The 115,343-nt window shown below is 40.9% G+C and carries 115 protein-coding genes, 1 tRNA gene and 1 riboswitch (1 of these 117 running past the window's edge); of the genes, 57 read left to right on the top strand and 59 right to left on the bottom strand.

The genetic code is table 11. The annotated features are described in order from the left end of the window. Positions 1-345 carry the start of an acetoacetate decarboxylase family protein gene (locus tag GWK51_RS11430; protein WP_407925984.1) on the bottom strand. The gene continues 615 nt to the left of window position 1, outside the view, so the window shows 345 of its 960 coding nt (coding positions 1-345); the start codon lies at positions 343-345; its stop codon lies beyond the left edge, outside the window. Positions 346-718: 373 nt separating this feature from the next. Then, positions 719-1,414, bottom strand: a complete 696-nt coding sequence (locus GWK51_RS11425; RefSeq protein ID WP_161933794.1) for a type 1 glutamine amidotransferase domain-containing protein — start codon at positions 1,412-1,414, stop codon at positions 719-721. 130 nt (positions 1,415-1,544) lie between these two features. On the opposite strand from GWK51_RS11425, the gene GWK51_RS11420 reads away from it, so the two are divergent. The 4 genes from GWK51_RS11420 (at position 1,545) to GWK51_RS11405 (ending at position 6,570) form a co-directional block, all read left to right on the top strand. Next, a complete protein-coding gene (locus GWK51_RS11420) occupies positions 1,545-1,973 on the top strand; it encodes a MerR family transcriptional regulator (protein WP_161933793.1) in 429 nt (142 codons plus the stop codon). Between the two features lie 223 nt (positions 1,974-2,196). Beyond that, positions 2,197-3,534, top strand: a complete 1,338-nt coding sequence (locus GWK51_RS11415; RefSeq protein WP_235941133.1) for a PepSY-associated TM helix domain-containing protein — start codon at positions 2,197-2,199, stop codon at positions 3,532-3,534. A 206-nt stretch (positions 3,535-3,740) separates the two neighbouring features. Further along, the gene (locus tag GWK51_RS11410) at positions 3,741-4,151 is read left to right on the top strand and encodes a DUF2946 domain-containing protein (protein ID WP_268895812.1); all 411 of its coding nucleotides are present in this window, start codon (positions 3,741-3,743) and stop codon (positions 4,149-4,151) included. A 319-nt stretch (positions 4,152-4,470) separates the two neighbouring features. Then, the gene (locus GWK51_RS11405) at positions 4,471-6,570 is read left to right on the top strand and encodes a TonB-dependent receptor (protein ID WP_161933792.1); all 2,100 of its coding nucleotides are present in this window, start codon (positions 4,471-4,473) and stop codon (positions 6,568-6,570) included. A 228-nt stretch (positions 6,571-6,798) separates the two neighbouring features. Here the strand turns inward: GWK51_RS11405 and GWK51_RS11400 are convergent, their stop codons facing one another. The 4 genes from GWK51_RS11400 to GWK51_RS11385 form a co-directional block, all read right to left on the bottom strand. Then, positions 6,799-7,677 (bottom strand): copper resistance D family protein, encoded by an 879-nt coding sequence (locus GWK51_RS11400; protein ID WP_161933791.1) that lies wholly within the window; start codon positions 7,675-7,677, stop codon positions 6,799-6,801. A 63-nt stretch (positions 7,678-7,740) separates the two neighbouring features. After that, positions 7,741-8,121 (bottom strand): copper resistance CopC family protein, encoded by a 381-nt coding sequence (locus GWK51_RS11395; RefSeq protein WP_161933790.1) that lies wholly within the window; start codon positions 8,119-8,121, stop codon positions 7,741-7,743. Positions 8,122-8,505: 384 nt separating this feature from the next. Further along, on the bottom strand, positions 8,506-9,882 hold the full coding sequence (locus GWK51_RS11390; protein WP_161933789.1) for a heavy metal sensor histidine kinase: 1,377 nt from the start codon (positions 9,880-9,882) through the stop codon (positions 8,506-8,508). Beyond that, positions 9,872-10,555 (bottom strand): heavy metal response regulator transcription factor, encoded by a 684-nt coding sequence (locus GWK51_RS11385; protein ID WP_161933788.1) that lies wholly within the window; start codon positions 10,553-10,555, stop codon positions 9,872-9,874. Before GWK51_RS11385 ends, GWK51_RS11390 begins: the two co-directional genes overlap by 11 nt. Positions 10,556-10,704: 149 nt before the next feature. Here GWK51_RS11385 and GWK51_RS11380 point away from each other — a divergent pair, with 149 nt between their 5' ends. Beyond that, complete coding sequence (locus tag GWK51_RS11380) at positions 10,705-11,004, top strand: hypothetical protein (RefSeq protein WP_161933787.1); 300 nt, start codon at positions 10,705-10,707, stop codon at positions 11,002-11,004. 148 nt (positions 11,005-11,152) lie between these two features. On the opposite strand, the gene GWK51_RS11375 is transcribed toward GWK51_RS11380, so the two are convergent. Further along, positions 11,153-11,851, bottom strand: a complete 699-nt coding sequence (locus tag GWK51_RS11375) for a DUF1826 domain-containing protein (protein ID WP_161933786.1) — start codon at positions 11,849-11,851, stop codon at positions 11,153-11,155. Positions 11,852-12,072: 221 nt separating this feature from the next. Here GWK51_RS11375 and GWK51_RS11370 point away from each other — a divergent pair, with 221 nt between their 5' ends. Next, complete coding sequence (locus GWK51_RS11370; RefSeq protein WP_171519174.1) at positions 12,073-12,780, top strand: SDR family oxidoreductase; 708 nt, start codon at positions 12,073-12,075, stop codon at positions 12,778-12,780. A gap of 140 nt (positions 12,781-12,920) precedes the next feature. Here the strand turns inward: GWK51_RS11370 and GWK51_RS11365 are convergent, their stop codons facing one another. After that, positions 12,921-16,400: an indolepyruvate ferredoxin oxidoreductase family protein gene (locus GWK51_RS11365; RefSeq protein WP_161933785.1), complete on the bottom strand. Its 3,480-nt coding sequence runs from the start codon at positions 16,398-16,400 to the stop codon at positions 12,921-12,923. Positions 16,401-16,600: 200 nt separating this feature from the next. Here GWK51_RS11365 and GWK51_RS11360 point away from each other — a divergent pair, with 200 nt between their 5' ends. Then, positions 16,601-17,539 (top strand): LysR family transcriptional regulator, encoded by a 939-nt coding sequence (locus GWK51_RS11360; RefSeq protein ID WP_100240753.1) that lies wholly within the window; start codon positions 16,601-16,603, stop codon positions 17,537-17,539. Positions 17,540-17,606: 67 nt separating this feature from the next. On the opposite strand, the gene GWK51_RS11355 is transcribed toward GWK51_RS11360, so the two are convergent. From GWK51_RS11355 to GWK51_RS11345, 3 genes are all read right to left on the bottom strand, one after another. Continuing rightward, a complete protein-coding gene (locus GWK51_RS11355; RefSeq protein WP_161933784.1) occupies positions 17,607-18,839 on the bottom strand; it encodes a type II toxin-antitoxin system HipA family toxin in 1,233 nt (410 codons plus the stop codon). Then, positions 18,836-19,096, bottom strand: a complete 261-nt coding sequence (locus GWK51_RS11350) for a helix-turn-helix domain-containing protein (RefSeq protein ID WP_161933783.1) — start codon at positions 19,094-19,096, stop codon at positions 18,836-18,838. Before GWK51_RS11350 ends, GWK51_RS11355 begins: the two co-directional genes overlap by 4 nt. Before the next feature lie 534 nt (positions 19,097-19,630). Then, positions 19,631-20,773 carry a catalase family protein gene (locus GWK51_RS11345; RefSeq protein WP_161933782.1) on the bottom strand — a complete coding sequence of 381 codons (1,143 nt, stop codon included), beginning with the start codon at positions 20,771-20,773 and terminating at the stop codon, positions 19,631-19,633. Positions 20,774-21,078: 305 nt separating this feature from the next. On the opposite strand from GWK51_RS11345, the gene GWK51_RS11340 reads away from it, so the two are divergent. Together GWK51_RS11340 and GWK51_RS11335 are read left to right on the top strand one after the other, a co-directional pair. Next, complete coding sequence (locus GWK51_RS11340) at positions 21,079-22,371, top strand: type II toxin-antitoxin system HipA family toxin (protein WP_161933781.1); 1,293 nt, start codon at positions 21,079-21,081, stop codon at positions 22,369-22,371. Continuing rightward, positions 22,364-22,642, top strand: a complete 279-nt coding sequence (locus GWK51_RS11335) for a helix-turn-helix domain-containing protein (RefSeq protein WP_100240750.1) — start codon at positions 22,364-22,366, stop codon at positions 22,640-22,642. The genes GWK51_RS11340 and GWK51_RS11335 overlap by 8 nt, the downstream gene beginning before the upstream one ends. Positions 22,643-22,901: 259 nt before the next feature. Here GWK51_RS11335 and GWK51_RS16760 read toward each other — a convergent pair whose 3' ends face one another. From GWK51_RS16760 to GWK51_RS11305, 6 genes are all read right to left on the bottom strand, one after another. Beyond that, complete coding sequence (locus GWK51_RS16760; protein WP_328703738.1) at positions 22,902-23,141, bottom strand: hypothetical protein; 240 nt, start codon at positions 23,139-23,141, stop codon at positions 22,902-22,904. 535 nt (positions 23,142-23,676) lie between these two features. Continuing rightward, positions 23,677-24,441, bottom strand: a complete 765-nt coding sequence (locus GWK51_RS11325; protein ID WP_161933780.1) for an alpha/beta fold hydrolase — start codon at positions 24,439-24,441, stop codon at positions 23,677-23,679. A 140-nt stretch (positions 24,442-24,581) separates the two neighbouring features. Next, positions 24,582-25,460, bottom strand: a complete 879-nt coding sequence (locus GWK51_RS11320) for an MBL fold metallo-hydrolase (RefSeq protein WP_161933903.1) — start codon at positions 25,458-25,460, stop codon at positions 24,582-24,584. Continuing rightward, on the bottom strand, positions 25,460-25,882 hold the full coding sequence (locus GWK51_RS11315) for a YeeE/YedE family protein (RefSeq protein ID WP_161933779.1): 423 nt from the start codon (positions 25,880-25,882) through the stop codon (positions 25,460-25,462). The genes GWK51_RS11320 and GWK51_RS11315 overlap by 1 nt, the downstream gene beginning before the upstream one ends. A 2-nt stretch (positions 25,883-25,884) precedes the next feature. Next, positions 25,885-26,298 carry a YeeE/YedE family protein gene (locus tag GWK51_RS11310; protein WP_142768812.1) on the bottom strand — a complete coding sequence of 138 codons (414 nt, stop codon included), beginning with the start codon at positions 26,296-26,298 and terminating at the stop codon, positions 25,885-25,887. A gap of 373 nt (positions 26,299-26,671) precedes the next feature. Continuing rightward, the gene (locus GWK51_RS11305; RefSeq protein WP_161933778.1) at positions 26,672-27,571 is read right to left on the bottom strand and encodes a LysR family transcriptional regulator; all 900 of its coding nucleotides are present in this window, start codon (positions 27,569-27,571) and stop codon (positions 26,672-26,674) included. Positions 27,572-27,672: 101 nt separating this feature from the next. On the opposite strand from GWK51_RS11305, the gene GWK51_RS11300 reads away from it, so the two are divergent. Further along, the gene (locus GWK51_RS11300) at positions 27,673-28,107 is read left to right on the top strand and encodes a CidA/LrgA family protein (RefSeq protein ID WP_161933777.1); all 435 of its coding nucleotides are present in this window, start codon (positions 27,673-27,675) and stop codon (positions 28,105-28,107) included. Beyond that, a complete protein-coding gene (locus GWK51_RS11295; protein WP_161933776.1) occupies positions 28,104-28,799 on the top strand; it encodes an LrgB family protein in 696 nt (231 codons plus the stop codon). Before GWK51_RS11300 ends, GWK51_RS11295 begins: the two co-directional genes overlap by 4 nt. An 18-nt stretch (positions 28,800-28,817) precedes the next feature. Here GWK51_RS11295 and GWK51_RS11290 read toward each other — a convergent pair whose 3' ends face one another. The 11 genes from GWK51_RS11290 to ybaK all read right to left on the bottom strand — a co-directional run bounded on the left by GWK51_RS11290 (position 28,818) and on the right by ybaK (position 36,934). After that, complete coding sequence (locus GWK51_RS11290) at positions 28,818-29,576, bottom strand: adenosylcobinamide-GDP ribazoletransferase (RefSeq protein ID WP_161933775.1); 759 nt, start codon at positions 29,574-29,576, stop codon at positions 28,818-28,820. Beyond that, positions 29,573-30,190, bottom strand: a complete 618-nt coding sequence (locus GWK51_RS11285; protein WP_161933774.1) for a histidine phosphatase family protein — start codon at positions 30,188-30,190, stop codon at positions 29,573-29,575. Before GWK51_RS11285 ends, GWK51_RS11290 begins: the two co-directional genes overlap by 4 nt. Before the next feature lie 10 nt (positions 30,191-30,200). Continuing rightward, the gene (gene cobT, locus GWK51_RS11280; protein WP_161933773.1) at positions 30,201-31,253 is read right to left on the bottom strand and encodes a nicotinate-nucleotide--dimethylbenzimidazole phosphoribosyltransferase; all 1,053 of its coding nucleotides are present in this window, start codon (positions 31,251-31,253) and stop codon (positions 30,201-30,203) included. Beyond that, positions 31,250-31,771, bottom strand: coding sequence for a bifunctional adenosylcobinamide kinase/adenosylcobinamide-phosphate guanylyltransferase (cobU, locus tag GWK51_RS11275; protein WP_161933772.1), 522 nt, complete (start codon positions 31,769-31,771; stop codon positions 31,250-31,252). Before cobU ends, cobT begins: the two co-directional genes overlap by 4 nt. Then, positions 31,753-32,397 carry a 2'-5' RNA ligase family protein gene (locus tag GWK51_RS11270; protein ID WP_161933771.1) on the bottom strand — a complete coding sequence of 215 codons (645 nt, stop codon included), beginning with the start codon at positions 32,395-32,397 and terminating at the stop codon, positions 31,753-31,755. Before GWK51_RS11270 ends, cobU begins: the two co-directional genes overlap by 19 nt. A 106-nt stretch (positions 32,398-32,503) precedes the next feature. Continuing rightward, positions 32,504-34,642 (bottom strand): bifunctional mannitol-1-phosphate dehydrogenase/phosphatase, encoded by a 2,139-nt coding sequence (gene mtlD, locus GWK51_RS11265; RefSeq protein WP_161933770.1) that lies wholly within the window; start codon positions 34,640-34,642, stop codon positions 32,504-32,506. 257 nt (positions 34,643-34,899) lie between these two features. Further along, complete coding sequence (locus GWK51_RS11260) at positions 34,900-35,136, bottom strand: hypothetical protein (protein ID WP_100240737.1); 237 nt, start codon at positions 35,134-35,136, stop codon at positions 34,900-34,902. Between the two features lie 216 nt (positions 35,137-35,352). After that, positions 35,353-35,429: transfer RNA gene (locus GWK51_RS11255), tRNA-Met, on the bottom strand. Between the two features lie 182 nt (positions 35,430-35,611). Continuing rightward, entirely contained in the window at positions 35,612-35,821 is a 210-nt protein-coding gene (locus GWK51_RS11250; protein WP_100240736.1) for a cold-shock protein, read from the bottom strand. Between the two features lie 170 nt (positions 35,822-35,991). Beyond that, positions 35,992-36,213, bottom strand: coding sequence for a transposase (locus GWK51_RS11245; RefSeq protein ID WP_161933769.1), 222 nt, complete (start codon positions 36,211-36,213; stop codon positions 35,992-35,994). 247 nt (positions 36,214-36,460) lie between these two features. Beyond that, on the bottom strand, positions 36,461-36,934 hold the full coding sequence (gene ybaK / locus GWK51_RS11240) for a Cys-tRNA(Pro) deacylase (protein ID WP_161933768.1): 474 nt from the start codon (positions 36,932-36,934) through the stop codon (positions 36,461-36,463). 157 nt (positions 36,935-37,091) lie between these two features. Here ybaK and GWK51_RS11235 point away from each other — a divergent pair, with 157 nt between their 5' ends. Genes GWK51_RS11235 through GWK51_RS11210 form a run of 6 tightly spaced genes read left to right on the top strand, consistent with a single transcriptional unit; the run spans position 37,092 to position 42,961 of the window. After that, positions 37,092-37,727, top strand: a complete 636-nt coding sequence (locus GWK51_RS11235; RefSeq protein ID WP_161933767.1) for a CDP-alcohol phosphatidyltransferase family protein — start codon at positions 37,092-37,094, stop codon at positions 37,725-37,727. A gap of 35 nt (positions 37,728-37,762) precedes the next feature. Next, a complete protein-coding gene (locus GWK51_RS11230) occupies positions 37,763-39,517 on the top strand; it encodes a bifunctional alpha/beta hydrolase/class I SAM-dependent methyltransferase (protein WP_161933766.1) in 1,755 nt (584 codons plus the stop codon). Positions 39,518-39,523: 6 nt separating this feature from the next. Further along, positions 39,524-40,879, top strand: coding sequence for a phosphatase PAP2/dual specificity phosphatase family protein (locus GWK51_RS11225; RefSeq protein ID WP_161933765.1), 1,356 nt, complete (start codon positions 39,524-39,526; stop codon positions 40,877-40,879). After that, positions 40,876-41,316, top strand: a complete 441-nt coding sequence (locus tag GWK51_RS11220; protein WP_161933764.1) for a hypothetical protein — start codon at positions 40,876-40,878, stop codon at positions 41,314-41,316. The genes GWK51_RS11225 and GWK51_RS11220 overlap by 4 nt, the downstream gene beginning before the upstream one ends. Positions 41,317-41,333: 17 nt before the next feature. Then, positions 41,334-42,020: a lysophospholipid acyltransferase family protein gene (locus tag GWK51_RS11215; RefSeq protein WP_161933763.1), complete on the top strand. Its 687-nt coding sequence runs from the start codon at positions 41,334-41,336 to the stop codon at positions 42,018-42,020. Then, entirely contained in the window at positions 42,017-42,961 is a 945-nt protein-coding gene (locus GWK51_RS11210) for a phosphatidate cytidylyltransferase (RefSeq protein WP_142768827.1), read from the top strand. Before GWK51_RS11215 ends, GWK51_RS11210 begins: the two co-directional genes overlap by 4 nt. A 324-nt stretch (positions 42,962-43,285) precedes the next feature. Here GWK51_RS11210 and GWK51_RS11205 read toward each other — a convergent pair whose 3' ends face one another. Continuing rightward, a complete protein-coding gene (locus tag GWK51_RS11205) occupies positions 43,286-43,762 on the bottom strand; it encodes a CinA family protein (RefSeq protein WP_161933762.1) in 477 nt (158 codons plus the stop codon). Positions 43,763-43,904: 142 nt separating this feature from the next. On the opposite strand from GWK51_RS11205, the gene GWK51_RS11200 reads away from it, so the two are divergent. The 4 genes from GWK51_RS11200 to GWK51_RS11185 all read left to right on the top strand — a co-directional run bounded on the left by GWK51_RS11200 (position 43,905) and on the right by GWK51_RS11185 (position 46,626). Then, positions 43,905-44,141 (top strand): hypothetical protein, encoded by a 237-nt coding sequence (locus tag GWK51_RS11200; protein WP_161933761.1) that lies wholly within the window; start codon positions 43,905-43,907, stop codon positions 44,139-44,141. A 242-nt stretch (positions 44,142-44,383) separates the two neighbouring features. Continuing rightward, positions 44,384-45,034, top strand: a complete 651-nt coding sequence (locus GWK51_RS11195; protein ID WP_100240725.1) for a TetR/AcrR family transcriptional regulator — start codon at positions 44,384-44,386, stop codon at positions 45,032-45,034. 107 nt (positions 45,035-45,141) lie between these two features. Then, positions 45,142-46,062 (top strand): ornithine carbamoyltransferase, encoded by a 921-nt coding sequence (gene argF, locus GWK51_RS11190; protein WP_161933760.1) that lies wholly within the window; start codon positions 45,142-45,144, stop codon positions 46,060-46,062. A 90-nt stretch (positions 46,063-46,152) separates the two neighbouring features. Continuing rightward, positions 46,153-46,626, top strand: a complete 474-nt coding sequence (locus GWK51_RS11185; protein WP_161933759.1) for a hypothetical protein — start codon at positions 46,153-46,155, stop codon at positions 46,624-46,626. Between the two features lie 14 nt (positions 46,627-46,640). On the opposite strand, the gene GWK51_RS11180 is transcribed toward GWK51_RS11185, so the two are convergent. The 8 genes from GWK51_RS11180 to rpiA all read right to left on the bottom strand — a co-directional run bounded on the left by GWK51_RS11180 (position 46,641) and on the right by rpiA (position 54,535). Then, on the bottom strand, positions 46,641-46,994 hold the full coding sequence (locus tag GWK51_RS11180) for a YnfA family protein (RefSeq protein ID WP_142768830.1): 354 nt from the start codon (positions 46,992-46,994) through the stop codon (positions 46,641-46,643). 97 nt (positions 46,995-47,091) lie between these two features. Next, positions 47,092-49,368, bottom strand: coding sequence for an ATP-dependent Clp protease ATP-binding subunit ClpA (clpA, locus tag GWK51_RS11175; RefSeq protein ID WP_100240721.1), 2,277 nt, complete (start codon positions 49,366-49,368; stop codon positions 47,092-47,094). A gap of 9 nt (positions 49,369-49,377) precedes the next feature. Then, complete coding sequence (gene clpS, locus GWK51_RS11170; RefSeq protein WP_100240720.1) at positions 49,378-49,791, bottom strand: ATP-dependent Clp protease adapter ClpS; 414 nt, start codon at positions 49,789-49,791, stop codon at positions 49,378-49,380. Between the two features lie 14 nt (positions 49,792-49,805). Beyond that, the gene (locus GWK51_RS11165) at positions 49,806-50,558 is read right to left on the bottom strand and encodes a DUF6776 family protein (protein ID WP_161933758.1); all 753 of its coding nucleotides are present in this window, start codon (positions 50,556-50,558) and stop codon (positions 49,806-49,808) included. Between the two features lie 78 nt (positions 50,559-50,636). After that, positions 50,637-51,686 carry an N-acetyl-gamma-glutamyl-phosphate reductase gene (gene argC, locus GWK51_RS11160; protein ID WP_161933757.1) on the bottom strand — a complete coding sequence of 350 codons (1,050 nt, stop codon included), beginning with the start codon at positions 51,684-51,686 and terminating at the stop codon, positions 50,637-50,639. Between the two features lie 113 nt (positions 51,687-51,799). Then, on the bottom strand, positions 51,800-52,912 hold the full coding sequence (locus tag GWK51_RS11155) for a GGDEF domain-containing protein (protein ID WP_171519177.1): 1,113 nt from the start codon (positions 52,910-52,912) through the stop codon (positions 51,800-51,802). A 145-nt stretch (positions 52,913-53,057) separates the two neighbouring features. Beyond that, the gene (locus tag GWK51_RS11150; protein WP_161933755.1) at positions 53,058-53,741 is read right to left on the bottom strand and encodes a YgjP family zinc-dependent metalloprotease; all 684 of its coding nucleotides are present in this window, start codon (positions 53,739-53,741) and stop codon (positions 53,058-53,060) included. A 122-nt stretch (positions 53,742-53,863) separates the two neighbouring features. Beyond that, positions 53,864-54,535 (bottom strand): ribose-5-phosphate isomerase RpiA, encoded by a 672-nt coding sequence (gene rpiA, locus GWK51_RS11145; RefSeq protein ID WP_100240716.1) that lies wholly within the window; start codon positions 54,533-54,535, stop codon positions 53,864-53,866. A gap of 116 nt (positions 54,536-54,651) precedes the next feature. Between rpiA and ilvA the strand changes: the two genes are divergently transcribed. Next, positions 54,652-56,190, top strand: coding sequence for a threonine ammonia-lyase, biosynthetic (gene ilvA, locus GWK51_RS11140; RefSeq protein WP_100240715.1), 1,539 nt, complete (start codon positions 54,652-54,654; stop codon positions 56,188-56,190). Positions 56,191-56,247: 57 nt separating this feature from the next. Here ilvA and GWK51_RS11135 read toward each other — a convergent pair whose 3' ends face one another. Continuing rightward, complete coding sequence (locus GWK51_RS11135) at positions 56,248-56,790, bottom strand: hypothetical protein (RefSeq protein ID WP_100240714.1); 543 nt, start codon at positions 56,788-56,790, stop codon at positions 56,248-56,250. 153 nt (positions 56,791-56,943) lie between these two features. Between GWK51_RS11135 and GWK51_RS11130 the strand changes: the two genes are divergently transcribed. From GWK51_RS11130 to GWK51_RS11120, 3 genes are all read left to right on the top strand, one after another. Then, positions 56,944-57,594: a potassium channel family protein gene (locus GWK51_RS11130; RefSeq protein ID WP_100240713.1), complete on the top strand. Its 651-nt coding sequence runs from the start codon at positions 56,944-56,946 to the stop codon at positions 57,592-57,594. Position 57,595: 1 nt separating this feature from the next. Next, entirely contained in the window at positions 57,596-58,936 is a 1,341-nt protein-coding gene (locus GWK51_RS11125; protein ID WP_161933754.1) for a TrkH family potassium uptake protein, read from the top strand. A 264-nt stretch (positions 58,937-59,200) separates the two neighbouring features. Then, positions 59,201-60,109, top strand: a complete 909-nt coding sequence (locus tag GWK51_RS11120; RefSeq protein ID WP_161933753.1) for a hypothetical protein — start codon at positions 59,201-59,203, stop codon at positions 60,107-60,109. 122 nt (positions 60,110-60,231) lie between these two features. Here the strand turns inward: GWK51_RS11120 and GWK51_RS11115 are convergent, their stop codons facing one another. From GWK51_RS11115 to GWK51_RS11105, 3 genes are all read right to left on the bottom strand, one after another. After that, positions 60,232-61,374, bottom strand: coding sequence for a phospholipase A (locus GWK51_RS11115; protein WP_161933752.1), 1,143 nt, complete (start codon positions 61,372-61,374; stop codon positions 60,232-60,234). A 22-nt stretch (positions 61,375-61,396) separates the two neighbouring features. Continuing rightward, entirely contained in the window at positions 61,397-64,336 is a 2,940-nt protein-coding gene (locus tag GWK51_RS11110; RefSeq protein ID WP_161933751.1) for an insulinase family protein, read from the bottom strand. Positions 64,337-64,489: 153 nt separating this feature from the next. Continuing rightward, entirely contained in the window at positions 64,490-64,939 is a 450-nt protein-coding gene (locus tag GWK51_RS11105) for a GNAT family N-acetyltransferase (protein ID WP_100240708.1), read from the bottom strand. 148 nt (positions 64,940-65,087) lie between these two features. Between GWK51_RS11105 and GWK51_RS11100 the strand changes: the two genes are divergently transcribed. The 8 genes from GWK51_RS11100 (at position 65,088) to GWK51_RS11065 (ending at position 71,098) form a co-directional block, all read left to right on the top strand. Further along, the gene (locus GWK51_RS11100; RefSeq protein ID WP_161933750.1) at positions 65,088-66,095 is read left to right on the top strand and encodes an adenosine kinase; all 1,008 of its coding nucleotides are present in this window, start codon (positions 65,088-65,090) and stop codon (positions 66,093-66,095) included. A 14-nt stretch (positions 66,096-66,109) separates the two neighbouring features. Beyond that, on the top strand, positions 66,110-66,418 hold the full coding sequence (locus GWK51_RS11095) for a Rieske (2Fe-2S) protein (protein WP_171479181.1): 309 nt from the start codon (positions 66,110-66,112) through the stop codon (positions 66,416-66,418). A gap of 15 nt (positions 66,419-66,433) precedes the next feature. Further along, on the top strand, positions 66,434-67,051 hold the full coding sequence (locus GWK51_RS11090) for an OB-fold-containig protein (protein WP_100240886.1): 618 nt from the start codon (positions 66,434-66,436) through the stop codon (positions 67,049-67,051). A 699-nt stretch (positions 67,052-67,750) separates the two neighbouring features. Next, positions 67,751-67,942: a cytochrome oxidase putative small subunit CydP gene (gene cydP / locus GWK51_RS11085; RefSeq protein WP_161933749.1), complete on the top strand. Its 192-nt coding sequence runs from the start codon at positions 67,751-67,753 to the stop codon at positions 67,940-67,942. Beyond that, the gene (locus GWK51_RS11080) at positions 67,942-69,528 is read left to right on the top strand and encodes a cytochrome ubiquinol oxidase subunit I (RefSeq protein WP_100240705.1); all 1,587 of its coding nucleotides are present in this window, start codon (positions 67,942-67,944) and stop codon (positions 69,526-69,528) included. Before cydP ends, GWK51_RS11080 begins: the two co-directional genes overlap by 1 nt. Then, the gene (cydB, locus tag GWK51_RS11075; protein ID WP_100240704.1) at positions 69,525-70,670 is read left to right on the top strand and encodes a cytochrome d ubiquinol oxidase subunit II; all 1,146 of its coding nucleotides are present in this window, start codon (positions 69,525-69,527) and stop codon (positions 70,668-70,670) included. The genes GWK51_RS11080 and cydB overlap by 4 nt, the downstream gene beginning before the upstream one ends. A gap of 23 nt (positions 70,671-70,693) precedes the next feature. After that, positions 70,694-70,795 carry a cytochrome bd-I oxidase subunit CydX gene (cydX, locus tag GWK51_RS11070; protein ID WP_002120988.1) on the top strand — a complete coding sequence of 34 codons (102 nt, stop codon included), beginning with the start codon at positions 70,694-70,696 and terminating at the stop codon, positions 70,793-70,795. Between the two features lie 3 nt (positions 70,796-70,798). After that, positions 70,799-71,098 (top strand): cyd operon YbgE family protein, encoded by a 300-nt coding sequence (locus GWK51_RS11065; protein WP_100240703.1) that lies wholly within the window; start codon positions 70,799-70,801, stop codon positions 71,096-71,098. A 41-nt stretch (positions 71,099-71,139) separates the two neighbouring features. Here the strand turns inward: GWK51_RS11065 and GWK51_RS11060 are convergent, their stop codons facing one another. The 3 genes from GWK51_RS11060 to prmB form a co-directional block, all read right to left on the bottom strand. Beyond that, on the bottom strand, positions 71,140-71,679 hold the full coding sequence (locus tag GWK51_RS11060; RefSeq protein ID WP_161933748.1) for a GNAT family N-acetyltransferase: 540 nt from the start codon (positions 71,677-71,679) through the stop codon (positions 71,140-71,142). 179 nt (positions 71,680-71,858) lie between these two features. Further along, the gene (gene aroC, locus GWK51_RS11055) at positions 71,859-72,953 is read right to left on the bottom strand and encodes a chorismate synthase (RefSeq protein WP_161933747.1); all 1,095 of its coding nucleotides are present in this window, start codon (positions 72,951-72,953) and stop codon (positions 71,859-71,861) included. Positions 72,954-72,965: 12 nt separating this feature from the next. After that, the gene (gene prmB, locus GWK51_RS11050; protein ID WP_161933746.1) at positions 72,966-73,976 is read right to left on the bottom strand and encodes a 50S ribosomal protein L3 N(5)-glutamine methyltransferase; all 1,011 of its coding nucleotides are present in this window, start codon (positions 73,974-73,976) and stop codon (positions 72,966-72,968) included. Between the two features lie 282 nt (positions 73,977-74,258). On the opposite strand from prmB, the gene GWK51_RS11045 reads away from it, so the two are divergent. The 5 genes from GWK51_RS11045 (at position 74,259) to GWK51_RS11025 (ending at position 79,398) form a co-directional block, all read left to right on the top strand. Next, on the top strand, positions 74,259-74,561 hold the full coding sequence (locus GWK51_RS11045) for a hypothetical protein (RefSeq protein ID WP_142768847.1): 303 nt from the start codon (positions 74,259-74,261) through the stop codon (positions 74,559-74,561). Between the two features lie 147 nt (positions 74,562-74,708). Continuing rightward, positions 74,709-76,082, top strand: a complete 1,374-nt coding sequence (locus GWK51_RS11040; protein WP_161933745.1) for an ABC1 kinase family protein — start codon at positions 74,709-74,711, stop codon at positions 76,080-76,082. 232 nt (positions 76,083-76,314) lie between these two features. Further along, on the top strand, positions 76,315-77,601 hold the full coding sequence (locus GWK51_RS11035) for an acyl-CoA dehydrogenase family protein (RefSeq protein WP_171519176.1): 1,287 nt from the start codon (positions 76,315-76,317) through the stop codon (positions 77,599-77,601). 26 nt (positions 77,602-77,627) lie between these two features. Further along, a complete protein-coding gene (locus GWK51_RS11030) occupies positions 77,628-78,827 on the top strand; it encodes an acyl-CoA dehydrogenase family protein (protein ID WP_161933743.1) in 1,200 nt (399 codons plus the stop codon). A gap of 85 nt (positions 78,828-78,912) precedes the next feature. After that, positions 78,913-79,398 (top strand): GNAT family N-acetyltransferase, encoded by a 486-nt coding sequence (locus tag GWK51_RS11025; protein ID WP_161933742.1) that lies wholly within the window; start codon positions 78,913-78,915, stop codon positions 79,396-79,398. Positions 79,399-79,473: 75 nt separating this feature from the next. Here GWK51_RS11025 and GWK51_RS11020 read toward each other — a convergent pair whose 3' ends face one another. Further along, a complete protein-coding gene (locus GWK51_RS11020) occupies positions 79,474-80,655 on the bottom strand; it encodes an alkane 1-monooxygenase (protein WP_407925983.1) in 1,182 nt (393 codons plus the stop codon). A 232-nt stretch (positions 80,656-80,887) separates the two neighbouring features. On the opposite strand from GWK51_RS11020, the gene GWK51_RS11015 reads away from it, so the two are divergent. Continuing rightward, positions 80,888-81,811 (top strand): AraC family transcriptional regulator, encoded by a 924-nt coding sequence (locus tag GWK51_RS11015; RefSeq protein ID WP_161933740.1) that lies wholly within the window; start codon positions 80,888-80,890, stop codon positions 81,809-81,811. Positions 81,812-81,827: 16 nt separating this feature from the next. On the opposite strand, the gene lpxB is transcribed toward GWK51_RS11015, so the two are convergent. Next, entirely contained in the window at positions 81,828-82,997 is a 1,170-nt protein-coding gene (lpxB, locus tag GWK51_RS11010; RefSeq protein WP_161933739.1) for a lipid-A-disaccharide synthase, read from the bottom strand. A 220-nt stretch (positions 82,998-83,217) separates the two neighbouring features. Here lpxB and GWK51_RS11005 point away from each other — a divergent pair, with 220 nt between their 5' ends. From GWK51_RS11005 to GWK51_RS10980, 6 genes are all read left to right on the top strand, one after another. After that, positions 83,218-85,389: a TonB-dependent siderophore receptor gene (locus GWK51_RS11005; RefSeq protein ID WP_161933738.1), complete on the top strand. Its 2,172-nt coding sequence runs from the start codon at positions 83,218-83,220 to the stop codon at positions 85,387-85,389. A 62-nt stretch (positions 85,390-85,451) separates the two neighbouring features. Next, positions 85,452-85,745: a hypothetical protein gene (locus GWK51_RS11000; protein WP_161933737.1), complete on the top strand. Its 294-nt coding sequence runs from the start codon at positions 85,452-85,454 to the stop codon at positions 85,743-85,745. Between the two features lie 3 nt (positions 85,746-85,748). After that, a complete protein-coding gene (locus GWK51_RS10995; RefSeq protein WP_161933736.1) occupies positions 85,749-87,305 on the top strand; it encodes a PepSY-associated TM helix domain-containing protein in 1,557 nt (518 codons plus the stop codon). A gap of 425 nt (positions 87,306-87,730) precedes the next feature. Further along, positions 87,731-88,621: a sulfite exporter TauE/SafE family protein gene (locus GWK51_RS10990; RefSeq protein WP_161933735.1), complete on the top strand. Its 891-nt coding sequence runs from the start codon at positions 87,731-87,733 to the stop codon at positions 88,619-88,621. 126 nt (positions 88,622-88,747) lie between these two features. Continuing rightward, a complete protein-coding gene (locus GWK51_RS10985) occupies positions 88,748-89,839 on the top strand; it encodes a 3-deoxy-7-phosphoheptulonate synthase (RefSeq protein ID WP_216071758.1) in 1,092 nt (363 codons plus the stop codon). A 60-nt stretch (positions 89,840-89,899) separates the two neighbouring features. Beyond that, positions 89,900-90,424: a protein tyrosine phosphatase family protein gene (locus GWK51_RS10980; RefSeq protein WP_100240688.1), complete on the top strand. Its 525-nt coding sequence runs from the start codon at positions 89,900-89,902 to the stop codon at positions 90,422-90,424. Here the strand turns inward: GWK51_RS10980 and ispF are convergent. Beyond that, the gene (gene ispF / locus GWK51_RS10975) at positions 90,412-90,903 is read right to left on the bottom strand and encodes a 2-C-methyl-D-erythritol 2,4-cyclodiphosphate synthase (protein WP_100240687.1); all 492 of its coding nucleotides are present in this window, start codon (positions 90,901-90,903) and stop codon (positions 90,412-90,414) included. The genes GWK51_RS10980 and ispF overlap by 13 nt on opposite strands. Before the next feature lie 101 nt (positions 90,904-91,004). On the opposite strand from ispF, the gene GWK51_RS10970 reads away from it, so the two are divergent. Further along, entirely contained in the window at positions 91,005-91,655 is a 651-nt protein-coding gene (locus GWK51_RS10970) for an A1S_1983 family putative colistin resistance protein (protein ID WP_161933733.1), read from the top strand. Between the two features lie 68 nt (positions 91,656-91,723). Here GWK51_RS10970 and GWK51_RS10965 read toward each other — a convergent pair whose 3' ends face one another. From GWK51_RS10965 to GWK51_RS10935, 7 genes are all read right to left on the bottom strand, one after another. Further along, complete coding sequence (locus tag GWK51_RS10965; RefSeq protein WP_161933732.1) at positions 91,724-92,968, bottom strand: D-amino acid dehydrogenase; 1,245 nt, start codon at positions 92,966-92,968, stop codon at positions 91,724-91,726. Between the two features lie 142 nt (positions 92,969-93,110). Next, positions 93,111-93,201, bottom strand: a riboswitch (glycine riboswitch). Between the two features lie 206 nt (positions 93,202-93,407). Then, positions 93,408-94,544 (bottom strand): rod shape-determining protein RodA, encoded by a 1,137-nt coding sequence (rodA, locus tag GWK51_RS10960; protein ID WP_161933731.1) that lies wholly within the window; start codon positions 94,542-94,544, stop codon positions 93,408-93,410. Between the two features lie 125 nt (positions 94,545-94,669). After that, on the bottom strand, positions 94,670-95,398 hold the full coding sequence (ispD, locus tag GWK51_RS10955; RefSeq protein ID WP_407925978.1) for a 2-C-methyl-D-erythritol 4-phosphate cytidylyltransferase: 729 nt from the start codon (positions 95,396-95,398) through the stop codon (positions 94,670-94,672). After that, positions 95,352-95,753, bottom strand: a complete 402-nt coding sequence (gene ftsB / locus GWK51_RS10950) for a cell division protein FtsB (RefSeq protein WP_142768865.1) — start codon at positions 95,751-95,753, stop codon at positions 95,352-95,354. Before ftsB ends, ispD begins: the two co-directional genes overlap by 47 nt. 17 nt (positions 95,754-95,770) lie before the next feature. Next, the gene (gene eno / locus GWK51_RS10945; protein ID WP_161933729.1) at positions 95,771-97,060 is read right to left on the bottom strand and encodes a phosphopyruvate hydratase; all 1,290 of its coding nucleotides are present in this window, start codon (positions 97,058-97,060) and stop codon (positions 95,771-95,773) included. A gap of 44 nt (positions 97,061-97,104) precedes the next feature. After that, a complete protein-coding gene (kdsA, locus tag GWK51_RS10940; RefSeq protein ID WP_142768866.1) occupies positions 97,105-97,962 on the bottom strand; it encodes a 3-deoxy-8-phosphooctulonate synthase in 858 nt (285 codons plus the stop codon). A gap of 36 nt (positions 97,963-97,998) precedes the next feature. Then, positions 97,999-99,636, bottom strand: a complete 1,638-nt coding sequence (locus tag GWK51_RS10935) for a CTP synthase (protein WP_142768867.1) — start codon at positions 99,634-99,636, stop codon at positions 97,999-98,001. A 227-nt stretch (positions 99,637-99,863) separates the two neighbouring features. Between GWK51_RS10935 and GWK51_RS10930 the strand changes: the two genes are divergently transcribed. Continuing rightward, the gene (locus tag GWK51_RS10930) at positions 99,864-100,286 is read left to right on the top strand and encodes an internalin (protein ID WP_161933728.1); all 423 of its coding nucleotides are present in this window, start codon (positions 99,864-99,866) and stop codon (positions 100,284-100,286) included. Between the two features lie 70 nt (positions 100,287-100,356). On the opposite strand, the gene GWK51_RS10925 is transcribed toward GWK51_RS10930, so the two are convergent. The 4 genes from GWK51_RS10925 to GWK51_RS10910 form a co-directional block, all read right to left on the bottom strand. Further along, a complete protein-coding gene (locus tag GWK51_RS10925; protein ID WP_161933901.1) occupies positions 100,357-101,451 on the bottom strand; it encodes a YheT family hydrolase in 1,095 nt (364 codons plus the stop codon). Positions 101,452-101,470: 19 nt separating this feature from the next. Then, positions 101,471-102,187, bottom strand: coding sequence for an SGNH/GDSL hydrolase family protein (locus GWK51_RS10920; RefSeq protein WP_161933727.1), 717 nt, complete (start codon positions 102,185-102,187; stop codon positions 101,471-101,473). 39 nt (positions 102,188-102,226) lie between these two features. Next, the gene (locus GWK51_RS10915) at positions 102,227-102,634 is read right to left on the bottom strand and encodes a nuclear transport factor 2 family protein (protein WP_161933726.1); all 408 of its coding nucleotides are present in this window, start codon (positions 102,632-102,634) and stop codon (positions 102,227-102,229) included. A 62-nt stretch (positions 102,635-102,696) separates the two neighbouring features. Then, positions 102,697-104,724: an NADPH-dependent 2,4-dienoyl-CoA reductase gene (locus GWK51_RS10910; RefSeq protein ID WP_161933725.1), complete on the bottom strand. Its 2,028-nt coding sequence runs from the start codon at positions 104,722-104,724 to the stop codon at positions 102,697-102,699. Between the two features lie 133 nt (positions 104,725-104,857). Here GWK51_RS10910 and GWK51_RS10905 point away from each other — a divergent pair, with 133 nt between their 5' ends. Then, positions 104,858-105,403 (top strand): PadR family transcriptional regulator, encoded by a 546-nt coding sequence (locus GWK51_RS10905; RefSeq protein WP_161933900.1) that lies wholly within the window; start codon positions 104,858-104,860, stop codon positions 105,401-105,403. A gap of 12 nt (positions 105,404-105,415) precedes the next feature. Next, on the top strand, positions 105,416-106,324 hold the full coding sequence (locus tag GWK51_RS10900) for an alpha/beta fold hydrolase (protein ID WP_161933724.1): 909 nt from the start codon (positions 105,416-105,418) through the stop codon (positions 106,322-106,324). Between the two features lie 19 nt (positions 106,325-106,343). On the opposite strand, the gene GWK51_RS10895 is transcribed toward GWK51_RS10900, so the two are convergent. Further along, positions 106,344-107,258 (bottom strand): LysR family transcriptional regulator, encoded by a 915-nt coding sequence (locus GWK51_RS10895; protein WP_100240675.1) that lies wholly within the window; start codon positions 107,256-107,258, stop codon positions 106,344-106,346. Between the two features lie 115 nt (positions 107,259-107,373). Between GWK51_RS10895 and GWK51_RS10890 the strand changes: the two genes are divergently transcribed. The 8 genes from GWK51_RS10890 (at position 107,374) to benE (ending at position 115,262) form a co-directional block, all read left to right on the top strand. Next, the gene (locus GWK51_RS10890; protein ID WP_161933723.1) at positions 107,374-108,483 is read left to right on the top strand and encodes a muconate/chloromuconate family cycloisomerase; all 1,110 of its coding nucleotides are present in this window, start codon (positions 107,374-107,376) and stop codon (positions 108,481-108,483) included. A gap of 15 nt (positions 108,484-108,498) precedes the next feature. After that, positions 108,499-108,789 (top strand): muconolactone Delta-isomerase, encoded by a 291-nt coding sequence (gene catC, locus GWK51_RS10885; protein ID WP_100240673.1) that lies wholly within the window; start codon positions 108,499-108,501, stop codon positions 108,787-108,789. Positions 108,790-108,923: 134 nt separating this feature from the next. After that, positions 108,924-109,844: a catechol 1,2-dioxygenase gene (catA, locus tag GWK51_RS10880; protein WP_100240672.1), complete on the top strand. Its 921-nt coding sequence runs from the start codon at positions 108,924-108,926 to the stop codon at positions 109,842-109,844. 83 nt (positions 109,845-109,927) lie between these two features. Further along, on the top strand, positions 109,928-111,313 hold the full coding sequence (benA, locus tag GWK51_RS10875) for a benzoate 1,2-dioxygenase large subunit (protein WP_161933899.1): 1,386 nt from the start codon (positions 109,928-109,930) through the stop codon (positions 111,311-111,313). Then, positions 111,310-111,819 (top strand): benzoate 1,2-dioxygenase small subunit, encoded by a 510-nt coding sequence (gene benB, locus GWK51_RS10870; RefSeq protein WP_161933722.1) that lies wholly within the window; start codon positions 111,310-111,312, stop codon positions 111,817-111,819. Before benA ends, benB begins: the two co-directional genes overlap by 4 nt. A gap of 76 nt (positions 111,820-111,895) precedes the next feature. Continuing rightward, positions 111,896-112,912 carry a benzoate 1,2-dioxygenase electron transfer component BenC gene (gene benC, locus GWK51_RS10865; protein ID WP_161933721.1) on the top strand — a complete coding sequence of 339 codons (1,017 nt, stop codon included), beginning with the start codon at positions 111,896-111,898 and terminating at the stop codon, positions 112,910-112,912. Positions 112,913-113,202: 290 nt separating this feature from the next. Beyond that, entirely contained in the window at positions 113,203-113,988 is a 786-nt protein-coding gene (benD, locus tag GWK51_RS10860) for a benzoate diol dehydrogenase BenD (RefSeq protein ID WP_161933720.1), read from the top strand. 53 nt (positions 113,989-114,041) lie between these two features. Continuing rightward, positions 114,042-115,262, top strand: coding sequence for a benzoate/H(+) symporter BenE (benE, locus tag GWK51_RS10855; RefSeq protein WP_161933719.1), 1,221 nt, complete (start codon positions 114,042-114,044; stop codon positions 115,260-115,262). Positions 115,263-115,343 lie beyond the last annotated feature (81 nt).

Raw genomic sequence — 115,343 nt, 5'->3', positions numbered from 1 at the left:
ACCAGGCAGTACACTTAACGGTTCAAGTTGATCTGGAATGTTGGCTTTCAATTTGTCGATGGGTGCGAGCATCAGTAATTGAACATTGCTACTGCGGTAGTAATAGTTCGGAGACCAGACTGTGCCAACACGAGTTTCAACCTGTTGTTTTGGAATATTTTTAAAGAAATCAATATTTCCAACTTCAGGGTCTTTCGCAACGTCATTTAAATCAGGATTCATTTGATAGCGATCATAGTAACCGCCTTTCGGGACTTGTACCTTATAAGGACCAAATTCCACTTCAGTAAACTCTTTTACCCATGGATACTGTGTCTGAGGTAAATCTGCTTTAACAATCGTCATGGTTTTATGCTCCAGAGTAGAAACGTTCATATTTTCTGTTTCTGCAAGTGCTGGGGTCGTCAAAGTACAACCGAGTACTAGACTTGAGAGGGTGTTTTTAAATTTTGTATCTTGCTGCATGAGCTTTGTCTCTGTATGTATATGGACATCTAGCTCATGCTATGTTTAAAGTTAACTTTAAGGTCAATACCTTTTTCTTGATAAAAATTCGAAACGGAAACTCATATATAATTTATGTTTATCAATTAAATAACTGAATTAATTTATATAGGTGCTCTTGTTTACGACTAACAGCTTAGCGGTGCCTGATTCACTTTATTTTCGGATACAACGATTCATAGATGAGCATGTTAAACATGAAACTTAGACGTTATTACTTCATATTTTCTAAAGTCTGAATCACTGCCAAAGCCGTTTTCTTGGCAGAAAAAGGATTCTGCCCCGTAATTAAAGTGCCATCAGCCACGACATGCGGAGCAAGAGGAATCAAACATTTAGAAAAATCAGCTCCATGCTGTTTTGCCATTTCTTCTGCATTGTAGGGAACTTCTTTGGCAACGCCTGCCAGAATTTCTTCTGTCCATGTAAAGCCTGTCATTTTGCGACCGTCAATCAAGTATTTTCCATTTGACAGCTTGACATTCAATAAGCCGCAGTAACCATGACACACTGCCGAGACGATACCGCCATCCTCGTAGATATTTTGGGTAATGCGTTGCAGGTCTTGATTGTCTAAAAAGTCAAACATCACACCATGACCACCTGTGTAGTAAATCGCATCATAGTCTTGCCAATGAATCTCTGTTGGCTTGAATGTATGTTCCAGTTTTTTCATAAACTCAGGATCATGTTTTCTTGCCATTACGGAGCGATCTGCAACAAAGCGACCTAAGGACTTAGGTTCAAGGGGAGATAAGCCACCTTTGGGACTAACGATATCCTGTAGATAGTTTTTCTTCTCAAATTCATCATAAGCATGCGTGAGTTCACCTAACCATAAGCCCGTAGCCCGCTGACTTCCTGCATATTTTTCAACATTGGTCACTACATGTAATATGCGTTTTCTCATTGTTCTTCTCCAGTCATTATTGTTATTTCGCTTCAAGATTTCTCTATGCTATCAGCTACATAACATCATGTATTTGAGTTTTGTGTATGATAGGTTTAAAGTAAACTTTAAGGTCAAGAGGATTGTTGGAATGAATATTAGTGAGCTATCAAAGTTAAGTGGTCTAAATACACCGACAATCCGTTATTACGAACAAATCAAGTTGTTGCCTAAAGCCAAACGACTTGCCAATGGCTATCGTAAATATTCTGAAAATGATCTCCAACAACTCTATTTAATTAAACAGGCACAACAAGTCGGTTTTTCTTTGGAAGAAATTAAGTCATTAATTCCCGCCAATATTTCAAATTGGAATCATGAAAAACTGGTTGAAACCTTAAATGAAAAAGTTAAAGAAATTACCAGAATGCAAAAAATGCTGAGCGAGAATAAAAAGAACTTACTTCAGCTAATCGAGTCGATTCAGAATAAACCAGATGACATGAGCTGCGAAGATAATGCTAAGCGTTTAATGGATATTTATTACACTGAATCCAACGATGTTACTCACAAGCCTTAGATGTATATCGGCTTGATGATTGAAGTTTTCAGTTAATTACTTTTGGTTAAGGATTTTTTGAGAAAGACATTCAGATAAATTCATTATAAAGACAGTGACCTAACGGCGTTAGGATCAACAGCAGTTTTCATCCCCATCTTTTCCTACGTATAATGCCTCGCACATTGACTCAACAGATGTCCTGTCGGGTAAAGATCAGCCGATGAGCAACTAAGAGGGCAGAATGCTGAAATCCTTGTTACGTCTAAGTCACAGTCAACCCGGACTTTTAATTGCCCCCTTTATTTTTATTGCTGCCTTAACAGGTTTACTTTACGCCCTAACACCACAAATTGAGCAGAGTATTTATCATCAGCAATTGTTTGCCGAACATGAGGTTGGAGCTTTGGCTCAGCCTTTAAGTTTACAGGTCAAAGCTGCTCAAGAAGTTTTGCCTAAAGAGACCCAAATCATTGCTGTACGTACTGCTCCGACAGAGAACAGTACCACCAGAATTCTGTATCAAGCCCCACAAGATTCCATGACAACCATGGCTATTTTTGTGAACCCTTATACGCTGGCAGTACAAGGGCAGCTTGCTGCGTATGGCACCAGTGGCGTATTGCCTGTACGTACTTTTCTAGATCAAGTTCATCGTAATTTACTGCTTGGAGAATGGGGACGTCTTTATAGCGAACTAGCCGCAAGTTGGTTGGGAATCTTTACACTCACAGGGCTGTTGCAATGGTGGCTTAAGCGGCAACAGATTAAAACTTCACCGCATCAGCGCAATCGTTTGATTCGCTGGCATTATCTGACGGCGTTGCTGATTTTACCGATGCTTCTATTCTTATCCATTACGGGCTTAACTTGGTCGAAATGGTCAGGCGCCAATATTGCAGAAATTCGGCATTGGTTAAATAGCGATACGCCAACCTTGAATAGACAAATTCAAATGACATCACATTCACAGCATGTCGACCCACATGCGGAGCATCATGCCATGATGAATATGGCTACGGATATGCCTGTGTTGAACTTAGATTATTTTGATCAGATGGTCACCATTGCCAGAGCCAACGGACTGATGGCAAAAGCCTTACAGATTAAACCAAGTTATCAGCACAATCAGGCATGGATGGTGGAGGAAATGAATCATCGTCATCCGATTCAAGTAGATGCTTTAGCGGTTGATATCACTCAACAAAAAGTGATTGATCAAGTACATTTTAAAGATTTCCCCATGTCTGCGAAATTGACGCGTTGGGGTGTCGATATGCATATTGGGGTTTTGTTTGGTTGGTGGAATCAACTTATTTTGGTACTGAGCACACTCGGGATATTAGTGATTACCGCTTTTGCGTATCGTGCATGGTGGAGCTATAGCCGTCCCGCGGAGTCCATTCAGCAATTGAATAAGAGTTTGCTTCAGCTTTGGCAGCAAGCTCATGTTCTACCTTTAAGCCTTCTTATTATTAGCTTAGTTTTACTCTATTTTTTAGTGCCTGTATGGGTCTTGAGCGTAGTGGTACTACATGCCATTTTTGCGATCGGTCAACTCTTAAAACGTATGAAACATTAAGTATAAAAGGGGAATCTTGGCGAGATTTAGACGTTTGCCAGTATTCTAAAGTTGAATTCTGCTCGCTGGAAAATATCTACAGAAAGCAATTCTAGCCGTTTATGATCAATAGATTGATCTAAAACCTTCCGTTGCTTTCATCATGATATCTATGCTAATTTCCCTGAGCTCAAGCTGAATGGACGAGTAGTGGATTGAGAACGGCTTTGGTTCTCGCATTAGTGGCGATGTTTTTACAAGTTGCTGTATTTTTACAGCCCCTGTTACCTGAGCAATTTCAGATTTCTCGGGTTTGCATCACGATTGCTGAATTATCTACAACGTCCAAATCAACGGTGCATAGCATGCATCAAATGCAAACTCATGATTTGCATCAGCAGAATATTCAGTCGCTTCAGACCTCCAGTTCCAAACATGATCATACACTCGATCATCACTGTATGTTCTGTACTGTCTATGGACATTTAATTGCAAACTTAAATCTTGAGATCAAAGAAGTTTTTGAACGCTTACAAATCCGTTTACTGACTTTTCAAAAAGCGTTTAAGCATGTCTTCTTTGTATTACAACGCTTATTTTTAAGTCCTCAAGGACGAGCCCCGCCTTTATTCGCCTAAAACTCCAGTAGCAAATCATCCATGTACGTTTTACAGCAAACGGCTTTAGCGTGATTTGTTCAACTTTGTGTTGTTCATACTTCGTGGTTTTACGTAGATCTCCTTGTTTTCATTTCAGATATTTTAATTTTTGCTAGGAAGCATGCTGAAGAAAAAATAGGGATCTCATCAAATGATCAAGATCTTGAGGCTTGTGTAAAGCGCTAAGCCAAATATCGGAATAATGATTTCGCTGCTTCTTCTCAGCGATCAGATCAAACTACCACGCCGTATTGAACAAAACCCATATTCAAGTTTTAAAAGATTTTAGGTTTTATTCATGGCGAAGTTTATCTTTCATCCACTGACTTTAAGTATTTTACTGGCTCAATTTTCAATGGGCACTGTTTCAGCTGCTGAAACAAATGAAAATAGCACGACACAACTCGCAACCATTACCTTAACTGCTGAGAAGCAGGATGAGCGCCATACCTCATCTCAGGCAATTACCCAGTTTAATCATGACTTGTTGGAAGTACCTTTTACCAAATCTCATGTCTCCAATGAAGATATACAAAATCATCATGTTCAACGTGTGAGTGATGCCTTGTCATTGGTCAATGGTGTGGTTTATCAAGACAGTTATGGGGGTGGTTTTTGGGATAACTATTCCTTCCGAGGCTTTAGTACCGACCCGAATATGGGAACAATCTACATGCGTAATGGGCTAAGTTCCGTGAGTGGTATTCATACGCCTAGAGATATGGTCAATATCCAAGCGATTGATTTCCTGAAAGGACCCATGGCGGCCATGTATGGACAGGGCGCGATTGGCGGCATTATGAACATTACCACCAAGCAGCCCGAATGGCAGAACAAGAACAGTTTAAGTCTGAGTGGCAGTAGCTTAGAAGAATACCGTGCTGCTTTGGACACTACAGGAGCAATCAATCAGGATGTAGCTTATCGTCTTGGATTGGCGTATGAAAATAATCAAAGTTTCCGTGATTATGTCGATAGTGAACATTATTATATTGCCCCACAACTGGCTTGGAAGCTTTCGGAGCAAACCCAGTTGAATCTGGATACTGAATTTGCCCAATCCAAAGGGGTATTTGATCGTGGTATTCCAATGGTCAATGGTCAATTTACTGTGAATAAAAAAACCTTTTTAGGTGAACCGAGCGATGGTGACATTGATATTAAAGATCAAATGTATCAATTACGCTTAAATCATGATTTTAATGACAATTGGAACAACACCACAGCAATTACCTATAGTCATGGCGAGCGCGGGGGGACGTCGACCGAAATTTCGTCTATTGCAGCAGATGGACAAACTGCCAATCGCTTTCGTCGCTCACGTCAGTTTGAAACTGATACTACCAATTTTCAGTCCATTTTACGCGGCAAGTTCGATACAGGAGCGATCCGACATGAACTGGTCAGCAATCTAGAAGCGGGTCACTATACCATTGATCAGATCCAACGCCGTAGTGCAGCGGGGACATTCAGTCAGATTGATATCTACCATCCTGTGTATGGACAGAATATTCTTCCATTAACTCGTATCACCAAAGATACGAAAGAAACGCAAGATATGTTGGGCGTAAATATTCAAGATCAGATTTTCCTTAATGATCAGTGGAATGTCTTGATTGGTGGTCGTTTCAATCGCTTAGAACAGCAAATTGATGATCATCGTACGGGAAATTCATCGGAGCAGGCATTTACACCATTTACCCCACGCGCAGGGATTAACTATCAACCCACCGAAAAACTTTCTTTTTATACCAACTGGGGCAAAGCATTTGAACTTAATACAGGTTTGAATAAAGACAATAAGCTGTATGACCCTGAAAAAACTGAAAGCTGGGAGGTTGGCGGCAAGTATCAGTTCTTGGCAAAAAGCTGGTTAGGCTTAACCTATTTCGATATGGATAAACAGCATTTACTTACGGAAGGTATTAGTGATAGCTATGTCGATAGTGGTCGAGTGCAAAGCCATGGTCTGGAGTTGGAGTTGCAACACCAGTTCACAGATCATTTGCGGGTTAATGCAAACTATACCTATACCGATGCTTCGATTGTAGAGAGTGAAGTTGAAGCAAAAGGGGCGAGACTTAAAAACATTCCAAAGCATAGTGCAAACTTAAGTGCCGACTATCAGTTTAATTTGGTCGGGCATAAAGCAGGTTTGATTGGCAATGTAAATTATTATGGCAAACGCAGTGCAAACTATATCGACAATGGCACCAGCTTACCTGAATTTACTGTGGTGAATCTTGGAGGATATGTTCAAGTACATCCAGATTTACGTGTCCAGTTGAATATAGAGAATTTATTCGATCGAGACTACTACGTATCTAGCTATACCAACAACTGGGTACAACCCGGTGAACCACTGAAGGCAACAGCAACCATTCACTGGGCATTCTAAGCTGGGATGAGTTAAGGTTTTATACAAAACGGCTCATTGTTATGACTTTCAAATCACTAGAATGAATGACTTGGAGTAATCTCATCAATTACTCCAAGTATCATGATTTTTGCGACTTTAATACGGCATTTTTCTATTGTTAATTTAAAACTTATCAATGAGGTAGCACTAAGGTTCTAGCGATCATTTTCAATAAAAAATCGTCAACTCCATTTCATCTAGGAATTACTATTCAAGACCAACTACTGTGGTGATATAACCCGTGGTGAATAGGATGGAAAGACCCAGAAGCATTTCCAAACAGATGGCATAACTTAATTGTTTCGCAAATTTTGGATCTTGCAAACGAGGAGTGAAGTACCATTTGTTAAAGGCCGCCAATAATAAAATACTGAGTACCAATAGGATTTTAATGATAAATCCCTGTCCATAAGCAGTGCTGAGGAGTGTATTGAAATCTTGCACAAGCAACAGCACGATACTGATTCCACATGTCGCTAATATCGCGACAATTACCGCGGCAATTTTACCAAACACGTGCATGCGCTCTTTTAATGGCAAACCATGAATTAAGGTGCTGGTTTTCCATAAAGGATAGAGTGATCCCATCCATAAAGACATCGCGAATACATGCAGTGATAACAACAAGTGACCGAACCAGTCTAAATGGGTGACATGTCCAAGTTGAGAAAAACTGAACAGAATGGGGAGAATCAATAAACCTATAACAATAGCTTCGACATTAGAAATAGGACGCGCTTTGCTTAGTTTAATGATCATCAACAGAAGGATGAGGGCAAAGCTGATAGACCGAATCATGTAAGCATGCCCGATCGGGATATTTATGAGCAAGGAGATGTAGTTGCTATCCCACATACCCGACAGACCACTATTTGAAAAACTGCCGATGAGAACAAAAAATCCTAGAACACTCGTCACTAAACCTAAGCCTGCGCCAAGCGTGATGTATTTAAGGAGCATATGCTGAAGATTGCTATAACGTTTAAGTAGATACGAGCAGAATAACCCACCTGTCACAAATGCAACGCCAAGATATAACATGCCTTTGACTAGCCATGATAAATAGTCCCAAGTTTCAGCAACCATATTCTTCGTCCTTGCAACAACATCATGTCAGCCAAAGATTGACATGATGCCCATTGAGATTTCTTATTTTGGTGATTTTATCGTGAAATTATATTCACCACTCATGTGATGACCATCCATGCCCATGGTGGTCCAGATCACGGTATATTTGCCTGATTTTAGTTTTGGCAGAGCGACTTCAAATGATTTTTTTAAGTCATGATTGACTTGGTAATTTAACGCGATCGTTTTACTTTGCGCATCCTTCAGCTTGACGTTCATTAGCATCACTTCGCTGCCAAAGTTTAGTCTTAAACTGTTAGGCTGGCTTGCAACAGTAGCATTGATGGCTGGATTTGCGCTTTCAAGACTCACATGGGCTAAAACACTTGAAGAGGCAACCACTAAACTTGCACCCAAAAGCATATTGCGTAGGGCACTTGTTGTACGTTGAGAGAAAATCATGTCCTCATCCTTTTAAAACTAATCAGGGGTTAAGCAATGGCTTAATCAAACTTCTCGGCTTGGTAAATTGCTCATCACCTTTTTCTCTATTATTCAGGATGTAATGAAACGCCTCGATGACTTCAAAATTACATTTTTGTCATTTTCGGTGGTGGACAGGGAACTGAGTACACTTTGCGGAACCATATAGACTTGTAGATCAAATAGATAAAATTCTGTTATTACAATACTTTTTAAAATGAGTGCGTAGAAAGTGTCTAAATTCTCTTGAGAGGGAACCTAACCATTCAGATTTATCAAGCCATTTCCTACATGATTGTGAAGAGCTTCTTCGGACATTCCTGTGAGAATCAGGAATGTCTAGAAAGCAAAAACAGAAACGCGTTAATTTTTAAAGGCGATTGTAAAAATAATATGTCCGTTTTGATAATCGGCTTGGATGGTTGCTCTATATACATCAAGAATAGATTTGGTAATAGCCAGTCCTAAGCCTGTCCCTTCTTCAACGCGCTGTCGAGATGCATCGGTGCGATAAAACCGATCGAATAGCCGACTCAACTGTTCTTGTGATAAAGGGGGGCATTCATTTTCAATTTTAAAAATTGTGGTCTCTGTGTTTTGCTCGCAGTTAATGTTAATGGTGGAATCCGGCTTACCATATTTAATCGCATTCGATAGCAAATTACTCAGTGCACGGCGCAGCATTAACGGATCACCCTGCACATTAGCCGAACCGCTTTGGCTTAAAGACATATTTTTTTCAGCAGCGATTGCATCATAAAAGTCAAATAAAGCGGCGACTTCTTGTTCCAAACTCACTTGTTGTAAATTGGGTAAATGTAATCCATGCTCTGCTTTAGCAAGAAAAAGCATATCCGAAATCATGCGAGCTAAACGTTCAAACTCTTCTAAATTTGAAAAAAGAACTTCCTGATAAGTCTGAATATCTCGGCTACGTGATAAACAAACTTGTGTTTGAGTCATCAAGTTGTTAATTGGCGTTCGAATTTCATGTGCAAGATCCGATGAAAAGTCGGACAGTTTTTCTACCGCTATTTCTAGTCGATCTAACATCTCGTTAAAAGCGATGGCGAGTGATTTCAATTCGGTCGGGGTATGGTCGACTTCTAGACGTTCAGACAGATGTTGGGCTGAAATACCTTCTGCAACTCTTGCCATGTTTTGAACAGGGCGAAGACCTCGCCATGCAGCAAGCCAACCAAAGAACATTAAACAGAGTGTACCGACTAAGCCTATATAAAGTAGCTGTTGTCTAAAATTATTTAAAAAATGTAGATGTTCAGAAGTATCTACCCCAACAATAATTTGAGCGGATGGAACCATAAGATTTTGCTCAAAAGATTTCTTATAGACCAGCCCACGATAGACTTTATTTTGATTCCGCCATTCTACCCATGTGTTTTGGGGTGACTTGGTGAGCACTTGAGAATCAATGACGGTCGGTGCCGAACTAAAGATAATTTCCCCAGAGGGGCGCTCAATCTGAACGATTAAATCATGATGACCAACTAAGGCATCTTTTAAATATAAATTGAGCTCTTGTGCACTAGAAGGATTTTGAGCCAATAAGTTTTCAACCAGTTGAATTTTACCCTCTAACTGCGTTCTGTCTTGCATTTCAAAATGATGCATTACAAGTTGATGAATGACCAACCCCATAATCATTAAGATAATAATGGTGGAAATGGAAAAGACGAGGGCAATACGAAAGCTGATCGCATTCAACAATTTATGAGTCATCTTCTATCTCTAGCACATAGCCCATACCACGTATGTTCTGAATCAGTTTAGGGCTAAAGTCACTATCAATTTTATTTCTTAAGCGTTTAATCGCGACTTCGACAACATTGGTATCGCTATCAAAGTTCATATCCCAGATTTGCGATGCAATCAGCGCTCTAGGCAGGATTTCTCCACGTCTACGCATAAATAATTCCATCAGTGCAAACTCTTTTGCCGTCAGGTCAATGCGTTGTCCCGCCCGTGTGACACGCCGTTTACGCAGATCAAGCTCAAGATCCGCAATGGTAATAATATTGCTGTCTTCTTTTTGTTGCCCACGGCGCAGTAAGCTTTTTATTCGAGCCAGTAATTCGGCAAAAGCAAAAGGTTTGACCAAGTAATCATCTGCGCCTAAATCCAAGCCTTTGACTCGATCTTCAATTTGATCCCGAGCGGATAGAAATAGAATCGGCATGGTTTTACCACTTTTTCGGATATCTTGAATGATGCTCCAACCATCCAGTTTAGGTAACATCACATCCAAAATAATCAGGTCATATTCTTCAGAAAGCGCTTGATGTTTGCCCGATAGTCCATCTGTGACCCAGTCGGTAATATAGCCTGCTTCAGTCAACCCTTGCTTCAGGTAATCCCCAGTTTTTTGTTCATCTTCAACCAATAAGATTCTCATAGACAAAATCCCATATCACACCTGACTATCATAATAGCGTGATAAATAGGTGATTTTACGTAGATTACAAAAATGTCATTTTCATGTCACTTAGATGTTTATCACTCAGGGATATGTTAGGGGAAGAAAGTTAATTTTTGGAGCAAAAAATGAAAATGATGTTTCGCCGTGGTTTAACCACTTTCATGTGTGTTGGTGCTTTAGTGATGGGTACCCAATCTTGGGCAGCGGAGGCTAAGCCTGCAGTAACTCAAACTCCAGCCAAGGCTAAAATGCAGGAGAAATGCCCAGAACCGTGTGATATGAAAACCATGGAGAAAATGCAACAAGAGCATAGCCAACATACCCAAATGGCAGAGATGTCTGAGATGGATCATTCAAAAATGATGAACATGGACCACTCAAAAATGGACCATTCTAATATGAATCAATCCGCTCCTAAAAAGTAAGGATTGAAACAATCCGTTTTGAAACAAAAAGAGCATCAAAGTTGATGCTCTTTTTACTTTAAGCTGGTCAAAGGCTTTTATTTATAGATTTAGATCATGCCCTTTGATCTCATAAAAATAAACTTCATTTCTAAGTGATGATAAAAATTCAACAAATCAAGAGCAATCTATACTCTCCATCCTTTTCAATAGGAGCTCTATGTACACAAGGCAGGACTTGCTGTGTTGGATGATCTACTGCCAAGCGCCAAAGATGTCCTATACCTAAATTTATAGGTATGGCATTGGGTTTAGGTTGATAATGTAAATCAAAGAAATACTCTTCTAGAAAAGCGTCAAACTCAGATTCAGGACCGTCGTATACTTCTTGGAGTTTTGCCCGAATTTCAGGAATCAAAATTTTCTGTTCAACTTGATCATTCGGCAGAATATCACTCGCAGCACCATGATACGTACATAAAAAAGTATCTGTGGCGATGGGAGAGCGATCAACATGATACGAATAAACATCGGTTGAAATGAAATCCAACTCGTCATCACGCTCGTAACATTTCAATAAATTCAGTGTCGGGGATGCACCAAAATCTGTTAGTAGCTGTATATCACTTAAAAGGACGTCTCTTGCTAAACTACCATTTTCAGAAAGTTGCAGCGCCAAAAGATCATCGACAGATACTTCGGTAATATTCTCTTTTAATTTAAGTTTAGCCACGATCTCTTGAAAATCGCCCATCAAATTCCGAGACCAGCAAAGCGCATTCATCGTCCCCTGAAAATACGAATTCACGAGTTCTTGAAAACTCGAAACTAATTTAACTTGCTTATTCTCAGTAAACGAATTCTTCATACTCGAAATAAATCAATAATCAGCCGTGCGACATCATATACCTGTACGCAGCATTTTAAAAATGGAAAGGATGTAATCATGCTTTTTTTATTTATCAAAACAATCCATTCGATAAAACCCTTGTTAATATCTAACAGAATTTATAGTTCAAACATCCTAGAATGACATTTACTTTTAAGATGATTCTTACACCACGAAATATAGAATGAATAGGTACATTTATGATTAATGAAAATAAACGTGCAATTGTAGTGGGAACTTCAAGAGGCATTGGTTTAGGATTGGTTCGCGAGTTACTCAATCAAGACTGGAGTGTAATCGCGACTATTCGAGATAAAGCCCAAATACCTGATGATCTAAATCAACTACTTTTAGAGCATACCGACAAACTGGAATTGGCTGAATTGGATTTAAGCCATGTACAAACTGCCGATAGCATCATTAACAAGTATCCTGAGCATTCCATTGATCTACTCTTGGTTTCTGCGGGTATTTTAGGACCTGAACATCAACGTGTTGAGCAAAGTACGCCAAATGAAATTGCAAATCTGTTTTGGGTCAATAGCATTGCACCTGTAACCATTGCCAGAAAATTTCTGCCGCTAATGAAAGCAAACAGCGTGATTGCATTTATGAGCTCAATCATGGGCAGTGTAACTTTAAATAAAGATGGCAGTATGGAGTTGTATCGTGCTAGTAAGGCTGCACTGAACAGTATCACCCGTGGTTTTGCGCAAAATGAGGCAATTCCAGCACAAATCGGTGTCCTGAATTTACATCCAGGTTGGGTTCAAACTGAAATGGGAGGAAGTCAGGCACCTGTCACTGTGAAAGAAAGCACCACAGGAATTGTACGCGTGATAGAAGGCTTTCTTGGAAAGACTGAACAACAGTTTATAGATTTTCAGGGTAATGAAATGGCGTGGTGATCCTACGACCAAAGTGATTACAGATGTATTCATAGCAAGTCATTTTCAACATGCGAATAAAGATGAAGTCGCGGATACAGGATCAAACTGAACTTGGAGTGATCCTGTATCTGCGACTGGTTAATTTCAATCTATTCCTTTTATTGATCTGCTTTACGCAAACTCAATGCAAGTTCATCCCACCGTTGTGTCGCCGTGTCCATCGCTTGCATTTTGATATGACCAAAACCTCGTACCTCTGCGGGTAACTTCGCGATTTGTTCTGCTACAGCTAAATCATAGCGTTCAGGTGTTGTACTTATATCTTTCACAAAGGCGATATAACGATCACGCCATGCATGTTCTTTTTTACGTTCTTGCTGTAAAGCAAATGGGTCGAAGAAGGTTTCTCGGAGCCACTGAAGACGAGCAAGTATCATCATTGGAATACGCATCCAGTATCCGAAAGCACGTTTACGGATAACCCCATGAGCACCCAAAGCAGGTGGAGCTAAGTGATAGGTTAAACGTAGACCTTTACCAAACTGGGTTTCAATCGATTGTTTAAAACTTTTGCCTGTGAGTAAGCGTGCAACTTCGTATTCATCTTTATAGGCCATGACTCTATACAGCTGAGTCGCTATTGTTCCAGCTAACTCTTTTGGCAAAACTTTAGCTGCCTGTTCTACAAGGGTTCGGTACTGCGTTGCATACGCTTGGTTCCAGTATTCAACCAAACGCGCAGAGCGATCTTCAATCAGTTCGGTCAAGGTAGTTGGTGTATGCGTTGCGGGTATGCTTGCAATAATGCGTTTTGCTAAGTCTGGATCGCTAATTAAACGGCAACCGATACGGAAAGCCTCAAGGTTTTTTTCAGCAGCCGTGCCATTCAGACGAATTGCTTTTTCAATACTTTCACGCTTCAACGGAATTTGACCAGTTTGCCAAGCCATGCCAAGCAAGATCTGATTGGCAAAGATTGCATCCCCCAACACTTGTGTGGCAATTTGTATTGCAGGTAAAGAGATGAGTTTGCCTTGCGTGGTTCGACCACGAAGTCGATTAATCAAGTCCGTTATTGGTGCATGCCAATCACGAGATTCAAGGAAGGCCGAAGTAGGGGAACCATCTTCATTGACGATGACAACAGCATCTGCTTTTAAGCGTGAAAGCGCCGCATTACTCCCTGCAACGATGGCATCTGCCCCGATTAAAACATCACATTGACCCGCAGGGATTTTGGTAGCTGAGATCTGATCATCGTCTGTAGCAAGTTGGATGTAGGAATATACCGCACCTCCTTTTTGAGCAAGTCCAGCCATATCCATGATACGTACAGCTTTACCCTCTAAATGAGCCGCCATACCAAGTAAAGCACCTGCGGTCACGACCCCTGTACCGCCAACGCCACCCACCATGATATGAATCGGTTGTTGACCCAGCTCAGGGATAATTGGATTTTCTGGCCAGCCAGCGGCAATCCCTTCGAAAGTTTCTGGACGTTTCATATCGCGGGTATGTACGGTCACAAAACTTGGACAGAAACCTTCGACACAAGAAAAGTCTTTATTACAACTGCTTTGGTTAATTTGACGTTTAGTCCCTAATGCAGTTTCAACAGGTTCAACCGATAAACAGTTCGATTTTTTAGAACAGTCACCACAACCTTCACAAATCTCACTATTGATAAAAACGCGCTCTGCAACATCTGGATAAGTATTGCGTTTACGGCGACGACGTTTTTCACTGGCACAAGTTTGCACATAAATTAGCGCCGTAACACCAGAAATATCACGTAGTTTGCGTTGTACATCATCAAGTTCATTTCTGTGATAGATCTCTACATGAGATGCAACACCTTCTTCGGCATGAATTAACTCAGGTTCATCCGTAACGATGACTTGTTTGGTGATGCCTTCAGCATCAAGTTGTCGGGTTAATTGTGCCACGGTGAGATGACCATCGACATGCTGTCCACCCGTCATGGCAACAGCATCGTTATAGAGAATTTTGTAGGTGATATTGAGTTTTGCCGCGATTGCTTGGCGGATTGCAAGATAACCTGAGTGAAAATATGTTCCATCTCCCAGATTGGCAAAAATATGCTTTTCATTGGTGAAATGAGAAGCACCAGCCCAACTCACACCTTCGCCACCCATTTGTGAGAACGTTTCTGTGCCATGATTGAGTGAGACCGCAATATAATGACAACCTATCCCACCTAATGCACGACTGCCTTCAGGTAAGACCGTGGATGAATTGTGAGGACAGCCACTACAAAAGAACGGTTTGCGCTCTGCAATATCAGGTGCACGCTGGGATTCTTGCTCTGATTGTTGTAGCAGCTCAACTCTATTTTGAATTTGCGTTTTTAAGCTTTCAGGAAGATCTAGTTTTAAAAAGCGAGCTGCCAACATTTTTGCAATAGGTTCTGGCTGGTACTCAAAGTAACCCTTCAAAGGGGCTTCATCTACAGTTGTACTCCATTCACCTTTGCCATCACAGGCTTTACCGATGACACGAGGGCGTTTGTCATCTGGAAGTGCATACAATTCCTCTTTAATTTGTGCTTCTAAAATCGGGCGTTTTTCTTCAACCACGATCAATTCTTCTAAACCTTCGGCAAACTCATGCAGTCCTTGTGGCTCTAAAGGCCAAATCAAAGCAACTTGATAGACGCGTAGTCCGAGCTGTTGGGCTGTTTCACCTTCGATGCCTAATATACGTAAGGCTTCAATGGTATCTAAATAGCCTTTACCACTGGCGACAATACCAATACGGGCGTCAGGACAATGCCAAGTTACCTGATTCAGTTCATTTTCACGGGCATAAGCCAAAACCGCAGGTAGGCGATATTTATATAGACGTTCTTCTTGTTGAATCCCATGATCAGGCCAACGGATATTGACACCATCTTCAGGCATTGCGACATTTTCGGGCAATACAGGAATGACGCGATCTGAATCCACATGCACAGAAGCAGAGGTTTCAACAATTTCACTAACCAGTTTCATTGACGTCCACACACCCGCAAAGCGAGACATTGCAACAGCATGAACACCAAGATCAAGAATTTGTTGTATTGATGTTGGGTAAAAAATTGGAATGCCACAACCGATCATGACATGTTCTGACTGATGTGGAACTGTTGAGGATTTACAAGAATGGTCATCTCCAAAGAAGGCAACCACACCACCACGTTCGGATGTTCCTGCTAAATTAGCATGACGCAGAACATCTCCAGAACGGTCTACACCTGGACCTTTGCCATACCACCAAGAAGTCACACCATCATATTTTCCTTGACCTGAGAGATTGGCTTGTTGGGTACCCCAAATTGCAGTAGCAGCTAAATCTTCATTTACGCCAGGTTGAAAAACCACATGATGGTCTTTGAGTATGCCTTCTACTTGCCAGAGATAATTATCATAATTTCCGACAGGAGAACCACGATAACCCGAAATAAAGCCAGCAGTATGATAACCGTTTAAAGTATCCCGCCGTGTTTGTGCGAGTGGTAAACGCACCATTGCTTGGATACCTGTCATGTAAGCAGTACCGTCATCACTGAGATATTTATCTTCGAGTGATACATCCTTGGTTGGAATCTTATTTGGAGTAAATTTTGTAGCTATATTCATTTATTTCTCCTTGGAATTTTGTAGTCTTGCTACTTTATTTTCTCAACATCCCGTTGAATATTTGGAGTAAATGACATACTCGGAAAACGATTGATCAGTTGATTGAAGAATGAAAACTGCTCAATGTATGTACATTAATGTCATTGTGATTGATCCAGACTGGTGCAACAATGCGTAATTAAGCAAAAGATATTTACGTTATGCGCAAAAATCTTGATGGTGGATTACTTCATGCAATGCATGCTTTCCTGAAAGTCATTGATAGTGGAAGCTTTACGGCAGCTGCAGAGCAGATGGAACTAACAACAGCGCAAGTCTCTCGACTGATTAGCGAGTTAGAAGGGCGTTTAGGAACAAAATTACTACAACGAACGACCAGACAGCACGCATTGACCGATATTGGTGCAACTTATGCAGAGCAATGCCGTCAAGTGCTCGCGATGGTCGATGAAGCCGAAACTCAAGCTATGGGGAGGGCAACCAAACCGCAGGGACGGCTACGTGTTTTGAGTATGGCGAGTTTTGGTCATCATTATGTGTCCCCAGTGATGGCTGAATTCTGTGAAACCTATCCAGAGCTTACAGTTGAATACCGTACTTCACAGAATGTTCCAGATCTTTTAGGCAAAGGCATTGACGTCAGTCTGTATCTTGCGGAATCGTTGGCGGATTCAAGATTTGTTGCCCGTCAAATTGGAACCATATTTTCAGTACTTTGTGCATCACCCGCTTATTTAGAAAAATATGGTGAGCCAAAATCATTAGATGATCTACAAAAGCACGCATGTTTAAGATTAGTGAATCCATCAATTACACCGCAATGGCATCTGGTGAGTGAAAAAAGTTGTTCTTATCAAATTGATATTACAGGACCACTGATTGCAGATTCACCCGAGCTTTTACTGGATATGGTGCAGCAAGATATGGGCATTGCATTGCTGCCAACCTTTACTGTAATTGAAGCTATAAGTACTGGACGATTACGCCGTCTATTATCTGACTGGAGATCACCAGATATCGGTGTTTATACCTTATTGCCATCCCGTCATTTTATTGATGCGAAAACAAGAGCATGGTTAACGTGGGTAGAACAGCATATTTCTCCAAAAATTCAGAGTGATACTGAGTATTTTTTATAATGTTAATTGACAATTAAGATCATCATTAGGATGGTTGTTTAATCAATACTTATACTATTTTAATTAACTATTCAAATTTCTTCTTTTTATCATGTCGATAATTTTGGGTGCCAAGGCCTGTCGCCATAACATTTGAAATTGAACGTTCTATAGATGTCCGTAATCCATCGAATAATTGAACTTCATTAGATGTTTGAAGATAGTCCAATATATTTTCGCTAAAGGACTCTATGATTGCTTTGGGATTTCTGATTCTAAATTGGTCACTTTCAGCCAATTTGATGAGATGTGTAGGATCTGGAAATGCTTTACTACCAGCCAGTTTGAGTGCCATTTTATTATCAATTGATTTATAAATGAGTGTATGCGTAATATCGAAAGGTGGTGAAACAAAAATGTTCTTCATATCTGAGGAATATTGCAAAGCAAAGTTTTTAAGATGCGCGTCGCCATTACCGATTAGACAGTTGAATACGATGTATTTATACATTTTTTCAACTTCAGCTGCGCTACCCGTATATAGATAAGTTGCTTTCAACAGTGTTTCATAGCTACCAGTATATTTTGCATCTGGATCATTTGACTTTTTCATAAGTGTCGTAAAGTCTTCGTAGCCTAATTTTTTTCCATCACTGGTTTTATCAAACCGTTCTACAACATATGTTTCTAAATTTTCAGATAAGTAAGTCTTGGGTGGCTCAAGTCCACAATGCTGTGCAGCCTGCATACAAACATACTCATTGACTGTGAGTAATGGAAACTCAGAATCAAAGGACTTTACAATCAAATCCCTCTGTTGAACTGTTCTATCTGTTTGAACAGTATTCGCATTCGGAATGCTCACTTTTGGTTGCATCCCAGCCAATGAATTTCTGAGATAGTATTTTTCTAATAGTTGTGGAAAAAGGGGTTCATTGCTACGGTATAATAAAATTTCACTTAAGCTCAAAGATTCAGCTTCGGGCAAATTTAGCTCACTTTTATAAGAGAGCATTCCTATTCCTTGTTCACCTTGCAATGCCAATAAGTACATGTCATTGACTTTGGCGTATCTGGCAAGCTTTTCAGCAATAAATCGTCGATTAAAGCCTTCTGGAAGATTCTGCGCAAATATTGGGTGGAGTGAGCCTGACGAATAACCATCCATGCCTTTCCGAGTCATGGTAAGTGATACATGCTGTGTTTCTTGTGTGGGTTGATAATGGTGAACTGAACCATAGGTTAAGACACCTAGTTCAGCTTGATTGGCACACACCGTGATATTGGTTATTTTGGCTGGAAGATTGGTTTGATATTTCATTCGTCATCCTCAGCAAACATATTTTCAATCTCATCCCAATGAGGCAGTGAGTGTTGCTTAGGAGATACGTCAAACTGCAAACCAACCGCATCAAGTACACGTTCAAATATGTCAAAAGAACCCGTAAAACGTCCATTTTCGATCTCAGAGATTGTAGTTTTATTGATTCGAATCAATTCGGATAGTTTTTGCTGTGTATAGCCAAGGGCTCTTCGTTCTTTACGAATTTTTTTCCCAATTTCTACTCTACTCGCCATAGCAATTTGACCATAATATATTAGCTATATAGCTAATATATTATATTAAACATAAAAAGTTATCCATATAGCTAACATTTTATTGAGAATTCTAATGTTCACCTGAAAAAACATAAGTAAATTCAATGTGAAATACTATTTTTATATCTCACTGAGTCAAATATTCTAGATTTTCCACAAGTACTAAAGCTTAATAACAGAACGAAGGGGGGAATAGGTACTTTCCAAAAATTTCCTGCCCTTATCTAAAACTATTTAATGCAATCAATAAAATCCATCTTTATTTGTATGGTCGCGTGCTCCGCCTGAACGAAAGATGTCTGTAACACTTTGTGGCTCACATGTTTGGATATGATTTTGGGATTGATGATTTGCTTTCTAGGCTTTTTTTGTTGCTTACTTTCATTTTTTTTACAAAAACTTGATTAAGCTTGCATTAGATACCCCGAGTTAGCCACCATCTTTTCAAAACAAGCTTTTACGACTTTAGCAAAAAACTTTTAACCATTTCATATAGTCAAAAGAATAAATAGGCTACAAAGGTTCTTGTCTTTTAGTCAAATTCATCTCATGTCTGACTCGACTGATCCGATCATAAATGACTTTACGCAATCGGTTTACTACACCGAGCGGTTTATGTTCAGGTAAAGCATGCCATGGTGTAAAAGAAAGATTTTCACAAAACTTGTTCTGATCTGGCGTATCAAAAACCTGTTTAGGAATGTGAATTGTTGCCACCTGATAAAAGGGAGCTTGACTTTCCTTCCACTCAGTCATGGAGTCTTCGACAGACATGGTATTGGAGGTTCTTGCTTGTACTAGAAATTCCATACAGGCATCATTCTTTTGCAAACTATTTCGAAGTACCTCACGCAAAAAATCATGACTTGGATGATCTGGCATAGGGTCTACGTCTGCTGAGCAGGCTCGGACAGAATATTTCACTGCTTGACGATCAGCACCTAATCCCAACTGATAAGGAACCATTGACCAATATCGTGTTTGTAGCGGATTTGAAATTTTCGTTTTAAGCTTGGCCGCAATCGAGGTTCCTTTAAATCCCAGTGCAAAAGGAATATGCAATTTTTTGAAATAATTCTTGCTGTTTACATCCTGCATTAATGCGAGATAACGATCTGGGTCATTAATAAAGAAGACTGGATGATTAATCATGATGAAGTCTTGTGTAGATGCATTTTTTTCATCTTCTAAAAGTTTTTCTCCTGGTATGCCTAAAACTTTTATCGCCATCCCACGCGCATCTTTTTTAATGTCTGCTTGGCTGGCATCAGGAGATGCATTCGAGAAACGGATCCATGCCTTATAGGTCTTGCCTGGAATAAAAATTCCTTGAGCTAAATTTTTAGGAAGTTTTTTCTGTACCTGAAATTCTGCTTGTACACATCCATGTGCTTTAGGATGTGCATCACGCAGGGCTGTGCCTGCGGAATATTTTTCACGGATGGATTTTTCAATCACATCTGCAATTTTTTCAGCCGTAGCAGCTTCGTTTGGATAAAGACTTTCACTCAAACTTGAATCAATGGTCGGGTAAATTATCTTTTGAGGAGGAGGGAGCATTGTAGTATTTGTATCAGCGTGTCCCGCCGTGCAAACATTGATTATGATTGCTACAGCTAACACAGTGAACGGCAAGCGCAAGCGTTTTGATTGCATAAGATTTAGCCTCTAGCATTAGTATCATATTTAGTTTTATTCGCTGATGAGGTGAGATTTCTTAAGACTATTTAATATACAAATTATTATAATATCTGACGATTTACAAGCTCCCCAGAAGTCTAAACTCCACTTTGTACCAATCCATTGAAATAGGCTAGATCAGATAGTTTTTTGCAGTATTTTAGGTAGTAATCGCAACCTCTAACTCTCTAGAGCATTTCATACAATAATAACTCTAGTTTACTATTATAATAGTTGTATAATAGCTCTAACTGGCCATACTTTACTATTTTAATATATTTATGAATAAGTTTTGTTCAATTCAAATATTCCTAAAAAATCAATGGATCGATTGTGCAACCATTGAATTGATTGGTGACGAAGCCAAAGGCTGGAAGGCGAGTAGTGCTACGTATTATTCAATGGAACATGCTATTGAATATATGGGCTTACGTGATGGTCATGCCGTTTCAAATCATTTTCCAGTTAACCTCGAAAGTAATAATGAACCAACTTGGCCTGCATTTTTGATTGATCTCTTACCTCAAGGCTATGGTCGAAAAGAGCTATTAAGAAGGTTAGGACGACCAGAATATGAAGAAGAGTCCGCTGACTGGTCCTTACTGAGAATTGGTGCGAGTAACCCAATTGGAAATTTAAGAATCAAAGAAGCTCATGAATGGCTTTTACAGCAATATTCTGATCAATTGGTTCAAGGGTTTTCATTACAGGAGATTATTGAACGTAGTGATGATTTTCTAGAATCTTTGGCTTCTTTTGGGCTGTTCATTTCAGGATCTTCTGGTGTTCAAGGTGAATGGCCAAAACTCTTAATGACTCAAGGCAAGGATGGTTTATTTTATTTAGATCATGCGCTACCTGATATGGAAGCAAAACAACATTGGCTCATCAAATTTAGCCGAGGTACAGATGAGCGGCTGAATAAAATTTTGAATCAAGAAGCCTTGTATATGCAATTGGCTGAATATCTAGGTTTACGTGTTTTTAAAGAGCTTGAGTTACATGGTAGAACCTTATTCATTCCACGATTCGACCGCCAAGTGACGGATCAAGGTGTTGAACGAATCGCACAAGAAAGTCTTGCTGCATTTAGCGGAAAAGTTGGCTTTGGCGTGACGATGACCCATAACGAAGTCTGCAGTGTAATCATGCAGAACTGTACCCATCCAGAGCAAGAGATTATTGAATACATTAAACGAGATTTAGCCAATATTGCATTGGGTAATAAGGATAACCATACCCGAAATACCGCATTTCAACGATTAACGAATGGTGAAATACGTTTATCACCTTTATTTGATTTTGCACCGATGTGGTTACATCCAGACGGAATCGCAAGATGTACACGATGGAAGAAAGATGATAATCAATGGGCTTCTATTGCCAATCAACTTACTGAATGTACAACGTTATCTATTGATCAAGTCAAAGCATTATTTTCAGAACAATTGCCGCTATATCAAGGTTTGTTAGATAAGATGCGGGCCATTGGGATTGATGCTGAGATTATAGAAAATAGTGCACATCGTATTCAGAATATCTGCAATCAATTGAAGGAGATTGGTCATGGATAAACGTTTCACTCCTTTATCGCAAATAGAACAAATCAAAAAAAGACAATATGTCTTAGAGACGATTCAGCAAAATCCTGATTGGCCGATCAATGTTGTCGCCAAATTCATTCGAACTGAATTGCATCTCACCTTATCGGATATGGCAAAAATCACAAAAATTTCATTGCAGACCTTACAAAATCTAGAGAAACCAGAGGCAAATCCCACATTAGAAACCATCTATAAGTTGCTCAATGCATTCGGGTTAAAGCTATTGATTGTAAAAAAATGAAAAAAATAAAATTTTTAACTATGTAAGACCTGATTCCACAAGTGATCAATTGGAGTTTTAAAATGGTTAGAAGTTTTATTTCATTCGCTTCATTCAACCTGAATACTGGCTAAGGACGCAAAATTTCAGCAGGCTAGGGAACAGGGGTTAATATGAGAATTTATAAGTGACCTCGAAAATCAAAAAGCATTTCTTGTGCTGTAGGGGTTCTAGGGTAATCACAGATCAGCATTCGTCCTGATTTTCTTATGTTTTTTGCTTAATTTGGTTTGATGCGTATAAATACCAGTTCATCTGGTTCATTGCGGTGATTGATCTCACAAATCATGATTGTCTGATGTTTTTCAATAATCTTGTACTTTGGAAAGGTTTTTTTAACAAGTTCTTTAAGTGGCAATTTACTGTTAGAGAGTTTTTTCTGCGGTCTTTTAATTTTCATAATTGCATATAACGCTGTAGCAAGACCAATTATTAGGACTAAGAATATAACCAGTTCCATTGTATGTACCTGTAATAAATATTAAGCTCGAATTTTAGTCTTAACTGGCGAAGTTTGTTAAGTCTAAAATTGAGCATTTATAGGCGTAAATAAGATGCCGGTAAAAGTTAATCGACACATCTCCAAAACCAGCTTTTACGACTGCAAAAAAGGTGTGTTGTTTAAATCAGATTATGTTTTTATGCGCGAGTCACTGGTGAAGAACTATCTCGATCAGATCAGAGAGCTTGATTCAGACAATCACGAAGAAATAGATCAATTGAAATTATTGTTTATCAAATTGGATCATTATATCCAGCGCATGAGATAGCTTGAGATTTCGTCATAACGAATATTATGTTCATTCACGTACTCAGCATCATGAATATAATTTTGCAGATTCATGATGCTGAGCTGTAGCAACAACTGTGTTGTGTAGGCTACAGTCTTGGATACGTTATTTAACATAATATACATTATACGAAATCAACATAATCTAACTACATAAGCTTCAAATACGCGACCTTGCGTAAACAAGATCGCCGTACATCATCGTTTACGCTTTCAAAAAGTTTTGTATCTCAAGCAACACTTCATCTGTTTTCTCAGCATGCAACCAATGCCCAGCATTTAAAATTTCTTTAACTTCCGCATTTGGGAATTGCTGCTGAATCGCCTCGAAATGCTCTGGCTTATGTATATATGGAGACACACCACCGCGCAGGAACAATACTGGGTTGGTATATGGACTTATTTCATTCCACGACAATATTTCTGAGTAATGTGCAAAAATCGCATTTAAATTAAAGCGCCATTTACCTTGCGTAAATGATTTCAATAAAAACTGAATAACCATATCCTCACGCACAAATTGCTTCATGATTTCAGTCGCTTGCAAACGAGATTGTGGTGCAGCTTCCTGTACAGCAAATAATGCTTTAAAAATTTGCTCATGATGATTTTCTTGATAAGCAGAAGGCGTAATATCCAATACAATCAGGCGCACAACACGATTTTCAGCCTTCTCCGCCACCTTCATGCTGATTTTTCCGCCCATGGAATGCCCAATAAGGGAAAATTTTTGGATATTCAGTTCATCTAAGGTGTCTAAGACATCTTGTGCCATCAAATCATAGTTCATCTGTGCACTGTGCTCAGATAAGCCATGATTACGCACATCTAGCTGTATTACAGTACGTTGATCAAAAGCCCGAGCCAACATGCCCAGATTGCTTAAACTGCCAAATAAGCCATGGATAAGTACAATCGGTTCTAAATCGCTTGGTTGCTCTGCTTGCTGTATTTGATAATTAAGAATCATGGTGCTTCTATCAGGTATTTTTATATATAGTGGCTTTTCAATATAAAATAATCAATAAATTCGCTTAGGCTATTTATATAAGCACAAAAAAATCAGGGCAATAGCGGTGTATTATCCTGATTTTTTTGTTTATTTAATATTTATGCTTTAGCTTTGAAAAAATTAAATGGAATTTTCAAGTAACGAACCCCATTGATTTCTGGCTCTGGAAAGTGTCCAGCATACATATTGATTTGTATAGAAGGTAAAATCAGTTTGGGCATCGCCAAAGTTGCATCGCGTTGATTACGCATTTGGACAAAATCTGCTTTTTCAGTACCTGCATGAATATGAATATTATTCTGTTTTTGTTCCGCAATAGTGGTTTCATAAACAAAATGATCGCGACCTTCAGGCAAATAATCGTGGCATAAGAACACTCGGGTTTTATCATCTAAAGCATATAATTTTTGTACCGAATCATACAGAATGTCCGCGCTGCCTTTAGGAAAATCACAGCGTGCCGTACCATAATCAGGCATAAATAGCGTGTCACCAACAAATACAGCATCACCAATTACATAGCTTAGACACGCTGGCGTATGCCCAGGTGTTGGAATGTTATACGCCTGTAACTCGCCAATTTTGAAATGCTCGCCATCCTTAAACAAATAATCAAATGAGCATGTTGAATTAAAATGTTTAGGCTCGATATGATAAATCGCTGTAAAAGTATCCTGCACAATCGCTATTTTTTCACTCATCGCGACCACTCCCCCCACCTGCTGTTTCAGGTATTGAGAAGCGGTCATGTGATCTGCATGAACGTGCGTTTCGAGGATCCATGTTACGCTTAGGCTATTTTGGTGAATATAGGCAATAATTTCATCAGCCGAAGTTGTATTGGTTGTTGCAGATGCAGCGTCATAATTCAGTACACTATCTATAATTGCGCATTGCTGACTAGCTGGATCACTCACCACATAGCTAAAAGTATTGGTTTCCTTTTCAAAAAAAGCTTTTACAACGGGCTGATTTATCATAATTTTGCTCCCAATGTTTTGTTATACACAATAACACCGATCGCCATCGCAATAATGAAATAAAACGCCTGATAATGACCTAAACCTACCAAGGTAAGACTTGGAGCTGGGCAAATACCTGCCAATCCCCAACCAATACCAAAAATCGCACTACCTGTGATTAACTTAGGGTCAAGTTGCGTGTTTTTAGGCAATAAAATCGGCTCATTAAATACCGTTTTAGGCGCTTGCTGTTTTGATAATACTTGAAATGGTATGAATGCCACCGCAATTGCACCCATCATCACAAAAGCCAAACTTGCATCCCAAGTTCCAAATACATCAAGAAAATTCAGTACTTTTTGTGGATTCGCCATACCCGAGAACATTAAACCTGTGGCAAATAAACCACCAAAAATAAAGGCAAATATATTTTTCATGTTTATGCTCCCAAAATATGACGCATTACAAACACTGTCACGGCGCCAGCAAGCATAAAGGTTGCTGTTGCAATAAGTGATCGTTTCGATAAACGGCTAATCCCGCAAATACCGTGACCACTGGTACATCCAGAACCGAGTCGCGTGCCAAATCCAACCAACAAACCCGCTAAAATCATAATGAACGGTGAACTTTCAATCTGAATCTGCGGTTGCATAAATGCCCCATACGCAAATGGCACGATAATGAGTCCCAATAAGAACCAAATTGCGGGTGTACTGAATAAGGTTTTCGGGCTAAGTACTTGTGAAATCAGGCCGCTAATTCCTGCAATACGACCATTGACCCACAAATAACCCACGGCGGATACACCAAGCAGTGTTCCACCGATAAAAGCGGTTAGGTAGTCATGCATTTTCTGCGTTCCATTTAAAACAATATATGTTTTTATAATATGTTTATTTATAAATTATTCAAGTGCAATTTTGTATGAATTTTACGCAAGCTCTCCTTTCGAATTCGATTAAGACTCTATCTACAAACCATTTAGGCAATTCTTCCAAAACAGGATTCAATTTTAGCGTTTCAGCTTGCTCAATTTTGGCAAGAAATGCTGTATTCCCTCCATTCAAGGAATGATTAAAAAATACGTACGGTCTGTTGCATCAACTACCAGCATCAACGAATCTACACTTCTATAATAACGCTCATGAATCTTATGTTCAGGTGCGACTTTATCTTAATACCTTTCATTGGGCGGTCTATCTATCACCGATCCATGAATTATACTAAAAATGAATACTTTCAAGATTATCTTGAATGATATTCAGCCATGCTCTTGTCGCGGGTGTCATTGTGACACTACTATTCCAAGCCATCTTTAAATTCCAATTGATATTCGGCTCTGTAAGCAAGGCAATATGAAACTCTTCACTATTCAATCGCTCACAATAGGCTTGTGGCAGTAAGGCAATTCCAACGTTAGATTCCACCAACTTGGCAATAAAGTCCCATTGGCTACTGCGACATGCCACTTTCGGCTCGAAACCCACCGACTGCGCAGCCTGTATAATCACATTGTTCAGGGTAAAGGTATTGGCATATAGCAGAAAGGACTCTTCCTGGAGCTCAATCAGTTTAATTTGTACTTTTTTACGCCAATGCGAGTTTTTCTTTGCCAATAGACAAATTGGAGAGTTAATAATTTCAAAACCGCTGAGTAAGGGTTTTAAATCCCCCATCACAACACCCGCATCCACCTCTTTACGGAGTATTGCTTCTTCGATGCCCGTAGCCCCAACTTCCAGAAAATTCAGCTCGATATGCGGATACTGACTATGAAATTTGGCAATCACGGTACTCAACATCATGGCCGCCAAAGGCGGTAACCCAATAGTCAACTTGCCTTTCTTTAAACCTCTTACTTGCGTCACCGTATCCAAAATACGCTGCTGCTCATTCAAGATAATTAAAGCATGCTCATACACCTGCTGCCCCACATAGGTCAGTGCGACCCCGCGCTTCCTTCCAGCTTCGCCTTTATGCAACAGCATAACGCCTAATTGCTCTTCTAGAGCACGCATCGCCTTGCTGATGGTTGGTTGGGTTAAATTCAGCTGTTCCGCAGCTACAGTGAAACTCTGGGTTTCTACAAGCGTGACAAAAATCTGCAGGCTTTTGATATCCACATTAAATATTCCATATTTGCATAATTATTTTTTTATTATTCATAATTAAAATAGCAGGTCAATTCTACAATAAAAACCTGTTGATTAGACTTGTTTATGTCATGTCCTCTCCCACTGCTTCAAAAATACAGTATGTTCTGAAAGTCACTGCTCAATTGCTCTTTCTAATTGGGCTGTGGTGGATCAGTGCCTTGATCCAACAATATTTCCATCTCCCCATTTCTGCGGGCGTGATTGGACTCATTCTGCTTCTATTTGCCCTGATGTCTGGCATGATGAAATTGATGTGGATTAAATCAGGCGCAGATTTCATTCTTGCCGAATTGGTGTTGATGTTTATTCCCTGTGTGGTGGGCTTGGTCAAATATAAGCAGCTTTTTATCACACAAGGCTGGCAGCTCATTCTTGCAGTTGTGTTGGGAACTCTCTGCGTTATGGTAATGACCGCCTACAGTGTGCACTTTGGTTTTAAGCTCGAACGTAAACTACAGCAAAAGCAAAATCATCGTCAGTCTAAAGTGGAAGCACACTCATGAACATCACGGCGCTCTTGTGTTTCATTGCCACCATTATTGGGTACATCTTGGCGAAAAAGCTTTATCGTCGTTATCCCTATATGTTGCTCTCCCCTGCAATGCTGGTCCCATTTGTCCTGATTTTGATCTTATTGGGCTTTCATATCTCCTATGACACCTATATGACCGATAATCACTGGATTGTCTGGATGCTTGGACCAGCAACTATCGCCTTTGCAATTCCCATCTATGAATACCGCCAGTTAATTCGCGCTCATCTGTTTTCAATCAGTCAGGGTATTGTCATTGGAATGAGTGCTGGTGTAATCAGTGCCTTTTATTTGGCGAAACTGTTTCATTTTGACAGCCAAACCACTTATAGCCTCATGTCCCGCTCTATCTCTACCCCCTTTGCCATGGAACTGACCTCGCATATTGGCGGCTCAGTTGAACTGGTGATTTTATTTACCATGATTACAGGGATTGCAGGCGTACTTTTGGGAGATACTGTTTTACTGCTGTTAAAACTGAACTCTGCCTTTGCACAAGGCGCTTCGCTAGGCAATGCCGCACATGGCTTTGGCACCAGTAAGGCATTTATGCGGCATCATGAAGAAGGTGTGATTGCTTCCTTAACCATGGTTTTGGCAGGTGTGTTTATGGTGATCCTCGGACCAAGCTTAATTCATATCGTCATGCGCTGCTTAGGCTAATTTTTGGATCAAGAATCCTTAAAACAGTGTGCCTATCGGTAGATAACTCAGACCAATGACAAATGCCAGTAAACAAACTGTTTCACTCAGCTCGATACTGGCGCCAATGGTATCTCCTGTAATGCCGCCTAGACGTTGCAGGAACTTAGTACGTAGGTAGATGAATGCTAAAACCCATGCCAGCCCAGTAAGCAGACCCAAGCCTAAGAAATACATAACAAGACTTAGACTCAACCCAATAACCCAATAGACACGGCGCTTAGGTAAATGCGCAGCAATACTCGAACCTAAACCATTGGAACGCACATACGGTGTACTCACAAAGAGTCCCAAAGCAATGGTTCGCCCAAGCACAGGAAACAGCAATAAAGCGAGTGCTGCTTTCTCTTCAAGCAATACATACAGCGCTGCCCATTTTAAGACACAGACAATAATTAAACTCAGCACCCCAATTGGACCACAACTCGGGTCTTTCATAATCTTAAGGGTACGCTCTTTATCGCCAAAGCCTCCTACCCATGCATCTGCGGTATCCGCCAAGCCATCCAGATGCAATCCACCTGTGAGCCAGATCCAAAGCACCAGAATCAGGCTGGAAAGCAAAACTGTAGGCAATCCAGACAGCAATAGCGCCACAATATATAAGATCAGCCCAATGATTAAACCGACCACAGGATAGAATAAAATCGAATTTGCATTCTGCTGAGACGTCGGCATTTCTTTCAGTTGAACTCGTAACGTAGTCAAGAACTGCAAAGCAATCAGAAATGGAGTCATGTTAACTCCTGCAAAGCTAAGGTCTGTGTAAGCGTATCCCAGTGGAAAGAGCTGAGCTGCCCCAATTCAGCCGTCATTTTCAACACATCATCCAAGGGGTGCTGTAACACCATACACTTTAACAGTTTAATTACCCCGCCATGCGTGACCACCAATGCTGATTGCCAACCCTTACATTGCATCTGCTGTTGTATCTCCGTCATTGCTTGACTAACTCTGAGATGGAACTGCTGCATGCTTTCTGCATTGGGAAGTATGATCTGCGTAGGTTTTTGCCAAAAGTCTGCCAAAGTTTCAGGAAATTGTTCATACAATTGTTGGATCGACTGTCCTTCCCAATCGCCAAAATGCATTTCTTGCAGACTTTGATCCAGTACGAGTGGGATATCCCGTTCCCTGACGATGTGTTCCGCAAATATACGACAGCGCTGTAAGGGCGAGGAAAAGACCACATCCCAGTGCTGAGGCGAAGGTAAAGACTGAGTTTGAGATTGATCTATACTATTGAGCATCTGTTGCCAACCTTGTGTCGTCAGAGCATCATCCAGTGAACCACGTAGGGTATGACTCAGTTCACTTTCCCCATGTCGTAATAGATCAATCTGCAAATGCATGTCTAATCCCCTAGATTTTCTCACCAATCACGGCGGCTTCAGCAAATGTCGCCATTTGATTATGTAAGTGGCATGCCAGTTTGATGATCCCCAGTGCTGCACCTGCACCGCTGGCTTCACCCAAACGTAGATTCAGTTTTAAAATCGGTTCTGCATTTAACTCTTGCAATAAACGTTGATGTCCATATTCGGCAGATTGATGCCCAAACAGCATCCATTCACGTACCGCAGGATTGAGTTTGACTGTAACCAGTGCAGCAGCCGTACTGATAAAGCCATCCACCACCATTGGCATACCCAATTGCGCACAGCGAATATAAGCGCCAACCATTGCGGCAATTTCTAAACCGCCGACTGCACAAAGTGCTTTAAAGGCATCTTGCTGCACATATTCACGATGTAATGCCACGGCACAATCAATTACTTGTTTTTTATGTGCTAACTGCTCTGCACGAATGCCTGTTCCTACACCTGTCAGTTGTTCCGCTGCTTCACTCAGTAACATACATGCCAAAGCTGAAGCCGAACAGGTATTGCCAATGCCCATTTCACCCGCCACATAAATAGAAGCATGTTCCTGTACGGCACGTTCTACACTTTGCTGGCCCAATTCCATGGCCGCAATACACTGTGCTTCAGTCATAGCAGGCTGTTGAGCAAAATTGGCTGTACCTGGGGCAATACAATGCGTCTCTACATTCGGATATTGATAAGCATCACCCACCGTACCGCAATCAATCACTTGTAAAGTTGCGGCATACTCTTTGGCAATCACACTAATACACGCACCACCCGTGGTAAAATTCAGCAACATTTGACGCGTGACCGCTTGAGGATAAGCCGAGATATTTTCTTCCATCACCCCATGATCGCCAGCAAAAATGCTAATCCACGGCGCTTGAATATCGGGTTGATCGGTATTTTGTAAACTAGCCAATAAAACTGCGATACTCTCTAACTCAGACAAAGAGCCAGTGGGCTTAGTAAGTTGTAACTGGCGCGCTTCTGCACGTTGTTTTGCTGCATCATTCGGCTGTTGACACGCCTCTAACCACCAACTCATGATTTGTCTCCTTTTAATTGCATTGATAATCCCGCCACACAGAACACCACCTTATCGGCAAGTTGTGCCAGTTGTTGATGCAGTCGCCCTGATTCATCCACAAATTTACGACTCAGCTCGCCCATAGGCACAACCCCTAAGCCTGTTTCATTACTCACCAGAATAATGGTGGAAGATAAAGTCGGTAAAACTTCAAGTAATTTCTGCATTTGTTGGGACAGTAAGTTTGGATCATCAGCCAGTAACAGATTGGTCATCCATAAGGTCAGACAATCCACCAGAATCAACTGTTCTGGTGCATCAATCCGCTGCAAACAATCGGCTAGATACAGCGGCTCTTCGCTGAGTTGCCAATGAGCAGGTCGCTGTGCTTGATGATGTTGAATCCGCAGCTGCATTTCAGCATCTAAGGCCTGAGCCGTTGCTACGTAGTGAACCTGAAGTCCCGAATCTTGTGCAGTCTGTTCAGCCAAACGACTTTTACCTGAACGGGCACCCCCTAATATGAGTTGCAACATACGTCACCTAATGAAATGCTATGTAGAGCATGTAAAGGACCTTGTAATTCTTGTGCCTGATAATAACCAAACTTGATCTGACTAACGTCAATTTCAAACTGCCGCGCAGGAAATGCCGCCATTTTGTCTAAAATGCATTGGCTAGGAAATGCAGCGTTATATAAACCCACGGTAATATGCGGACAATAGCCTAAAGCCGCGACTTCATCACTAAACTGAGCACATTGCGTTCTGATATGTTCTAAAGCCGAGTCTGTATCAATGACTTCAAGATATAAAGCACTACTGAAACTATTCAGACCGCCGATTTGAAGTTTAATTTTTTGAGATTGATGTGATTTTAAGCGTTGATATTGTTGTTGAAATTGGGCTTGAGTGAAATCATCATCAAAATTTGCCTGCTCTGTAGTTAAAAAACCACAAATAAACAGGGTGATATGAAACTGACGCGTATTGGGAAGGAGTAAATATTCGGAGAAAAAAGTTTGGACTTGATTAAGATACGAAATCAAATCTGGATTTTGAATTTCGATATACCACAACGCATACTGTTCCCGACCATGATGCCATTCTGGATAATCACGGCGAATCGTTGGAACAACATGACGTATGTGATTTAAAAACACGTTTAATATCACTTTAAACTACAAAGTGATATTAAAACACGTTATGTAGCCGACTCATGCATGATGACGTTTAGAAATATTCAGCTTGGACTGAAAATTACTCAAATTATGCACAAACAGCAGATGTGGCTGAATCCGTTGAAACTTGTTGAGGATCAAACTGATCGGGATATTGAAGCAGATGAGCTAAGCCATTCTTTAATTGCATCAGTAATGCTTGTTGCTGTGGAATGCTGAGTAACATATTCTCCACCTCATTTTGCATCGCAAACATTACCTCATCTATAGCCATTTGATCATGCAAAATGGCATAGGCATAACCTAATACCGCACCAGCAATCAATTGATCATAGGCTTGTCCACTCAAGATTTGCTGCTGAATGGAAGATAAAACCCGCTCACCAGATTCCAATTTACGTAAAGGATCACGTGCTACACGCGAACAAGGGTCTTTAAATGCAAATTTACAGGATGCTATAAAACTCTGAGCCAAACGGTTTAAGTCTGCTTCCCGATGTGGGAGTTGCAGCAATAGACCTTGCTTCACTTGTGCCAAGAGTTGCTGACTAAACTGTTGTAGTTGCATATCTCCCATGGCAATACCAATCGTTTCATGTCCTAACAGGCTGGCATACCATGCCATCATGGCATGTGTACCGTTCCATAAGCGATTTTTGATCAGCTGAATTTCAGAAATATCATCCACCAAAATCATTTGTCGCATTTTACTCAGTAACGGACTTTGATTTTCCACATAAATCGGCATGTCTAATTCTGCATGGAACAAAATTAAATCCATGCTCTGTAAAATATGACTTGGCTGGAAATTACGGCGCAAATCTTCAATATACAAAGAGGCCTGATGTTCTTGGTTTGAATCTAACTGAATGTTTTCATCTAGATCAGCATTTTCAGTTTCAACTTCTTCTTGGAACTGTTTAAAAATATTGTATTTAATTTTAAGCTGACGATACAGATTTTTCTGACTCAGCTTCGACACCATACGGTTGACGACGGTATCGCAGAAATAATGCTGTTGCAGAATGTGTTCAGTAATCGCCACGCTGGTGAGTTCATTTAAGGCTTGTCGCAAATAATCTAGAAAGAGCTGTTTGGCATTGACCTTGTTCAGAATAATCAAAACAGTCAGGGGTTCTGTTGCTTGCCCTGCTTGATGTGTATGACGCTCATATAAACCTTTGGCAATCATCTTCACTTCATGCGCCAAAGCATTTTCAGGTAAACACACGGCGATAAGGCTGGATTCCACATACATGTCCGTCATTTGTGCGTCATCATCCGCATCAATCACGGTCATATTTTGGATGGATTCATCATAAGAGATTTGCCCATAACGGATGCAATAACCGCCAAAGGCATTGACCGCTTCACGAAACAAAGCATTACGTGTCGATGCCACAATGCGTTTAGGGCGCGTGTAGCCATCCCAGTGCGACAAAATTTGCGCCAAATAGCCACCACCTATTGCCCCAAAGCCATGAATCCCCACGGTCAGTTGATTCAGAGTTTGCGGAAAAGACTCTTGCAACTGTGGCAAATCCTGTTTTGCAGTGAAACCATCTAAATCTGCCAGACAGTCATACATACATTCATAGTAGTAATTGGCTTTGGCACGCATGTTGGCATTGGCAGGTTTAATGTCCTTGAATAAAACCGTTATACCTTTCGCTTCAAAGGCGGAAGTCACACCATTTTCAGAATCTTCAAACATTAAACAAGTTTCTGGATTTAAATTAAGCTTTTCCGCAGCGTTTAGAAAAATTTCTGGATGAGGTTTGCCTTTTTCAACTTCATCACCACAGACCACTACATCAAAGAACTTATATACATTGGCATTAATCAGATATTCTTCTGCAATGGCACGGCGACTAGACGTAGCGACCGCCATACGTAAACCTGACTTTCTTAAACGCTCAAGAACCTGAACCAAGCCTTTTTTAATGGGCACACCATAGCTGCGGACGGACTCTAACTCCAATTCATCAGCACGTTTGCGGATTTCAGCATAAGGAATATCTGCGCCATAGGTTTCCTGCGCCAAGGCATGTGCCGTTTTAGCACTTAATCCTAAACATGCCATTAAATAATCATTGGAAAAAGATTGTCCGATCAGTTCTTGAGATGCCTGTTTCAATGTTTGAAACCGAAGTCGCTCAGTATCAAACATTGTTCCATCCATATCAAAAATTGCACCCAAAATCACATCATCATGAAATTTCAGCATTTATGCTCCTCAAATTATTGTTATGTACAGCTTTTAGCCTAATCAAAAACACAATAGCTGAGTAAAAATGACACTATATGAAATAATTTTGATTAAATTTCACTCAAAAAAATCGACATTCTCTTATTTTTTGTTTCTTTTATTTAACACTAAGTAACTTTGTGTAAAGTTAGTATTGATCTCTTGATTTCTAAGACACTGATAATAAAAAACCTACTGCTATTGAGTAGGTTCAAAAATTGGCTCACAACAACTGATTAATTTTTCATTAAAAAGGTCAGTTCATAATCATCATGGGTGATTTTAACTCTTACGCCTCGATACGAACGCTTATCAGGATCTAATGCCGAGTTAATTACTTCATCTGCAAACTTTTGATCAATCATAAATTTTGCATAAAGCTTATAGCCGATACGAATTTTCTTAATTTTTTTACCTTTTGCTTCGTACTTATCTAGGGTTTGATCTAAAAATTCTAAATTCAAGTCACTCACGTGTTTATCCTCTATTGTTCTACTACTAAGCCTTGATTACTTGTACCTGAATTAAGTGTAAATAGCTAGCAATCTAAAATGAGAAGAAAAGTGAAATGATTAGAACAGCACTGAGGCATATCGCTGGTCGGAAGATGTAGATAGATCCCAAATCCATTAGGCATAAAAAAACCCAATCTAAGAAGACTGGGCTATAAAACTTGAATCTTTTTTCGTTGGTAGCGGGAGCTGGATTTGAACCAACGACCTTCGGGTTATGAGCCCGACGAGCTACCAGACTGCTCCATCCCGCATCAACGAGTTGACTTTATACGCCTAAATTCAAATTAAAGCAAACTTTATTTCAAATTCACCACCTAATTGTGTAAAAAATGACTAAATTATATAGAAAGTGTAGATTTTTACTCATTTTTCGATCAACCAAGAAAAAAGCCCGCATAACGCGAGCTTTTTGATTCAAGCAATCTAATCAGACTTAGATTACTGTAATGCCACTTGCTTGTGCACCTTTTTTCCCTGCAGTCACAGTGAATTGCACGCGCTGACCTTCTTGTAAAGTTTTAAAGCCATTGCTTTGGATTTCGCTGAAATGCGCGAATACGTCTTCACCATTGTCAGTTGCAATAAAACCAAAACCTTTAGTTTCGTTAAACCACTTTACAGTACCAGTCGTTAAATTTGACATAAGATATTTCCTATAGGATTGAGCTAAGAATAGAAAATAATTTATTACACATAAACCTTTGATAAAATGAAGGATGAAAATCAACAACACAATACAATCAGTAAACACAATAAAATTATTATTCTAGTGGCGTATATCATATACGCTTTATTCGGCAAATGATAGAAATTCTAACAATTAAGCTTATAAAGCTTGTGCATCCCTTTATAAAAGGATTTACCGTCGACATTCAGGATACAGGTCTCGCCAGACTCAAATTCAATTTGTTTGCCGACCTCAACCCAACTGACCCCAAATAAATTATTTTGCATTCGCTTTAAGGGAACAATTTTTACACGTATTTCATCGCCATTGATGGCTTTAGCTGTTGTCCAGCCATTTAAAAAATTCAAATTAATTACTCATATACTGAGCCTTTGCAAACAGAGAAGTATTTCATAAATAAGACCATAGGAGAGTTTAGGTTTATTCTATAAAGAGGCATTTTGCCTGAGAACTTATAATATTTACATCAGCAAATCATGTAGAAAAGTGGTACTAAAAAACTTAATACCAACTATCAATATATCCAAGCAGATCACACTTAGATGGCGCCATACTACGCGATCTTGACTTCACAAGCAAACCAGACAAAATTACTTATGGTTTTTCATCCACGACATCAGCGAATACGGCACCGAGTACTGCACTTAAATCTTGCGGTGACAAACCAATATCCAAACCACGCTTTCCACCACTGACATAGATTTTTGCCAAGGCTTGAGCGCTTTCATCAATCACGGTTTTCAGCCTTTTCTTTTGTCCAACCGGACTAATGCCACCGACCAGATAACCCGTTAGGCGTTCAGCATCTTTCGGATCTGCCATATGCAGTTTTTTAGCCCCTACCGCAGAAGCCACTTTCTTTAAGTTTAATAAATGATGAACGGGTAAAATCGCAACATAAAAATTCTTATCATCAGTTACAAGCAAGGTCTTAAACACTTCCTCAACTTTTAAATTCAGTTTTTCGGCAGCTTCGAGACCAAAACTTTTGGCATTCGCATCATGTTCATATTCATGAATGGAGTAATCAATTTTTTTGCTTTTTAATAATTTGCAGGCTGGCGTCATTTTGCGTCTACGATTGAAATAAACCGAATAATTATAGGCTTTTAAGAATAAAAATGTGAACTTAGCTTAGGCTATTGTGTTTTAAATAGGACATTGCTTGAATTGCGTCAACTGAAATGAGTACAATTTAGCCAGAACACGATACTTAATAATACCAATGCCCTCTATTTATCAACTGAAACCCGCATTTCAAAATTTATTGCGACCTTTGGTTCGTCGCCTTTATCAACATGGCATTAGTGCGAATCAAGTAACGCTATTTGCCATGTTCATCTCCCTACTTATTGCAGGGGCTTTAGTATATTTGTTTCACACACAGCCAACAGCACATGCCGCATATTTCCTGCTCATTCCTCTATGGATGTTGCTTCGCATGGCATTTAACGCGATTGATGGCATGTTAGCCCGTGAATTTCAGCAACAATCCAAGCTGGGTGCCTACCTGAATGAACTGTGTGATGTCATCTCCGATACGGCGCTTTATCTTTGCTTTATGGTGATGAGTTGTATCTCTGCACCCTTACTGTTCATGGTCGTATTCTTATCCATCTTGACTGAATATGCTGGGGTAATGGCGCCGATCGTGGGTCAAGAGCGTCGTTATGATGGACCAATGGGGAAAAGTGACCGTGCTTTCTGGTTTAGTCTGTTAGCTATCTTTTATGTATTAAGCCAATCTTTTTCAGAACATCTGACTTTTAAATTACAACAACTGATGAGCAATGGGCTTTTGGTAGTCATTTTGGTCTTGCTTTTTATCACCCTTTATAACCGTATTCGCAACGCAATCTAAACCATTTAAATAATTCTTCTTCAGGACTATAAAACATGCATTACAACAATAGTCAGCAATATTTTAGCAGCCATGATGGTACATCCCTGTTCTATCAGCACTGGGCTTCTGCACACAACCCTGAGAAAAAAGCGATTGTCATGTTTCACCGTGGACATGAGCACTCTGGGCGGATGGCACATTTAGTTGAAGAACTCAATCTTCCTGACTTTGACTTTTTTGCATGGGATGCCCGCGGTCACGGCGAATCTCCTGGTGAACGTGGCGATGCACCGAGTTTTTCTGCTTGTGTAAAAGATATTCAATCTTTCATTCAGCATATTGAAACCACCTATGCCATAGCCCCTGAGAATATTGCGATTATTGGGCAAAGCGTTGGTGCAGTATTGGCTGCAACATGGGTACACGACTATGCACCTAAAATTCGTGCCTTGTGCTTAGCTTCTCCTGCCTTTGATATTAAGTTATATGTGCCATTCGCCCGAAAGGGACTGACTGTACTGAATAAATTACGTGGTAATTTTTTCATTCAAAGTTATGTCAAAGCCAAAATGCTGACGCATGATGCTGAACGTGCAAAGCATTATGATCATGATCCGAAAATTGCCCGAGCCATTTCAGTACGCATGTTACTTGGGCTTTATGATGCAGCCGAACGTTTGGTTGCAGATGCGCAGAATATCTATGTCCCGACCCAAGTACTCTGTTCAGGTTCAGATTTTGTGGTTCAGCAAAAACCACAACGTGAATTCTATGAACGCTTGGCTCATCCCAACAAAGAATTTCATGTCCTCGAAGGTTTTTTTCACGACACTTTAGGTGAACAAAACCGAGACATTGCCGTGCAAAAAGTCAGACGTTTTATTCTGCAATGTTTTGCCGAACCTTATCACTCTCCAGCTGTTCTTCATGCCGATAAAATTGGTGCCAGTTGCTCTACAGCGGAACAGTTTAGCCAAGCCCTGCCCAGAACTTCCCTGAAACAGTTGTTTTGGAATCTAACCCAACGTCAGCTCAAATTCGGCAGTCTATTTTCTATCGGGCTGAAAATTGGCGAACAAACAGGTTATGACTCTGGCAGTACTTTAGACTTTGTTTATCGCAACCATCCTGAAAGTCAAAATGCCTTAGGGAAAGTGATTGATCAGCAATATTTAAATGCCATTGGCTGGAAAGGTATTCGCGTCCGCAAACAAAATATTGAAGCATTACTGGAAAAGTATGCCGCTTTATTAATCAAGAAACGCAAACCTGTGCGTATTCTAGATATTGCAGCCGGTCATGGGCGTTATATTCTCGATGCGGTTGCACAACTACCTAAACCACCTGAATCCATTCTGCTGCGTGACTATAGCGAACTGAATGTTGACGCTGGACAAGCCTTAATTCAGGAAAGAGGCTTAAGCCAAATTGCCAATTTTGTTCAAGCAGATGCGTTTGATACCGAATCATTGGCAAGTATTAAGCCGAAAGCCACTTTGGCCGTTGTTTCAGGTTTGTATGAGCTATTCAGTGACAACGATCTATTACGTCAATCTCTGACGGGGCTGAATAAAGCCATGTTAAAAGATGGCTATCTAATTTATACAGGACAGATCTGGCATCCGCAGCAGGAATTTATTGCCCGTGCGCTCACGTCGCATCGTGAAGGTGAAGCATGGGTCATGCGTCTGCGCTCGCAAGCAGAAATGGATGCGTTAGTCGAACAAGCTGGCTTTAAGAAAATTGACCAATGTATAGATGAATTTGGCATTTTCACAGTTTCAGTTGCACAAAAAATCGAGTCCTAAGCCTCCATGCAGACATTCACACATCAGGCAGGCACATGGAAATGGGGTGTTCTCTGCCTGCTCTTTCTTGCCCCATTCTTCTTTCTGAGTTATGGCTTTGCCAATCATTATGCTGCCGGCCTCAGTGATGTCCCAAGTATTGTATTCGCTTGGGAAAAATATATTCCTTTATGGCCTTGGACGATTGTTCCTTATTGGTCAATAGACTTGTTTTATGGTCTGTCTTTGCTACTGTGCTGGAATAAATTTGAACTCAAGCAGCATGTCCTACGTTTATTCAGCGCACAACTCATTTCGATTAGCTGTTTTTTGTTATTTCCACTGAAATTCAGTTTTGAGCGCCCAGAGTTACACGGCTTCTTTGGTCTTTGGTTTGATATTCTGATGGGTTTTGACAAACCTTTTAATCAAGCGCCATCCTTACATATTGTGTTGCTCATAATCCTGTGGGATTTCTACCGCCGTCATGTAGCTTCGGCTTATCGCTGGGTCGTACACTTGTGGAGTTTCCTGATTGGTGTATCCGTTCTCACCACTTGGCAGCACCATTTTATCGATATCCCGACAGGAATATGGGTCGGTGCCTTATGTTTATGGCTATTTCCTCTACATACCATATCGCCATTACATGCTGAGAAAGTACAACAACGCACACTCCGACATTTTAAATTTGCCTGTTATTATCTGATCGTGGCCATGCCTTTAGCATTTTTGGCACTTTATCTACAAGGCTGGGCACTTTGGTTGGCTTATCCAGCCAGTAGTTTCTTCTTGGTGGCTTGCGCATACGCACTGAATCGTCCACATTTTTTCCAAAAACAAGCAGATGGCAGCATGAGCATTGCCGCATGGATTCTGTTTGCCCCTTATTTGTGCCTAGCTAAACTAAATAGTCGCCTCTGGACCAGATCACATACTGAAGATTCATTGATTTTAAATCATAACAACACCAAAATTTATCTAGGACGAATTCCATCTCATCAACATGCAAAATCATATACAGGCTTATTGGATTGTTGTGCTGAACTTCCACTGAAACAACAGCAAAACTATCAACAATATTTAAGTCTGGATTTAATCCCTGTTCAACCCGAGCAATTACATTTGGCTGTGCAGGCATTTAACCAATTGATGTCACAACGGCAAAGTTCTAACAGTGTTTTGATTTTTTGTGCCTTAGGTTATTCACGCAGTAGCAGTGTCCTTGCAGCTTGGCTTATTCAAACCAATCAGGTAGACAATGTTGAAGCTGCCATTCATATCATCCGCAAAGCACGTCCGTGGATTGTCCTGAGCGCCAAACAACTGGGCTATATTGATACCTACCAGAAAGAATATCTAAAACAGCAGGTGAAGACATGAAATTACTGATTGTCGCCAAGCTTCTAGAAAGTACTGAAGGTATAAGAAATTCGGGCTACGTCGCTTTTAGCTTGTCTGTTTTGGCGTATTTTTTTTATGCTTGGCAATCCATTGTTATTTATCTTTCACTGATTGTTATTTTTAGTTTATGCCTATTACAACACTATCTCAGTATTCGGATTCAATTTGATGCCGAACTGCTAAAGTTAATTGGTACAACATTTGAAACTAGCGATACGAAAAAGGATGTGACACAACAAACCGCCGAACTAGATCGTGGTTTACTCGAATTAGGATTCATTCCTGCAGACAAGACTCAGCGTAGTTGGGACATCCGTATTCAAGGCTGTATGCGCTTATTTAAGCTGCATGTAGCTGTAGTCTTATGCCAATATATCGTTTTAATATCGCTCATGATATTTTTATTGAAACAATAATAAAATTCGGTGACTTTATGCAAAGCACAAATTCCTCCCAAGCTGAAACCGTACATAAAGCACATTTCTTTACTCAGGCTTTGGCACGCTTTATTGCCTTTCTCACCCGTCGCAGCGCACGACTTTTAACGGGTGCCCGTAGCTTATGGGTTGGCTGTAAACCTGCCACCAAGCAGCGAATTTACTATGCCAATCACAATAGCCATATCGACTTTATTTTATTGTGGTCTTCCTTACCAACGCCTGTACGCCGTAAAACGCGACCTGTCGCTGCATCAGATTATTGGCAAAAAGATGGATTCCGTCGCTTTCTGATATACGATACCTTTACAGGGGTGACCATTCAAAGAAGCCATGATGGTCTGTCCGATCCACTCGAACCGATCAAAACCGTCCTTCAGCAAGGTGATTCCATTATCTTTTTCCCTGAAGGTACACGCAATTTAAATGACGATGCCGAGCTACTTCCTTTTAAAAGTGGGCTCTATCATTTAAGTCAGCAATTCCCTGAAGTGGAAGTGATTCCAGTTTGGATTTCAAATCTTAAACGGGTCATGCCTAAAGGTGCTTTAGTCCCACTACCATTGTTATCGACCGTGATTTTTGGTGCTCCCTTAATCATCACTCCAGATACCAATAAAGCGGACTTCCTCAAACAAGCACAGCAGGCACTTTTAGAGCTAAAAGAGGTTGAATTCCAATGACCGTCTCTAATTTACAGCAGACCTATTTACTGTTTGCTATTTTTACTGGCATTTTGATCTTTGCCTCGACAGTCGGCTGGATATTAAAACAACGGGCTGGACAACAGGCTGCTCCTGTCATTGATAATCTCAATGCGCGGATCAATGCATGGTGGGTGATGTTGATTGTACTGGCCACCGCAATCTTGCTGGGCAAAGTCACCTTCATCCTGTTATTTGCCCTCATTTCACTTTTTGCCTTAAGAGAATTTATTAGCTTACTGCCGACGCGCCGTGGCGATTATTTTCCTTTACTCATCGCCTTTTACTTTGTAATTCCCTATCAGTATTACTTGGTCTATATCGATTGGTACGGCTTATATTCGATTTTCATTCCCTTGTATGTGTTTCTGTTAATTCCAATTGCCAGTTTAAAACAAGAAGATACCACTCACTTTTTAGAACGTAGCGCCAAAATCCAATGGGGTTTAATGGTCTGCGTATTCTGTATTTCGCATGTGCCTGCTTTAATCAATTTAAAATTACCCGGTTTTCAAGGCGAAAAAATTTGGTTGGCCATCTGGCTGATTATTGTGGTGCAAGCTTCCGATGTGTTGCAGTACGTCTGCGGGAAACTCTTCGGAAAGCATAAAGTTGCTCCCATTCTTTCTCCGTCAAAAACCATTGAAGGCCTTTTGGGTGGTATCGTTCTGGCAACAGGTCTCGGCATGCTTATGAAATGGTTAACCCCATTTAGCTACTGGCAAGCAGCGCTCATTGGTTTAATTGTATGTGTCTTTGGTTTTTTTGGCGGACTGGTTATGTCTGCCATTAAAAGAGATCGTGGCGTAAAAGACTGGGGACAATTGATTCATGGACATGGCGGTATGCTCGATCGTATCGATTCCATCTGTTTTTCCGCACCCATTTTCTTTCATATTCTACGTTATTGGTGGAGTTAAGACGAAGATTCCTAACCCGCACAGCATAAACCCTAGTTTTTAAACTAGGGTTTATTTTGCTTGATGAAACATGCGCTGCTTACCAAATTGTTAATGCATCATTTGCCCAAAGGCATAAATTACAACCATCAACATCAATACCGACGATGACGTTATTAATAATTCTAAAGCTTTCATACCCCACCTCCATTTCTTGAGAGGTAGTTATATTTAGACATGTTTAAACTACATTTACAACCCAAAAATGTGACAAATTTTGACATTTATAGACACAAATGAAACATTATTAACCAAACCATACATTCTCAACGTGGTTAAAGAGACTTAGTGTTGAGTAATCAATTCATAAACAGAAGATGCAACATATTCAGTTAAAATCTGCAAACGCTGTTCGGGTGTACCTTCAATCACATAATGAAAATCGTAATATGTTTCTCGAAACAGCATGCAGATATAAAACGTACCTTCAGGCTTTTCAGCTGTCGCACTTCCCCCAGGTTTTAATAGCCCTGTACAGGCGACAATGACATCCGCAGCTACAAAAAATTTTGCGCCTGCTTCCGCCAAGGCATGAGTGACTTCGGCAGATTCAGCCGAATAACGCTCAATTAATTCAGGACAAATATGTAATACCTGAACTTTAATGCTCGGGTCATAGCACACCAGACTACCGAGTAAAATGTCTGCACCACTATGTTTATGAATCGAAAATTGACTACACAAATACCCTGAACTGGCACTTTCAATAAAGGCAATGGTCAGTTGCCGCCGCTCTAATTCATCACAACATTGCTTCAGCATCAAATTTCCCCAAAAGTTTCAAATTGAATATAAAAGTGCTATTTGTCCAATTCGTAGTCAAACCATAAGCATAACGGTTTATTCCCCCGTTAAAAACTGATACAACTAAAAATAAAGCATGGATATAAAGGCAGAGATTACAATGAAAACGACCGTCAAATATGTGGTTTTAAAAAGTAAAGATTATCAACTTGGTACGCCACTGTTTGAAGAAGAGCTTGATGTAGATGGTCAATATTTTGATCAGATTCCTCTCGTTGTTCATTTCCAAAATCGTGATTTCAAAGTCAAAAGTAAAGAAATGCAGCGCAAGCAAATTCAAGACGACTTTGAAGAAAGCCAAACCATTTTGGTCAAAGTTATCGCGCTGGATGCTTAATCAATATCGATGAGATCTAATGGACATGGAGAAGAATTTCTCCATGTTGCTGTAATACAAAATCCAACACAGATTTTTATTATGCCAACAATATCACTCATTTAATCATCTATACCCCTCATTAACTTCAATAAATGCAGCACATAACACGAGAAATACATATAAATCCTAGGGATTAAGAAATCTTGCGCAAACTTTTGCTATAATTTCAAGTAAATTGTAAGAGCTTCTTTTTTCCGATTATGCATGATCTAGCTGATTTAGAACCACTCGCACGTGATGTTCCTCAGACCAAACGCGGTCATGAGCGATGTCATGCACTCTTAATAAGTGCAAATGAGTTGTTTTTGCAGCATGGCTATGATGCGGTTTCGCTTGATGATATTGTCAATCATGCGGGTGGCTCGAAAGCATCTATCTATAAATATTTCGGCAACAAGGAAGGTCTCTTTACTGCCATTTGTGACTTTCGCCGTGAGCAATTTTTTAAAGATATCTGTACACCGTTTGATTTTACCAAGCACGATTTACGCAGTTATCTGATTCAAACCTTATTAAACCTTCAATTGCATTTGGTCTTACCTGAGAATGCCTCATTCTTCCGCCTAATTATGGAACAAACCCAGCGCAGCACTCAGTTGGCGCAACATATCCATGAGCAAGGTCCAAAACACATCCAGACCATCATTGCCAACATTCTAGCCAAAGCAGACGAGCTGGGGTTAATTACCTGTACAGAGCCAAACTACTCGGCACAATTATTCTTTGGCATCGTTAGAAATTTGGAATGGCAAGTACTCATGAACATCTATGTTCAAGAAAATGAGCAAGAAAACTTAAAATATATTCATTATTGTGTTGATCGCTTCTTAGACGGTCATCAAAAAGCCTAGATTTTTTGCATTTCCTAACATTTATAGTATATAACTGTTAGTCTTTTCTTTTAACCAACCAACAACTAATTGTTGTGCTTAAAGACAGCAATTATTGTGGAGTAACCATGGCTCTACGTCACTTTCTCACTTTACGCGATTTATCGACTTTAGAACTCAACCAAATTTTGCAACGTGCAATCGAACTTAAACGAAAGCAACACAACAATGAAGTTTTTCAACCTTTTGTTGGCAAAGTCATGGGCATGATTTTTGAAAAATCGAGCACCCGAACACGCGTTTCGTTTGAAGCTGGTATGAGCCAATTTGGTGGTAGCGCCATTTTCTTGTCTCCGCGTGATACTCAGCTAGGTCGTGGTGAACCTATTGAAGATTCAGCCCGCGTCATTTCAAGTATGTTGGATATTGTCATGATCCGTACTTTTGGACATGACATTGTAGAACGCTTTGCTTCTTATTCAAAAGTACCTGTTATCAATGCCTTGACCGATGATCACCATCCATGTCAATTATTGGCAGATATGCAAACTTTCCTTGAACACCGTGGTCCAATTGAGGGCAAAACTGTGGCTTGGATTGGTGATGGCAACAATATGTGTAATTCATATATTGAAGCAGCACACATGTGGGGCTTTAAATTAAAGATTGCAGCGCCTAAAGGTTATGAACCACAAGAGAAATTCTTGTCTGAATTTGCACACTGTGTGGAGTTAGTCGATTCAGCAGAAGATGCTGCTGTAAATGCAGACCTGATCGTGACCGATGTTTGGGCCAGCATGGGACAAGAAGAAGAACAGAAAATCCGTGAGCAAGCTTTTGCAGATTATCAAGTCAATGAACGCTTAATGAATCTTGCGCATCCAGATTGTTTATTTATGCACTGCTTACCTGCACACCGCGGTGAAGAAATTTCAGAAACCATGTTGGATCACATGAATGCAGTAGTTTGGGATGAAGCTGAAAATCGCTTACATGCACAAAAAGCATTGGTTGAATTCCTCATCAATGAAAATCTAAAAAATGATTAGAAATTAGTCTTAAAAAAGCACCTTAGGGTGCTTTTTTAATAGTTGCGACGATATAATCAAAAACATAAGCTCAATAAGTGATTTCAACACATGCAATTAAAAAAGATAATTTTAGGTGTATGCACCTGTTCGCTCACCACACTTGCAATTGCCCAACCTACCGAGTTAGATCAATATCTATTAAAGAAAAAAATAGTCGATCAAAATTACAGTATTAAAAATACCACTGCGCTGAATGAAATTCTGGATTACATCAGTGATGAAGATTCACGTACCATGCCTTACCAGCTGGATCAAAACATCGTGATCGAAAAAATGCGTTTATATGCAGATCACGTTGAGATTTCAGGCTTAATTACTTCGCCTGATTTCAAACAGTTTGCTCAAGATATTGGTGATCGCCAAGTACATGAAATGATGAAAAAAAACTTGGTACATAGTTGTCCTAAATTTTTTGAACATCAATTTCAGCGAGTCAATCCTTATCAGGTTAAAATCAAACTGACAGCAGAACAGAAAAATTATGACCTTAGCCTAAAAAACTCAGACTGCAATTTTGAATAAAATAGTTTGATCTTTTAACGAATAAGCCCTTGGGGTTGCAGAATAATTACTGCAGCTCCAAGCAATACGATCGCACCACCAAGCATATCCCATCTTGAAAGCATGATTTGATCGACATAGCGTAGCCACATCAGTGCGGTAAAAATATAAATTCCCCCATAAGCTGCATAGATGCGTCCTGAAGCAGCGGGATGTAAAGTCAATAACCACACGAAAATAGCCAAACTCAGTGCAGTCGGTATCCACAACCAATAAGAACGCCCTTGATTTAAAATTAAATACGGAAAATAGCAACCCAGAATCTCTGCGATGGCTGTCAGTAGAAATAAGAAAAAAGTAGTAAAAACTTTGAGTAAAGGGATATCCATAGAGAGATTAGTCACTGCGACAAAATTGATATAAAGATTTAAAAGTAATAAGCAAAAAATAACCCGTGTAAACACGGGTTATTAATGAAACCTAAACTTAAGCAGGTTCAGCAGTTTGGTCTTCGAACACTTCAAGTTTCAAGCCAACGGCTTCGCCATTTTCCATTTTCACAGAAACTGCAACATTGCCGCCATGTTCCGCCAACTCACCAAACAGAATCATTTCAGCAAGTGGTTTCTTCAAGTGTTCTTGAATCAATCTTTGCATTGGACGAGCACCCATGAGGCGATCATAACCATGCTCTGCCATCCACTCACGTGCGCTTTGGTCTACTTCAAGAATCACTTTCTTGTCATCAAGTTGCGCTTGTAGCTCGGTTAGGAACTTGTCCACCACACTTTCAATCACAGTTGTAGGCAGTGCTTTGAATTGAATCACACCATCCAGACGGTTACGGAATTCTGGCGAGAACGCTCGTTTCATGGCTTCCTGATTGTCGCGGCTATTGTCTTGTTCCATAAAGCCAATGCTGACACGGGAAATACTTTCCGCACCAATATTGGTAGTCAGAACCAAAATCACATTACGGAAATCAGATTTACGACCATTATTATCAGTTAACGAACCATGATCCATAATTTGCAATAACAAGTTAAAGACATCTGGATGCGCTTTTTCAATTTCATCCAACAACAATACGCAATGTGGATTTTTATGGATAGCGTCTGTTAACAAGCCACCTTGGTCGAAACCAACATAACCAGGAGGTGCACCAATTAAACGTGAAACTGCATGGCGTTCCATATATTCAGACATATCGAAACGAACCAATTCCACGCCTAACAGTTTTGCCAACTGTTTAGTTACTTCTGTTTTACCGACCCCCGTAGGACCCGCAAATACAAAGCTACCAACTGGCTTATCTGGCGATTTTAAGCCTGCACGCGATAGCTTGATGGCAGATGCCAAAGCTTCAATCGCTTCATCTTGACCGAACACCACGCGTTTTAAATCGCGTTCAAGGTTTTCGAGTACCGTTTTATCATCTTTCGATACGGTTTTCGGCGGAATGCGAGCAATCTTGGAAACAATATCTTCGATATTTTCAACAGTAATCAAGCTTTCATCTTGTTCCGCTTTCAAACGACGCTGTGCACCTGCTTCATCAATGACATCAATCGCTTTGTCTGGTAAGAAACGATCATTGATAAATTTCGCAGACAGTTCAACCGCTGACACCAACGCCTTATCGTCATATTTCACATGATGGAAATCTTCAAATTTAGATTTTAAACCACGTAAAATATCAATCGTTTCAGAGATGGATGGTTCATTCACATCAATTTTTTGGAAACGGCGGGAAAGCGCATGATCTTTCTCAAACACTTGACGATATTCTTGGAACGTTGTTGAACCAATGCAGCGTAAAGTGCCGTTTGCCAAAGCAGGTTTAATTAAGTTTGATGCATCCATGGTACTGCCCATACTTGAACCAGCACCAATAATCATATGAATTTCATCAATAAATAACACAGCTTCTGGTTTTTTCTTCAACGCATTTAACAATTGTTTTAAACGCTTTTCAAAATCACCACGGTATTTGGTTCCTGCAACCAATGCACCGATGTCTAGACTGAAAATTTCTGCATTTGCGAGTGGTTTTGGCGCCTTGCCATTGACAATCAACCAAGCCAAACCTTCTGCAATCGATGTTTTACCCACACCTGGGTCACCCACCAATAATGGGTTATTTTTACGGCGACGACATAAAATTTGTGCCGCACGCTCAATTTCCTTTTCACGACCAATCAGCGGATCTGTTTTGCCTTTTTGTGCCTCGTGGTTCAGGTTCGTTGTATAAAGCTCTAGAGGACCTGCATTTGCAGATGAGGTCGATTCACCATCTAACTCCTCAGCTTCTTCTTCAACTTGCACTTCATCTTTACGCGTACCATGAGACAGGTATTGCGTTAAGGTCAAACGGTTAATCTGATGACGTTTTAATAAATAAACTGCAAATGAATCTCGCTCGGAGTACATTGCAACTAAAATGTCAGCCCCCTCTACAGTACGGTCACCACCACTCGATTGAACATGGAAAATGGCACGTTGCAGAATACGATCAAAGCTTTCGGTTGGATGAGGTGCTTGATCGCTATTTTCACCAAGTTTGGGAGTATGTTGTTCTACGTATTCTTCTAATTCTTTACGTAAGACGATGATATCTGCACCGCATGCTTTAAGCGCATTCACGGCAGAGTCATTATCCAGTAATGCCAATAACAAATGTTCTACTGTTAGGAACTCATGTCTCTTTTGACGAGCCATGCTAACAGCCAAACGTAATGATACTTCTAATTGACGACTGAGCATGTAACCCCCTTAATCTTTTGGCTCAATCTGACAAAGTAAAGGATGACCTTGAGATCGAGCGTAATTATTGACTTGGTTCGCTTTGGTTTCCGCGATGTCTCTTGGATAGACGCCTGCAATACCTTTACCTTCGTAATGTACTGTTAACATTACTTGAGTGGCTTGGTCAAGATTCATTGCAAAGTATTGTTGTAAAATTTCAATAACAAAGTCCATTGGGGTGTAATCATCGTTCATTAAAACGACAGCGTACAGCGGAGGACGCTTTAATTCGGGTGGTGCAGTCTGTACAGCCACATCCCCATGCTCTTCATGCTGAGGCTCATCCACTAAACGAGGATTAAAATGCCAGTCCACCAAACCAGACTGAATGAAACTGCTTTTAATGTCGTTTAGACAAATTTGTCGTTTTGAATTTCGCATATGATCATTTACAACTATTGGGCATTCGCTTCAGCTTGTGGAATTTCAGAAATATTGGCAGCTGGTGTCTCTACTGCATTCCCTTTCGCCCAACTAAAGCGCTTAATTACAGGTGTATTCGTTCCAGTTAAACGAACCTCTACAAATTGTGGGCTAAACCCTTTCGGCATGGTCCAGCGACCAGTTAAACGCTCATACTCATCAAAGTTAAAGTTTTTATCTTCCATGGGAACAACCAAAACTTCAGTACCTTGAATCAGTCTTAACTCTACTTGACCAGAAGTATTGCGTTTACTCGGGCTGACTTGAACCAAATCCAGTTGATATTCAAATGCATTTTCAGGTAATGGCTTAATACTCAGGTTCTGAACCGTCAAGCTTAAACCACCACGCTGACGCAACACTTCCCGATACAGCGCACTTAAACTCCGTGCCTGTGTTTCACTGTCTTTCGCCTGATTTAATGCAGCAAATAGATCATTTGAATTACTTACGGCCACATCACGCTCTTGTACCGAAGTATTTATGCTTTTGTTCAGGTCTTCGAGCGTTTGCTTTTGCTTTTGGACCACTTCAACCAGTTGTTCCGCATCTGCATCATAACCAACTACAGTTAAACCCTGTCGATGTCCAACCGAATAGCCAATAAAACCACTTCCAATGACCAAAACAGCGGCACTAATAACCAAAGGTAAATTGGTTTCGAGAAAAGGCTTTTTGACTGGATCATTCGATTGTGACGTAGTGTTCGAGTCAGTATTCTGCATCGTCATCTCTTATTTTGAATTATTCAAAACACACATTTAAAGCTAAATTTAAATGTGTGTGAAGGTTTTTAACATGTTTTAAGGCAATAAACCAATGCCTTCAAGCCCTGCAGTCTCATCAAAACCAAACATCAAGTTCATATTCTGTACAGCTTGACCCGCAGCACCTTTGACCAAGTTATCTTGCGCAACCAGAACCACCAGTTTTTTCGGTTGTGGTTTATACAATGCAATACGTAATTGATTCGCGCCACGCACTGAGCGAGTCTCTGGTGAACTATTTTCAGGCATGACATCGACAAAACTTTCGTTGGCATAGAATTGCTCATACCATGCTTGTAAATCGAACTCAGCGCCCGCATCGGTTAAGTCCACATAAATAGTACTGAGCATGCCACGAATCATGGGTACCAAATGCGGAACAAACAAGATCTGATCAAACACACCCGTTTGACCTGAAATGTTTTCTAAAGCTTCCACAATTTCAGGATGGTGACGATGTCCTGCCACACCATAGGCTTTAAAGTTGTCGGCATTTTCTGTATAGATCATCCCCATACTCGCCTTACGACCTGCGCCAGATACACCTGATTTCGCATCAATAATAATGCTCTCAGGTTTAACCAATATGTCGCTGTGCTTAAATAATGGCGCCAAACCTAGCTGTACAGTGGTCGGGTAGCAACCCGGATTACCAATGACATTTGCCTGCTTAATTTTGTCTCGGTTCAATTCGGATAAACCATAAACAGAATCTTTGAGTAATTCAGGACAAGCATGTTGCATGCCATACCATTTTTCGAATTGCACTAAATTTTGTAAACGGAAGTCGGCTGCCAAATCAATGACTTTGGTATTTGCAGCCACCAATTCTTCAGCATGTTTCATGGCAACACCGTGTGGCGTAGCAAAAAATACAACATCACACTGTTTTAATTGTTCAATATTCAAATCTGAATATTTAAGATCGGTATGACCGCGTAAGCTCGGGAACATATCATCTACACGGCGGCCATCTTCAGTACGTGAAGTCAGTACATTTACTTGTACATTTGGATGTCGAAGTAATAGGCGCAACAATTCAACACCTGTATAACCTGTTCCACCAACAATACCTACTGAGATCACGTGCTTTACCCCTATTCAAAAGCATGAATTTTGTAACTGCGTAGTATGACAGGAAGTTAGTGCTTTCTAAACTGTTTTACTTGGAATTTATATGTTTTCGTGTTGTTCAATCATTAATGCAAAGCAGGAATATTTAAATTTTGATAATTCCAACCAATACGATTTCGACCAGAGCGCTTGGCGGAATATAGTAATTGATCTGCTACTTCAATCGCCTGCATAAAATCCTCTCCATCGACCTGTACTAGACCGAAACTGGCGGTAACTGACGTGTTTACCTCAAACGACTGGCACGTTTCAATACATGATCGAATCCGTTCAGCAACATCATAGGCTTGCTGCTCACTCTTAACCTGCAACAACAGAATAAACTCTTCACCACCAAAGCGTCCTACGAGGTCGTGCTGTCTGACATTCTCACGAATAATTTGACTGACTTGTTTTAAAATTTGATCGCCTAACAGATGTCCATACTGGTCATTAATACCTTTAAAATGATCGATATCACACATCAACAGACAATAAGAAGACTGAGTTATTTGTGAGAGTTTGAATTTTGCCCTTTCATAAAAACCACGGCGGTTCAACAATTGTGTCAATGGATCTTTTAATCGCTCATCATTCAATTGATGAATAATATCTCGCACCAAAGTTCCTAGCAGCACCATTGCAAACCACATACTCAGGAAAATACTTGCAGCCAGCATTATTAGCCACCACACCGAGGTAACCAGCATCTCTGCTTCAATATCTCCTAAGAAGAAGTAAATAATAAAGCCGCGCGCAAAAGTATAAAGTACGATAAATAAATAAGAAAAATCGACGATCTTATTCAGTAAATCTACCTGTTGATATTGTTTAAATATAGAGAATAAAACCAGTGCTTCTACCGTGGCAATCGTGAGATTAAGAATCAACATTCTGATCCATAATTCATTATCCACATAAGAGAAATAGCTTAATAACAATAATGCAGTCGTTATTAAACCTAAGCAGTAATAAGAATACGCATTTGCTTTTTTCCTTAACCCCATCGCATAAGCACTTGCCCAAGCACCAAAAAAGTACATGGCCCCTATCACTGGAGCATACAATGCCAACTCTACATTAGGCATAAAACTTTGTGCAGCAACTGAAAATGAAGGCACAACATAACCCAAGCCCATCCAAAACAAGTATTTTGGAGCCTGATAAAAGTAATGGCATATTAAAAACAAGCTCCCCATTAAAATTAGGCAAGCTGGCACAATTAATATAAAGTAATGGGTATACGAGAAGCTCACAGCCAATACAAAAAGTCTGCACTAAAAGTAAGTGCAGTTTAGAACATTTACCGACAAACTCAAACTCGCAATATTCGGTCTTATTATTTTAAGAAGAGAACCACCAAAATTGTAAGGGCGTATTTTTTAAGGTGTGACGATGCTGTTTAAAATTTGCATCATGTTCAGCAACTTTAGCCCAGAAATACGGACTATGATCAAAATATACGGTATGCGCTAATTCATGGATACACACATAACGTACAATCTCCAGTGGAAATAATGCCAAACCACTATTCAACATAATGTCGTGCTTTGCACTACAACTACCCCAACGGGTTTTAGGCTGACGAATAGAACAATCACCAAACTTTAAATCCGTCTCTAGCGCAATTTGTTTTAAATAAATCGGCAAATAATGCTTTGCATAAGCAATCACAAAGGCTTTTAAATAGCTTTCAGGCTGACGATCACTAATCAACAGCTGATGATTTTGTTCATCCAAAATAAAAGAATGCTTTTGTGTTTTATAAATGACTTGTAAAGGAAGTTCTCGATTAAACAGGTTTAATTGTGTCGGCAGACTACGATCAAGCTGTCCTGATTTTTTCTGCTGTTTCTGCCAAGTTTCAATCATCCATTGTTCAGATTGTTGCAAAAAGGTCTGAATCTGTTTTTTGGTGCAGAACTTTGGCACCGTTAAGCGAATTTGAGTGGGTTCTACACGTAATCGTAAACGTGTTGCACGTGCATGATGGGTGATTTGAATTTCAGGAAGTGTGGTCTGTGTCATATTTTTATTGTGTTTTGAATCCTCCCCAACCCTCCTTTTTGAAAGGAGGGAAAATCATCAGACATCAAATCAGATGAAGCTCCCGCTAAAAAAAGGGATTTAGGGAGGTTTAATGTAATGAATTAAATTGCAGTACGTTCTTCAATACCGTTGTCAGTAGCGACTACAGCAATATCTGCCTTGTTTAATGCAAAAATACCATTACACACCACACCTGGAATGTTATTGATGGTTTTTTCTAATTCAAGTGCATTCAAGATATTCAAGTTATAAACATCCAAAATCACATTGCCGTTATCCGTGACCACGCCTTCACGATACACAGGATCGCCGCCCAAACTCACAATTTTACGTGCTACAGCAGAACGCGCCATTGGAATCACTTCTACAGGTAATGGAAATTCACGACCCAATTGCTCAACCCATTTCGAATCATCCACGATGCACACAAATTTCTTCGCAATAGATGCAACAATTTTTTCACGCGTCAGTGCAGCACCACCACCCTTAATCATGTGCATGTGACGATCAATTTCGTCAGCACCATCCACATAAGCGTCTAAACCACCAACATGGTTCATATCAACCACTTCAATGCCAAGTTTCTTTAAACGCTCTGCTGTTGCTTCAGAACTTGCTACCGCTGCTTCAAGTTGAAGTTCTGGTAAAAGTTCAATTAAAAAATTAACGGTACTACCTGTACCTACCCCTAAAATGCCCCCTTTCGGTAAGTGTTTTAAAGCAGCTTTAGCTGCTGCTTGTTTTTTCTCGTCCTGGGTTGCATAAAGGCTCATGACTTCTCTCTATTAAATTTCAGATTCTTTGCACATTTCGCATAATTTTAAAACGCAAATGTGCAGGGGTTTGTTACAATGAGCCCCTATTTTAAACTGTTAGATGGAAAATTAACATGCTGTCTCGTTTGGTTCGACAAATTTTACAAGCAACGGTGTATGACGTTGCAATCGAAACCCCACTCGAAGCAGCGCCACGAATTAGTGAAAGGCTAAACAACAACATTCGCTTTAAACGCGAAGACTTACAACCGGTCTTTTCTTTCAAACTACGCGGTGCCTATAACCGTATTAGTCAATTACCGAAATCTCAGTTGGAACGTGGCGTTATTACTGCTTCAGCAGGTAACCATGCTCAGGGCGTGGCTTTATCTGGTCAAAAGTTAGGTATTCGCGCCATTATTGTCATGCCAAAAACCACACCTGATATTAAGGTACAGGCAGTAAAACGCTTAGGTGGTGAAGTTGTATTACACGGCGACTCATTTGATGTTGCCAATAAATATGCAATTCAACGCGCCAAAGATGAAGACATGGCATTCATTCCCCCATATGACGACGAATTGGTGATGGCAGGTCAAGGCACCATTGCCAATGAAATTTTACGTCAATGGCGTGATGTCGAATATGTGTTCGTTGCCGTTGGTGGTGGTGGTTTAATTGCTGGTATTGCCGCTTACCTCGGTGATGTTGCCCCGCATGTTAAAATTATTCCTGTGGAATATGATGAATCGGCTTGCTTAAAAGCGGCATTTGAAGCCAATGAACGTGTAATTCTGCCTTCTGTAGGTCTATTCGCTGATGGTACTGCTGTAGCACAAATTGGTGAAAAACCGTTTGAAGTGCTGCAACTGCAAAAATCAGATAACTCTGGACCCATCGTTGAACGCGATGTGGTGCTGGTGAATACTGACGAAATCTGCGCTGCAATTAAAGATACCTATGATGAATGCCGTAGCATTGTAGAACCATCAGGTGCAATGGCTTTGGCAGGCATTAAAAAATACGTTGAAGAACACAATATTCACGGTAAAAACATGGTTTCAATTGTTTGTGGTGCAAACATGAACTTTGACCGTTTACGTTATATTGCTGAACGTACAGAGCTGGGTGAACGTAAAGAAGCCATTTTTGCGGTCACTATTCCAGAAGAAAAAGGTTCATTCCTTAAGTTCTGCCGCGCATTGCAAGGTCGTAACATTACTGAGTTTAACTACCGTGCCAGCAATGCCTCAGCTGCTCAAGTCTTCGTCGGCATTAGTTTGAAAAGTGGTGAAAAAGAACGTCACGACATTCATGAGCTTTTAAAAGCGCAATACGATGTTGATGACTTGTCTGATGATGAAGTGGCAAAACTCCACATTCGCTATTTGGTCGGCGGTCATGCGGACTTGGAAAATGAACGTCTTTTCCGAGTCGAGTTTCCAGAACGTCCAGGTGCATTACTCACCTTCCTTGAGCGCTTAGGCCCTACGCATAACATTACCTTATTCCATTACCGTAACCACGGTGCAGCAGAAGGTCGTGTCTTGGTCGGTCTAGAAGCCAGCGATGCCAAACAAAATCCTGATGGTTTAATTGAGACTTTAGAAAGTATTACCTATCCATATGTCGAAATTACCAACAACCTCGGCTACCAACGCTTCTTGAAATAAGTCCATAGTATCCATTAAACAGAGTCTTTATGGCTCTGTTTTTTATTTCAGCTTATTTTAAATTGCCCAAGACATTTCAGAAGGCTGATATTTTTCGACTTTCAAACCCGCTTCATCAAACTGCTGATTAAACTGCTCGCAGAATGCTTCAATTTTTTTGGGTTGATTCGGCACCGCCAACCAATAATGATCTTTTCCCCAAAGCAATAACAAAGCGTAATTCTGTGTTTTTAAAAATTTATAAATTTCATCCAAAATGATTTCTAAAATTTGATCCTGCACCTTATAAAACCGCCCGATCACGTGCTCAAACTGCTCATAGTGCTTAAGAATCGGATCTGCACGCATCTGGATTTGCGCCTGTACCATCTCAATTTCAGTGGTCATGTGTTGAAAAATCGGATGCCCGCTTAAACCATTTTCCAAATATTGGTGAATATTTAAAGCAATCAAACATTCAAATTGCTCATCACTTTCTACCGTATTCAACCACGTTAAAAAATATTCTGCTCTGGCGCGATGCTTCTTTTTCGGTAATGGATTCTCCTTAAGTTGTGGAAACCATTTCTTTAACTGTTTATAAATTTTCTTCTCATTCATCTCAAAATCCTTATTGTTTTATTCATTTTGCTTTTACTAAATGTACAGTCAATGCCGCAAAACTTCATTTCAAGTATCAATTAACGCTATGATTAGACATTATGAAATTTAAATGTGTAAATAATAATACACCTAACAAATTAAGGACCTTGCATGGCTCAATTTGCAGTAATTGGTTTAGGGAGTTTTGGTGCAACCGTTGCAACCGAACTGGTTGAGTTAAAACACGATGTCATTGGCATTGATAGCAATAAAAAGTATGTGGAAAATATTTCCGATGTACTCACACATGCAGTGATTGCAGATGCGACAGATGAACATGTACTTAATGAATTAAACATTCAAAACTGTGATGCAGTTGTGGTGGCAATTGGTGAAGATATTGAAGCCAGTATTCTGTGTGTCTTGCATCTTAAAAATTTAGGCATTGAAAAAATTTGGGTCAAAGCCAAGTCTGAATCTCACCACATGATTCTCAGTCATTTGGGCATTAATAAAATTATTCATCCTGAAGAAGACATGGGCGTGCGTATTGCACAATCCCTCAGTTACCCAATGGTCAGTCGCTATATGTCTTTGGAAGATGACCGCTACATTGTTAAAGTTGAAATTAAAGACAACTTACACGGAGTGCGTTTACAAACCATTAGTGAGTACAACACTGAAATTAAATTAATTTTACATAAACGAGGCAAAGACGTTTTATATCACGTTGATCCAAACTTAATTTTACAACGTGGCGATATTATCGTGGTCGAAGGTCATCTCGAGCAATTACGCAGATTATCAAATCGCTTTAAATAATATGAAAAAATTAAGAAAAAAGCCCAAAACCACAGTCAACTTAAGCCCGCCAAGTTTATTGGCCTTGGGTTTTCTCAGCTTTATTGTGATTGGCACCTTGCTGCTGAAATTACCTATTTCACATCATGGGGATTTACCGTGGATACATGCACTGTTCACCGCAACATCTGCCGTGACCATTACAGGGCTTTCAGTGGTGAATGTCGGCGAGGCTTATACGGTCTTCGGCAAAATTGTCATCATGCTTTTACTACAAAGCGGTGGCTTGGGTTTTATGACCTTTGCAATTTTAGCGGTGATGAGTCTTTCAGCTAAAATTGGATTAAAACATCAGATCATGGCACAAGAAACCATTGGGCAAACCAGTTTGTCTAAAGTTTCACATACCATCAAAGCTGTGTTCTTATATTCTTTATTTTTTGAAGCGATTGGCACATTCATTTTGACCATTGCCTGGATGCAAGAATACGACTTCTTAAAAGCCTTCTTTTATGCTGCTTTTTACAGTGTTTCAGCATTTAACAATGGTGGATTTTCATTATTCCCAAACAGTCTAATGGACTTCTCCAGCCATTACTTTATTACCTTCACCATCAGTCTACTGTATATCATTGGTGGGATAGGCTTCTTGGTCCTGATGGACATCAAACGGCATAAAAGCTGGAAAAAACTCAGCCCAAACAGCAAATTGATTCTGCTGACCATTGCAGGACTCAATCTGATTGCATTTGTCGCCATCTGGCTGTTAGAGGCGAATAATCCACTCACTTTAGCTCCCATGAGTATCACCGATCAGGCGGTCAATGCTTGGTTCCATGCAACCGTTCCGCGCTCATCGGGTTTTAACAGCCTAAATGTAGGCAGCATGACAGATGCTTCAACACTGTTCACTATGGTACTTATGTTTATTGGTGGTGGCTCTTTGAGTACCGCAGGTGGCATTAAAGTCGGTACCTTTATTGTGGTAACGTTGAGTGTGATTAGCTTTTTACGCCGTGCTGATGAAATCCGTATTTTCAATTTTTCTATTCCGCAAAATACTTCGTTTAAAGCTATGGCTGTGGTTTCGATTACAGCCATGTTGGTGTTTATCGGGTTTTTAACTTTGCTGTTATTAGAACCTAAACATCATTTTCTAGACTTACTTTTTGAAGCGGTATCGGCAGCGTGTACCGTCGGACTCTCGCGTGGCATTACCTCAGAGTTGCAACCTGCTAGTCAGGTCGCCTTAATGTTACTGATGTTCGCGGGTCGACTCGGCCCCCTCACACTCGCTTATATGATTGCAACGCCAAAGAAAACACGCTTAAAACACCCACCTACCGACATTCAGATTGGATAACTCGAAAAGTATAAAAACTTCAGGTGAAAATGATGCCACTTTTCACTTGAAGTCATTGGGTTCTTTATATATGTTCAAAGTAGTCAAGCGGGCACGTTTAAATTTCTGTAATTGTTTACTATATTTTTTAAAAACAATAGATAGTGCCTTTTACTTGAAATGAATAACATCCATAAACCCGTGCCATTAGATTCTTAAATTACAAATGCGCCAAGTTAATTAGAAAACATTTATAATCCTATATCCCAATTTAGAAGCCTGAGAATGAAAAAACAAACATTATGTATCCTGACCGCTTCAACCCTTATATTTTCGGCTTGTGCCAGTAAAAAAAATGACTCTCAATTAGACACACTTCTAAATCAACAGCCAAAGTGGCAATTAGCCGACCACTGGAGAGCAGATCGAGACGGTGCGGATCCTAATCAACCTACACTGATTGCAACGCAACGATTTGTCGATGAGCAGAACCTCAAGTCACTTCAATTTAATACGCCATTTTTGGTCAGAGAAAAAAGCATTGTTACGGCAATAGGTGCTTCTGGCAAAGCGGAAGATACGATCTTTACTCAAGTCTTACTGCTTGATTGTGCCAATCTCAAATTCGCTCGTGTCTATGAAGAAACTCAAGATCATGATGACACTGGCAAAGCGAGACAACATACTGAAGTATTGGTTGATTTAAATAAAGCGGTGGATGCATCTAAATGGAATATGTTTTTAAAAGGTTCCTACGCTGCTGAACAATATTGTGCTAAAGCACCTGACTTTAAAGCATTTAATCCACCTAAAAATGACACACAAAAGGATTGGAAACTAACCACTCCTGATGAAAGAGTAATGCCAAACTACATCAACAAAGAAGATCTCAAGCACGCCAGTCTAGATCAGCCCTTTCCTGTGCGCATGAAACGCTATGATGAATTTTCTATTGAGGGAAAAGCAGCCACTTCAGTGGTCAATGAAGTCCTGATCAATTGCAAAGAACAAAAAGTGGCGAATATTGCGCAAAGATATTATGCAGATGATTTTGAATTCAAACCGAATACGAATCCAATCTTAGTGACCGAATTCATTGAAATAAAAGATCCCAACCATGTACAAGAAAATCAATGGTATAACATAGGAAAAGATTATTTAGATCATACAGGTATTTGTAGTAGCGCAAAATAAGCATTTTTAGGGCCTTATTTTGCCCCCTGATCAAGCTTTAATGCAAAGCATAGATACACCGTAATATCTCCATATAAAAAAGCCTGAAATTTGCATTTCAGGCTTTTTTTATCAGCTAAGCATCAATACCAATTCAGTAATGACACCCCTAAGCCGACATAGGTTGCACGGTGATTATAATCAATCAGGCTTTCACCATATCCATCAAACAATTGGAACTGCCCACGCAATTTACCTCGAATAGGGAAAGACCAATCGAACTGAACAGCGCCATGCGAATCATCCCCACCTTTTAAAGAGTGACGTAGCATTAAAGAGAAATCATGATCGTTCTTGCGATAGAACGCCGTAATGTCCCCACGCCCCACATAATCTTTAATGTCGGGGTTGTTATCATCTTTCGCATCTTCATCAAAACGATACCAAGGACGAATCATCAAGGCAAAATTTTCGCGTTCGAAGCCCACATTTAGAATTGCTCTGTTCCAACTCCGCGACAACGGATCTGAACGACCATTGGATTGGTGATTTAAGGTAATCCCCAGTAAACGCCCACTTAACCCGAACAGCTCATAATTGGTGCGGAACATGAGACTGGCTTCTGGCTCGTAGTTGGTTTCACGAAATGGGCGAGACTCATCTTCGTTATAGACTTGCCAGCGTGATGATTGGGTATAGCCCAACCATACATCACCATTGTCACCAAATAAATTTTCAACCGCTTTGGTTTTCAGAGAGATCTGGAACTTCGCTTCAGTAGACTTTAAGTTCTGGTCTTCCGTTACCGTATTTTTCACATTTGGACTTTCAGGAAATTCATTTTTCTTACTTGACCAAAACACAGGTAATAAATATACAGGCTTATAGGCCCGTATATTCCAAGTCCCCAGCTTACTGTCTGGTGACAGCTCCCAGCGCTTATCCAGTAAAGATTGGTTTGGATCAATCTTTAGACCTTCCAAAGCAAACAGATTACTAAAACTACTGCCTTCTTTTTCAGTCTCTTTGGCTTCAACAGGTTTAGACTCAGCCTGCTTCACTAAAACAGGCTCTGCTACTGCTGGTTTCACTTCGGTTGCGGGTACTTTAAACAAAGCATCATAACAAGCCAAACGATCAGCATTGGATTCTAAAGCGACACATGCTTCAGGACTAGCAGGCGATATTTGAGCCGCTGGATCTTGTGCATGTGCAGCAGTAAATGCCGAGCCGAGCAAAACCATGCTCAGCGACAGCACACTACGTTCAAATGCTTTGAACGCCATAGACACCTCTTTTCTTATTGTATTAATTCACTTGATAAATCTCGAAGCCCAATGCCGACAACTCTTCTTTTTTCGCCATTGGTGCAACTACAGCTTTATTGGCAGTTTGATTAAGCAAATACTGTTCCGCAACGCGTTTTAAATCTTCCAGCGTTACAGCAAGTAAACGTTCACGCAATTGCTTGCGGAATGCTGGCGTACGTGCATGTAACAATGCATAACATCCGGTAATTGCTTCACCTGCTGGCGAACCAGGCTTATCCATTGAGGCAATGAGACCTAAAATCGCTTCTTCCAACTGGTGGGGTTGCTGTTCAGCATTTAATAACCATGTCACACTGGCTTCAAAATCATTAAACGTTTCTGCTAAGCGTGGGTCACGGTAACTATAGAAACGGAACGAACAAGCATTACCGTCATAACTTGCGCCACCACCATAAGCACCACCTTTTTCACGGATCGCACTATGCAAGAAACCATTACGTAAATACGCAGCCAATACCATCAGCGGTGCAGCATCGGCATGCGCAACATCCACCGCAGGATAAGCAGATGCACAGAATTGTACATTGGCTTGAATCAACCATGCCTGATCTTGAGACTTCACTTCTGGGGTGACAAGCGTAAGTGTTTGTCGGGTTTTATCCACAGCAAGCTTGTCCCATACTGTTTGAATCTCTTCTAACAGACGATCAGTTTGATGCTCTTCACACACCAACAAGAATTGCTTCGGTGCCTGTAACAACTTGCGATGAATCAACTGCAACTCAGCAATCAGATGGTTATAAGCATCTTCATTCGATTCAATTTTTGATACTAGCTCACCCAACCAGTTCAGTGCACCCAAACCTGTGTTGTTATAGTCACGCAACGCTAAAGCACTGTGCTGACGCGATGCGATCTGCATAGCATAACTATGTCCTGAACCAGACAAGCGCGACTGCCAACGTGTTTTACGCTGTTGTAGCAACTCAACAATACGGTCTTTTTCGTCAAAACGTAGTTGTTCAAAAGCGATCTTAAGCAAGCGAATGGCTTCTAAGTTATGCACCAAAGATTTTGTGGTTAATGTCAACCAAGCACTGATCTTCTGTTTGTCATCCACTTTAGAACGTAGTGATGCACCCATGCCCAAACCACCGCTCACAGCAGTTTGTAATTGTTGCAGTTCTAAATAATCGTACTCACCTGCACCCACTTCACCAAGCAAGATAGACAATAAGTTGAAGTACGGTGATTGTACAATTTCATCCGGAATTTGAATCAAGACTTGTTGATAGTAAATGCCGTTGGTACCCGCATGATACAAATTCAATGGAGTATCCAAACCATTGCTGATAATTTCACGCAATTGTCCTTGTACAATCGGCAATTCAGCAGGTACATCTTCCAAGCCCACTTTCGGCAAAAGATTCAAATCATCAGGCGTATCTTGACGGACTTTTAATGCTTCGGTTTGCGCAATAATTTCAGCTTTTTGTGCTTCAGTTAATTGCTCGCCAATCGCAGCCAAACGATCTTTTTCTGCTTGTGTTTCTTTTGCAGATTTGGTTGCATCAGGCACCAAGGTCATTTGCACACGATGTGGATTATCAATCAAATGCTCTTGAATCAGATTTGAAAGCCACATCGGGTCTTGCAATTCTTCTTTGACTTGCTCCATCGCGGTGTCTACATCCCAGACATGGATTGGGTCACTATGGTGAATTGCACTACTTAAGCCATTCAAAATCAGACTTAAACCATACGGCATACCATCACCATTGATTTCACGCTGATGCAATTCAATTTGATGCAAAATTGCATCAACCAAAGCTGAATCAATTGGTTTAGAGGCTACATCTTGAAGAACTTTAAATACACCTTGTTTGAAAGTTTCTGCATGTTCAGGATTTGAACCCTGCACACCGCAAAAGAACGTCATTTCAAAGTTAGAATCATCCACACCCATAATTGGACCCGTCGATTGTGCATAACCACAAGTTTCTAAATAGTGACGTAAAGGAGATGCTGAGTTCTCAAGTAAGACACCTTCAACCAAACGCATACCTAAACGCAGTTTGATATCACTGGCTTGTGGCAATAACCAAGAAATAATGTGATAGGTCTTATCTTTCAAATCTTCTGCATCGACTGCATAAGACTCGGTCACAGTCACTGGCTCAGCTAAACGATGTTCAGGTTTAGAATATAAAGTTTCGCCCTTACCAAATTTAGATAATGCTAAACTTTCAAACTGTTCTTGTAATTCAAATGCAGATTGACTACCAAACGTCATAAATACCGCATTACTTGGATGGTAATGTGATTTATAGAAATCGACTAACTCATCGTAAGTTAAGTCTGGAATATCCTTCGGATCACCACCTGAATTGTAGTGGTAGGTCGTCTTTGGGAACAAATGATGCGCCAGTTGATGATAAAGCTGGTCTGAAGGTGAACTCATTGCACCTTTCATTTCATTGAAGACTACACCTTTATATACAGGGACATCATTTTCAAGCTCAATACGAATACCTTCTTGAGCAAAATCTAATGGATTCAGATTGGCTGCAAATGCGGCATCTAAATACACTTCAAGCAAGTTTTGGAAATCTTTCTTGTTCTGCGTTGCAAATGGATATGCCGTCCAGTCTGCCGCAGTAAACGCATTCATAAAGGTATTTAATGAACGACGGATCATTAAGAAGAACGGATCACGCACGGGGAATTTTTCAGAACCACATAATGCCGTGTGCTCTAAAATATGCGCTTCGCCTTTTGAGTCCATGGGCTGGGTACGGAAAGCCACCAAAAACACATTTTCATCATGATTGGTTGCAAGATGATAGTGGATGGCACCAGTCACTTTATGCTGATACTCAGTCACTAAAATATCTAAGGCTTCAACATGGTGTTGACGAATCAACTGAAACGCTGGATGTACTGTTTGAGAAAGGGTTTCAGTGACATCTACAGTCATGTGCGCTCCTAATAATCTTTTAAATAAAACTGAAATGATTATAGCTTTAGTTTGAGCCATAATTCACGTATAAACCCGAGTATTTTATTCAGGTCAGAAACAACACACAGCAATAGACTGCGTATTGCACAAATTAAGCTAAATATTTGAAAACTAGATTAAATATTTAAAGTAGTTATAGCTCGGATTATTTTCAACCCAAACATAGTTCTGCTTTTGATAGAAATCTGCCGCCAAACGTGTATCTGTTTGTAAGCAAAGTGCTGAAAAATTAGGCTTGGCTTTTGTTTCCAGAAAAGCCAATAAGTCTTTGCCGACACCATGACGTCGATATTTGGGATGCACATAAAAACGACGCACTCGCCCAATGCGACTTTTTTGCCCTTCTTCTTCGCGTTGCTGATTTAAACCACCACAACCAATTAACTTATCACCATCGTATGCAATTAAAAAAAACTCACCTTCATCTTGAAACCGATTTTGACCACTTGCATATTCGTCAATGAGACGCTGAACAACATTTACTCCTTCTTTATTTGCCAGCTTGAGTAAAGTCTCAATTTGAGCGGGTAATTGTTCAGCTTCTTTAATGATGAGTTCCATTTTCTATCTGTTACCTAACACTGGTTTTGCCTATTAAACAATAAAACACAATCAATTAGGCATAATCTTGAATTTTATTCACAAAACTTCTGCAATCCTGAGCATTGGTGTAAACTTAGTGTTTTATTTTTAGATGTGACTGAACGACATGAGCTCTGTTGATCTTTTTGCAATTGGTAATGCGCTGATTGACCAAGAATTTAAAGTTTCTGATGAATTTCTTACGCAACACAATCTGCAAAAAGGAACCATGCAACTGACTGATGGTGATCAACAAGCTAACTTATATGCTCAACTGCAACAGTCTGAAGTGTATAAAGGTCAAGCTTCAGGTGGTTCTGCTGCCAATACCACGGTTGCATTTAGTGCTCTCGGTGGTACAGCATTTTATGGCTGCCGCGTAGGTCATGACGAACTCGGTAAAATCTACCTCGATGGTTTAAATGATGCCGGCATTCAAACCACAGCGAAATCGGTCAGTGAAGGTGTAACAGGCACATGTATGGTTTTGGTTAGCCCTGACTCAGAACGTACCATGCAAACCTATTTAGGCATTACCGCAGAACTTTCTGCAGAACAAATTGACTTTGAACCGTTGAAAACTGCTGAGTGGCTTTATATTGAAGGTTATTTGTCTACTAGTGCGACCGCGCGCCAAGCAGTCAAACAGGCTCGTGAAATTGCACGTGCAAATGGTGTCAAAATTGCATTAACACTGTCTGATCCAGCCATGGTGCAATACGCGCGTGAAGGCTTAAATGAACTGTTAGATGATGGTGTAGATTTACTTTTCTGTAATCAGCAAGAAGCCATGATGTACACCGAAACCACCATAGTTGAAGATGCATTGGCAAAATTAAAGCTACTCAGTCAGTACGTTGTAATTACACTAAGTGCTGAAGGTGCAGTCATTTCATCTGATCAAGAAACTATTCGTGTACCTGGTCGCGCAGTCACTGCTGTTGATGCCAATGGTGCTGGCGATGCATTTGCGGGTTCTTTCTTATATGCATTGAATCAAGGTCAAAGTTTACAAACCGCAGCCGAATTAGCCATCTTGATTTCAAGTGAAGTGGTTTCTCAGTTTGGTCCACGCTTGGCTAATCAAGACTATGCGCAATTGCTTGCAAACTTTCAAAAGAAGGAATGTGCCTAATGCATAAAATCTGTATGACCGAAGACATTCCTGAGCGTGAAGCACGTGCTTTTGAAACGCCAAATGGTGATACGATTTTTATTACGCAACGTGATGGCGCTTTTTTTGCCTATCAGAATGTCTGTCCACATTTACAAGTTGAACTTGAGTTTCTTGAAAATCAGTTTTTAGACCGTGATCAAGAATTCATTGAATGCTCTACCCATGGTGCACTCTTTGAGGTGGAAACAGGTGAATGTATTTCTGGTCCTTGCCAAGGTCAATCACTTGAAAAGGTCGAGATAACTGTGCATTCTGATGGCGGAATCTACCTGCCTGAATAATCGATGGAATTTGCCATGCTTGAGCTATTACATGACATAAATTTAATGCCGTTTCATTTAAGTTTATTTGCCCTTGTATTGCTCAGCATGGTGGAAACCGTGGGCTATTTTCTAAAGATTCGTCCAAGTCAGTTTTTCAAACGTATCATTCCGCAAAAAATTGCTGAAGCACCACTCCTCAGCGTTAAGTTTTCTAAAATTCTTATCCTCGTTTTCTTACTGATGAATTTTAGCTTTTCTGGCTACTTCCTCCAGTTCAGCTATTTCGCACAACAAGAAAAATTCTTGCCTGCATATTACGTGATCTTACCTGCGCTAATTATTGCAATTTTTTTCACGGTTTTTATGATTCATTGTTTGGATCAGGTGATTCGACCTAAACAAATCCAACTTCAAGCCAATTTACTAGGTAGACTGGCAACAATTTCGAGTGGAAACGCACGACCAGGTTTCTCTGCACAAGCACGTGTTCGAGATGAATATGGTCAATTACACTATGTACAAGTCGAGCCTGAATTTGGTGAACTTGAATTCCAGTCACAGATTATTCTGATTCGAATCAAGCACTCGCACTACATAGCAAAAAAGATTTCAAAATCGAATCAATTGTTCTCTAGCGATATGAACAAATAATCCACTAGCATATGTGCTGTCTCTTTAGATTGGATGAATTCCCTAAACACTTGCAGCTAATCCACTAGCTCACAACTTTAAAATAAAGCGCAGCTCACATTTAAGACTGGATCATAAATTCACATCAGGATTGACTGAGAACAGTCTCACTCGTCATCTTTCTTTCTATTCAAATGTTATTTGCAATAAATTTTGTTTTCTTCAATTCCAAGATTCATCTCCCATTTAAGTCCTCGTATTTCTAGATTTTGTTCATCTGCGCAGTGTGAACACATTCCCAACATCTGATTTCTCAGCAGTGATATAAAAATTTACAAATAAGCCTTCCCTACCTCAATCAATCATGTGTATATTTATTAATCAACAATAAATAACATGAGAATCAAAAAATCAGCAAAATTTAAATCCGATCTTTATGCTCCAGTTTACTTATTGGTCTATTTTTAAATAGACTAAAACACTTGGTTTTATATTTTTTAAATATAAGTATTTTTGTCGGATTTTATCTTATTTAAATATAAGTGTTTTAGTCAGGTTTATTTAATGAAAAATTTAGAATAAAAAACATCATTTTTGATTACAACTTATTGTTTTAAATACACTTAATAATATATTTTTATTTTAAGTGTATTCCCTATTTATTTTTTGTATAAATTTGTTTAATAATACACAGTAAGTTTCAAAAACAGGCTTATTCGTATGAGCTTAGTTCCAAAAGATTCTAACCAACGTCTAGTTCGTGAAATAACGATCATATTAATAATTAAGGTCGTTATCTTACTCACGATTAAACATATCTGGTTTGATGCACCGACTATTCCCAAAAACTTTGACAATCAAGTTGCTGAGCGTATTGCTGGCAGTCCTTCCCAAATCAAGGAGACACGTTGATGATTTCTGAAAGCGTGGTCGATCTTTCGCGGTTCCAATTTGCAATGACCGCGATGTATCACTTTATTTTTGTTCCACTTACTCTTGGTCTAGCTTTTATTCTTGCCATTATGGAAACGACGTACGTCATTTCTGGCAAAGAAATTTATAAAGACATGACTAAATTCTGGGGGAAACTCTTCGGTATTAACTTCGCACTCGGGGTGACTACTGGTTTGACCATGGAATTCCAGTTCGGTACAAACTGGGCATACTATTCGCACTATGTAGGCGATATTTTTGGTGCACCACTGGCGATTGAAGGCTTAATGGCTTTCTTCCTTGAATCAACCTTTATTGGTTTATTCTTTTTCGGCTGGGATAGACTCTCCAAAGTACAACATTTAGCTGTGACATGGCTGGTTGCACTGGGTTCAAATATGTCCGCCCTCTGGATTTTGGTTGCAAACGGCTGGATGCAAAATCCTGTCGGTTCCAAATTTAACTACGAAACCATGCGTATGGAATTGGTAGATTTCGGCGCGTTGATTTTCAACCCTGTTGCCCAAGTTAAATTTGTACACACCGTTTCTGCAGGTTATGTGACTGGCGCTATCTTTGTATTAGCCATCTCAAGTTATTACCTACTGAAAAAACGTGATGTGCCATTTGCTCGCCGTTCTTTTGCCATTGCTGCAATCTTCGGCTTGGCATCAACACTCTCTGTTATTTTACTCGGTGATGAATCTGGCTACGAGTTAGGTGATGTTCAAAAAACCAAACTTGCTGCAATTGAAGCAGAATGGGATACACACCCTGCACCAGCACCATTTACTTTGTTCGGTATTCCAAACAAAGAAACCATGACCACTGACTATGCAATTAAAGTTCCATATGTCATGGGGATCATTGCAACACGTTCTACAACAAAAGAAGTAACTGGTATTAAAGACCTTTTAGTTCAACATGAAGAACGTATTCGTAATGGTATGGTTGCATACTCTCAACTTGAGAAACTTCGTGCAGGTGACACATCTCCTGAACTGAAAGCCGCTTTTGAACACACGCAAAAAGATTTAGGCTACGGTCTACTCTTGAAAAAATACACACCAAACGTTGTAGATGCTTCTGAAGATCAAATCAAATCTGCAGCTTTAGACACTATTCCGCATGTACCAAGTTTGTTCTGGGCATTCCGTGCAATGGTGGCTTCTGGTTTCTTAATGTTATTGCTGTTCGTTTTGGCAACTTTTGCTGTGGCTAAACGTAATGCTGAAAACAAACCTTGGTTACTTAAATTCGCATTATTTGCTTTACCGCTTCCTTGGATTGCAGCACAAACAGGCTGGTATGTAGCTGAAGTAGGTCGTCAACCTTGGACAATTGGTGAAGTATTACCAACTCACTTGTCTGCTTCTACACTTTCAACTGCTGACATTTGGGGTTCTATCACAGCATTGGCCGTGTTCTACACAGTACTTCTGATTATTGAAATGTACTTGATGATTAAGTTCTCTCGCCTTGGTCCAAGTGCACTCCATACTGGCAAATATCACTTCGAAAAAAATGCTGCTCAAGATAACTCTGTTGGGGAGGCTCAATCATGATCGAATATGAACTTCTCAAAATTATTTGGTGGGTGTTGGTTGGTGTCTTACTGATTGGCTTTGCCCTCACCGATGGTTTCGATATGGGCTCAATGGCAATCATGCCATTCGTAGGCAAGAATGATGAAGAACGTCGTGCAGCAATCAATACGATTGCTCCACACTGGGATGGTAACCAAGTCTGGTTTATTACCGCGGGTGGTGCATTATTTGCTGCATGGCCAATGGTTTATGCAACTGCCTTCTCAGGAATGTACTGGGCGCTGTTATTGGTCTTATTTGCCTTATTCTTACGGCCAGTAGGCTTCGACTACCGATCTAAACTTGAAAACACCAAATGGCGCACGTCTTGGGACTGGGGTCTATGTGTCGGTGGTGCTGTTCCTGCGCTAGTCTTTGGTGTGGCATTTGGCAATATGTTCTTGGGCGTACCGTTTACTTTAGATGAAACTGTTCGTTCAACTTATACAGGCAGCTTCTTTGCCCTACTTAATCCATTTGCTTTAGTGTGCGGTATTGTAAGTTTATCCATGCTTTGTGCGCATGGTGGTGCATGGCTGATGCTTCGTACTGATGGTGATTTAAGAAAGCGTTCCGCGAAAGCAACACAGTTAATGGGCATTGTATTCCTCGTCTGCTTCCTAGCAGCAGGTGCATGGTTATACTTCGGTGGTATTCAGGGTTATACCTTAGTAACTCCGTTTGATACCAATGGTGTAGCCAATCCTTTAGCAAAAGAAGTACTGACAAATGCTAACCCAGGCTGGATGAATAACTACAGCACTTATCCAATTACAATTGTTGCGCCAGTTCTTGCGATTTTAGGTGCTCTCATTGTGATTCTCGCTGCAGGTCAAAATAAAGCAGGCTTATCATTCCTTGGAACTTCTTGCTCAATTATCGGTGCAATCTTAACTGCTGGTTTCGCGTTATTCCCATTCCTTATGCCTTCAAGCATCAACCCTGTTGCAAGCTTAACCATGTGGGATGCGGTATCTAGCCAAACTACACTGACTGTAATGACTGTTGCTGCATGTATTTTCGTACCAATTATCTTGGGTTATACCACTTGGTGTTACTACAAAATGTGGGGCGTTATTACCAAGAAACATATTCAAGAGAATTCACATAGCCTTTACTAAGGCAATGCTTAGGAGAATAAATTATGTGGTATTTTGCATGGATTCTCGGTATTTTGATGGCATGCTTTGCTGGTGTACTCAGTGCCCTGTATATCGAACATCATCAAGATTTAGATGAGGAATAAACCATGACAGAAGTAGCAATGACAACAGAACAGCCAAAAAAACCAAATAAACTGGTCATGGCAGTGTCCTTTTTGTTGGCATTGCCTCTGGCTGCAGTTTTGCTGGTTCATCCAAGTGCAATGCTGGATGCCAACGGTGAATATAGTCACCGTGCCATGATGTTTATCATGATTGGCATCTCAGGTGGTTTTATTTACGGCGTCGGCTTTATTCCACGCTTCTGGCTCTGGAAGTGGCTATTCAGCCCTTTCATTGCTTGGCCCCTGATGCTATGGGGATATTACACTTGGTTCCTCGCCTAACTAAAAAGCCCTCTTGATGAGGGCTTTTTTAATATCATGGCTTATCGAATGGTTTTAAGGATGTGCTGTAACTCAATAGGTCTTAATGGCTGACCCACATTCGCTTCTATAGGATATGGAATTTTAAGTTCAGTGAGCTGATAAACCCGACGCTGATAATAGGCAACTAACTCAGTGCGTACATCCAATACATACATGACATATGCTTCAAGATTCGGCTGAATCAAAAGTGCCTGTTCTTCTCCAAAAGAAAGTGTGGTTTTACCAATTCCGGTATTTTGCAAACTCGGGTCTACACTGAAAGTTCCAATTTCAACTTCATTAAGATTAAAACTCAAACCAATACACGCCACGATTGCTGAACTTGAGTGCTCATGGCTCATTTCAGCAACATACAAATGGAAGTCTTGATTCGCGAATGCCTGTCGTAATTGCTGTTCATCAATTCTTAAGCCTGCAACAAGCTCAGCCTCATTTGTCCAGCTTCGAGCTGTTTGTTCACGATAAGCCCGATTAATTAAATCCAGTAATTGTGAAATATCATCTATTGATGCTTTACGGAAAGTCAATTCTGATGTCATGCATACCCTCTGTTATATTTCTATTTTATTAAAATGAGTCTGCTTAATTTTATTCGACAAATATCATTTTGATTGAGTTAAGCCACCTAGAATTAAAAATGCCAATGACGAATAAGCTTAGGCTATTTTATAAAACCCATAAAAAAAACCAGCTCCTCAGAACTGGTTTTTTTAGATCCTTATTTCGGTTCAATCGGCGCAAATGGCGCAACCACATCGGCATTTTGCGCACGGTGACGCATGAAATGATCCATCAACACGATTGCAAACATTGCTTCTGCGATTGGCGTAGCGCGTACACCAACACATGGATCATGACGACCTTTGGTCAGTACATCTGTGTTTTCACGATCGATATTAATGGTTTTACCAGGTGTGGTAATACTTGCAGTCGGTTTGAGTGCAATAGCAACACGAATGGTTTGACCACTAGAAATACCACCTAAAATACCACCAGCATGATTTGCCAAGAAACCATCGGTAGTCAACTCATCACGAGTCTCATGACCAAACTGTTCCGCAACTGCAAAACCATCGCCAATTTCTACACCTTTTACGGCATTAATGGACATCATGGCATGTGCAATATCGGCATCTAAACGGTCAAAAACTGGCTCGCCCCAACCTACTGGCACGTTCTCAGCCAAAATTTCCAATTTAGCACCGCAACTGGTACCTTGTTCACGCAATGAAGTAACTAAAGCTTCAAAACGTGACACTGCATCGACATCCCCACAGAAAAATGGGTTATTCGGAACTTCATTCCAATCTAACTTTTCTGCTTTTTCAGTACCAATTTGGGTGACGTGACCACGAATCAAAATACCGAATTTTTCCGCTAGATATTTCTTTGCAATGGCACCTGCAGCTACACGCATTGCGGTTTCACGCGCACTTGAACGCCCGCCACCACGATAGTCACGGAAGCCGTACTTTTGTGTGTAGGTATAATCCGCATGACTCGGACGGAAAGTCTGCGCAATATTGCCATAATCCTTCGATTTTTGGTCTGTATTGCGAATTAACAAACCGATTGGCGTACCCGTAGTTTTGCCTTCAAAAACCCCTGAAATAATTTCAACTTCATCTGGTTCTTTACGCTGGGTTGCGAACTTTGAAGTCCCCGGTTTACGGCGATCTAAATCTTTTTGTAAATCTTCTGCTGAAAGCTCAAGTCCTGGCGGTACACCATCCACAATCGCCATCAAGCCTACACCATGAGATTCACCACAGGTCGTTACACGGAAGAGTTGTCCAATACTATTACCTGCCATGTTCACGACTCCTTATGCTTGAACAGATTGAATGAATAAATCACGGAATTGACGGCATTGTGCAGCTGTTAAAGCAAAGATGCCTGAACCACCTTTTTGGAATTTCAACCAGTGGAAATCAATGGTATTAAAGTTTTGTTTCATAGCCCATTCAGAATTACCCACTTCAATGACAATCAAACCATCTTCAGTTAAGTAGTCTGTCGCTTGAGCCAGCATTTTACGGACTAAGTCTAAACCATCTTGACCCGCAGCCAACGCCAATTCTGGCTCATGACGGAATTCATCAGGCAAGTCAGCCATATCTTCCGCATCGACATACGGCGGATTCGATACGATTAAGTCGTACTGGTTTTCAGCAGGAATTTTTGAGAATAAATCTGACTCTAACAAGGCAACTTGATATTGCATGTTGTGATGTTCAGTGTTGATTGACGCCACTTCCAAAGCTTCTTTAGAAATATCCGTCGCATCAACTTCAGAATCTGGGAAAGCATAGGCCAAAGCAATCGCGATACAACCTGAACCGGTACACATATCTAAAATGCGTTGTGGTGTTTTAGGTTGCGTATTGGCTGGAAGATTATTGTCCGCTGCACGCATTTCACCATTTTCATCTAAACAGTACGGTGCAAAACGGTTTTCAATCAATTCAGCAATTGGCGAACGCGGAATAAGTACACGTTCATCGACATAAAATGGCTTATTAAAGAAGTAAGCCAAGTTCAATAGATATGACGTTGGAACTTTTTCATTGATACGGCGTTCAAGCAACTGAAGAAATTCAGCCTTTTCACTGGCCAATAATTTTGCATCTAGAATTTCTGAGTCTGCATTCCAGTCCAATGACAACGTCTGTAACACCAGCGCTGAACTTTCAGCAAAAAAGTCTTCTGTACCTTGACCTAAATGTGCATCGTATTGACGTAATGCTGTCACCCCAAAACGGATAAAATCACGAATCGTGGTAAGCGTTTCAGCGGCTTCCTGTAAATATTCAGGGCTAATAGTCGGTCGATCCACTTAAGGCGTCTCCAAAGTTCAGAATCATAAAAACGGCTTATGATACCTTGTTTTGCCTGATTTTATAATGCTTAACTTTGTTTCTCCTGTATTTCATTCCATTTTTCAGTCACATGCAATTGAATACAAATTTTCTAGTCCATACCCCATTCAACGAAATGATCCTAGATTGAGCAAGCTCAAATATAAAGATACAAAACATCCACTATTCTCTAAAAAAGCAACTTGAAACTGACATGTTCGCATCTTATATATAAGGCATTATTTACTCTTCTTCTCGCTATGAGTTACAAACATAACAACCTGATGGCTATGCGCCAGAATTATTGGAATAACGAATCTTCAGAGATTCAATCCGAAAAGTTATTTTTAATACAGCAATTATCTGAACAACACATCTACAGCAACCCGACCCTAGACGACGCAAAATATTTATTTTTTTGTTTGCCTAGTATTGTCATTGTCAAAGGTTATGCACACGGCTTTAGCCATAGCAGTGTCCACGCCATGATTACGGACTACATACAAAGCCATAAAGTACAGCTGTCCAACAAGGAAACTCTGAAAATTAAATTTCATATGTAAACCGCATCTTCTGATTTGTACATAATTTTCATGTAGAACCAAAAAAACGGTGTCATTCAGCAAGTTAAACTTTTTTAATACGTGAAGACACGTTAATATCCGTTACAATTAACTTTTCTGTGAATTGCTGATTAAGGATTGCATTGAATGTCAGATCAGAACGATAAGCTCAAACAACTTAAAACCTCCTCTATGGATCGTCGCTTATCTATCGCTAAAGCATCCTTACTGGCTGGTACACGTTGGGCAGCCTCCAATGCGACGTCAATGTTTTCTAGCGAAGCTGAAAAAGAAAAAAAACGTAAGCAAGCCATGAAAGAACAGGCCAACTATCTTGTGGCCGAGATTGGCAAGCTCAAAGGCTCAATTGTGAAAATTGGGCAAATGATGGCGCTGTATGGCGAACATTTTCTCCCTGAGGAAATTACCCAAGCACTCAATACTTTAAACAACCAAACTGTTGCACTTGCTTGGCCTGCAATTAAGCAGCACCTAGAACAACAGTTGGGCGATAAGCTGCATGAACTGACCATTGATCATGAGCCTTTAGGCACGGCATCCCTCGCGCAAGTGCACCGCGCCACACGTAAGTCTGATGGTTTAGAACTAGTCCTGAAAATTCAATACCCTGGCGTTGCAGATGCGATTGACTCAGATATGAGTCTGTTTAAAAACATGCTAAAACTGACGCGTATGGTGCCGCAAACCCGTGAATTTGATCAGTGGTTTGAAGAAGTTCGCGACATGATGCACCGTGAAGTGAATTATGACATTGAAGCCGCAACGACGCGTCGTTTTGCTGAGCGTTTAAAAGATGACCCACGTTATATCGTGCCAGAAATTATGGATGAGTTCTGTACCGACCAGATTCTTTGCATGACCTTCGAACGTGGTGTGCCAATTAACAGCCCAGTCATGCTTTCTTTACCACAAACCCGTCGTAATCTGTTGGGCGAAGCCTCTTTAGAAATTGCCGTTCGTGAGATTTTTGAATGGGGCGAAATGCAGACCGATCCGAACTTTGGCAACTACTTAGTTCGTTTGGGTGATGGTGAGCAGCAACCTGATCAAATCGTACTACTAGACTTCGGTGCAATTCGTCAATTTGACCAGCACCTGTTAAAAGTTGCGCGTAATCTCATTCATGCAGGCTATCAGCATGATCCGCAGTCCATGGTTAATGCCATGACAGGTTATGAGTTCTTCGACTCAATTCCGCAAAGTATCAAACCTGATATGGCTAAAGTCTTTTTATTGGCAACTGAAGCTTTTAGCTGTCCTGCGAACAACAAAGAATTGCCTGCTGGCGTCATGGACGAGCAATACCGCTATGACTGGAAAAAAAGCCAATTACATAGCCGCGTCATGCAGCAAGCGTCTAAATCAATGGCTTCACGTTATTTCAGTGTACCGCCTAAAGAATTTATGTTTATTAGCCGTAAATTTATTGGTGCCTATACCTTCATGACCGTGATTGACGCCAAAACCAATGTCCGTGACATGATTAAAACTTTCATTTAAATGACCCAGACTAGAATGGCACGATTGTCATTCTAGTCAATCCCCTATCTTTTTAGCTATAATCCAATTTTAAAATATTTATATAAATTAAATAATTATTACAATTTTACCACACCAATTACCGTTTATCTTTGACAATCTAGCATGTCAACAATGACATAGTTTTTTAGTTACCGCCATGTCAGCATTAAAATAGCAATAAAGCTCATATGGAACGAAAATAATGACAAATATGGTCAATAAGGCACAAGGACTAGGCTTATCACTGATTACAAAAATTGCAGGCAGCGATGTGCTTGATCAGCTCAAGCTCAGAAAATTTGTGGAAAAATCTTTATATCAAGGTTCTAAAACCAGTTTTAAAACCTTAAGTAAAACCCAAAAACTATTTAAAGCCACGGATGCACATTCAAAGCAACGCTTACCCAATCAAAGCAAATCATTATTTGATCTGAGTTTAACTGAAGAACAACAGATGACTTGCGATGCCATGCGTCAATTTGCAACCGAAGTTCTCTACCCGCTTGCCCATCAAGCCGATCATGACGAGCAATTTCCACAGCAACTTTGGATGGATATAAATGAATTGGGTTTAAATTATTATGCATTACCCGAATCTTTTGGCGGTGTCGCCAGTGAAAAAGACATCATCAGCCATATTTTGATTGCAGAGCACTTAGCCCAAGGTGATTTCAGCCTAACCGCAGGAATGCTTTCGACCTTTAGTGTGATTAATGCCATTACCCAATGGGGTTCCGAGCCAGTTCAGGACCAGTATTTATCTGCTTTTGCTGCAGACAGTGATATTCGTGCCAGTTTTGCGGTACAGGAAAATACGCCTGCATTTAATCCCATGCAGCTTAAAACCAAAGCCCAGCTCATAAATGGTCACTACCTTTTAAATGGTGAAAAAACACTGGTGATGCTTGGCGAAACTGCCGATCTGTTTCTGGTTAGTGCTGAGTTTCAAGGTCTACCCGATGTATTTTTGGTTAAACGTGATTCTTCGATTACTGCGCAAAAAAGTCCAGCCATGGGCTTAAAAGCCACAGAAACCATGACTTTACAATTTCAAAATACGCCTGCAGAACGTCTAGGCGATGAAGACTTTGACTACAGTGCTTTTCTAGACTTGGGGAATCTTATGTGGTGTGCCATGGCGGTAGGCACCTGTGAAGCGGTTAAAGCCTATTGTATTCGCTATGCCAATGATCGGATGGCTTTTGGTGAACCGATTTCGCATCGTCAAAGCGTAGCATTCATGATTGCAGACATGGCAATAGAAATTGATGCCATGCGGATGTTGATACTGAATGCTGCGAGTTTGACGGAAGCAGGTCAACCTTTTCACCGTGAAGCTTATTTGGCACGCCTACTGTGTGCTGAAAAATCCATGAAAATAGGCACAGACGGTGTACAAATTCTGGGTGGTCACGGCTTTACCAAAGAACATCCTGTTGAACGTTGGTATCGTGATTTGCGTGCTACCGCCATCTTACATTCAGGCTTACATGCTTAAAACAATAAAATAAAGGTCTATTTCCAATGAATTTACAAAACCCTAAAAAATTTAAAATCCTGCTTGATCAAGCCCATGAAGTTGCACTAAATGTACTGCGCCCCATCTCGCGTAAATACGACAAAGCCGAACATGCCTATCCGAAAGAACTGGACATGCTGGCTTCATTACTGGATGGCATGAATGATGGTGGTGAAGGCATAAATGCAGGTGCTGCGGTGGGTAAACGCGGCACGCAGGACAAGCACAATAAAAATGGCGTAAATATGTCGACGGCATTAGGCATTGTGGAAATGTGTTATGGCGACACTGGACTACTGCTATCTATGCCACGCCAAGGGCTGGGTAATTCGGCCATTGCTGCTGTTGCCAATGATGAACAATTAACACGTTTCCAAGGAACTTGGGCTGCCATGGCAATTACCGAACCCAATTGTGGCTCGGATTCTGCAGCTATTCGCACTACCGCCACTCAAGATGGCGATGACTATATTCTGAATGGTGAAAAAATATTTGTCACTTCGGGCGAACGTGCAGATTCTGTTGTGGTCTGGGCGACGCTTGATAAAAAACTTGGTCGAGCCGCAATTAAGTCTTTTGTCGTACCCAAAGGCACAGCAGGTATGACCGTGGAACGATTAGAGCATAAACTTGGCATTAAAGCCTCGGATACAGCGGTTATCCGTTTTAATCAATGCCGAGTTCCTGCGAAAAACCTGTTAGGTCATGCAGAGATTGATGTTGCCAAAGGCTTTGCAGGCGTGATGGAAACCTTTGACAACACACGCCCCTTGGTTGCTGCAATGGCGATTGGTTGTGCCAAAGCTTCACTGGAACGTATCAAGGAAATCTTTCATCGAGAGCTGGATTCAAACTATGCAACTCCATATTTACAGTGTTCTAACCTTGCCGCGCAAATTTATAAAATGGAAGCAGAATGGGAAGCCGCTCGGTTACTCATGTTAAAAGCAACATGGATGGCAGACAACAAAAAGCCAAACTCTAAAGAAGCATCCATTGCAAAAGCCAAAGCAGGACGCGTTGGCAACGAAATTACCTTAAAATGTGTCGAGTTAGCGGCTTCGGTGGGCTATAACGAGACTGAACTATTAGAAAAATGGGCGCGTGATTCTAAAATTCTCGATATTTTTGAAGGTACACAGCAAATCCAGCAACTGATTATTGCCCGACGTGAATTGGGCAAAAGTTCGAGTGAACTAAAATAACGTTGATACTGCCTATATAAAACTGTCTTACAAACGATGGATTATTTGCTATAACAATCCATCGTTTAAAAACTTACGTACACTTATGTTTCACATCCGCTCCCTCCAAGAAAAAGACAATGCTGCAATTGCCCAAATCATCCGTGAAGTATCTAAAGAGTTTGGACTCGCAGCAGAATCTGGCTTTGCCGTTGCCGATCCTATCCTAGATAATTTATATCAGGTCTATCATCAACCAAATGCGCACTATTGGGTCATTGAAAATGCATATGGTGAAATTTTAGGTGGCGGCGGGCTGTCACCACTCACTGGCGATGCTGAAACATTTGAAATTCAAAAAATGTACTTTTTACCTGAAATTCGAGGTTTAGGCTTTGCCAAACATATTTTAGAGCAATGTTTTAGCTTCACATTAGCACAAGGCTATCGTGCCTGTTATTTGGAAACCACTGCATCGCTATGGCAAGCGGTCAAACTTTATGAAAAGTTAGGCTTTCAACATTTAGCAGAACCCAAAGGTCACACAGGTCATAGCCATGCCTGTGAAATTTGGATGGAAAAAATCCTTTAGAAAACAAAGAAAATGACATCAATTCAGAGTAATTGATGTCATCTATTGGGATGTTTTTTTAATTGCATTCAACTGTTATGCGCTAAGCAACTTGTCGAGTACACCAAATTTTTTAAAGATTTTTGCTCTACGTTTAGGATGAATGTTGGCTTTATTCAAGTCACCGCCATAATGTTTAAATACGCGTTTATCCATCATTTTGAACCATAACGGTGGAATCATTGCAGGTAAAAGCATGCTGGCATAACCGCTTGGCAACTCGGGTGCTTCATCAAAATGTCGCAGTGCTTGGAAAGGCCGTGTTGGGTAAGCATGATGATCTGAATGTCGCTGCAATTGATATAAAAACAAATTGGTCACAATATTATTGTTATTCCAACTATGCTCGGGCATGGTTCGCTCATACTTGCCATTCTCATCTTTCTGACGCAGTAATCCATAATGTTCAATATAGTTAATAATCTCGAACAGGCTAATGCCATATAAAGATTGCGTAAGTAAATAGGGTGTTATGCCCGCACCAAACATCTTGATCATGCTGGCATGAAAAGTGGCACTCATGCCCCAGCCTTGTAGTAACTCATTATCTACAGACCAGAATGTTTTGCCTTTACGTTTCAAACGATTACTTTCAATTTCAATTGCAGATTTAAAAGAACCAATGACCGTTCTAGGTAAAAATTCATAAAAGGTTTCGCCCATTCGTGAGGATGCAGGATCTTCTGGGGTTGCTGCACGTTTATGATGCCCATAGGGATGCTCAATGCGAAAATGGTTATAACCAGTGGGCACTAGCGCCAGATGCGACAAGATATGATCGATACGATTCGACTTATGGCTTAACTCATGGGCAGTATTTACCGCAATGCCATTAATAGCCCCCATGGAAATGCCTAACAGGACTTTATCCAGCAAAGAGGTTTGTTTACGTCCAACCAAGTAGCAGGCATAAATATTGGCTGCATATTGCAGTGGAATAAAGGTTTTCACTAAACGCGCATAGTATGGATCTTGCTCCAGCAACTTTACATCTTCAGCCGTCGGGTTATTCTGATCATGACCAATCAGGGCATCAATTGCTGGAATAATCACGTGCAATAATATCGGTCCACCGAGTGCAAATGCTTTTTTCAAGGGTCGTGGCGCAAACTGATAGCCTGCTAAAATTCCCATGCCAATAACAGGTAAAGCTGGGCTAATTGCCCACAAATAACGCTTTTTGTCTAAAGTTAACCCTGTTTTTACTGGAGTATTCATTAGTTGTATTAGTTCTGATTCTGTCAATTTTACTGTTGCATTCATTTGCAAAGCTTTCCTTCTTTTCTTGTTATGTATATATTTTCTGAAAGTGCCCTTGAGCGAAAGTTGCAAACGTCCATAAAAACTATGTAATCGTCTTTGGCTTAATTTGATAAACAATGTCCTATAAACACATATTACAAATTCTGAATACTTGTATATTTCAACAGATGAGACAGAACGAAAAAGCATGGATGCTCTAAGTAAAATTTTTGATGATATTCATCTCAACAAATCCGAATACCTGTATTTAAAAGCGCGTGGCGACTGGTGTTTTCATTATGAAGATCAGAGTGCCATGGTGGCATATGCGATGGTTTCAGGGCATGCGCTGATTCAACTGGATGCCACTACGCAAGTACATGTCCGTGCAGGAGATCTGGTGTTAATTCCTTCTGGTCGTAGTCACAGTGCCTCGAATACCCCAAGCCCTTTGGTCGGTACCTTAAATATTACCCATCGTTTTGATGAAACAGGAGAAAAAAGTATTGAATTTGGCGCGGGTGAAGGCAAACAAACCGTCATCTTGGCCATTCGCTGTCATATGGATAGCATCATGGCGCGTCCTTTGTTAAATGCACTCCCCCAATCGATTCATTTGCATCAGATGAATGGTCAAACCATCCCTGAATGGCTACAAATCGGTTTGCAGTTCCTTGCCGTAGAAACCCTACAAGTCCAACCTGGACGTGACAAAATCCTCGATCATCTGGTGAGTATTTTTTTTATTGAATGTGTCCGTGATTATATTTTGCAATTAAGTGATAGCAACAACTGGTTATCTGCGCTATCCCATCCTGAATTGTCCAATGCCTTGGCTGCCATTCATGGGCAACCGCAACATGCATGGACAGTAGAAACACTGGCAGAACAATGTTGTATGTCTCGTTCTAAATTCGCACAACTATTTAGCCAAATGGTGGGTGAACCACCGCTGGCTTATTTGCAGCAACATCGCTTACGTATTGCATCGCAGTATTTAAGACAAGGACAATATACTGTTCAGCAAATTGCCCATTTGGTGGGTTATGCTTCAGAAACGGCGTTCAGTCAAACTTTTAAAAAGCAATTTGACCTGACACCGAGTCAATATAGACAACAATTTATGCAATAGAAAAATACGTTACCTATTACACCAGACTTAAAATAGCTTGTACAGGATCTTCACTATTGCCAGAAAGAAGCTGTTTATGCATGGTAATGTGCTGCATCACCTGAATCTGAGATACTTCAATGTCCATCAATTTCTCAATTTCATGGGCTAAATTTTCAGGTGTCGCATCATTCTGAATCAGTTCCTGAATGACTTTTTTGCCCGCAATAATATTGGGTAAAGAGTAATAAGGGATCTTGATCAGCAGCTTGGCAATAAAATAAGTTAAAGAATTCAGCTTATAGAAGGTCACCATCGGGCGATGCAATAACATCGCTTCTAAAGTTGCCGTACCTGAAGCCAAAGCCACAATATTGGCGGCATTCATGACCTGACGACCAATTTTCGATTCAGTATCAGTATTTTCCAGCAAATGAACTTTCGCGCGGAAACGATCCGAATAATGTTGCAGTAAATGTTCGATTTGCTTTTTACGCGCATCATTAATGGCTGGAATAAGAAACTCATAGTCTGGGTGTTTTTGACTTAAAATTTCACCTGCTTGTAATACCAGAGGTCCTAAGCGCTCGACTTCACCACGACGACTGCCAGGCAATAAAGCGATATGTTTTTGATTCGTCGTTAACCCAAGTTCTTGCTTGGCTGCAACCAAATCATTTTTTAACGGCAATTGACTCGCCAGCGGATGCCCCACAAAAGCCGCAGGCACATCGAATTTTTTATAGAATGCTTTTTCGAATGGAAATAAGCACAGGACCAAATCAATACTCGCCTTAATGCCATGTACACGCCCCTGTCGCCATGCCCACACGGATGGACTGACATATTGTATGGTTTTAATCGGTAACTGTTTTTGCTTTAAACTTTTCGAGAGGCGCAAATTAAAGTCTGGTGCATCAATACCAATAAAGACATCGACAGGCTGTTTAGTCCATCGTTCAACCAGTCCATCACGCACTGCGAACAATTTTTTAATATCTTTTAAAACTTCAACAATCCCCATGACCGATAAAATATCCATCGGATAGTAGCTTTGGAAGCCTTCCGCAATCATTTGAGGACCACCAATCCCTTCAAACTCGGCATCAATTCCTTGCTCACGAAAACTGCGGATTAATTTGGCACCTAAAGTATCACCAGAAACCTCACCGACAACGATGCCTATTTTTAGTTTTTTGTTGTTCAAGACTTCATGCTCTGTTCAAAGTTAAACATATGAATATTCTAGCATAGGCGGAGCTTTTGAAATATTTAGGATACTTCCAAAGCTCAAAACTACGCCACTTTCTAAATCTAATTTAGCCATGAAGTCTTTTTAATTCATCTGGATTTACAATAGTTACACAATTGAACATTATTAAAATTAACAATAAAATTAATGCGAATCATTTACATTAACACTCATCATGTCTAAAACTCCCGCGCTCTTTAAGTATTCCCTACTTGCTCTTACCATCGCTCATATCAATCTCAGTTTTGCCGAAGATGATGTTGCAACCCTCTCTACCATTCAGTTACAAGCAGATGAAACAGGTAATCAAAGCTCTGAGAAAACCAAGGCATATAACGTTAAAAAAAGCAGTAGTGCGACCAAACTGAATATTGATGCGCAGGAAACACCGCAGACTGTGAATGTAGTGACGCGTCAGCAAATGGATGATTTTGGTTTAAATTCTACGCGAGAGGTATTGAAAAATACACCGGGGGTTACGGTACTTAACCAAGAAACGGAACGTACAACCTACATGGCTCGAGGTTTTGAAATATCAAATATCCTTACAGATAGTGTTGGCTACCCGCTTTCTAATTGGAATTATAATAATACCAATCCTGATACGTTCTTTTATGATCGAGTTGAAGTAATCAAAGGCGCTGATGCCCTTTCCAATGCCTTTGGTGACCCTAGCGCGACAATTAACAATATTCGTAAACGCCCAACCAAAGAGTTTCAAGCCAATGCTGGCATCAGCTATGGCTCGTGGAATACTGAACGTTATGAAGCAGATATTTCAGGTTCTATTACTCAAGATGGGCGCGTTCGTGGCCGATTAATGGGTTATGAACAAACGGGGGATTCTTATTTGGATCGGTATTCTTCTGAAAAAAATGGTTTTGCAGGAGTTATTGAAGCCGATCTGACTGACACGACCTTGTTAACTGTTGGTTATAGCCAAAATCAGAATAAACCTAATGCAAACAACTGGGGAGCTTTACCATTACTTGGAGCAAATGGTCAACAGCTTGTTTACGATCAAAAATACAATCCTAATCCTGACTGGGCACATTGGGACAATACTGCTCAGAATGCTTTTGTAGAGTTAAAACAAAAACTGGGCGATAAATGGGCAGCTAAACTGACCTATAACTACAACGATTTAGAACATAACAGTCGCCTGCTCTATTATTATGGCAATCCACAAGCCGATGGTTCAGGTGTCTCTCTGACAGCTTGGGGCGGTAAAGAACATTTACGTCAACATCTTGCAGACTTAAATTTTGAAGGAAGTTACGACTTATTTAATCGAAAACACGAAGCCACTTTCGGATATAGCCGCATTCAATCTGAACAGAATGACCAGCAATCTAGTGGCTTTATTAATGACAGCAATATCAATAATGTGACTGAAATCTATGGGGGAATTCCTTATACAAAACAACTCACAACCAATTGGGCAAGCTGGACACCCAAATCAGTCACTTGGTCTGCATTTTCTGATGCAGCCGACTATAAACAAAACATCAACTCTTACTATGCTGCCACACGTTTACATCTTAGTAATGATTTAAAACTTATTTTAGGTGGTAACTATGTTGAAGCCAGCAGTAAAGGCATCAGTTATGGTTCAGCGATGAACTATGATGAAAGTAAGTTATCTCCTTATACAGGATTAACTTATAACTTCACACCAGAATACACAGGTTATATGAGCTATACTTCGATCTTCAGACCACAAACAGGGATTGAAGAAACCTCGAAGCAAGCGCTCAAACCCGTTGAAGGTGAGAGCTACGAAGCCGGTTTTAAAAGCTCATGGTTAGATAATAAATTAACAGGAACTCTTGCGGTATTTAGAACGGATCAAAATAATTACCCACTGCGCAGCTCAGATGGTAATCCACTTAATCGCACAGTACAAACCAGCGACTTACGTTCTCAAGGGGTAGAAGTTGGTTTGTCAGGTCAATTAACCGATAACATCAATATGGCATTCGGTTACACCCAATTTAGTCTGAAAGATTTGAAGAATGGTGGTGCAGCTCGAACGTATAATCCAAATCAAACCATTAATTTATTGGCAACGTATACAGTACCTGCTTTACCTAAATTAAAAGTTGGCGCTGGCTTTCAATGGCAAGACAATATTAAACTCTATGACTCAAATTTAAACAGCACCATCACTCAAGATGATTATGCGCTAATCAACTTGATGGCAAGCTATGAAGTCAACAAACATGTGAGCTTACAAGTCAACGGTAATAATATTACCGATAAAAAGTACTTAAATAGCTTCCCAGATGGACAAGCATTTTATGGTGAGCCAGCAAACTATACGATGTCTGTGAAATTAAAGTATTAATGCATGCGCCAAGTCTGAATACTCAGGCTTGGCTTTTCTGTATTTCCATATTGGTCAAATTTATGAGTAAAGCGCAATCCATTACTTCTACCTATCGCCTACAAGTGCTTTACCGCTTTGTAGTCGCTTTTGTCATGGGGTTTATTTGTGCTTCGCTACTCAGTCTAGACTTAACTTATTTGCTGAATCATCAGCTAGCCAAAGCGGAAGCCATCTATTTGGCTGCTTTTATCAGCCTGTTCTTCTATGCTGGCTATGTCATCACCAGTTTTTGTATTCAATCATTACTTCGACTGACCTTAATAAGTTGCGGAATATTTGGCTGTGTATTTTTACTCTTTCTAGGAATGCGCTAATTCATGCATAAAAGTATTCGACAATCGATGGCATGGTTGCACTCTTGGACAGGCTTACTACTGGGCTGGGTGATTTTTGCGATTTTCCTGATGGGAACAGCTTCTTATTATCGCCATGAAGTGAATTTATGGATGCAGCCTCAACTGGCTCAATACGACATTCAGCAACAGACGGCCATTCAATCTGCTACGACTTATTTGCAAACCCATGCTGCGGATGCTAAATCTTGGTTTATTGGCATCGCCACGCCTGAATCACCTGTGAATACCATTTACTGGCAAAAAGCAGATGGTAGTTATGAAAGTAAAACGCTGGATGCGAATTCTGGGAAAGAACTCAGTCTTTCAGCAACAGAAGGCGGTGATTTTTTCTATCGTTTTCATTATCAACTGTTTGGTTTGCCTGTGAATATTGGGAGACTTGCGGTCTGCTTTGCTGCTTTTATCATGCTGATTGCTCTGATCTCAGGCATCATCACCCATAAGAAAATTTTCACAGACTTTTTTACGTTAAGAACCTTTAAATCACAACGGTCTTGGCTCGATTTTCATAATGTAAGCTCAGTGATTGCTCTGCCATTTTTCTTGATGATTACCTTTACGGGTCTAGCCATTTTTTTCTATTTATATTTTCCATGGGGAATGAAAACACTCTATCCAGATAATCCTTATCAATATTTCACTGAAATTAGAACACAGGTGATTCAGCAAAATACGACTCCTGTCGCTCAAACCGACTTGAGCATGGCCCAATTGCTGCATACGGTTGAGCAACAATGGGGACAACAACCACTCCGCTCAATCACAGTACAAAACCCGAATAGCAATCAATCACTTTATACCTTCTCTCAATTACAAGACTCTACCATTACAGGCAATCAACCACAGATCACTCTCACTGGAACAGATGCAGCAGTTATTCAAAACACACGTAATGACAGTGCAATTGCAACTTTAAATTTTGGCGTGTATGGCTTGCATATGGCGACCTTTGCACAGCCTGCTTTACGCCTTGCCTTCTTTTTTTCAGGCTTGCTTGGCTGTTGCATGATTGCCTCAGGCCTATTACTCTGGAGCCTGAAACGCCAATTACAAAATAAATCAGGTCAGTTCCATTTGGGACATTATCTTGTTGATCGTTTCAACATCACGACTTTTGTCGGTCTGCCTACGGCAATGCTAGTCTACCTAATGACCAATCGCATTGTAACGATGACATCAGACACACCAAATTATGAAATTTATGCGTTTTTTAGCACTTGGGGCTTAAGCCTTGTAATTACACTGTGTACACCTAAACAATGGCTGTGGCGCTCACAACTTGTAAGTTTATGCTTCGTTGCGACCAGTCTGGTGATTTATGATTTCATTTATCTACTACAGCATCACTATATCCATGACTTCTATAGCTATTGGTCATTTTTAAGAATTGATCTGTTTATTTTACTTTTAGCATTCTTCGCATTTTTTATTTTTAAGAATATTCATCCAATCCAGCTCAAGGCAACACAAAAGCTAAGTAAGAAAGTTTCTACTACTCATGAGGTGAATGCATCATGATGATCTTCTTCGGCATGATATGCATTCTGCTTGGGATGTGGTGTTTACATTTACTCAGTAGCAAACAGATTGAAAAAACCAAGCTATCCCAATGGTACTTCTTGACGCATTACCCCCAATATAGCCGCAGCATCGCCTATATTCTTTTTCTTATTGCAGCTGCAATTTTCATAGCAATATTTGGTATTTCAATTGGTTTCATTAGTTGGTGGTTATTCGCCAGTCCTGTTATTTTACTTTTAATATTATTAATCAATAATTTAAGAAAGATAGATAAACCACAAAAGCATCGTTCTTAATGTTTTGACTCATCCTAATCTTAAAAGCTTTAGCGTTTTTTTGCATAAGTAAATCATTTATCAAGACAAACACTTATCTCAAAAAGTCATAACATATGCGTGGTTTATCATATTTGGCTTCTATTCATGTTTGGTTCTGTTGAATATATTCTTGCAGGTGTTTTAGTTGGGTTCTGTGTAGGCATTACAGGTGTAGGTGGTGGTTCTCTGATGACCCCTATTCTGATTAGTCTGTTCAAGATTGAACCTCACATCGCCATCGGAACCGATCTTCTCTATGCATCAATCTCCAAATTTTGTGGTTCGATGGTGCATGCAAAAAAAATGAATATTGTTTGGCCCATTGTGATTTGGCTCGCGGTCGGCAGTATCCCCGCTTCTTTTGCCACACATTGGGTTCTTGAGAACTATCTTAGCCAATCTGCAAGCTACAAAGCCGTACTTACCATGGTATTGGGCTTTATGCTGACCCTGACTGGTGTCTCTATCATCTTCCGTGGACATATTGAACGCTTTTTCAATAAATTCCGTAAAGATGAACAGTTAGACATGAGTGAAGATTTGGAAAAAGTGAATTTCCAAGCCAAAGATAAACGTGCCTATATTATTCTCATGGGTGTGATACTGGGCATCTTTGTGACTTTATCTTCAGTCGGTGCAGGTGCTTTCGGCATTATGGCTCTGGTCATTATGTTCCCGAATTTACCGATGATTCGTATTATCGGTTCAGACGTTGTGCATGCCGTATTGCTGACCTTGGTCGCAGGCCTAGGTCACATGAGCTCAGGTAATGTCGATTTCGCCCTATTGGGTTGGTTATTGGTCGGCTCTATTCCAGCGATTATTGTGGGTACGCTCATCAGCTCGCATTTACCAGAAAAAATTATCCGTAAAATTTTAGGTATCACCTTATTTGCACTGGGTATGAACTTCATGATTCACCCAGTTAAAGCCAAATCTGTACAAAAACCGACTACAGCGATAATTTATACTGTTGAAAAATCACGCAGTGTTTAATTTATATATGCGAATAATCGGTTTTTTTCACGCTTTTATTGGTCTTTTGTATAGCAAAAGACTGATTAAATCGTGTTATATTCAGGCAACTAAAAAAACTCTTGTATGATCGATCTAGTGACAGCAATGAATACACAACAGCCAACCCCTATTACTCAATCAGACATTGACGACGTAAATGTGAAAAGCATTCAACCTTTAGTAACTCCAGCAGAACTAAAAAAAGAATTGCCATTAACTGAGCATGCCTACCAAACTGTACTTAAAGGTCGCGAAACAATTCGCAATATTTTAGATGGTAAAGATAAGCGTCTGTTTGTCGTAATTGGTCCTTGTTCTATTCACGACGTCGTTGCTGCACACGATTATGCTGATCGCTTAAAAGTCTTGAGCGAAAAAGTTAAAGATACCCTTTATATCGTCATGCGCGTGTATTTTGAAAAACCACGTACGACCGTAGGTTGGAAAGGCTTAATTAACGATCCAGACATGAACGACTCGTTCAATATTGAAAAAGGTCTGCGTATTGGTCGTCAATTACTGTTGGAATTGAATGAAAAAGGTTTGCCTTGTGCAACTGAAGCACTTGATCCTAACTCACCTCAGTATTATCAAGATTTAATTTCTTGGTCTGCGATTGGTGCACGTACCACAGAAAGCCAGACCCACCGTGAAATGTCTTCAGGTCTATCTTCACCTGTAGGCTTCAAAAATGGTACAGATGGTGGCTTAACAGTTGCAACCAATGCGATGCAGTCAGTAAAACATGGTCACAACTTCTTAGGTCTGAATGAACACGGTCAAGTATCTGTCATTCGCACCAGCGGTAACCCATATGCACATGTGGTATTACGCGGTGGTAATGGCAAGCCGAACTATGATGCTGGCTCAGTTGCTGAAGCTGAAAATGCTTTAGCCAAAGCTAAAGTCAGCACTAAAATCATGATTGACACCAGTCATGCCAACTCAAACAAAGACCCGTTCCTACAACCTCTCGTTCTGAAAAACATTACAGAACAGATTTTGGATGGCAATAAATCAATCGTTGGTATTATGGTTGAAAGCCATTTAAAAGGTGGTCGTCAGGATATCCCTGAAAACCTCGATGATTTAGAATATGGTAAGTCAGTTACAGATGGCTGTATTGACTGGGATACCACTGAAAAAGTATTGCTTGATATGCATGAAGCTTTGAAAGACGTATTACCAAACCGCTAAGCCTTCAAGCGCCATCCTACAGGATGGCGTTTTGTTTTACTGCCAAATAAAGTCACCGTTATGAATCAACTTGAAAACGCCTTAAGTCACATTGACCATTTCCAGTTTATCCATGAACATTTATTTAGTTCAGGGCAACCGACCATTGAACAATTAAAGCTGATCAAAGAATATGGCATCACAACTGTGATTAACCTTGCTTTGAATGATGCAGACAATCATCTGCCGCATGAAGATCGTGTGTGCTTGGAATTGGGTTTGAATTACATTCACATTCCAATTCTTTGGGATACCCCATCTGATGAGCAATGTATGCTGGTACTGGATATGTTGGATCACTTGGTGCAAGAACAGATGGTTTGGGTACATTGTGCTAAAAACCTGCGTGTCAGCAGCCTGATGTACTTATATCGCCAATACTATATGGATATGGACATTGCCACGGCTCAGGACCTGTTACATACAGTTTGGGAACCCAATGAAACTTGGACGGGCTTGATTCATGCGGTAGCCTTACAACTGCAAGGTCGTAAAGCTACCAAAGAATTACAACAATCGCTTATGAGTGCAGGTCATTTTGCTTGATGACTAATCAACACCGTTGCAGTTGCTAGAATTCCTTCCTGACGGCCAGTAAAACCTAATTTTTCTGTGGTTGTTGCTTTAATACTAATTTGAGTAACATCCACATCTAACACATCGGCAATAGATTGGCGCATTTCTAAATTATGTTTTGCCAGTTTCGGGCGTTCGCATGCCACGGTCATATCCGCATTATTTAACACATAACCACGATCTAAAATTAACTGATATACGTGTTTCAACAATACACGGCTATCCGCTCCTTTAAATTCAGGGTCTGTGTCTGGAAAGTGTTGACCAATATCTCCCAGTGCCAGCGCCCCCAATAAGGCATCACACAGTGCATGCAAAACCACATCTCCATCTGAATGTGCTTTTAAACCATGTGTATGTGGAATTTTCACCCCTGCCAAAGTAACAAATTCGCCCTCTTCAAAAGCGTGAACATCCATTCCCTGACCAATTCGAATATGTGCGACCATTAAATTATGCTCCCTCAGAAATAAATGTTTGAAATCTTGTATTCAGTGTTTCGACTTCGTTATAGTTACACCAGCACAGTGTTGTGAAAGTATAAGTCATCATGTTGTTGAATACAGACATTAAATTCTTTAAAACTATAGCATCTTTCATTGGTCTCGGCTGTATATACAGTAGCCTGAGCTATGCACAAGAAATTGATTGCAGTGCACCAGACAATTCGGCAATGAAAACGATGTGTTCGAGTGCTTTTGATCAACAACGCAAAAAACTCAAAAATCAATATTTAACCGCTTTTCTGATTAGTGATGCACCTTTACGACTGTTGGATGATACACACAGTATCTGGCTGAAACGTGTGCAACAATGTAAAACTGAATCTTGTTTTAATCAGCAATTTGAACTGCGCACAGATGATTTGAATTTCTATACTTCACTCAATCAGAGTTTGACTCAGCATTATTTAAAAGTTGAGCACGGTAAACTGGCGAAGCATCCGATTCACTTACAAGTGCATCAACTCAGCAAAGACAGCATTAAGATTGAAGGTATTGCCTACCGCAATCCAAACAACAAGAAAGACACTCAAACCGTCCCATTCTTAGCGTATACCACACCCGAAAAAAAGCAAAATATTGTAGATAATGAACATGACTGTAAATATCAGTTTGATTTTAACAAAGCGATTTTAACAGTTAAAACCCAGCAAAAAGGCTGTGAGCGTTTCACTGGCGTATATCGTCTTTATGATTAATCCACTCAAATTTTATAGAATAAAAAAGCACAGAAAACTCTGTGCTTTTTTACTATATGGACATTAAGTTAAGCAGGATAAGCCGAAGCAATCTCATGACTAATCATGACTGCTGTAGCTGCTGACAATGTCCAACCTAAATGTCCATGCCCTGTATTATAAAATACCCGTTCACGTCGACCACGACGCACTATCGGCATCATATTTGGCATCATTGGACGTAAGCCTGCCCAAGGCACCACACTCTCAGTCGAAATATCAAAATTCTTATTTGCCCAATCCACCAAGGGTTGAATCCGATCAGCCCGAATATCACGGTTATAGCCATTGAACTCAGCTGTACCCGCAATTCTTAAGCGGCTTGCCCCAAGACGTGAAGTCACAATCTTGGCACTTTCATCGAGTAAACTCACCCATGGTGCATGCTGCACACTCTGCTCATCCTCCAAATTGATGGTGATGGAATAACCTTTTACTGGATACACATTCACTTTATCTCCCAGTAAATGCGCCAATTGATAACTACCAACCCCACCACACACCACGACAGCATCAGCTTCAAAATATTCAGTTGCTTGCGCTTCGGCATTCATATTCTCGGTACTGGCTTTACAGACGACAGTCACGCCTTTTTCATGATGCTGTACATCAGTTACTTCTAAACCAAACCGATATTTCACCCCATATCTTTCAGTGACTTTGGCAAGTCCAGTTGTGAATTTATGAATATCACCTGTAGCATCACCTGGACAATAAAAACCACCATAGTAGTCTCCTGTCAGACTTGGCTCAATCTGCTTGATTTCTTCTGATGTAACCGCATGACGTTCTAAACCACCTGTACGCAGCAACTCATTCACGCGTGTTGCGACCTCATAATCGGCCTGATTATGGTAAAAATGCAGAATCCCGCGTTTTTCCAAATCAAACTGAATCTGCTCTTGTTCTGCAATATCAAAAAGACGTTTACGCGCCATCAGTGCCAATTTCACCGTATCGCGGGTATTTTCCTCATAATGCTTAATGTTGCCTAAGAACTCAACTAACCATGCATATTTATGCACATCAAAAGAAGGATTCAAGAGTAGTGGAGCATCTTTGCGTGTCATCCATTTAATGCCTTTTAACACTGTCGATTTTTGGTTCCATACTTCCGCATTACATGCTGAGAGCTGACCACCATTGGCAAAAGAGGTTTCCATCGCAGGATAAAGATGTTTATCAATCACGGTCACATCATAGCCCAATTGAGAAAGTTCATAGGCTGAGGTTACCCCAGTGATTCCAGAGCCAATAACAATAATGTGTGGCATAAAGCACTCCTTCGAAATGCATGCATTCCTTGTGTTATGCCCCATCTGTCATTGGTACCTGAGAGCTTCGGTCATATTGAATATATAACCATCCCCTTCGGTGAGTGCCCTTTTTATCTTTATGCACTTCTCTCCAGATTTTGAAATTATTACAGTCCTTCTGCCTGAGAGTTTCCGGGGTCGTTGCTCCTTCGGCGAGCACATTCAGTGTGCTTCTCTCCTGCAATAATTGCTTCTTATAATATGAGCAATATATATACCATTTGCGAGTGCAAAATACACAAATTTAATGCAGTATTATGCTAAAGCAGCATAATTTCATTTATTTCAATTCAAATTTATATATTTATAGAACTATTATGATGTTGAAATTTTAATGTACTAACGATAAAAAATTATGTCAAAGTATAAAAAAAGCCCCTTTCGGGGCCAATGTATCCTAACGGTGCGTATGTACCGACATCACAATACCCATGCCAGCCAGCAGCGCAATCACCGCGGTACCGCCATAACTCATTAAAGGCAATGGATCACCTGTGACAGGTAAAATCCCACTGATCATGCCTGAGTTTAGAAAAACGAAGAAAAAGAAGGTTAAACCAATCGCACTAGCCAACAGACGACCATAGTTATGGAACGAATTCAGACCAATCATCATACAGCGGAAAATAATCGCGGCATAAAGTGCAAATAGGAACATGACTCCTAAGAATCCGAACTCTTCCGAGTAGGTCGATAAAATAAAGTCCGTATGATGTTCAGGTAAATATCCTAAATGTGATTGGGTTCCTTCCAGATAGCCCTTGCCCATCAATCCACCAGAACCAATCGCAATTTTGGACTGAATAATATTCCAGCCTGCACCGAGCGCGTCAGATTCAGGGTCAAATAACGTCAACACCCGTTTCTTTTGATACGTCTGTAGTACATATATCCACAGCACAGGCGCTGCAACCGCTAATGCAGCAAATGCTCCCAAAATCAGGCGCCATGACATACCACTTAAAAACAGCACAAAAATCCCTGGAATAATCAAACCAATGGACAAATCGGGCTGCAATGCCACCAGCACAAATGGCACGAACATAATGACCAGTGCCCCCAAAATATGAATCAATTTGGGTGGAAATGGCTTTCTGGCAAAATACCACGCCATCATGAGTGGCATAGCAAACTTCATGAATTCACTCGGTTGCACACTGCCAATGCCGGGCACTGTCAACCAACGTTTTGCCCCTAAGCGTGTATCACCTATCACCAGCACTAGAACCAATAGCACAATTGAAATCAAATAGAAATATGGACTGGTGGCTTGATAAACCTTGGGTGGAATCTGCGCACAGATAAACAACAGAATAAAGCCCACACCAAAACTGGTTGCTTGACGTAGCACCATACTCATATCTTCAGCCGTGGCGCTATAAACCGCCATCAGACCAATAATCGAGTTAATGATCAACAGTCCTAATAACCAAGGATCTAAATGCAAACGGTGCCATTTGGAGGAATCGTCCTTAATACTTCGACCATCACGCAGGGATTGGCGTAAGAAACGATACTGTTGAGAAGGTATCATCTTGAGAGGCAATACAGCTAAAAGAGCAGAGTATAAATTTAAAGTGCAGCAGAGTGAATGCTTAATTCCATGTTCAGCGCATTTATTTCGTAAACGCACTCTACTGGGGTATTAAAACCCAAACATTATGCTTGTGAACGGGTAATTAAACGCGCCAGCTGCAAATCATCGGGATAGGTAATTTTGATATTATCTGAACGCCCTTGCACCACATTGACCGGATGCCCTGCATATTCAAGTGCACTGGCTTCATCGGTAATCACTTGGTGGTTTTGTAGTGCCTGCTCAATTGCCTGCTTTAAAACCCCCAATTTCGCCATCTGCGGCGTTTGTGCTTGCCACAAAGACTCACGGCTAACCGTATTACTGATCAAATCTTGCGTTTGTACTAGCTTTAGCGTATCTCGCACAGGAATCGCAAGAATGGCCGCTTGATCAGTTTCAACTGCTTTATTTACCAATGCGTGCAAGGCATCTAAGGTAACACACGGACGTGCAGCATCATGCACCAACACCCAATCATTTGCATCTGCGATTTGTGTAAGATGGTTCAAAGCATTCAGAACTGAGTCAACGCGCTCTTTACCACCAGCACAAAAATGGGCTTTTTCTGCGGCAGCTAAGGCTAAAGTTGAAATCACATCATCATCTGGTGCTATAGCAAGTACGTAACCTGCTAAAGCCAGACCGTTTAATCGCTCCACAGTATGTTCAAGCACGGTTTTATGATCAAGCAATTGATATTGTTTTAATTCAGACTGAGAAAAACGACGTCCAGAACCAGCAGCAGGAATCACCACCCAAAGCTTATTGTGCATTGACTGGCTCTGGTGGGATGGGATTGTCGTCTTCATTTGTACGTAAATCTGTTTTGGCGTTTGGGTCAATATAAATCGGTTTGTATTGCGTACTAATGGTACTCATTTGCACAAAGGTTTCACGTGGTTTAATCAAACCCAAATCTAAACGTGCATGTTCTTCTATGGCTTCAACACCATTTTTTAAATCATAAACTTCTGCGGCTAAGACACGATTACGTTCTTTTAGCTCATCATTAATTTCTGTTTGTTGTTGGATTTTTTGGGTCAGTTGCTGATGATCGTGATAACCACCTTCACCAAACCAGAATAAATACTGAAACCCTGCGATCAGTACGATCGCAAGGCCCAATAGTAATTTACTCGCAACGGAGTCAAATACATTTAACATAGATAGCATTCAATCGCTTAGTTCAAACCTTTGAACTCAGCTTTACCGCGATAGATCGCGTTAGTCAACTCTTCAATACGAAGCAATTGGTTATATTTTGCAACACGGTCAGAACGGCAAAGTGAACCCGTCTTGATTTGACCAGCCGCTGTACCTACTGCAAGATCCGCAATGGTAGAATCTTCAGTTTCACCAGAACGGTGAGAGATTACAGTTGAGTAACCATTTGCTTTAGCAAGGTAGATTGCATCTAAAGTTTCAGTCAAAGTACCAATTTGGTTGTACTTAATCAGAATAGAGTTACCTACTTTCTGGTCAATACCACGTTGTAAAATCTTAGGATTCGTTACGAATAAATCGTCACCAACCAATTGGATTTTGTCACCAAGGATTGAAGTCAAGTAAGACCAACCTTCCCAGTCAGACTCATCCAAACCATCTTCAATAGAGATAATTGGATATTGGTTTACAAGACCTGCCAAATAGTCAGAGAACTGGTTGCTTGTAAATGCTTTATTGCCTTCACCAGCAAGGATATATTGACCATTTTTGTAGAATTCTGAAGATGCACAATCAAGCGCAAGCATAATATCAGAACCAGCTTTGTAACCAGTTTGACCAATAGCTTCAAGAATAACCGTGATTGCTTCTTCGTTTGAACGCAAGTTCGGCGCAAAACCACCCTCATCACCAACAGCAGTGTTTAAACCTTTTTTGTTTAAAACTGATTTTAGAGAATGGAAGATTTCAGCGCCCGCACGTAATGCTTCAGCAAATGAAGTGAAACCAACTGGCTCAATCATGAACTCTTGGATATCAACGTTGTTGTCTGCGTGTGAACCACCATTGATGATGTTCATCATTGGTACAGGCATGCTCAAACTTGTTTGACCACGTAAATCTGCGATGTATTGGAAAAGAGGAATTTTCTTTTCAGTCGCAGCAGCACGTGCAGCAGCCAAAGAAACAGCTAGCGTTGCGTTAGCACCTAGTTTTTCTTTGTTTTCAGTACCATCAAGCGCGATCATCGTGTTATCGATGTCTTTTTGCTCAAATACTGATTTACCCACTAAAGCGTCACGGATTAAAGTGTTTACGTTGTTAACCGCATTTTTAACACCTTTACCCAAATAGCGCGCTTTGTCGCCATCACGAAGTTCTAAAGCTTCACGAGAACCAGTTGAAGCACCAGAAGGTGCACATGCACGACCTACAACACCAGATTCTAGGATAACGTCTGCTTCGATGGTTGGGTTACCACGAGAGTCCAAAATTTCACGTGCACGAATGTCAACGATTTGGCTCATGAATAATTCCTCAGTTGATTAATAACGAGATGCCTTAGAAAGCATCAATGAGTATCTAATTTTGCGAAACCTTTTACCAAGGTATCTAATTCTTTTAGCTGTGCTAAGAATGGCTCAAGCTGCGACATGCGTAATGCACAAGGACCGTCACATTTGGCTTTTTCAGGATCTGGATGTGCTTCCAAGAACAAACCTGCTAAACCAGTTGCCATACCTGCACGTGCCAATGTCGTGATTTGCGCACGGCGACCGCCCGCAGAATCTGAACGACCACCAGGTGTTTGAAGTGCATGGGTCACATCAAAGAACACAGGCACATTCATTTCTTTCATGATGTCGAAGCCCAACATGTCTACAACAAGGTTGTTGTAGCCAAATGCTGAACCACGTTCACAGAGAATGAGTTTGTCATTTCCAGCTTCTAGGCACTTATGCAAAATATGGCGCATTTCGTGCGGAGCAAGGAATTGTGCTTTCTTGATGTTGATAATGGCATCGGTTTTCGCCATCGCTTCAACCAAGTCAGTTTGACGGCTTAAAAAAGCAGGTAACTGAATGATGTCTGCTACTTCAGCCACTGGAGCAGCTTGATACGGCTCGTGTACATCGGTAATGATTGGCACATTAAAGTGCTTTTTAATGTCTGCCAACCATTCAATTCCTTTTTCCAAACCAGGACCACGGAATGAATTTAAGCTCGAACGATTCGCTTTATCGAAACTTGCCTTAAACACATAAGGAATGTCTAAGCGCTTGCAAATATCAACATAGGTTTCTGCAATTTCAAAAGCTAAATCTTTTGACTCTAATACGTTCATGCCGCCGAATAGTACAAATGGCAAGTGGTTTGCCATTTGTATATCGCCTAAACGTACAATTTCTTGTGGTTTTAATTGTGACATTTAAACTTTCCTAGTTTAGTCCTAGACATACTTTATTTAAGCTTTTTGATGTTTTGCTTTCGCTGCACCAATGAAACCTGCAAATAACGGATGTCCATCACGCGGAGAACTTGTAAATTCTGGGTGGAATTGTACAGCAATAAACCAAGGATGTTGAGGAATTTCAACAGTTTCAACTAAATGTTGAACTGGAGAGTAACCTGAAACCTTCATACCCGCAGCTTCAATTGCAGGAATGAAACGGTTGTTCATTTCATAACGGTGACGGTGACGCTCTACAATTTCAGCCTTACCATACACTTCACGTGTTTTTGTGCCTTCAACCAATTCAGATTTCTGAGCACCTAAACGCATCGTACCGCCAAGGTCAGATTCTAGGCTACGCTGTTGAACTTCACCACGCTCATCTAACCATTCTGTAATCAAACCAATTAATGGTGATTTAGTAGAACGGTTGAATTCTGTAGAAGTCGCATCTGCAATACCCGCAACGTTACGTGCAAATTCAATTACAGCCAACTGCATGCCTAAACAAATACCAAGGAATGGCACATTGTTTTCACGCGCATACTGAATCGCTTTCATTTTGCCTTCAGTACCACGCTCTCCAAAACCACCTGGTACAAGAATCGCATCAGCATCTTTCAATGCAGTTGCTACATCTTGGCTTTCAAGATCTTCAGCGTTTACGTAATCGATTTGAACTTTAACGCGGTTTTGAATACCTGCATGTAACAATGCTTCGTTCACAGATTTATAAGCATCTGGAAGTTCAACATATTTACCCACCATCGCAACACGAACCGTGTATTCAGGATTTAACAATGCTTCTACCACATTGTCCCAATCTGAAAGATCCGCTTCTGGCAAATCATTGAAACCAAAACGTTCGCAGATTAAATCATCAACGTCTTGTTCATAGAATGTGCGAGGAATTTGATAAATCGTTTTCGCATCTTTACATACCACAACCGCACGTGCTTCTACGTTGGTGAACAAGGCGATTTTACGAGTGGTATCTGCATCAACGTCGTATTCAGTTCGGCAGATTAAGATATCTGGTTGAATACCAATTGAAAGCAACTCTTTTACAGAGTGTTGTGTTGGTTTGGTTTTTAACTCAGCCGCAGACTTGATATAAGGCAATAACGTCAAATGCATAAGCATGGTACGTTTATGACCTAATTCAACCATCAGCTGACGTACAGATTCCATGAATGGGAGAGATTCAATGTCACCTACTGTTCCACCAATTTCTACGATGGCAACGTCATAACCTTCGCCTGCGCGAAGTACACGTTCTTTAATATTATCTGTAATGTGGGGAATTACTTGAACTGTACCACCTAAGTAATCACCACGACGTTCTTTATTAAGCACGTCTTGATAAACACGACCAGAAGTAAAGTTGTTGAGCTTGGTCATTTTTGCACGACGCAAGAAACGTTCGTAATAACCCAAATCCAAGTCAGTCTCAGCACCATCTTCTGTGACAAAAACTTCACCGTGCTGGAATGGGCTCATCGTCCCTGGATCGACATTAATGTATGGATCCATTTTGACCATGGTGACTTTTAAACCACGGGCTTCTAAAAGTGCAGCAACTGAAGCAGCTGAAATACCTTTACCTAGTGATGAAACTACACCACCAGTAACGAAAATAAAATGGGTCATTAAGTTTCTCGTACAATGGAGCCTAAATCGGCCTACAATGTTGTGCGATTTTACTTTACTCTGTACCTAGAAAGCAAAGTCAATTAGCAGCAATTCATAGATCAATAAACAATTGGCTATTCTATCAGCATTTCCGATAAAAATTTAGTAGGGAATCTCAGGATTTTTCATCTGTAATTTTACTGCTATACTACGCGCACTCTATTTATGCTTTATTTTGTGCAATTATGAATAAGAAATTTTTAATTTGTGGCGCCCTTGCAATGGGTTTATTACTTACGGCATGTGTGAAAAAAGAAGAGCCGAAAGATGAGCAAACTGAAACTGCTCAAGCTGCATCAGAACCGACTGAACAAGTCCAGTTCCAACCATTAGAAGCATCGCAACCTGAAGCTGAAGTTGTGATTCCTGCTCAAGTTGAAGTAGAACGTCAAGAAACACCAAATACGACAACTGAAATTCGTCGTGAAGAAGCGCCTAAACCAGCAGCAACTCAAACCACTTCAACTCAAGTGACTGAAGCGCCTAAAGCTGAAGTAAAACCAGCTCAAGTAGCTCCACAAACAAAACCAAATACTGCTACTCAGTCTGAAGATGATGCTGTTGCCGCTGCAATTGCGGCTGCTACACCTGCTTTAGACAACAAATAATTTAAAACTTATTTAAAAAAACCAGTTCAAATGAACTGGTTTTTTATTTAGTTATGAAAACTACAACGTCTTAATCTGTATGTAATTTCAAATAATCTGCCATAAGTTTTGCCGCCCAAGAACGGGTCTGCGTAAAACCTTCATAAAAACCACAATGACTGCCCTTTTTGGTGGTCACGACTATCACATTGTTCATGCGCTGGATCAGTGATTTATACGGCTCAAAATTTTTGATGTGACACACAGGATCATCTTCCGAATTTAAAACCATCAATGGAATTTTGACATTTTCAAATACGTGAATTGGATTAATTGCTTGGGTATAGCTGGCATAATCTTGAAAGCCCGCCATTTCAAAATAACTTTTCTCAAATTCAGCAAGTGTTTTTACCGCGAGCACCTTCGGTAGCGATGCCACTGGCTGCCACGTTTGCACATAAGGGTGAATAAAAGTCTTAAACAGCTTTTTGGTCATGACCTTACTATAAAACGGATGGATGTTATCAAAGCCGAGTTCAGTGTTATAGCCCGGACATAAGGCAAAAGCCGCTTTAAAAGGCGTATCGAGTCCTTGCTCACCCAAATAGCGAACCAATAAGCCCGTACCCGCAGATGAACCCACAGCATATAAACATGAGTCAGGAAATTGCTGTTGGATATATGCCACTTGTTCTCGTAAATCCGAGGTTGAACCAAACAAACTCATTTTAGGTACAGGTAGCGGCAAATCCGCATGGCCACGGCGTAAACACAAGGCAATGCGCCAACCCGTATGTTGATGTAAATCACGCACCAACTCGCGCATGCTGGCCAAATTTCCTGTGATGGTATGTAAAACCACAATGGTTGGCGTTTCTGCGGGTAAATCTAGACCATACCAAGCGACCGCTGTAATTCCACCATCTTGCATGGTCAGTTGATCAATACGATCATATTCAAGCTGAATTCGACGCTTTTTCACCACATCAAAATACAGCAAATGTGCATGGGTATTCGACAACCACGGCGTCGGACGATATTTTTGCTGGAGTTGCGGCAACTTTTCCAATACAGCGCTACTGCTCCCTTGCGGGTCATAGTACATTTTCGGCTGTTCAGCACCCGAAAGCGTATCCAACCACGCTGAACCAATCTCTTTGATTTTTTTTAAAGCGGATATGCTCATATTCATATATGACCTCTGACTATGAGTAAAAATATTGCCTTACCAATGCAGCAATTTGTTGCCCCCAAATGGCATAAATCTCTTTGCTTGGGTGAAAACCATCACTTGCCATTGGTAAATTCATGGCTTGAAAAGTCTGGATATCGAATTGCAGGAACTCAAACTGTGCTTGGGGCGCTAACCAATGCTGTAACTGTTGATTCATCTGCGTGGCATATTGCCCAAACAACCATGCCAGTGGATGAGGCAATGCTTCGAAATGCTGCATAGGTGGCACACCCGAGACAATAATCAGTCGAGGATGAAACCGATTTTGGATATCCTGAAACAATCGTTGCTGCTGTTTCAGCCATTTTTTAGCAGACATGAGTTTGGTGACATCATTGACGCCAATCGAAGTCACGACTACATCATACTGTTGCGGTGCCAAAAGCTGCGTTGCTGCAATGACCTGTTGCGTGGTATCTCCAGTTTTCGCATGCAATTTCCAGCGCACCTGATATTCATCTTGCAAACACGACAAAATCGAACCCGAAAGTGCCTCTTGCTGTGATTCAACACCCACCCCTGCTGCCACCGAATCCCCTAAAATCAGCAAGGATAACGGTTGTCCTTGCCCGCAAATTCCATCCCGATCGCCACTGGCTTCTGCAAGGCGCGGTGTATTCTTGCGCACCTTGAGACCTTGCAAGACCACTACAGGTAACAATGCCAAGGTTGAAAGTTTTAACCACATTTTCATAACCTCTGATGATCGCGTGATTACGGGATACACTTAGCCAGGTTGAAATTGTTTGATCCGCTGACCCATATGTGCAGCCAAAGCTTCCAAACCACTTTTCGGGCGAATCATCACTTCAAAATCGACAATTTGACCTTGCGCATTGAATTGAATCATATCAATGCCTTTCAGCATTTTATCATCGACATTGGCAGAAAACTCGAGTACCGCAGATTGTGCATTATCCGTCAAGAATTCACGATGATAAGTAAAGTTCTCAAAGACCTGAATCACATTGCTTAAAATGAAGGTCACAACTGCTTTGCCTTCATAAGGATGAAAGGCAACGGGAGATCGAAATACAACATCATCCGCTAAAATTTCATTTAACAAGCTCATGTCACGAGTCGCTAACATCTGATGCCATTGTTGTAATGCGTCTTGGGTTTGTTTTAATTGCATTGTTTTATTCTCTATCTAATCATGATCCAAATAAAAAAGAGGACCCGGAGGTCCTCCTGACTTTAGATGACAGCTGCTAATTCAGCACCTTGACGAATCGCACGTTTTGCGTCCAACTCGCCTGCTTCTTTTGCACCACCAATTAAGTGTACCGCTTTACCATCTGCTTTGAGTTGATCAAACATGGCTGTGAAAGGCTCTTGTCCTGCACACACCACCACGTTATCCACTTCCAACAGCATTGGTTTTTCGTTCACAATAATGTGTAGACCCTGGTCATCAACCTTTTCATAGCTTGCGCCCGCAATCATTTGCACATCACGATTTTTCAAACCTGCACGGTGAATCCAGCCTGTAGTTTTGCCTAAACCTGCACCCACAGTAGTCGGTTTACGTTGTAACAAGAAAATTTCACGCTCAGAAGCTTCAACTTCTGGCTGTTTTAAACCACCCACATTGCTATAGTCGGTATCAATACCCCATTCATCATAGAATTTTTGCGGGTTTAAGCTACCACTTTCGCCTTCATGACTTAAGTACTCAGACGTATCGAAACCAATACCACCTGCACCAATCACTGCAACACGCTTACCGACGGGCTTACGCTCTTTTAAAACTTCAATGTAGCTCAACACTTTCGGATGATCGACACCTTCAAAGTTCAACTCACGTGGGGTTACACCTGTTGCTACAACGATGTCATCGAAGTTGGCTTGACTGAGTTCTTCATAAGTTGCCTTATGGTTCAATTGCAACTTGATCTTCGGTTGTAACAATTCAATTTTACGCTTGAAATAACGTAAAGTTTCATAGAATTCTTCTTTACCCGGTACGGTTTTCGCAATATTGAACTGACCACCAATTTGGTTCGCTGCTTCAAAGATCGTCACGTTGTGACCACGCTCTGCTGCATACGTTGCAAAACTTAAACCTGCTGGACCCGCACCAATTACCGCAATATTTTTCGGTTGACCTACTTCTTTGAAGATTAATTCGGTTTCATAACATGCACGTGGATTGACTAAGCAAGTTGCAATCTTCATTGAGAAGATGTGATCTAGACATGCTTGGTTACAACCGATACAGGTGTTGATTTCATCGCTACGCCCTTGTTCTGCTTTCAGTACGAACTCAGGATCTGCCAACATTGGACGCGCCATAGACACGATATCCGCATCACCAGATGCCAATACATGCTCAGCCATTTCAGGTGTGTTAATACGATTAGACGTAACCAAAGGCACTTTAACGCTACCTTTTAACTTTTTGGTCACCCATGTAAATGCTGCGCGTGGTACTTTGGTTGCAATGGTCGGAATACGCGCTTCATGCCAACCAATACCTGTGTTGATGATGGTTGCTCCCGCTTTTTCGATTTCTTTGGCTAAGTGAATCACTTCATCTAGGTTAGAACCACCTTCGACCAAGTCCAGCATAGAAAGACGATAAATGATGATGAAGTTTTCACCCACGGCTTCACGGGTACGTCTTACAATTTCAAGTGGAAAACGAATACGCTTTTCATAGCTACCCCCCCATTCATCATCACGATGGTTGGTACGTGCAGCAATAAATTCATTAATTAAGTAACCTTCCGAACCCATGATTTCTACGCCATCATAGCCTGCGTATTGTGCAAGTTTGGCACAATTCACGAAATCATCAATTGTTTGCTGAACTTCAGCAGAACTTAATTCCTTTGGACGGCTTGGGTTAATTGGCGCTTGAATCGCTGATGGTGCAACGATGTCTTTTTGATATGAGTAGCGACCTGTATGCAAAATTTGCAAAGCAATTTTACCGCCAGCATCGTGTACCGCCTGAGTAATCACTTTATGGTGTTCAGCTTCTTCACGGGTATCGAGCTTAGAACCACCTTTAAAGGTTAAGCCATGATCATTCGGCGAAATACCACCTGTCACAATCAGTCCCACACCGCCTTTGGCACGTTCAGCATAGAAAGCTGCCATACGGTCATAACCACCTGGCGCTTCTTCAAGACCAACGTGCATAGAACCCATCAAAACACGGTTTTTAAGCGTAGTGAATCCCAAATCTAATGGGGCAAGTAAATGTGGAAAATTGGACATGAGACCTCCATGGCTTGCAATGTGCTGGCTAAATTTGCTTTTATGCAACTTGTTGCACTAATTTATAATCTAATTTTGAAATCTATGCAACATGTTGCATAATGCTTTTAACTTAAATCTGTTGAAAACCATTATGTCCTTAGCGCATGTTCTTCTGACCAGTCTGATTGAAAAACCAAGTACAGGGATTGAGCTGGCACGACGCTTTGACCGTTCGATGGGCTTCTTCTGGAATGCCACGCATCAGCAAATTTATCGTGAACTCAGTGCGATGCAGCAAAAAGGCTGGATTTCAACCATTGAAGATGAAAGTGCGACCAGTCGCAAAAAAACCTATCAAGTCGAACAAATGGGGCGTACCGAACTGGCTGACTGGATGGTCAAACAAAGCCCACCCGCCCAACTGCGTGAAGAGCTGATGGTGCGCTTAAGAGCGGAAGCACAAATTGGTGAAGCCATCGTGTTGCCCGAATTAGAACGACACCTTGTTTTGCATCAGGAAAAACTAAAAACCTACCAACTCATTTTCAATAAAGATTTCTCTTCATCAGAAACTGAAAATCGGACTTTATATATTCATAAAATGATTTTACAGTTAGGTATCAACCTAGAAGTTGGCTGGATTCAATGGCTTGAAGCCATGATTACAGGTTTAAAAAATTTCGATTCACACAAATAAGAGAAAATAAATATGCCTTACTACCGCATGCCTGATCAGGAACAATTGTATGTTCGTGAATTTGGTCAGGGTAAACCTGTATTGGTGTTATCGGGTTTAGGCATGCAAAGTTGGCAATGGATGCCTTTTTTAATTCAGAACAGTAAACATTATAAGTTTATTATTCCTGACTGGCGTGGTTTTGGTCGTTCAAAGCACTGCCGCATACCTGAAATAGATGCCATTTCCAGTCATTGGCGTGATTTAGAGGCTTTAATCCAACAATTAAAGTATCCAGAATTCGCAGTGATTGCCTTTTCCATGGGCGCGACCACGGCCATGCATGGTATGAAGTATGGCAATTTGAAACAGTACCTCAATCGTTATTTACATATCGACCAAGCCCCTAAAATTGGCGTAGATTCGCAATGGCCTTATGGGCTGCTAAGTCAGCAGCATCTGGACTTTAAAAAGCTTTTGGCTGAAATTTCCTTGTTCTTTTCAGCCTTACCACCTGTCCAAAAACTTGAAGATTTAGAACCTGCATCGCGTCAGGAATTTATTAAGATTTGGAGTAAATTCATTCTATTACAGAACAATCATACTTTTAGCCCTGTACTTTGGAACACGGCTTTAAAATACGACAAATTACAAAAGCACTTGTTGCCCTTACATCGACTGGACTATCTGGCATGGTATATCAACAACTACTTGTATCATGATGAAGATTATCGTGAAGCGATTGCAGAACTGAACTGTCCAACCACGTTTTTTATTGGTGAAAAGTCGACGCTGTACCCATCTCAAGGGCAAAAAATTATTGCCAACAGCGTCAAAAATGCCAAACAAGTGGTTTTTGAGCGTTCAGGTCATGCCATTTTGATTAATGAACCCTTCAAATTTAAGCGAGAAATCTCCCGCTTTCTTTCCAGTTACCATTAAAAACCAGACCCTCAGGGTATTAAAGCACTGCCCGATCATATTTAATCGCTTCAAGGTCATAGACCTGATAAATACAGTCAAACAAGGAGCGAATATCTTCACTTTCATCCATACTTCGGATGGCAAGAAAGATCGGGCTGACTGCGGCATCATCCAATACTGGAATATAGTTCAAGTGCGGAAACTGAATGCTACACGCACTTTCAGGCACAATACAGATTCCCTCACCCGCGGCAACTAAGCCCAGTGCCAACTGGATTTCCCGCACTTCACGCAAGCTTCTAGGCTCTAAACCATATTCAGAAAATAAGCCGCGAACCTGTGTCGAGAAATTCGGTTTTGGGTGGCTAGGATAGAGAAACAAATTCTCTTCCACCAGATCAGCAAGGTATATGCCTTGTTTTTGCGATGCCAAGGGATGACTGCTATGTGCTGCCACCATCAACGGCTCTTCACGCAACAGTACGCGGCGAATTGCGGGGTCTGAAATGCGTAATCGTCCAAAACCGACATCAATACGCCCTTCTTTCAGTGCCTGAATCTGGTCTTTGGTACTCATTTCAATCAATTCAATTTTAAGCTGCGGCTGTTGCTGACGAAACAAGTACACAATTCGCGGCAATAATCCATATAGCAAAGACCCGACAAAACCCATGGTCACCGTCCGTTCTACCATGCCCACCCGCTTGGTCATCGACTTGATTTCTTCGGCATTAGACAAAAGTTTAACCGCATGTTGATAGAAAAATTGACCTGCTGGCGTGGTCTGTAAAGGTCGACTACCGCGCTCAAACAATTGAATTCCGAGCTCGCCTTCAAGGTTTTGAATCTGCCGACTTAAAGGCGGTTGAGCAATAAAAAGTTTTTCTGCCGCCTTGGTAAAGCTTTGTTCCTCTACAACCGCTACAAAATAGCGTAGGTGTCTAAGTTCCATAAGACTTCATACCTTTTAAATATAATAAAATGCCAAAATGATCTTCGACAGGATTAGTTCATTCTTTTAAGGTATACCACATGAATTAGACAAATCAAGATAGCGAAGCCGAAAGATGTATAAATCGATTGAAACGTTGCTTGTAGAAATACCAACGATCCGCCCACACAAAATGGCGGTAGCAACGATGCAAACACAGACCTTGGTTCTGGTTAAAGTCACTACGGAAGATGGCTTTACTGGCTGGGGCGAAGCAACCACGATTGGCGGCTTAGGCTATGGCGAAGAAAGTCCTGAGAGCGTCAAAACTAATATCGAAACCTATTTTGCCCCACTACTCAAATCATTGTCAGGTTTGAATGTGGCACAAACCATACAAACAATTAAGCGCAATATCAATGGCAATCGCTTCGCGAAAAACGCGATTCAAACTGCACTATTTGATATTCAAGCGCAACGTTTAGGCTTACCCATCAGTGAAGTGCTTGGTGGTCGTTTAAGACATAGTGTCCCCGTTCTTTGGGTCTTGGCTTCTGGCAATACCGATAAAGACATTGCTGAAGCACAGCAGATGATTGCCAGTAAACGCCACAATACGTTCAAACTCAAAATTGGTTCGCGTCGCGTCGAAGAAGATGTGGAACATGTGTTAGCTATCAAACAAGCCTTAGGCTCAGAGGTTTCCATTCGCGTTGATGTGAACCGCGCTTGGTCAGAACTAGAAGCAGTTAAAGGCATTCAACAGTTGCAAGATGGTGGTGTGGATCTGATTGAACAACCGTGTGCTATCGACAACATTGATGCCATGCAACGTCTTACCCGCCGTTTTGATATTGCCATCATGGCTGATGAATCGCTGATGGGTCCAGACAGTGCTTATCGCTTGGCGAAACGCAATGGGGCTTCGGTCTTTGCCGTGAAAATCGCGCAGTCAGGCGGTTTGGTTGAAGCCAGCGAAGTCGGAAAAATTGCCAAGCTGGCAGGAATTGATCTGTATGGCGGCACTATGCTTGAAGGCCCGATTGGCACCATGGCATCGGCACAGGTTTTTTCGACCTTTCACAATTTAGCGTACGGCACCGAGCTGTTCGGCCCGCTGTTGCTCACTGAAGAAATCTTGAAAAAGCCGCTTCAATATCAAAATTTCGAGTTGATGTTACCGACCACAGCCGGGCTGGGTATTGAAATTGATGAAGACAAAATTGACGGTATGCGTCGCCAGTAATTGAAGGAATTCGACATGCTTTATCACGTACGAATGGATGTAAACCTGCCGCTGGATATGCCAGCCGAACAGGCCAATAAGATTAAAGCGGTTGAAAAAGCGTATTCGCAAGAACTGCAACAGCAAGGCAAATGGCGCCACATTTGGCGGATTACAGGTCAATACTCCAACATCAGTATTTTTGATGTCGAAAGCAATGAAGAGCTGCACAACCTGCTGCAAGGTTTACCGCTTTATCCCTACATGAATATTGAAGTGATGCCACTGAACCGACATCCCTCTTCTATTCGTGAGGATGACCGTTAAGTAAAAAGGATAATGGGAAGTCCGCTTCCTAAGTTGTAAACATAATCTGTATTCACAAGGAATGTGGCCCGCCAAGTGTATTGAAGTAATCAAGCATGCGCTAGCCACTCAAAGCATACTCAAGGAGCTATAGTATGAACCGTCAACAAATTGATGCCCTCGTAAAAGAAATGAACGTCGACACAGCAACTGGTCCTGTCGATGCACGTGTACAACAAATTGTTGTGCGCTTAGTGGGCGATCTGTTCCAAGCGATTGAAGACCTCGACATCAGCCAGTCTGAACTCTGGAAAGGTCTGGAATATTTTACCGATGCAGGTCAAGCCAACGAATTAGGTTTGCTGGCAGCAGGTTTAGGCTTAGAACATTATTTAGACCTACGTGCAGATGAAGCCGATGCCAAAGCAGGCATTACTGGTGGCACACCGCGCACCATTGAAGGTCCACTGTATGTTGCTGGTGCACCTGAATCTACAGGTTTTGCCCGTATGGATGATGGTTCTGAAACTGACAAAATTCCAACCTTGTTCATTGAAGGCACAGTAACAGATACCGATGGCAACATTATTGAAGGTGCCAAAGTTGAAGTGTGGCATGCCAACAGCTTGGGCAACTACTCATTCTTCGACAAATCACAATCTGAGTTTAACTTACGCCGCAGTATTTTGACGGATACTGATGGTCATTATGTGGCTCAAACTACGATGCCTGTAGGCTACGGTTGCCCACCAGACGGCACGACTCAAGCGGTATTAAATAAGCTTGGACGCCATGGCAACCGCCCTTCACATGTACATTACTTTGTCTCTGCTCCTGGTTATCGCAAGCTAACCACTCAATTCAACATTGAAGGTGACAAATACCTTTGGGATGACTTTGCCTTTGCAACCCGTGATGGTTTGGTCGCAACTGCGGTTGATGTTACGGACGAAGCTGAAATTGCTCGTCGTGGTCTGAATCACCCATTCAAACACATCACTTTCAATATTGAACTTGTTAAAGATCAGCAAGGTGCGCCTTCAACCGAAGTTGACCGTCGTCGCGCTAGCGCTTAACCCACATTTTAGGAGCCGAAATGACATTTGAAGAATATGTCATTTCGGAGAGTTCCCCACATTTGGAACCTCGGAGAACGGACATGCCTCGTATTCCTGTAATTAACACCAGCCATCTTGACCGTATTGATGAATTGCTTGTCGATGACTTTGAAACGGGTGAATTTAAACTGCATCGTTCAGTCTTTACTGATCAAGCCCTGTTTGACCTTGAAATGAAATACATCTTTGAAGGCAACTGGGTGTATTTGGCACATGAAAGCCAAATTCCAAATAACAATGATTTCTACACCACTTATATGGGACGCCAGCCGATCATCATCGCGCGTAACCGTAATGGCGAATTGAATGCAATGATCAATGCCTGTTCACATCGTGGTGCACAGCTTTGCCGTCATAAACGTGGTAACAAGGCAACGTACACTTGCCCATTCCACGGCTGGACGTTTAATAACTCAGGCAAATTGCTGAAAGTAAAAGATCCAAGCGATGCAGGCTATTCAGATTGCTTCAACCAAGAAGGTTCGCATGACCTGAAAAAAGTCGCACGCTTTGAAAACTACAAAGGCTTCTTGTTTGGCAGCTTAAATCCTGATGTCCCTTCACTGGAAGAGTTTTTAGGTGAAACCACCAAAATCATCGACATGATTGTGGATCAGTCTGAACAAGGTCTGGAAGTTTTACGTGGTGCATCAACCTACACTTACGAAGGCAACTGGAAACTGACTGCTGAAAATGGTGCCGATGGTTACCATGTCTCTGCAGTGCACTGGAACTATGCTGCGACAACACAGCAACGTAAAGAGAAAGAAGCAGGTGACAACATTCGTGCCATGAGCGCAGGCTCATGGGGCAAACAAGGTGGTGGTTCATACGGCTTTGACAATGGTCATATGTTGCTTTGGACGCAATGGGCAAACCCAGAAGACCGTCCGAACTTCCCTAAAGCAGAAGAATATACTGAAAAATTCGGTGCGCCGATGTCGAAATGGATGATCGAGCGCTCACGTAATCTTTGCTTATATCCAAATGTATATTTGATGGATCAATTCGGTTCACAAATCCGTGTTTTACGTCCATTGGCTGTCAATAAAACTGAAGTCACGATTTACTGTATCGCACCGAAAGGCGAAGCACCTGAAGCACGTACCCGTCGTATTCGCCAATATGAAGATTTCTTTAATGCTTCAGGCATGGCAACACCAGACGATCTTGAAGAATTCCGTGCTTGTCAGGCAGGTTATGCAGGCATTGAGCTGGAATGGAATGACATGTGCCGCGGCTCGAAACACTGGATTCAAGGTCCAGACGATGCTGCCAATGAAATTGGCTTAAAACCAAAACTCAGCGGCATTAAGACTGAAGATGAAGGTTTATACCTTGCACAGCATCAATATTGGCTTGAAACCATGAAACATGCCATTGCCTCAGAAAAAGCACTCGTGAATGAACAAGGAGAGATCGCATGAATGCCACAACAAATTTAGAGCGCACCTCTCTCGAACAAATTGCACAGTTCCTCTATCAAGAAGCACGTTTTCTGGATGATGAACAATGGGATGACTGGTTGAAATGTTATGCCCCATCTGCCTCGTTTTGGATGCCAGCGTGGGATGATGATGACCGTTTAACTGAAGACCCACAGTCTGAAATTTCGTTAATTTATTACCCAGACCGTCAAGGGCTTGAAGACCGTGTGTTCCGTATTAAAACCGAGCGTTCTTCGGCAACCATGCCAGATACCCGTACCAGCCACAACATCTGCAATATTGAAGTAATGGCACGTGATGGCGACAAAGTGACCGTGCGTTTTAACTGGAATACCTTAAGTTTCCGTTACAAAACCAACTACAGCTATTTCGGCATGTCACGTTATGAAATCGATTTTTCAGGTGCTCAGCCACAGATTTTAAGTAAATACGTGGTACTGAAAAACGACTATATCAATCAAGTGATTGACATATATCACCTCTGATTCAAGCGTTATCCCTTCAGTCAAATGGAATGTTGACTGAAGGTCAAGTTTCAAAGTTTTTAGTAGGATTCTAGCCATGTCAAACCACAATATTGCACTTCAATTTGAAGATGGTGTTACCCGTTTTATTAGCGTTGCTCAGGGTGAAACTTTGTCCGATGCCGCGTACCGTCAAAAAATTAATATTCCGCTCGATTGCCGTGATGGTGCTTGTGGAACGTGCCGAGCTTTCTGTGAGTCAGGAAGTTATGACATGCCTGAAGAAACCTATATTGAAGATGCCCTCACCCCTGAAGAAGCCGAGCAAGGTTATATTCTAGCTTGCCAATGCCGCCCAACATCTGATGCCGTGTTCCAAATTCAAGCTTCTTCGGATGTATGTAAAACTGAAATCCACCAGTTCCAAGGCACTTTATCGCGTGTCGACAACCTATCTGACTCCACCATCACTTTTGATATTCAACTAGATGAAGGTCAACCCGACATTCATTTCCTTGCGGGGCAATACGTTAATGTTGCCATTCCAGGAACAACAGAAACACGCTCCTACTCATTTAGCTCCAAACCGGGTAATCGCTTAACAGGCTTTGTGGTACGTAACGTGCCAAATGGCAAAATGAGTGAATTCTTAAGTGCCAATGCTCAAGCAGGCGACAAAATGACTTTCACTGGTCCATTTGGCAGTTTCTATTTACGTAATGTGGTTCGTCCTGTGGTGATGCTGGCAGGTGGTACAGGTATTGCGCCATTCATGTCGATGCTGCAAGTGCTTGAAGAAAAAGGTTCGGAACAACCTGTTCGCTTGGTGTTTGGTGTGACCCATGATTTTGACTTGGTTGCCCTAGAAAAACTGGATGAATTGGCACAAAAACATGATTGGTTTGAGTACCGCACTGTAGTTGCTAATCCTGAATCGCAACATGAACGCAAAGGTTATGTAACGGGTCATATTGAAAATGATTGGCTGAATAATGGCGATGTCGATATCTATTTATGTGGTCCAGTGCCTATGGTTGAAGCGGTTCGTGACTGGTTAGACGCAGAAGGAGTTAAACCAAGCAACTTCCTGTTTGAAAAATTCTCTGCCAACTAATAAATAACCCAATATTTAAGTCATAGAAAAAATGATACGCGAAAACGTCATTCGCAATTGTTCGAGGCAGGACTGCTTGGTAAAAAGCTTTTTCTGCGAGAAAAATATCAAATCATCGGTTTCTGATGAGTTTTGCGAATGACATTGGTTTTGCTTACTTTCCCTTTGGGAAAAGTAAGCAAAACCAATGGTTAATCCGGTAATGGATATTGAGATGTTCGGATGCCGGCATGCCAAATTGTATAAATTAAGAAATTCATCTTTATATTTGATGATGAGCGAGTTCAAAAATGGCGTCTAATCAAAGATTTTTAAACAAAGTAGTGATCGTGACGGGTGCTGCACAAGGCATCGGTCGTGGCGTGGCAACTCAGGTTGCTGCCGAGGGTGCGCAAGTGGTACTGGCAGATCGCTCTGACTATGTTGAAGATACCCTCATTGAAATTAAAGCCGCAGGTGGTCAGGCAGTCACCATTCAAGCAGATTTAGAAACCTATGCAGGTGCTGAATCTGTGGTTGCAAAAGCACTTGCGAGTTATGGACGTGTAGATGTATTAATAAACAATGTCGGTGGTGCCATTTGGATGAAACCTTTTCAGGAGTTTTCTGAAGAGGAAATTATCAAAGAAGTGAATCGTTCTTTATTTCCAACGCTTTGGTGCTGCCGAGCAGTTCTACCTGAAATGATTAAAAATCAGAAAGGGACCATTGTAAATGTGTCTTCTATTGCAACACGTGGCATTAACCGTGTGCCGTACTCGGCCTCCAAAGGTGGTGTGAATGCACTGACGGCTTCTCTCGCCTTTGAACATGCGCAGGATGGCATTCGCGTCAATGCGGTTGCGACAGGCGGCACTGAAGCACCACCTCGAAAAGTTCCGCGTAACAGCACCCCACTCACTGAAAATGAAAAAGTCTGGATGCAGCAAGTGGTCGATCAAACCATAGATCGAAGTTTCTTCAATCGCTATGGCACCATTCAAGAGCAGGTGAACGCCATCTTATTCCTTGCATCGGATGAATCTTCTTATATGACAGGTACCGTGGTGCCTGTTGGCGGTGGTGATCTGGGTTAAACCTATTTTATAAATTGCAGGATCATTGAATACATCAGCATGGAGGCAATGCAATGACAGCCCTGTTACAGACCTTAAAGCGCGACTGGTCCATTTCCGCAACAGTTGCAGGATTCTTAGCGGTACTGATTTCCTATTCAGGTCCTCTCATCATCTTCTTTCAGGCGGCACAACAAGCTCAGGTCCCCACCGAGATGATGGCTTCATGGATTTGGGGAATTTCAATTGGTGCAGCACTTGCTGGAATATTTCTTTCTATCAAGTTTAAAGTACCTGTGATTACTGCTTGGTCGGCTCCAGGAACTGCTCTTTTAGTGACTTTATTTCCACAGATTTCATTGAATGAAGCTGTGGCTGCCTACATTAGCTCAGCGGTGGTCATTTTTATCATTGGGGCATCAGGTTATTTTGACAAATTGTTAAAGTGGATTCCTCAGGATATTGCCGCAGCAATGATGGCAGGCATCCTGTTTCAATTTGGACTCGGACTGTTTTTAGCGACCAATAGCATGCCGATGATTGTATTTGGCATGTTAGCGGTTTTTTTATTTGCTAAACGCTTGAGTCCACGCTATGCCATGGTCTGGGTGCTTTTTGCTGGTGTTGCTTTGAGTCTACTCTTAGGAAAGATGAATCCTATCACTATGGATTTTTCACTGGCGATTCCACATTTCATTCAACCTGAATGGACATGGAATTCCACTTTGAATCTAGCGTTACCCCTAATCTTGGTCAGCCTGACAGGACAGTTTTTACCAGGCATGGCGATTATGAAACTCAGTGGTTATGACACCCCTGCCAAGCCAATTATTACCACCACCAGTATTGCCTCTTTAGCAGTCGCCTGTGTCGGTGGCATCACCATCGTACTGGCATCCATTACTGCTGCTTTATGTATGGGTAAAGATGCGCATGAGCTTAAAGAAAAGCGTTATATCGCAGGCATTGCCAACGGCATTTTCTATATTTTAGGTGGTCTTTTTGCAGGCAGTATTGTGATGTTATTCAGTTTACTGCCGAAAGAACTGGTTGCAGCTTTGGCTGGTCTAGCTTTATTGGGTGCAATTGGCACCAATATCAGTGCTGCCATGAAAAATGAAACTCATCGCGATGCAGCCTTAATTACCTTTCTCGCCACAGCATCAGGCATGCATTTTTTAGGACTCAGTTCAGTTTTTTGGGGCATCTGTATTGGTTTATTCGCACATCTGGTTTTAACCAAACGCTCTACTGAGCACGCTACTTTATCCTCAACCCAATCAAGTAAAAGTTAATCTGACCCGTATAGGGTCCAGGAAATATTATGATTGACAAAAGTAAAGCATCTCTGACTGAGGTGCTCTCCCAAATCACCA

The organism is Acinetobacter kanungonis (assembly GCF_009939195.1).
Classification (GTDB): Bacteria; Pseudomonadota; Gammaproteobacteria; order Pseudomonadales; family Moraxellaceae; genus Acinetobacter; species Acinetobacter kanungonis.
This window is presented reverse-complemented; position numbering and strand designations above follow the sequence as displayed.

Bases quoted from the DNA above. Each gene is read 5' to 3' on its own strand.
- GWK51_RS11425 (WP_161933794.1), bottom strand. From the start codon at position 1,414: ATGAGAAAACGCATATTACATGTAGTGACCAATGTTGAAAAATATGCA.
- GWK51_RS11420 (WP_161933793.1), top strand. From the start codon at position 1,545: ATGAATATTAGTGAGCTATCAAAGTTAAGTGGTCTAAATACACCGACA.
- GWK51_RS11415 (WP_235941133.1), top strand. From the start codon at position 2,197: ATGCTGAAATCCTTGTTACGTCTAAGTCACAGTCAACCCGGACTTTTA.
- GWK51_RS11405 (WP_161933792.1), top strand. From the start codon at position 4,471: ATGGCGAAGTTTATCTTTCATCCACTGACTTTAAGTATTTTACTGGCT.
- GWK51_RS11400 (WP_161933791.1), bottom strand. From the start codon at position 7,677: ATGGTTGCTGAAACTTGGGACTATTTATCATGGCTAGTCAAAGGCATG.
- GWK51_RS11395 (WP_161933790.1), bottom strand. From the start codon at position 8,121: ATGATTTTCTCTCAACGTACAACAAGTGCCCTACGCAATATGCTTTTG.
- GWK51_RS11390 (WP_161933789.1), bottom strand. From the start codon at position 9,882: ATGACTCATAAATTGTTGAATGCGATCAGCTTTCGTATTGCCCTCGTC.
- GWK51_RS11385 (WP_161933788.1), bottom strand. From the start codon at position 10,555: ATGAGAATCTTATTGGTTGAAGATGAACAAAAAACTGGGGATTACCTG.
- GWK51_RS11380 (WP_161933787.1), top strand. From the start codon at position 10,705: ATGAAAATGATGTTTCGCCGTGGTTTAACCACTTTCATGTGTGTTGGT.
- GWK51_RS11375 (WP_161933786.1), bottom strand. From the start codon at position 11,851: ATGAAGAATTCGTTTACTGAGAATAAGCAAGTTAAATTAGTTTCGAGT.
- GWK51_RS11370 (WP_171519174.1), top strand. From the start codon at position 12,073: ATGATTAATGAAAATAAACGTGCAATTGTAGTGGGAACTTCAAGAGGC.
- GWK51_RS11365 (WP_161933785.1), bottom strand. From the start codon at position 16,400: ATGAATATAGCTACAAAATTTACTCCAAATAAGATTCCAACCAAGGAT.
- GWK51_RS11360 (WP_100240753.1), top strand. From the start codon at position 16,601: ATGCGCAAAAATCTTGATGGTGGATTACTTCATGCAATGCATGCTTTC.
- GWK51_RS11355 (WP_161933784.1), bottom strand. From the start codon at position 18,839: ATGAAATATCAAACCAATCTTCCAGCCAAAATAACCAATATCACGGTG.
- GWK51_RS11350 (WP_161933783.1), bottom strand. From the start codon at position 19,096: ATGGCGAGTAGAGTAGAAATTGGGAAAAAAATTCGTAAAGAACGAAGA.
- GWK51_RS11345 (WP_161933782.1), bottom strand. From the start codon at position 20,773: ATGCAATCAAAACGCTTGCGCTTGCCGTTCACTGTGTTAGCTGTAGCA.
- GWK51_RS11340 (WP_161933781.1), top strand. From the start codon at position 21,079: ATGAATAAGTTTTGTTCAATTCAAATATTCCTAAAAAATCAATGGATC.
- GWK51_RS11335 (WP_100240750.1), top strand. From the start codon at position 22,364: ATGGATAAACGTTTCACTCCTTTATCGCAAATAGAACAAATCAAAAAA.
- GWK51_RS16760 (WP_328703738.1), bottom strand. From the start codon at position 23,141: ATGGAACTGGTTATATTCTTAGTCCTAATAATTGGTCTTGCTACAGCG.
- GWK51_RS11325 (WP_161933780.1), bottom strand. From the start codon at position 24,441: ATGATTCTTAATTATCAAATACAGCAAGCAGAGCAACCAAGCGATTTA.
- GWK51_RS11315 (WP_161933779.1), bottom strand. From the start codon at position 25,882: ATGAAAAATATATTTGCCTTTATTTTTGGTGGTTTATTTGCCACAGGT.
- GWK51_RS11310 (WP_142768812.1), bottom strand. From the start codon at position 26,298: ATGCATGACTACCTAACCGCTTTTATCGGTGGAACACTGCTTGGTGTA.
- GWK51_RS11300 (WP_161933777.1), top strand. From the start codon at position 27,673: ATGTCCTCTCCCACTGCTTCAAAAATACAGTATGTTCTGAAAGTCACT.
- GWK51_RS11295 (WP_161933776.1), top strand. From the start codon at position 28,104: ATGAACATCACGGCGCTCTTGTGTTTCATTGCCACCATTATTGGGTAC.
- GWK51_RS11290 (WP_161933775.1), bottom strand. From the start codon at position 29,576: ATGACTCCATTTCTGATTGCTTTGCAGTTCTTGACTACGTTACGAGTT.
- GWK51_RS11285 (WP_161933774.1), bottom strand. From the start codon at position 30,190: ATGCATTTGCAGATTGATCTATTACGACATGGGGAAAGTGAACTGAGT.
- cobT (WP_161933773.1), bottom strand. From the start codon at position 31,253: ATGAGTTGGTGGTTAGAGGCGTGTCAACAGCCGAATGATGCAGCAAAA.
- cobU (WP_161933772.1), bottom strand. From the start codon at position 31,771: ATGTTGCAACTCATATTAGGGGGTGCCCGTTCAGGTAAAAGTCGTTTG.
- mtlD (WP_161933770.1), bottom strand. From the start codon at position 34,642: ATGCTGAAATTTCATGATGATGTGATTTTGGGTGCAATTTTTGATATG.
- GWK51_RS11250 (WP_100240736.1), bottom strand. From the start codon at position 35,821: ATGTCAAATTTAACGACTGGTACTGTAAAGTGGTTTAACGAAACTAAA.
- ybaK (WP_161933768.1), bottom strand. From the start codon at position 36,934: ATGACGCCAGCCTGCAAATTATTAAAAAGCAAAAAAATTGATTACTCC.
- GWK51_RS11235 (WP_161933767.1), top strand. From the start codon at position 37,092: ATGCCCTCTATTTATCAACTGAAACCCGCATTTCAAAATTTATTGCGA.
- GWK51_RS11230 (WP_161933766.1), top strand. From the start codon at position 37,763: ATGCATTACAACAATAGTCAGCAATATTTTAGCAGCCATGATGGTACA.
- GWK51_RS11225 (WP_161933765.1), top strand. From the start codon at position 39,524: ATGCAGACATTCACACATCAGGCAGGCACATGGAAATGGGGTGTTCTC.
- GWK51_RS11220 (WP_161933764.1), top strand. From the start codon at position 40,876: ATGAAATTACTGATTGTCGCCAAGCTTCTAGAAAGTACTGAAGGTATA.
- GWK51_RS11215 (WP_161933763.1), top strand. From the start codon at position 41,334: ATGCAAAGCACAAATTCCTCCCAAGCTGAAACCGTACATAAAGCACAT.
- GWK51_RS11210 (WP_142768827.1), top strand. From the start codon at position 42,017: ATGACCGTCTCTAATTTACAGCAGACCTATTTACTGTTTGCTATTTTT.
- GWK51_RS11205 (WP_161933762.1), bottom strand. From the start codon at position 43,762: ATGCTGAAGCAATGTTGTGATGAATTAGAGCGGCGGCAACTGACCATT.
- GWK51_RS11200 (WP_161933761.1), top strand. From the start codon at position 43,905: ATGAAAACGACCGTCAAATATGTGGTTTTAAAAAGTAAAGATTATCAA.
- GWK51_RS11195 (WP_100240725.1), top strand. From the start codon at position 44,384: ATGCATGATCTAGCTGATTTAGAACCACTCGCACGTGATGTTCCTCAG.
- argF (WP_161933760.1), top strand. From the start codon at position 45,142: ATGGCTCTACGTCACTTTCTCACTTTACGCGATTTATCGACTTTAGAA.
- GWK51_RS11185 (WP_161933759.1), top strand. From the start codon at position 46,153: ATGCAATTAAAAAAGATAATTTTAGGTGTATGCACCTGTTCGCTCACC.
- GWK51_RS11180 (WP_142768830.1), bottom strand. From the start codon at position 46,994: ATGGATATCCCTTTACTCAAAGTTTTTACTACTTTTTTCTTATTTCTA.
- clpA (WP_100240721.1), bottom strand. From the start codon at position 49,368: ATGCTCAGTCGTCAATTAGAAGTATCATTACGTTTGGCTGTTAGCATG.
- clpS (WP_100240720.1), bottom strand. From the start codon at position 49,791: ATGCGAAATTCAAAACGACAAATTTGTCTAAACGACATTAAAAGCAGT.
- GWK51_RS11165 (WP_161933758.1), bottom strand. From the start codon at position 50,558: ATGCAGAATACTGACTCGAACACTACGTCACAATCGAATGATCCAGTC.
- GWK51_RS11155 (WP_171519177.1), bottom strand. From the start codon at position 52,912: ATGGGGAGCTTGTTTTTAATATGCCATTACTTTTATCAGGCTCCAAAA.
- GWK51_RS11150 (WP_161933755.1), bottom strand. From the start codon at position 53,741: ATGACACAGACCACACTTCCTGAAATTCAAATCACCCATCATGCACGT.
- rpiA (WP_100240716.1), bottom strand. From the start codon at position 54,535: ATGAGCCTTTATGCAACCCAGGACGAGAAAAAACAAGCAGCAGCTAAA.
- ilvA (WP_100240715.1), top strand. From the start codon at position 54,652: ATGCTGTCTCGTTTGGTTCGACAAATTTTACAAGCAACGGTGTATGAC.
- GWK51_RS11135 (WP_100240714.1), bottom strand. From the start codon at position 56,790: ATGAATGAGAAGAAAATTTATAAACAGTTAAAGAAATGGTTTCCACAA.
- GWK51_RS11130 (WP_100240713.1), top strand. From the start codon at position 56,944: ATGGCTCAATTTGCAGTAATTGGTTTAGGGAGTTTTGGTGCAACCGTT.
- GWK51_RS11125 (WP_161933754.1), top strand. From the start codon at position 57,596: ATGAAAAAATTAAGAAAAAAGCCCAAAACCACAGTCAACTTAAGCCCG.
- GWK51_RS11120 (WP_161933753.1), top strand. From the start codon at position 59,201: ATGAAAAAACAAACATTATGTATCCTGACCGCTTCAACCCTTATATTT.
- GWK51_RS11115 (WP_161933752.1), bottom strand. From the start codon at position 61,374: ATGGCGTTCAAAGCATTTGAACGTAGTGTGCTGTCGCTGAGCATGGTT.
- GWK51_RS11110 (WP_161933751.1), bottom strand. From the start codon at position 64,336: ATGACTGTAGATGTCACTGAAACCCTTTCTCAAACAGTACATCCAGCG.
- GWK51_RS11105 (WP_100240708.1), bottom strand. From the start codon at position 64,939: ATGGAACTCATCATTAAAGAAGCTGAACAATTACCCGCTCAAATTGAG.
- GWK51_RS11100 (WP_161933750.1), top strand. From the start codon at position 65,088: ATGAGCTCTGTTGATCTTTTTGCAATTGGTAATGCGCTGATTGACCAA.
- GWK51_RS11095 (WP_171479181.1), top strand. From the start codon at position 66,110: ATGACCGAAGACATTCCTGAGCGTGAAGCACGTGCTTTTGAAACGCCA.
- GWK51_RS11090 (WP_100240886.1), top strand. From the start codon at position 66,434: ATGCTTGAGCTATTACATGACATAAATTTAATGCCGTTTCATTTAAGT.
- cydP (WP_161933749.1), top strand. From the start codon at position 67,751: ATGAGCTTAGTTCCAAAAGATTCTAACCAACGTCTAGTTCGTGAAATA.
- GWK51_RS11080 (WP_100240705.1), top strand. From the start codon at position 67,942: ATGATTTCTGAAAGCGTGGTCGATCTTTCGCGGTTCCAATTTGCAATG.
- cydB (WP_100240704.1), top strand. From the start codon at position 69,525: ATGATCGAATATGAACTTCTCAAAATTATTTGGTGGGTGTTGGTTGGT.
- cydX (WP_002120988.1), top strand. From the start codon at position 70,694: ATGTGGTATTTTGCATGGATTCTCGGTATTTTGATGGCATGCTTTGCT.
- GWK51_RS11065 (WP_100240703.1), top strand. From the start codon at position 70,799: ATGACAGAAGTAGCAATGACAACAGAACAGCCAAAAAAACCAAATAAA.
- GWK51_RS11060 (WP_161933748.1), bottom strand. From the start codon at position 71,679: ATGACATCAGAATTGACTTTCCGTAAAGCATCAATAGATGATATTTCA.
- aroC (WP_161933747.1), bottom strand. From the start codon at position 72,953: ATGGCAGGTAATAGTATTGGACAACTCTTCCGTGTAACGACCTGTGGT.
- GWK51_RS11045 (WP_142768847.1), top strand. From the start codon at position 74,259: ATGAGTTACAAACATAACAACCTGATGGCTATGCGCCAGAATTATTGG.
- GWK51_RS11040 (WP_161933745.1), top strand. From the start codon at position 74,709: ATGTCAGATCAGAACGATAAGCTCAAACAACTTAAAACCTCCTCTATG.
- GWK51_RS11035 (WP_171519176.1), top strand. From the start codon at position 76,315: ATGGTCAATAAGGCACAAGGACTAGGCTTATCACTGATTACAAAAATT.
- GWK51_RS11030 (WP_161933743.1), top strand. From the start codon at position 77,628: ATGAATTTACAAAACCCTAAAAAATTTAAAATCCTGCTTGATCAAGCC.
- GWK51_RS11025 (WP_161933742.1), top strand. From the start codon at position 78,913: ATGTTTCACATCCGCTCCCTCCAAGAAAAAGACAATGCTGCAATTGCC.
- GWK51_RS11020 (WP_407925983.1), bottom strand. From the start codon at position 80,655: ATGAATACTCCAGTAAAAACAGGGTTAACTTTAGACAAAAAGCGTTAT.
- GWK51_RS11015 (WP_161933740.1), top strand. From the start codon at position 80,888: ATGGATGCTCTAAGTAAAATTTTTGATGATATTCATCTCAACAAATCC.
- GWK51_RS11005 (WP_161933738.1), top strand. From the start codon at position 83,218: ATGTCTAAAACTCCCGCGCTCTTTAAGTATTCCCTACTTGCTCTTACC.
- GWK51_RS11000 (WP_161933737.1), top strand. From the start codon at position 85,452: ATGAGTAAAGCGCAATCCATTACTTCTACCTATCGCCTACAAGTGCTT.
- GWK51_RS10995 (WP_161933736.1), top strand. From the start codon at position 85,749: ATGCATAAAAGTATTCGACAATCGATGGCATGGTTGCACTCTTGGACA.
- GWK51_RS10990 (WP_161933735.1), top strand. From the start codon at position 87,731: ATGTTTGGTTCTGTTGAATATATTCTTGCAGGTGTTTTAGTTGGGTTC.
- GWK51_RS10985 (WP_216071758.1), top strand. From the start codon at position 88,748: ATGAATACACAACAGCCAACCCCTATTACTCAATCAGACATTGACGAC.
- GWK51_RS10980 (WP_100240688.1), top strand. From the start codon at position 89,900: ATGAATCAACTTGAAAACGCCTTAAGTCACATTGACCATTTCCAGTTT.
- ispF (WP_100240687.1), bottom strand. From the start codon at position 90,903: ATGGTCGCACATATTCGAATTGGTCAGGGAATGGATGTTCACGCTTTT.
- GWK51_RS10970 (WP_161933733.1), top strand. From the start codon at position 91,005: ATGTTGTTGAATACAGACATTAAATTCTTTAAAACTATAGCATCTTTC.
- GWK51_RS10965 (WP_161933732.1), bottom strand. From the start codon at position 92,968: ATGCCACACATTATTGTTATTGGCTCTGGAATCACTGGGGTAACCTCA.
- rodA (WP_161933731.1), bottom strand. From the start codon at position 94,544: ATGATACCTTCTCAACAGTATCGTTTCTTACGCCAATCCCTGCGTGAT.
- ispD (WP_407925978.1), bottom strand. From the start codon at position 95,398: ATGAAGACGACAATCCCATCCCACCAGAGCCAGTCAATGCACAATAAG.
- ftsB (WP_142768865.1), bottom strand. From the start codon at position 95,753: ATGTTAAATGTATTTGACTCCGTTGCGAGTAAATTACTATTGGGCCTT.
- eno (WP_161933729.1), bottom strand. From the start codon at position 97,060: ATGAGCCAAATCGTTGACATTCGTGCACGTGAAATTTTGGACTCTCGT.
- kdsA (WP_142768866.1), bottom strand. From the start codon at position 97,962: ATGTCACAATTAAAACCACAAGAAATTGTACGTTTAGGCGATATACAA.
- GWK51_RS10935 (WP_142768867.1), bottom strand. From the start codon at position 99,636: ATGACCCATTTTATTTTCGTTACTGGTGGTGTAGTTTCATCACTAGGT.
- GWK51_RS10930 (WP_161933728.1), top strand. From the start codon at position 99,864: ATGAATAAGAAATTTTTAATTTGTGGCGCCCTTGCAATGGGTTTATTA.
- GWK51_RS10925 (WP_161933901.1), bottom strand. From the start codon at position 101,451: ATGAGCATATCCGCTTTAAAAAAAATCAAAGAGATTGGTTCAGCGTGG.
- GWK51_RS10920 (WP_161933727.1), bottom strand. From the start codon at position 102,187: ATGTGGTTAAAACTTTCAACCTTGGCATTGTTACCTGTAGTGGTCTTG.
- GWK51_RS10915 (WP_161933726.1), bottom strand. From the start codon at position 102,634: ATGCAATTAAAACAAACCCAAGACGCATTACAACAATGGCATCAGATG.
- GWK51_RS10910 (WP_161933725.1), bottom strand. From the start codon at position 104,724: ATGTCCAATTTTCCACATTTACTTGCCCCATTAGATTTGGGATTCACT.
- GWK51_RS10905 (WP_161933900.1), top strand. From the start codon at position 104,858: ATGTCCTTAGCGCATGTTCTTCTGACCAGTCTGATTGAAAAACCAAGT.
- GWK51_RS10900 (WP_161933724.1), top strand. From the start codon at position 105,416: ATGCCTTACTACCGCATGCCTGATCAGGAACAATTGTATGTTCGTGAA.
- GWK51_RS10895 (WP_100240675.1), bottom strand. From the start codon at position 107,258: ATGGAACTTAGACACCTACGCTATTTTGTAGCGGTTGTAGAGGAACAA.
- GWK51_RS10890 (WP_161933723.1), top strand. From the start codon at position 107,374: ATGTATAAATCGATTGAAACGTTGCTTGTAGAAATACCAACGATCCGC.
- catC (WP_100240673.1), top strand. From the start codon at position 108,499: ATGCTTTATCACGTACGAATGGATGTAAACCTGCCGCTGGATATGCCA.
- catA (WP_100240672.1), top strand. From the start codon at position 108,924: ATGAACCGTCAACAAATTGATGCCCTCGTAAAAGAAATGAACGTCGAC.
- benA (WP_161933899.1), top strand. From the start codon at position 109,928: ATGCCTCGTATTCCTGTAATTAACACCAGCCATCTTGACCGTATTGAT.
- benB (WP_161933722.1), top strand. From the start codon at position 111,310: ATGAATGCCACAACAAATTTAGAGCGCACCTCTCTCGAACAAATTGCA.
- benC (WP_161933721.1), top strand. From the start codon at position 111,896: ATGTCAAACCACAATATTGCACTTCAATTTGAAGATGGTGTTACCCGT.
- benD (WP_161933720.1), top strand. From the start codon at position 113,203: ATGGCGTCTAATCAAAGATTTTTAAACAAAGTAGTGATCGTGACGGGT.
- benE (WP_161933719.1), top strand. From the start codon at position 114,042: ATGACAGCCCTGTTACAGACCTTAAAGCGCGACTGGTCCATTTCCGCA.